General features: G+C 35.6%; 101 protein-coding genes (2 of these 101 running past the window's edge). 38 read left to right on the top strand and 63 right to left on the bottom strand.

All coding sequences use genetic code 11. The features are described 5' to 3' along the window. The 3 genes from F0365_RS11485 to F0365_RS11475 form a co-directional block, all read left to right on the top strand. Positions 1–61, top strand: the final stretch of a protein-coding gene (locus tag F0365_RS11485) for a PQQ-dependent sugar dehydrogenase (protein WP_169933813.1). It extends 1,133 nt beyond the left edge of the window; the window shows 61 of its 1,194 coding nt (coding positions 1,134–1,194); its start codon lies beyond the left edge, outside the window; it ends in the stop codon at positions 59–61. A gap of 294 nt (positions 62–355) precedes the next feature. Continuing rightward, complete coding sequence (locus tag F0365_RS11480; protein WP_169933812.1) at positions 356–790, top strand: c-type cytochrome; 435 nt, start codon at positions 356–358, stop codon at positions 788–790. 232 nt (positions 791–1,022) lie between these two features. After that, a complete protein-coding gene (locus tag F0365_RS11475; protein WP_169933811.1) occupies positions 1,023–1,262 on the top strand; it encodes a hypothetical protein in 240 nt (79 codons plus the stop codon). 59 nt (positions 1,263–1,321) lie between these two features. Here F0365_RS11475 and F0365_RS11470 read toward each other — a convergent pair whose 3' ends face one another. Both F0365_RS11470 and menD read right to left on the bottom strand, forming a co-directional pair. After that, on the bottom strand, positions 1,322–1,657 hold the full coding sequence (locus F0365_RS11470) for a DUF2853 family protein (protein ID WP_169933810.1): 336 nt from the start codon (positions 1,655–1,657) through the stop codon (positions 1,322–1,324). 63 nt (positions 1,658–1,720) lie between these two features. Then, the gene (gene menD / locus F0365_RS11465) at positions 1,721–3,391 is read right to left on the bottom strand and encodes a 2-succinyl-5-enolpyruvyl-6-hydroxy-3-cyclohexene-1-carboxylic-acid synthase (protein WP_169933809.1); all 1,671 of its coding nucleotides are present in this window, start codon (positions 3,389–3,391) and stop codon (positions 1,721–1,723) included. A gap of 545 nt (positions 3,392–3,936) precedes the next feature. Here menD and F0365_RS11460 point away from each other — a divergent pair. Beyond that, positions 3,937–4,149: a hypothetical protein gene (locus F0365_RS11460; RefSeq protein WP_169933808.1), complete on the top strand. Its 213-nt coding sequence runs from the start codon at positions 3,937–3,939 to the stop codon at positions 4,147–4,149. Positions 4,150–4,155: 6 nt separating this feature from the next. On the opposite strand, the gene F0365_RS11455 is transcribed toward F0365_RS11460, so the two are convergent. After that, positions 4,156–5,163, bottom strand: coding sequence for an isochorismate synthase (locus F0365_RS11455; protein ID WP_169933807.1), 1,008 nt, complete (start codon positions 5,161–5,163; stop codon positions 4,156–4,158). 66 nt (positions 5,164–5,229) lie between these two features. Further along, a complete protein-coding gene (locus F0365_RS11450) occupies positions 5,230–5,643 on the bottom strand; it encodes a PaaI family thioesterase (RefSeq protein ID WP_169933806.1) in 414 nt (137 codons plus the stop codon). 199 nt (positions 5,644–5,842) lie between these two features. Here F0365_RS11450 and F0365_RS11445 point away from each other — a divergent pair, with 199 nt between their 5' ends. The 5 genes from F0365_RS11445 to F0365_RS11425 all read left to right on the top strand — a co-directional run bounded on the left by F0365_RS11445 (position 5,843) and on the right by F0365_RS11425 (position 9,826). Further along, positions 5,843–6,487: an alpha/beta hydrolase gene (locus tag F0365_RS11445; RefSeq protein WP_169933805.1), complete on the top strand. Its 645-nt coding sequence runs from the start codon at positions 5,843–5,845 to the stop codon at positions 6,485–6,487. A 2-nt stretch (positions 6,488–6,489) separates the two neighbouring features. Next, a complete protein-coding gene (rdgB, locus tag F0365_RS11440; RefSeq protein ID WP_169933804.1) occupies positions 6,490–7,068 on the top strand; it encodes an RdgB/HAM1 family non-canonical purine NTP pyrophosphatase in 579 nt (192 codons plus the stop codon). Positions 7,069–7,118: 50 nt separating this feature from the next. After that, positions 7,119–7,931: a carboxypeptidase-like regulatory domain-containing protein gene (locus tag F0365_RS11435; RefSeq protein WP_169933803.1), complete on the top strand. Its 813-nt coding sequence runs from the start codon at positions 7,119–7,121 to the stop codon at positions 7,929–7,931. A gap of 80 nt (positions 7,932–8,011) precedes the next feature. After that, on the top strand, positions 8,012–9,007 hold the full coding sequence (locus tag F0365_RS11430) for a M28 family metallopeptidase (protein ID WP_169934850.1): 996 nt from the start codon (positions 8,012–8,014) through the stop codon (positions 9,005–9,007). Positions 9,008–9,172: 165 nt separating this feature from the next. After that, positions 9,173–9,826 (top strand): outer membrane beta-barrel protein, encoded by a 654-nt coding sequence (locus F0365_RS11425; RefSeq protein ID WP_169933802.1) that lies wholly within the window; start codon positions 9,173–9,175, stop codon positions 9,824–9,826. Between the two features lie 192 nt (positions 9,827–10,018). Here the strand turns inward: F0365_RS11425 and F0365_RS11420 are convergent, their stop codons facing one another. After that, on the bottom strand, positions 10,019–11,533 hold the full coding sequence (locus tag F0365_RS11420; protein ID WP_169933801.1) for a DEAD/DEAH box helicase: 1,515 nt from the start codon (positions 11,531–11,533) through the stop codon (positions 10,019–10,021). 164 nt (positions 11,534–11,697) lie between these two features. Between F0365_RS11420 and F0365_RS11415 the strand changes: the two genes are divergently transcribed. Continuing rightward, a complete protein-coding gene (locus F0365_RS11415; RefSeq protein WP_169933800.1) occupies positions 11,698–12,321 on the top strand; it encodes a YqaA family protein in 624 nt (207 codons plus the stop codon). 162 nt (positions 12,322–12,483) lie between these two features. On the opposite strand, the gene F0365_RS11410 is transcribed toward F0365_RS11415, so the two are convergent. The 4 genes from F0365_RS11410 to F0365_RS11395 all read right to left on the bottom strand — a co-directional run bounded on the left by F0365_RS11410 (position 12,484) and on the right by F0365_RS11395 (position 15,597). Beyond that, complete coding sequence (locus tag F0365_RS11410) at positions 12,484–12,996, bottom strand: hypothetical protein (protein WP_169933799.1); 513 nt, start codon at positions 12,994–12,996, stop codon at positions 12,484–12,486. Positions 12,997–13,168: 172 nt separating this feature from the next. After that, entirely contained in the window at positions 13,169–14,056 is an 888-nt protein-coding gene (locus F0365_RS11405) for a flagellar motor protein MotB (protein ID WP_169933798.1), read from the bottom strand. A gap of 96 nt (positions 14,057–14,152) precedes the next feature. After that, entirely contained in the window at positions 14,153–15,154 is a 1,002-nt protein-coding gene (locus F0365_RS11400) for a glycosyltransferase family 2 protein (RefSeq protein WP_169933797.1), read from the bottom strand. After that, the gene (locus F0365_RS11395; RefSeq protein ID WP_169933796.1) at positions 15,151–15,597 is read right to left on the bottom strand and encodes a type I restriction enzyme HsdR N-terminal domain-containing protein; all 447 of its coding nucleotides are present in this window, start codon (positions 15,595–15,597) and stop codon (positions 15,151–15,153) included. Before F0365_RS11395 ends, F0365_RS11400 begins: the two co-directional genes overlap by 4 nt. A gap of 33 nt (positions 15,598–15,630) precedes the next feature. Here F0365_RS11395 and holA point away from each other — a divergent pair, with 33 nt between their 5' ends. The 3 genes from holA (at position 15,631) to F0365_RS11380 (ending at position 18,219) form a co-directional block, all read left to right on the top strand. Next, on the top strand, positions 15,631–16,638 hold the full coding sequence (gene holA, locus F0365_RS11390) for a DNA polymerase III subunit delta (protein ID WP_169933795.1): 1,008 nt from the start codon (positions 15,631–15,633) through the stop codon (positions 16,636–16,638). A gap of 1 nt (position 16,639) precedes the next feature. Next, a complete protein-coding gene (gene menA, locus F0365_RS11385) occupies positions 16,640–17,758 on the top strand; it encodes a 1,4-dihydroxy-2-naphthoate octaprenyltransferase (protein WP_240961630.1) in 1,119 nt (372 codons plus the stop codon). A 263-nt stretch (positions 17,759–18,021) separates the two neighbouring features. Then, on the top strand, positions 18,022–18,219 hold the full coding sequence (locus F0365_RS11380; RefSeq protein WP_169933794.1) for a hypothetical protein: 198 nt from the start codon (positions 18,022–18,024) through the stop codon (positions 18,217–18,219). Between the two features lie 195 nt (positions 18,220–18,414). Here F0365_RS11380 and F0365_RS11375 read toward each other — a convergent pair whose 3' ends face one another. Next, positions 18,415–19,353 carry a hydrogen peroxide-inducible genes activator gene (locus F0365_RS11375; protein ID WP_169933793.1) on the bottom strand — a complete coding sequence of 313 codons (939 nt, stop codon included), beginning with the start codon at positions 19,351–19,353 and terminating at the stop codon, positions 18,415–18,417. A 163-nt stretch (positions 19,354–19,516) separates the two neighbouring features. Here F0365_RS11375 and F0365_RS11370 point away from each other — a divergent pair, with 163 nt between their 5' ends. The 14 genes from F0365_RS11370 (at position 19,517) to F0365_RS11305 (ending at position 34,222) form a co-directional block, all read left to right on the top strand. Continuing rightward, positions 19,517–19,963, top strand: a complete 447-nt coding sequence (locus F0365_RS11370) for a c-type cytochrome (protein WP_240961627.1) — start codon at positions 19,517–19,519, stop codon at positions 19,961–19,963. Positions 19,964–20,032: 69 nt separating this feature from the next. Further along, the gene (tpx, locus tag F0365_RS11365; RefSeq protein WP_169933792.1) at positions 20,033–20,533 is read left to right on the top strand and encodes a thiol peroxidase; all 501 of its coding nucleotides are present in this window, start codon (positions 20,033–20,035) and stop codon (positions 20,531–20,533) included. Beyond that, the gene (locus F0365_RS11360) at positions 20,534–20,908 is read left to right on the top strand and encodes a diacylglycerol kinase (RefSeq protein WP_240961623.1); all 375 of its coding nucleotides are present in this window, start codon (positions 20,534–20,536) and stop codon (positions 20,906–20,908) included. It begins immediately after the preceding gene. Between the two features lie 387 nt (positions 20,909–21,295). Beyond that, positions 21,296–23,731 carry an FtsK/SpoIIIE family DNA translocase gene (locus F0365_RS11355; protein ID WP_169933791.1) on the top strand — a complete coding sequence of 812 codons (2,436 nt, stop codon included), beginning with the start codon at positions 21,296–21,298 and terminating at the stop codon, positions 23,729–23,731. 9 nt (positions 23,732–23,740) lie between these two features. Next, entirely contained in the window at positions 23,741–24,385 is a 645-nt protein-coding gene (locus F0365_RS11350) for a LolA family protein (protein ID WP_169933790.1), read from the top strand. A gap of 43 nt (positions 24,386–24,428) precedes the next feature. Beyond that, positions 24,429–25,871 carry an LptF/LptG family permease gene (locus tag F0365_RS11345; protein WP_262889006.1) on the top strand — a complete coding sequence of 481 codons (1,443 nt, stop codon included), beginning with the start codon at positions 24,429–24,431 and terminating at the stop codon, positions 25,869–25,871. A gap of 31 nt (positions 25,872–25,902) precedes the next feature. Further along, on the top strand, positions 25,903–27,051 hold the full coding sequence (gene ribB / locus F0365_RS11340; RefSeq protein WP_169933789.1) for a 3,4-dihydroxy-2-butanone-4-phosphate synthase: 1,149 nt from the start codon (positions 25,903–25,905) through the stop codon (positions 27,049–27,051). 82 nt (positions 27,052–27,133) lie between these two features. Next, positions 27,134–27,949 carry an N-acetylmuramic acid 6-phosphate etherase gene (gene murQ / locus F0365_RS11335; protein ID WP_169933788.1) on the top strand — a complete coding sequence of 272 codons (816 nt, stop codon included), beginning with the start codon at positions 27,134–27,136 and terminating at the stop codon, positions 27,947–27,949. A 2-nt stretch (positions 27,950–27,951) separates the two neighbouring features. After that, positions 27,952–28,185, top strand: coding sequence for a DUF6095 family protein (locus F0365_RS11330; protein WP_169933787.1), 234 nt, complete (start codon positions 27,952–27,954; stop codon positions 28,183–28,185). Continuing rightward, positions 28,185–28,955, top strand: coding sequence for a hypothetical protein (locus tag F0365_RS11325; RefSeq protein ID WP_169933786.1), 771 nt, complete (start codon positions 28,185–28,187; stop codon positions 28,953–28,955). The genes F0365_RS11330 and F0365_RS11325 overlap by 1 nt, the downstream gene beginning before the upstream one ends. Positions 28,956–29,112: 157 nt before the next feature. Next, the gene (locus F0365_RS11320) at positions 29,113–30,816 is read left to right on the top strand and encodes an OstA-like protein (RefSeq protein WP_240961612.1); all 1,704 of its coding nucleotides are present in this window, start codon (positions 29,113–29,115) and stop codon (positions 30,814–30,816) included. Next, complete coding sequence (locus tag F0365_RS11315) at positions 30,806–31,996, top strand: aspartate aminotransferase family protein (protein ID WP_169933785.1); 1,191 nt, start codon at positions 30,806–30,808, stop codon at positions 31,994–31,996. Before F0365_RS11320 ends, F0365_RS11315 begins: the two co-directional genes overlap by 11 nt. Positions 31,997–32,098: 102 nt before the next feature. Then, positions 32,099–33,481, top strand: a complete 1,383-nt coding sequence (locus F0365_RS11310) for a tetratricopeptide repeat protein (protein WP_169933784.1) — start codon at positions 32,099–32,101, stop codon at positions 33,479–33,481. 3 nt (positions 33,482–33,484) lie between these two features. Beyond that, positions 33,485–34,222 (top strand): tyrosine-protein phosphatase, encoded by a 738-nt coding sequence (locus tag F0365_RS11305; protein WP_169933783.1) that lies wholly within the window; start codon positions 33,485–33,487, stop codon positions 34,220–34,222. A gap of 12 nt (positions 34,223–34,234) precedes the next feature. Here F0365_RS11305 and F0365_RS11300 read toward each other — a convergent pair whose 3' ends face one another. The 32 genes from F0365_RS11300 to rfbB all read right to left on the bottom strand — a co-directional run bounded on the left by F0365_RS11300 (position 34,235) and on the right by rfbB (position 71,023). Next, positions 34,235–36,643 carry a GumC family protein gene (locus F0365_RS11300; protein ID WP_169933782.1) on the bottom strand — a complete coding sequence of 803 codons (2,409 nt, stop codon included), beginning with the start codon at positions 36,641–36,643 and terminating at the stop codon, positions 34,235–34,237. 9 nt (positions 36,644–36,652) lie between these two features. Beyond that, positions 36,653–37,432 carry a polysaccharide biosynthesis/export family protein gene (locus F0365_RS11295; protein ID WP_240961611.1) on the bottom strand — a complete coding sequence of 260 codons (780 nt, stop codon included), beginning with the start codon at positions 37,430–37,432 and terminating at the stop codon, positions 36,653–36,655. A gap of 20 nt (positions 37,433–37,452) precedes the next feature. After that, positions 37,453–39,402 (bottom strand): polysaccharide biosynthesis protein, encoded by a 1,950-nt coding sequence (locus F0365_RS11290; protein WP_169933781.1) that lies wholly within the window; start codon positions 39,400–39,402, stop codon positions 37,453–37,455. Between the two features lie 74 nt (positions 39,403–39,476). Then, on the bottom strand, positions 39,477–39,653 hold the full coding sequence (locus tag F0365_RS11285; protein WP_169933780.1) for a hypothetical protein: 177 nt from the start codon (positions 39,651–39,653) through the stop codon (positions 39,477–39,479). A 476-nt stretch (positions 39,654–40,129) separates the two neighbouring features. Beyond that, complete coding sequence (locus F0365_RS11280; RefSeq protein WP_169933779.1) at positions 40,130–41,263, bottom strand: DegT/DnrJ/EryC1/StrS family aminotransferase; 1,134 nt, start codon at positions 41,261–41,263, stop codon at positions 40,130–40,132. After that, positions 41,256–42,227, bottom strand: a complete 972-nt coding sequence (locus F0365_RS11275; RefSeq protein ID WP_169933778.1) for an MraY family glycosyltransferase — start codon at positions 42,225–42,227, stop codon at positions 41,256–41,258. The genes F0365_RS11280 and F0365_RS11275 overlap by 8 nt, the downstream gene beginning before the upstream one ends. Continuing rightward, positions 42,227–43,159 (bottom strand): NAD-dependent epimerase/dehydratase family protein, encoded by a 933-nt coding sequence (locus tag F0365_RS11270; RefSeq protein WP_169933777.1) that lies wholly within the window; start codon positions 43,157–43,159, stop codon positions 42,227–42,229. Before F0365_RS11270 ends, F0365_RS11275 begins: the two co-directional genes overlap by 1 nt. Next, positions 43,146–44,378, bottom strand: a complete 1,233-nt coding sequence (locus F0365_RS11265; protein WP_240961610.1) for a glycosyltransferase family 4 protein — start codon at positions 44,376–44,378, stop codon at positions 43,146–43,148. The genes F0365_RS11270 and F0365_RS11265 overlap by 14 nt, the downstream gene beginning before the upstream one ends. Further along, on the bottom strand, positions 44,371–45,504 hold the full coding sequence (gene wecB, locus F0365_RS11260) for a non-hydrolyzing UDP-N-acetylglucosamine 2-epimerase (RefSeq protein ID WP_169933776.1): 1,134 nt from the start codon (positions 45,502–45,504) through the stop codon (positions 44,371–44,373). The genes F0365_RS11265 and wecB overlap by 8 nt, the downstream gene beginning before the upstream one ends. A 3-nt stretch (positions 45,505–45,507) precedes the next feature. Continuing rightward, the gene (locus F0365_RS11255) at positions 45,508–46,629 is read right to left on the bottom strand and encodes an NAD-dependent epimerase/dehydratase family protein (protein WP_169933775.1); all 1,122 of its coding nucleotides are present in this window, start codon (positions 46,627–46,629) and stop codon (positions 45,508–45,510) included. A gap of 5 nt (positions 46,630–46,634) precedes the next feature. Continuing rightward, on the bottom strand, positions 46,635–47,057 hold the full coding sequence (locus F0365_RS11250) for a WxcM-like domain-containing protein (RefSeq protein ID WP_169933774.1): 423 nt from the start codon (positions 47,055–47,057) through the stop codon (positions 46,635–46,637). Between the two features lie 4 nt (positions 47,058–47,061). Continuing rightward, positions 47,062–48,075, bottom strand: coding sequence for a polysaccharide biosynthesis protein (locus tag F0365_RS11245; RefSeq protein ID WP_169933773.1), 1,014 nt, complete (start codon positions 48,073–48,075; stop codon positions 47,062–47,064). A 474-nt stretch (positions 48,076–48,549) separates the two neighbouring features. After that, on the bottom strand, positions 48,550–49,179 hold the full coding sequence (locus F0365_RS11240; protein WP_169933772.1) for an HAD family hydrolase: 630 nt from the start codon (positions 49,177–49,179) through the stop codon (positions 48,550–48,552). Further along, positions 49,176–49,913 (bottom strand): 3-deoxy-manno-octulosonate cytidylyltransferase, encoded by a 738-nt coding sequence (locus tag F0365_RS11235; protein ID WP_169933771.1) that lies wholly within the window; start codon positions 49,911–49,913, stop codon positions 49,176–49,178. Before F0365_RS11235 ends, F0365_RS11240 begins: the two co-directional genes overlap by 4 nt. Before the next feature lie 2 nt (positions 49,914–49,915). Further along, complete coding sequence (locus F0365_RS11230; protein ID WP_169933770.1) at positions 49,916–51,475, bottom strand: aldolase catalytic domain-containing protein; 1,560 nt, start codon at positions 51,473–51,475, stop codon at positions 49,916–49,918. Beyond that, positions 51,472–52,851 carry a hypothetical protein gene (locus tag F0365_RS11225; protein WP_169933769.1) on the bottom strand — a complete coding sequence of 460 codons (1,380 nt, stop codon included), beginning with the start codon at positions 52,849–52,851 and terminating at the stop codon, positions 51,472–51,474. The genes F0365_RS11230 and F0365_RS11225 overlap by 4 nt, the downstream gene beginning before the upstream one ends. Next, complete coding sequence (locus F0365_RS11220; RefSeq protein ID WP_169933768.1) at positions 52,848–54,074, bottom strand: hypothetical protein; 1,227 nt, start codon at positions 54,072–54,074, stop codon at positions 52,848–52,850. Before F0365_RS11220 ends, F0365_RS11225 begins: the two co-directional genes overlap by 4 nt. Before the next feature lies 1 nt (position 54,075). Further along, positions 54,076–55,608: a capsule biosynthesis protein gene (locus tag F0365_RS11215; RefSeq protein ID WP_169933767.1), complete on the bottom strand. Its 1,533-nt coding sequence runs from the start codon at positions 55,606–55,608 to the stop codon at positions 54,076–54,078. A gap of 5 nt (positions 55,609–55,613) precedes the next feature. Beyond that, a complete protein-coding gene (locus F0365_RS11210) occupies positions 55,614–56,846 on the bottom strand; it encodes an O-antigen polymerase (protein WP_169933766.1) in 1,233 nt (410 codons plus the stop codon). Positions 56,847–57,290: 444 nt separating this feature from the next. Continuing rightward, entirely contained in the window at positions 57,291–57,983 is a 693-nt protein-coding gene (locus tag F0365_RS11205) for a cytidylyltransferase domain-containing protein (protein WP_169933765.1), read from the bottom strand. Further along, positions 57,980–59,023, bottom strand: a complete 1,044-nt coding sequence (locus tag F0365_RS11200) for a nucleotidyltransferase family protein (protein WP_169933764.1) — start codon at positions 59,021–59,023, stop codon at positions 57,980–57,982. Before F0365_RS11200 ends, F0365_RS11205 begins: the two co-directional genes overlap by 4 nt. A gap of 5 nt (positions 59,024–59,028) precedes the next feature. Next, a complete protein-coding gene (gene neuC, locus F0365_RS11195) occupies positions 59,029–60,183 on the bottom strand; it encodes a UDP-N-acetylglucosamine 2-epimerase (protein WP_169933763.1) in 1,155 nt (384 codons plus the stop codon). After that, entirely contained in the window at positions 60,184–61,194 is a 1,011-nt protein-coding gene (gene neuB, locus F0365_RS11190; RefSeq protein ID WP_169933762.1) for an N-acetylneuraminate synthase, read from the bottom strand. A 7-nt stretch (positions 61,195–61,201) separates the two neighbouring features. Beyond that, complete coding sequence (locus F0365_RS11185; RefSeq protein WP_169933761.1) at positions 61,202–62,092, bottom strand: methionyl-tRNA formyltransferase; 891 nt, start codon at positions 62,090–62,092, stop codon at positions 61,202–61,204. A 102-nt stretch (positions 62,093–62,194) separates the two neighbouring features. Further along, positions 62,195–63,343 carry a LegC family aminotransferase gene (locus F0365_RS11180; protein WP_169934842.1) on the bottom strand — a complete coding sequence of 383 codons (1,149 nt, stop codon included), beginning with the start codon at positions 63,341–63,343 and terminating at the stop codon, positions 62,195–62,197. Positions 63,344–63,347: 4 nt separating this feature from the next. Continuing rightward, positions 63,348–64,535, bottom strand: coding sequence for a UDP-N-acetylglucosamine 4,6-dehydratase (locus F0365_RS11175; protein WP_206071278.1), 1,188 nt, complete (start codon positions 64,533–64,535; stop codon positions 63,348–63,350). Between the two features lie 224 nt (positions 64,536–64,759). Next, a complete protein-coding gene (locus tag F0365_RS11170; protein ID WP_169933760.1) occupies positions 64,760–66,154 on the bottom strand; it encodes a nucleotide sugar dehydrogenase in 1,395 nt (464 codons plus the stop codon). 1 nt (position 66,155) lies between these two features. Beyond that, entirely contained in the window at positions 66,156–67,430 is a 1,275-nt protein-coding gene (locus F0365_RS11165; protein WP_240961609.1) for a nucleotide sugar dehydrogenase, read from the bottom strand. Between the two features lie 18 nt (positions 67,431–67,448). Beyond that, on the bottom strand, positions 67,449–68,420 hold the full coding sequence (locus tag F0365_RS11160; RefSeq protein WP_169933758.1) for an SDR family oxidoreductase: 972 nt from the start codon (positions 68,418–68,420) through the stop codon (positions 67,449–67,451). 106 nt (positions 68,421–68,526) lie between these two features. Next, positions 68,527–69,414, bottom strand: coding sequence for a glucose-1-phosphate thymidylyltransferase RfbA (gene rfbA, locus F0365_RS11155; RefSeq protein ID WP_169933757.1), 888 nt, complete (start codon positions 69,412–69,414; stop codon positions 68,527–68,529). An 88-nt stretch (positions 69,415–69,502) separates the two neighbouring features. Next, positions 69,503–69,862, bottom strand: coding sequence for a four helix bundle protein (locus F0365_RS11150; RefSeq protein ID WP_169933756.1), 360 nt, complete (start codon positions 69,860–69,862; stop codon positions 69,503–69,505). 114 nt (positions 69,863–69,976) lie between these two features. Beyond that, positions 69,977–71,023: a dTDP-glucose 4,6-dehydratase gene (gene rfbB / locus F0365_RS11145; RefSeq protein WP_169933755.1), complete on the bottom strand. Its 1,047-nt coding sequence runs from the start codon at positions 71,021–71,023 to the stop codon at positions 69,977–69,979. A 299-nt stretch (positions 71,024–71,322) separates the two neighbouring features. Between rfbB and F0365_RS11140 the strand changes: the two genes are divergently transcribed. Next, on the top strand, positions 71,323–72,618 hold the full coding sequence (locus F0365_RS11140; RefSeq protein WP_169933754.1) for an OmpA family protein: 1,296 nt from the start codon (positions 71,323–71,325) through the stop codon (positions 72,616–72,618). 692 nt (positions 72,619–73,310) lie between these two features. Here F0365_RS11140 and F0365_RS11135 read toward each other — a convergent pair. From F0365_RS11135 to F0365_RS11105, 7 genes are all read right to left on the bottom strand, one after another. Further along, complete coding sequence (locus tag F0365_RS11135) at positions 73,311–75,137, bottom strand: DUF885 domain-containing protein (RefSeq protein ID WP_169933753.1); 1,827 nt, start codon at positions 75,135–75,137, stop codon at positions 73,311–73,313. 89 nt (positions 75,138–75,226) lie between these two features. Beyond that, entirely contained in the window at positions 75,227–77,278 is a 2,052-nt protein-coding gene (locus F0365_RS11130) for a protein-disulfide reductase DsbD family protein (protein WP_169933752.1), read from the bottom strand. Next, the gene (gene tilS / locus F0365_RS11125; protein WP_169933751.1) at positions 77,275–78,603 is read right to left on the bottom strand and encodes a tRNA lysidine(34) synthetase TilS; all 1,329 of its coding nucleotides are present in this window, start codon (positions 78,601–78,603) and stop codon (positions 77,275–77,277) included. Before tilS ends, F0365_RS11130 begins: the two co-directional genes overlap by 4 nt. 9 nt (positions 78,604–78,612) lie before the next feature. Next, a complete protein-coding gene (locus F0365_RS11120) occupies positions 78,613–79,929 on the bottom strand; it encodes an anthranilate synthase component I family protein (protein ID WP_169933750.1) in 1,317 nt (438 codons plus the stop codon). Positions 79,930–80,064: 135 nt separating this feature from the next. After that, positions 80,065–82,314, bottom strand: coding sequence for a TonB-dependent receptor (locus F0365_RS11115; protein ID WP_169933749.1), 2,250 nt, complete (start codon positions 82,312–82,314; stop codon positions 80,065–80,067). Positions 82,315–82,493: 179 nt separating this feature from the next. Further along, a complete protein-coding gene (lpdA, locus tag F0365_RS11110) occupies positions 82,494–83,894 on the bottom strand; it encodes a dihydrolipoyl dehydrogenase (protein ID WP_169933748.1) in 1,401 nt (466 codons plus the stop codon). A 167-nt stretch (positions 83,895–84,061) separates the two neighbouring features. Beyond that, positions 84,062–85,351 (bottom strand): NAD(P)/FAD-dependent oxidoreductase, encoded by a 1,290-nt coding sequence (locus tag F0365_RS11105; protein WP_169933747.1) that lies wholly within the window; start codon positions 85,349–85,351, stop codon positions 84,062–84,064. A gap of 281 nt (positions 85,352–85,632) precedes the next feature. Between F0365_RS11105 and F0365_RS11100 the strand changes: the two genes are divergently transcribed. Together F0365_RS11100 and F0365_RS11095 are read left to right on the top strand one after the other, a co-directional pair. Then, entirely contained in the window at positions 85,633–86,127 is a 495-nt protein-coding gene (locus tag F0365_RS11100; protein WP_169933746.1) for an RNA polymerase sigma factor, read from the top strand. A 5-nt stretch (positions 86,128–86,132) separates the two neighbouring features. Further along, entirely contained in the window at positions 86,133–86,780 is a 648-nt protein-coding gene (locus tag F0365_RS11095) for a hypothetical protein (RefSeq protein WP_169933745.1), read from the top strand. A 75-nt stretch (positions 86,781–86,855) separates the two neighbouring features. Here the strand turns inward: F0365_RS11095 and F0365_RS11090 are convergent, their stop codons facing one another. Beyond that, positions 86,856–87,446, bottom strand: a complete 591-nt coding sequence (locus tag F0365_RS11090; RefSeq protein WP_169933744.1) for a porin family protein — start codon at positions 87,444–87,446, stop codon at positions 86,856–86,858. Positions 87,447–87,910: 464 nt separating this feature from the next. Here F0365_RS11090 and F0365_RS11085 point away from each other — a divergent pair, with 464 nt between their 5' ends. Together F0365_RS11085 and F0365_RS11080 are read left to right on the top strand one after the other, a co-directional pair. Beyond that, complete coding sequence (locus F0365_RS11085; RefSeq protein WP_169933743.1) at positions 87,911–88,429, top strand: hypothetical protein; 519 nt, start codon at positions 87,911–87,913, stop codon at positions 88,427–88,429. 55 nt (positions 88,430–88,484) lie between these two features. Next, positions 88,485–88,694 carry a hypothetical protein gene (locus F0365_RS11080; protein ID WP_169933742.1) on the top strand — a complete coding sequence of 70 codons (210 nt, stop codon included), beginning with the start codon at positions 88,485–88,487 and terminating at the stop codon, positions 88,692–88,694. A 39-nt stretch (positions 88,695–88,733) separates the two neighbouring features. Here the strand turns inward: F0365_RS11080 and F0365_RS11075 are convergent, their stop codons facing one another. Next, positions 88,734–89,885, bottom strand: coding sequence for a vWA domain-containing protein (locus F0365_RS11075; RefSeq protein ID WP_206071341.1), 1,152 nt, complete (start codon positions 89,883–89,885; stop codon positions 88,734–88,736). Between the two features lie 206 nt (positions 89,886–90,091). Between F0365_RS11075 and F0365_RS11070 the strand changes: the two genes are divergently transcribed. Both F0365_RS11070 and F0365_RS11065 read left to right on the top strand, forming a co-directional pair. Then, positions 90,092–90,631 (top strand): inorganic diphosphatase, encoded by a 540-nt coding sequence (locus F0365_RS11070; RefSeq protein WP_169933740.1) that lies wholly within the window; start codon positions 90,092–90,094, stop codon positions 90,629–90,631. Between the two features lie 258 nt (positions 90,632–90,889). Continuing rightward, complete coding sequence (locus F0365_RS11065) at positions 90,890–91,597, top strand: hypothetical protein (protein WP_169933739.1); 708 nt, start codon at positions 90,890–90,892, stop codon at positions 91,595–91,597. Between the two features lie 5 nt (positions 91,598–91,602). On the opposite strand, the gene F0365_RS11060 is transcribed toward F0365_RS11065, so the two are convergent. Together F0365_RS11060 and F0365_RS11055 are read right to left on the bottom strand one after the other, a co-directional pair. Next, positions 91,603–91,803, bottom strand: coding sequence for a helix-turn-helix transcriptional regulator (locus tag F0365_RS11060; RefSeq protein ID WP_206071277.1), 201 nt, complete (start codon positions 91,801–91,803; stop codon positions 91,603–91,605). Beyond that, complete coding sequence (locus F0365_RS11055) at positions 91,803–92,255, bottom strand: hypothetical protein (protein WP_169933738.1); 453 nt, start codon at positions 92,253–92,255, stop codon at positions 91,803–91,805. The genes F0365_RS11060 and F0365_RS11055 overlap by 1 nt, the downstream gene beginning before the upstream one ends. A gap of 302 nt (positions 92,256–92,557) precedes the next feature. Between F0365_RS11055 and uvrA the strand changes: the two genes are divergently transcribed. Then, a complete protein-coding gene (gene uvrA / locus F0365_RS11050; protein WP_169933737.1) occupies positions 92,558–95,389 on the top strand; it encodes an excinuclease ABC subunit UvrA in 2,832 nt (943 codons plus the stop codon). A 2,885-nt stretch (positions 95,390–98,274) separates the two neighbouring features. On the opposite strand, the gene yidC is transcribed toward uvrA, so the two are convergent. Both yidC and F0365_RS11040 read right to left on the bottom strand, forming a co-directional pair. After that, entirely contained in the window at positions 98,275–100,086 is a 1,812-nt protein-coding gene (gene yidC / locus F0365_RS11045) for a membrane protein insertase YidC (RefSeq protein ID WP_169933736.1), read from the bottom strand. A gap of 116 nt (positions 100,087–100,202) precedes the next feature. Further along, the gene (locus F0365_RS11040) at positions 100,203–101,825 is read right to left on the bottom strand and encodes a CTP synthase (protein ID WP_169933735.1); all 1,623 of its coding nucleotides are present in this window, start codon (positions 101,823–101,825) and stop codon (positions 100,203–100,205) included. Between F0365_RS11040 and F0365_RS11035 the strand changes: the two genes are divergently transcribed. Further along, positions 101,817–101,966 (top strand): hypothetical protein, encoded by a 150-nt coding sequence (locus F0365_RS11035; RefSeq protein ID WP_169933734.1) that lies wholly within the window; start codon positions 101,817–101,819, stop codon positions 101,964–101,966. The two genes, F0365_RS11040 and F0365_RS11035, sit on opposite strands and share 9 nt — an antisense overlap. An 8-nt stretch (positions 101,967–101,974) precedes the next feature. Here F0365_RS11035 and F0365_RS11030 read toward each other — a convergent pair whose 3' ends face one another. Then, positions 101,975–104,701, bottom strand: a complete 2,727-nt coding sequence (locus F0365_RS11030) for a zinc-dependent metalloprotease family protein (RefSeq protein WP_169933733.1) — start codon at positions 104,699–104,701, stop codon at positions 101,975–101,977. A gap of 209 nt (positions 104,702–104,910) precedes the next feature. On the opposite strand from F0365_RS11030, the gene F0365_RS11025 reads away from it, so the two are divergent. Beyond that, positions 104,911–105,426, top strand: coding sequence for a hypothetical protein (locus F0365_RS11025; RefSeq protein WP_169933732.1), 516 nt, complete (start codon positions 104,911–104,913; stop codon positions 105,424–105,426). Between the two features lie 4 nt (positions 105,427–105,430). On the opposite strand, the gene F0365_RS11020 is transcribed toward F0365_RS11025, so the two are convergent. The 7 genes from F0365_RS11020 to fahA all read right to left on the bottom strand — a co-directional run bounded on the left by F0365_RS11020 (position 105,431) and on the right by fahA (position 114,161). Further along, entirely contained in the window at positions 105,431–105,964 is a 534-nt protein-coding gene (locus F0365_RS11020) for a DUF922 domain-containing protein (RefSeq protein ID WP_169933731.1), read from the bottom strand. Next, a complete protein-coding gene (locus F0365_RS11015) occupies positions 105,965–106,366 on the bottom strand; it encodes an OsmC family protein (RefSeq protein ID WP_169933730.1) in 402 nt (133 codons plus the stop codon). It abuts the gene before it with no gap. A 3-nt stretch (positions 106,367–106,369) separates the two neighbouring features. Further along, positions 106,370–108,328: a LysM peptidoglycan-binding domain-containing protein gene (locus F0365_RS11010; protein ID WP_240961608.1), complete on the bottom strand. Its 1,959-nt coding sequence runs from the start codon at positions 108,326–108,328 to the stop codon at positions 106,370–106,372. A 7-nt stretch (positions 108,329–108,335) separates the two neighbouring features. Continuing rightward, the gene (gene guaA, locus F0365_RS11005) at positions 108,336–109,868 is read right to left on the bottom strand and encodes a glutamine-hydrolyzing GMP synthase (RefSeq protein ID WP_169933729.1); all 1,533 of its coding nucleotides are present in this window, start codon (positions 109,866–109,868) and stop codon (positions 108,336–108,338) included. A gap of 109 nt (positions 109,869–109,977) precedes the next feature. Further along, positions 109,978–111,576, bottom strand: coding sequence for a bacillithiol biosynthesis cysteine-adding enzyme BshC (gene bshC / locus F0365_RS11000; protein ID WP_169933728.1), 1,599 nt, complete (start codon positions 111,574–111,576; stop codon positions 109,978–109,980). 110 nt (positions 111,577–111,686) lie between these two features. Then, the gene (locus F0365_RS10995; RefSeq protein ID WP_169933727.1) at positions 111,687–112,871 is read right to left on the bottom strand and encodes a hypothetical protein; all 1,185 of its coding nucleotides are present in this window, start codon (positions 112,869–112,871) and stop codon (positions 111,687–111,689) included. Then, positions 112,872–114,161 (bottom strand): fumarylacetoacetase, encoded by a 1,290-nt coding sequence (gene fahA, locus F0365_RS10990; RefSeq protein WP_169933726.1) that lies wholly within the window; start codon positions 114,159–114,161, stop codon positions 112,872–112,874. A 98-nt stretch (positions 114,162–114,259) separates the two neighbouring features. Between fahA and glyA the strand changes: the two genes are divergently transcribed. Then, positions 114,260–115,343: the 5' portion of a serine hydroxymethyltransferase gene (gene glyA / locus F0365_RS10985; protein ID WP_169933725.1), read on the top strand. It continues 188 nt past the right edge of the window; 1,084 of the gene's 1,272 nt are visible here — the first part of the coding sequence; its start codon is at positions 114,260–114,262; its stop codon lies off the right edge, out of view.

Below are 115,343 nucleotides of genomic sequence, written 5' to 3'. Positions count from 1 at the left end.
ACCTGAAGGTTTGATTTATATCGCTGTAGAAGGCAAAGGGATATTTCGTTTAACTCGTTAACTGTGAGTTGTGAACTTTGAACTTTGAGCTGTGACCTGTGAGTTGTGAGCTTTGGAATGTGGATTAATGAAGATATTTTGTGATAGAAAAAGCCGCTTTCAATCGGCTCAATAAAAGAACGCCGCAGGCGACAAAACAATTCTCAGGGGTGGAATTCAATCTGCCTTTTAAAGGCGATTTCAATCTATTGGTAGGTGTTGAAATTCTAGTATACCACCTAACCCATAAATTATTCTCTATTAAATCATTTCCTTTACAGATTGATTTGTATTTTTAAACCACATCAAAGAACTTATGAAATATCTATTTATACTAGCCGTAGCAATTGTTTTTAGCAGTTGTGGAGATGACAAGAAGAAAGAGACCACAGGGAACTATGCAGCAAATGCGGTACAGAAAACGCCGCTAGAGCAAAGTGTCTCTCGTGGTAAAGAAATATATGGCGAGCTTTGTGTGACTTGTCATTTACCCAATGGAAAAGGAGTTGCAGGAGCTTTTCCTCCCTTAAATCCGTCAGACTGGTTAACAAACAAGCGTATAGAAAGCATTCATGCTGTGAAATATGGTTTAAAAGGTAAAATCATAGTCAATGGAGCCGAATACAACAATGTCATGCTACCACTTGGCTTGGACGATAAAGAAGTGGCCGATGTCATGAATTACACTATACAGACGTGGAACAGCGGTGAGATAGTTACCGAAGAGGAAGTCAAAGCCGTAAAACAGTAATTGTTTTACGGAATCACACCTATATATTATAAACTCATTGAATCTTTAAAAGAATAGAGAAATGCAAATTGTCTAGCAAAGCTCTAAGCAAGGAACAAAATTCTTTTGATGGAAGTGTGCACCTGAAAATTTAAGATTAACAAAAGAAGGTACAGTACAAATTGCGCTTACTCTGGAAGAAGAAAAAAACAGCAATTCCAACCTCATTAAATCGTTCAGCCTCAGCCAAAATATGCTGATAGGTAATGACGGTATCACACTTATAATAAAGAACTTACCTCCTTCCATACAAGAAATAGGATTAGTAGATTGCGATATAATTGATTTTGGCGGGTTAGAAATCTTAAAATACATGTGGACAGCACCTCATTTTCAAATTATTTGTATGGAACAAAACAAGCTTTCTGACTTCTTAAAAAAGGAATTCCGTAGTTTAAAAAAGGAAAACCCATCTATTCTGCTGATTCTCTAAACTAAAAAACCCCATCTCTATAAAACAGAAATGGGGTTTTTAATATGACATAAAAAATTCTAGCTATATACCGACTCTTTACCGTGGTGTACGCAAAGCATATAATAAATAATCGCACGATATTTTGCGCGCTCACTCTTACCATACTTTTCCATAACAGCTTCTACAGACGCCATCAATTGATCACCAGAAAGACCTAATTTCTTTACTAAATAATTATCCACTACGCGTTGCATCTCATTAGATTCGGCACTTACCGTCTCAGCATCTTTATTATAGATCGATGGACCTAAGCCTTTAGCTACTTTTCTAAGCAATTCTTCATCTAGTTGACCACCTATTTTTTCCTTATAAGCTGCGATGTATTTTTCTACTCTTTCGTCAAATTTACTCATAATCTTTACCTTAAATTTTAAGTTATTATTTAAATGTATGCATTAAAGATATGGGAATAAATTCTATTTTAAAAATCTAAAGTAATCTAGAAGAACAGTATCATTTATCTGTCGAGGTGTAAATATTTCCAATACTTGTGGTTGATCATTGTGAGAGAATAGTTTTTTACACGCTTCCGCGAAAGCGGACTCCTCACTAATACTTTCATAATTCACACCGTGCATCTTGCAAAGATGTTGGGCTGTAAGCTGGTGTTGCGTTTCAAAATAAGTATCAAACTCCTTAGTATCTTTATGTCCCGGCAAAATTCTAAAAATTCCACCACCCGAATTGTTTATAAGGATTATTTTAAAATTTTTAGGAATATAATTGTTCCATAATGCATTAGAATCGTAGAAAAAACTAAGGTCACCTGTAATAAAAACAACTGGTTGATCGATGGCCATAGCTGCTCCTATAGCCGTACTCGTACTTCCATCAATTCCACTGGTACCGCGATTAGAAAAAACAGTATGCGTAGCATTCATCTGGAAGAGCTGTGCATACCTGATCGTACTGCTATTTCCTAACTGCAAGACAATAGCATCTGGTAAACTTGGGAATACCAACTCAAATACTTTAAAGTCAGACCAAGGCATTTGCGCAAAATAATCTTCTCTTTTAACTAAATACGTATGGAAATGCTGCAGCCATCTTTTTTGATAATCACTTTCTATATGATCCTTAGGCAGCTGGTGCACCCATTTTTGTGGTTTTACCTTCATATGACCAGCAAGTTTAAAAAACGTGTCATATGCGCGCCGTTTCCCTACATGGTAATGTACTTTAGTCTCAAAACGTCTCAGGTATTGTTTGATTTTTTTTGAAACAATCATACCCCCTATGGTGATCACAAGATCTGGTTGAAGATCTCGTATCTGATCGTCTTCTTTCTCTATAGGAGCAATAAGGGTGTCAATTCCCCAAATTACTTTTTCATGTACCACATTACTACTGACCTCACTCATCACAAGAACGCTGGGATCACTGGTCAATACATCTAGATCTTCCTTATTAAACACCGGCGGATTAAGTGTTGCTAGAATGACGAGCTTTCTTTTGGCTGTTTTCCATTGCGCTATAAAGCTATCTGGAATAGCACTGGACTCCTCTTTTAACAAGTCTATTACTTTGACTTGAAGTGAAGCCGCTTCCACTCTGTTGTATAAAGGTTCTTCAAAAGGTATATTGATATGAACCGGTCCATGTTGTGAAATAGAAGTATTGATCGCTTTGTTAATCAATCGCTCATTTGTTGCAATACCTTCTTGATCATCTAGCGACTTTATAATTTCTAACTGCGTATCGTATAAGATATGGTTGGCATACACATGTTGTTGCCTTATAGTCTGACCATCGCCAATATCTATTTTATGTGTTGGACGGTCTGCACTGAGGACTATAAGAGGTATTTCTGAATAAAAAGCTTCGGCAACTGCTGGATAATAATTCAACAAAGCACTACCACTAGTACAAAGAACCGCTACCGGCTCTTGTAATTGCTGAGCTATTCCTAGAGCTACATGAGCTGCACAACGCTCATCCACAATACTATAACAATTAAAAAAATCGTTTTCTGAGAAACCTATAATTAATGGGGCGTTTCTAGAACCCGGAGAAATAACAATATTCTTAATACCTCTTTCTTGGAATAAAAGAATGACCTGTTGCGCATGTAGAATTTCTGGATACATATAGGACAAAGGTAAACGCGAAAAGCGGTGTAACCAACTTCCTTAACAGCTTCTTACGATACAGAATAAATATCAAGAAACCGGTGGAAACACGATTCTTTAGACTTCATTACTTCTATAAAAAAAATGCAAGCTAACCAATGAGATATTCTAATTTGCCATTTTATATCTCCAATGGAATATACCGCTCATTAACTTAGAGTTAGCACTATAAAACGGAAGAACGAACCTTTAAAAGCTGTCAAAATAAGTATTATAAATCATAAAAGCACTTCATAATTTATTATCGAGTTCTTAATAAAACATGATAAATTTTAAAAACATTCTATTTTAAATAGTCGTGCAATAAGAATAACCGATTTCTAAAGTTTCTAACGTCCACTGTCGAACGAAAAAACCAAGTGATGTTAGAGACAAAGAAGGCCTTAACGAACTACTTGACTATTCAAATGCGCATTTCATCCTGTTTATCCCACTTTTAAAAAACTTAACCCTAAATTTAGAAAATCAGAATAGTTTATTTGAAATATTATAACGATATTTAAATGAAAATAAAAGCAGCTCCATCTATGATCCTATTTAAATATCTTATTTTTTATTCGTTTGTAGGATTGTACCAATCTGCTTTATTTATAAAATCTGGGATAAGAAGATGTTCTAATTATATGAAATCATGGAATGAGAACAACAATGAGCGAGGACAATCCGTAGGATTTAAAACTACCTTATTACGTACTGCTTTTAGAAGCATTCTTTAATCGATTTTACAATACCTTTTTCATAGTAAGCAGTTTATTCATGGTCTCCTCATATTCTGCTTTGGGATCGCTTAAAGCGGTAATTCCCCCGCCTACATAAATGTCTACCTCCTGATCATAAAGTTGCATGCATCTTAAATTCACAAAGTAGTTTGCCGTGTTTTGGTCTACCATACCTAAATATCCCGTATAGAAGGAACGGTCATAGTTTTCATTCTGCAGAATAAATTCCAATGCTTGATTCCTAGGAATCCCACAAACTGCAGGTGTAGGATGTAAAGCATGAATAAAATTACTTTTATCATCCATAGCTATAGAAGCAGTAATATCAGTACTTAAATGAATTAGACTTCCTGCTTGAACCGTTTTTACTTCTGATTTTTGAATGTCAAGCGCTCCATTTTTATGGAGGTTATGGATGATAAATTCAGTAACCAATTCTTGTTCTTCAATTTCTTTTTTACCCCATTCATGTACTTCATATTCTTTATAAAGAGCTGTTCCAGCAAGTGACATCGTTTGTAGTTTTCCCTCTTTTACACGAACCAATATTTCTGGTGTAGCACCCATCCATTTTCCTACTTTAGGATGATAAAAAAAGTAGCAATTAGCTTCTGTATATTGATCTAATAAATTGGAAAGAATTTCTAAATCAGAGGCTTTTTTAGGAAAGCTTTGTTTGCGCGAAAGAACCACCTTTTTCATACTAGTTTCTTTCAGCATACTTACGGCTTTTTCAATGAGTTTCACATAACGATTTTGCTCCACTTCATCAACTAGATAAGTGGTGTTCATTTGCTCTACGACCTTAAGTTGACGTTTTTCAATAGTGAAGCTTTCATCTTCCTCAGCATATATGAACACCTGATCTTCTGAATTTTGAAATTTGCAAAAAACACCATAAGTCATGTTGTCAGGTACTGTTTTATGCCATTTTTGATCTCGCTGTGAGAGAACGCGCACATGGCTATCGTTTGCAGTTCTCAGTAATAAGAATGGTAGTTTTTTTTTCAATAAATCAGCCAGGTATGGGAGTAAGTTTTTGCGCAAACGGTATAGAAATAAAGGTTAAATAATGAGTTATTTTTTCAAAGCGATAGTCGTCAATTTACAGATAGAAATGAGCTTGTTTTCTTCATCTGTAATTCTGATTTCCCAAAGTTGAGTCGTCCTCCCTTTGTGCAAGAAACGAGCCGTTGCAAAAACGTGTCCGTCCTTTTTAGACCGGGTGTGATTGGCGCTAATTTCTAAACCGCGAATGGCAAAATTATCTGTGTCTAAAAACAAATAACTCGCTGCACTACCTACCGACTCGGCAAGAGCGACACTAGCTCCTCCATGAAGCACTCCATCTGGTTGATGCACTTTTGATGTAACCGGCATTCGAGCAGTTAAGAAATCTTCTCCTACGTTTACAAACTCAATATCTAGGGTGTCCATTAGCGTATTGCGGCAAATAGCATTACAACGCTGTAGTATCTTTTCTTTGTCCATATCTTTACCAAAAATAAGTCATAGCTAAAGAATACTAGTTTATTGTTTGAATTTCCTGAAAAAGAAGAGGTCTACAGCGGTAGATTATTTATATAAATAAGAACATAAAACATAAGTTTTAGTAAGAGTTGCTTATGATCAAGACATAGAAAGGAAAAACATTTTATTTCCATAAATTCAAAAGATAAAAAGTACCATAATGGTGAAAACAGTTTCCTATACACATACTAATTCCTACGAGACACTTTTTAAACTCACAGAAAAGACGAAGAATATATGGATTTGCTTTCATGGATTAGGGTATTTATCTGCTTATTTCAAGCGCTATTTTGAAGGTCTTAATGCTCAGGACAACTATGTAATCGTTCTTCAAGCACCATCAAAATCATATATAGGATCTGACTTTAAACATGTAGGTGCTTGTTGGCTCACAAAGGTGGATACCGCTCAAGAAATGAACAATAATTTGAACTATATACAAAAAGCCCTAGTTGCTGAAGATATAATAGGAGATTCACGTATGGTTTTGTTCGGTTACTCACAAGGAGTATCCATTGCTACGCGATTTTTAAAAAACTACTACCACCCTATCAAAGCACTCCTGATGCACAGTGGCAGTATTCCTAAGGAGCTGACATCAAAGGACGGTTTACATTTTAAAAAGTACTGTTCTAGGTTTATACACATCGCTGGAACAAAAGATGAATATTCAAATGATGCTATTATAAAAAGTGAAAAAGAAAAAATAGAACTTCTTTTTGGTACAGATTGTGAGTTGTATAGACCTGAAATAAAACATGTGGTTCACGTACCGTTTATTAAAGAAATCTCTAAAACCTTATAACTATGGAAATTATTTTTGCCACACATAACCAGAATAAGCTAATAGAGGTGCAAGCTTTGATGCCTTCTCATATCAATTTGATAAGTCTAAAAGATTTGGATTTTGATGAAGACATACCAGAAACTTCTGGCAGCATTTCTGGAAATGCTATTCAAAAAGTAGAGTTTTTAAAAAATCAGTTTGATTTGCCCATCTTTGCTGACGACACGGGCCTTCTGGTAGATGCTTTAAACGGTGAACCAGGAGTTTATAGTGCGAGATATGCGGGTGAACAAAAGAATAGTGAGGACAATATGAATTTGCTATTAGAAAAGTTAACAAACAATAACCATAGGGTTGCACGTTTTGTTACGGCTATTGCGTTAGATTTGAACCATAGTCAGACCTTATTTGAAGGAGTTTGTGAAGGAAGTATTTTAAAAGAAAAAAAAGGTGGTAAGGGATTTGGGTATGATCCCATATTCCAGCCATACGGTTTTGATAAATCCTTTGCCGAAATGTCTCTGACAGAAAAAGGCGCTATAAGCCATAGAGCAAAGGCATTGCTCAAGCTAATTGACTATTTGAAAGAAGTTAATTAAATAATAAAACCCTAATAAATAAGTGCTTTAGCTTATTTTTATATGCTCATATGAAATTACATTACTACACCACCCTACTGTTTTTTTTCTTTTGTATTACATTAGGTAATGCTCAGGACGAAAAGGAAACAACAAAAAAAGCCGAGACTGTTGCCAGCATTGTAAAAGGTAAAGTCCTCAACGCCAAAGACAATTCTATTTTAGAAAATGTCAATATTTTGAATCTTAACCAGATAAAAGGAACTGCATCAACTAGAGAAGGTCTCTTTAAAATTGCTGCCAAAGTAAACGATACACTTTATTTATCTTACTTAGGTTTTGAAACTATCAATGTAAGAGTTACTGAGGACTGGCTTAAATTTGGCGATGTCACGATCTCCATGACAGAAAAAGGAATTGCATTAGATGAAGTTACCGTAACAGAAACTTCCTTAACAGGTTTTCTAGAGATTGACGCAAAACGTGCACCTATTTATGCTACAAGAAGGTATAAAATAAGTGGTTTACCTAAAGGCTATGAAGCTGGTGACAGTGAACCAGGTGCGATCACGCAAGTACTGGAAAGTGTTTTTAATCCAGCAGATTTTCTTTACAATACCTTTGGTAAAAAGGGGAAATCCATGCGTAAATTACGTCAAGTAAAAGAGCAAGATGAAATTAGAAACATATTACAAAGCAAATACGATCGAGAAACACTCATGAATTTGCTGCAACTAGACAAAGTGGATATTGATGCGATTTTAAGAAACTGTCAATATTCTAAACAATTTATTGACACCGCAAACGATTTGCAAATTCTAGATGCCATAAGTGAGTGCTACGAGGAATACAAAGTTTTGAAAGCCTCTAAAGAAAAAAAATAACTTAAAATAATTAATCAGTGAACTTTAAATACATAATAATTACAACTGTGTCCCTATCCCTACTTATAGGATGTAAAGGCATGAAAGGTAAAGATGGTAAACCAAGTAAAGATGCTACTGAAGCTACCTCTAGTAAGTCAGTACTAGATTATTCTGAAGTAAAGGTAATGGACTATGCAAATACCATTACTGTAGAAGAATTAAAGGAACAACTCTATTATTATGCCAGTGATGAGATGGAAGGCCGTTATACAGGAAGTCCAGGACAAAAAAGAGCCGTTAATTATTTAAGAGATCAATACAAAAAAATGGGGGTTCCTGGTGGCGCTCCTTACGGAAAGTATTTTCAAGTAGTTCCTGGAAAAGCTTTTGGAAAACCAGAACTTTCCTCTGAGAATGTGTTGGCTTATATAGAAGGTAGAGAATTTCCTGATGAAGTTTTAGTCATTTCTGCCCACTTAGATCACGTTGGTATGGAAGATGGAGAAGTTTTCAATGGAGCTGATGACGACGGCAGTGGTACTATTGCACTTCTAGAAATAGCAGAAGCTTTTAAACAAGCGGTAAATGACGGTTATGGACCAAGAAGATCCATACTCTTTCTACATGTTACTGGAGAGGAGATAGGCCTTAAGGGAAGTAATTATTATGCTAATAACCCCGTCTACCCTATGGAAAATACCATAGCGGACCTTAATATAGACATGATAGGTCGTATAGACCCTGCTCAAAAAGATAACCCAGACTATGTTTATCTGATAGGTAGCGATATGCTTTCTCAGGATTTACATGACATCTCTGAAGCAGCAAATAAAAAATCTGTCAATATGAGGTTGGACTATACTTATAATGGTAAAGATGATCCCAACCGTTTTTACTACCGCAGTGATCATTACAATTTTGCCAAAAACAATGTTCCTGTAATTTTCTATTTCAACGGAGTTCATGAAGACTACCACAAGGCTACTGACACGCCAGACAAAATTGAATACGAATTGTACCAGAGAAGAATAAAATTGATATTTGCTACCGCATGGGATTTAGCAAATGCAGACAAGCGTCCAGCTCTTAAATAAGTAGCCATTCTTTTATAAAACTCAAAGCGCTAACCACTCGGTTAGCGCTTTTTTTATGATTGTATTTAAGGCAAATCAACAATAAAATACCCCATATAGGGTATTTCTTGGCTTTAAAATTTGCTTTAGGTTTGATATGTTTTTTAACCAAATAAATTAAACATCATGAAAACAACAATTTTATCGATTGCATTGCTAGCGTTTACAGCTCTTAGTTTTGCTCAAAATGATTCTGGATTAAGTCCCGCAAAGCTAAACGTAGGACTGACATTAGGTACCTATTCTTTTAATTCTGACACACAAGATGTGGAAATCGAATACTCTTTCAGTGCTGGATTTAGAATAGGAGTTGACTTTTCTGTATATGAAGATGAACAGTTTGATGTAGAAACAGGAATTACTTTAACCAATCACAGAAGCCTCGTAGATCAGCCAGAAATAGGGGCGAAAATAAACTATGATATCTATTGGGCGGGAAGTCATGCCATTTTAAACTATCACATCCTGCCCCAGTCTTTGAGCGTAGGTGCTGGAATATTTGCTGATTTTGGAATTGCAGGGACTCAACAGTTTGAAGGTAGCGATAAAGTCAATGTTTTTGACGAGATAGACGGCGGTGACGCTCCTTTGAGTAGGTTGAACTATGGTGCAGCATTTAAACTTAATCACATCATGAGTTGGACCGATTTTGCAGATGATCTTTATATTTCCTACCGTTTGGGTCTGGCAGATATAGAAGGTGCTGATAATGACACGCAATCTTTTAAAACAGGGATGATTTCTATAGGTGTTAGAAGCACTTTTGAAAACCTCTTTTAAGAATTTTTTGTTTAGTTTGAAGGAAGCGCTAACCTCTAGATTAGCGCTTTTTTAATTTAGCTTCGATTTTAGAAACAAAAAAACTGCGATGGTTATCGCAGTTTTCTGAACTCTATCTCGCTTTCGCCCTGAGCAAAATCAAGATTATGTTTTAATTTTTAAATAAAATTAGAAAGTAAAAGTATCCTATTATTATAAATCTGACTCAATACCTGCAAACTCTTGCTGTAAAGCCATTCTTAAACGACGGTAATAATCTTCTTCTAACCAGTCTTTATAGTTATTTGTATTATTAATAATACAGTAGGCGTATCTTCTAATACGGTCTTTGATATCTTCTTTAAGCAGTTTAGCAAGGATACGAGCGTCAAAAACATCTTCACTATTCTCTACACACCACTGTACATGTTGTGCAATAGATTCATCAAGCACATCTTTGGACTTGCGGTTTTCTTTAGTGATTCTTTTATAAGCTCCTTTGATATCAAAAGTAAAATCTTTGGTATTGGGAAACTCTGCTTTGGTAGCATCAGGCATCTTATACACAAAATTGCGTTCTATCTCTTCATCAGAAACGATATTTTCCACGTAGAAATCTGGAGATCTAAATACTTGTTGCCAGTCTATAGGTTCATTCCACAAACCAAAACGAGCCACGTTATTACCTAAATCGATAATTTGGAATTCCTTTTTATCTTGAAGAATACGAGAACCACGACCTATCATTTGATAATAAAGAGTTAATGATTTAGTCGCTCTATTTAAAATAATACATTCTACACTAGGCTCATCAAAGCCGGTGGTCAGAATACTCACAGAAGTAAGAACTGCATCAGGCTTATCTCTAAACCACCTCAAAATATCTTTACGCTCTTCTTTAGAATTGGTATTATCTAAGTGTCTCACTTCTATTCCTGCACGTCTAAAGGTGTCTTCTACCTCTATACTGGTTCTGATACCGTTATTAAAAATCAAGGTTTTTTTACCTTTTGCTACGTCTGTATAAGACTGCACCAGTTTATCCTGCATAGTTACCGCTGTATAAAGCTTCTCACTACTCTTTACAGTATAATCTCCATTCATACCTATAGTGAGACCGCTTAAGCCTACATCGTAAGTATGAGTGACTGCTTGAGCAAGAAATCCTTGTTCTACTAGAGAAGTGATGCTGTTTCCTACTATAAGCTCTTTATAGTTGTCCTTCATAGGCAACTTAAAGTTGGAGCTCAATGGTGTAGCAGTCACACCTAACATAAAACAGTGATCAAAGTATTTGAACAACTTTCTAAAACTGTTGTAGTGTGCTTCATCGATAATGACAAGACCTATATCGTCTAGTTCGAGCTTGTCATCTTGAATACGGTTATTCAAAGTTTCTACCATCGCAACAAAACAATCGTAGTCTTTTTGATCATCCAGTTCTTTCACTTTAGAATTGATGACCTTATTTTTCACATTAAAACCATTAAGCATTTTGGAGGTTTGCTTACAGAGTTCAATACGGTGGGTTAATATCACCACTTTTTTTCCAGTTTCTCTGATGTACCTGCGTACCATTTCAGAAAAAATAACTGTTTTCCCACCACCAGTAGGTAGTTGGTACAACAAATTGTAATCGTCTGGTTGATTGTTTATACGTTCAAAAACCGCTTCCAGATCGCGTTCTTGGTAATCGTACAAGGATTTAATTTCAGTTTCATTTTTCATCGGCATTGCTCTGGATTTTCATTTTTGAGATTTGCAAAAATACCGCTTTTTAAAAGGTATTAACCTTTGTTTAGTGTTAAGAATCTGATATAATTTTTATTGATAAGAATTTAACGCACTAAAGTGCGTTTAAGTGGTAATTTTGCAACTCAACTTCAATTAATTTGGAACACTCAACAACAAATAAAAAACCTTGGTTTCGACCTGATCGTGCTCACAAATACTATAAGCTTACAGGCTTTTACAGTTTTGTGGCAGATAGTATCAAGAAATCCATGCCTCCAGTTTTAGTTGTTGTTGCCATTCTAGCTGTTATTCACTTTGCTCTAGACGATGGTTTAATGGGGCTTCTTGAGCTTGCCGTTGAGGAATTGCCTGATTATGGTGTTTTGACATTTTTCTACGTGTCTGAAACTGCGTTAGGATTGATCCCTCCAGAGTTGTTTATCGCTTGGGCAGGAGAAACCAGTACTCCCATTTTTAACTTATTTCTTATCGCTTTACTTTCTTACTTAGGTGGTTTTACCTCTTATTGGATAGGTAGAAGAGCTTTAAGAATACCTAGTTTACACAATTACCTTGAAGTAAAAATGGCCAAACAACTCGTCATGGCAAGGAAATGGGGAGGCGTTCTTATAGCGGTAGGCGCTTTACTTCCGTTGCCTTTTTCTATGGCCAGCCTAGTCGCTGGAATGTTGCGCTACCCAGTTAAGGATTGGGCCCTAATTGGTCTACTGCGTTTTGTGCGTTTTGCTATTTACGGAGCGGCCATTTTCTCGTTGGTTTAATCTTTAATTCTTGATTCGCTTTCGCGCCATGCCTGCCGGCAAGGTAGGAAAGCGAGAACCCTGTTCCCTTTAAGAGTTAAATTAAAAATCATTCATAAATAAAAGACTTTCAACCACAGAAAATGTGATGTATCTTCAATGTTTGATGGTTCAACTCAGCTCTTAATTTTTCACTCGATACACTGGATATCTTCTTAGATAATTCATAATTCTTAAAACTTCTTTGCGCTTAATATCATCCTTTACTGTTATAGAAAAGTCGGATCGATTTGTGATTATTTCAGTCCAGTTTTCACCTGGTACTTGAACCTGATTAGAATATCCGTTAGAGTTCATTTCCAGAATAATACGTTCTCCATTTTCATACACCCTATTTACATCTGCAAAAACCACGTGCCCTTTTCTTTTCACATTATAATAAGTGCGCCCATCACTATTACGTACTCTATCTGCAGTAAAATTGAATAGGAGAACCATTTTATTTCCTAATCTTTTGCTAAAGCCTATTTTATTCTGATGAATAGTAACGTTTTCATTTCCTATATATTCTGCTAAATTATTATAATCTTCTACATAAGCAGTTTGAGTAATTCTAACTTCAAAATCAGATTGTGCATGTAGTGTAGGTAAATTTGCAAAAACTAGAATTAAGAATGATAATTTTAAATTTTTCATGAGTTAATTTTTGTGAATTACAATCCATTTAAAAGTAAGAAGAATGGGATCCACCTACAATACCCTATATAAGGTAGATTATACAAACATGAATTTCTCACGCAAATAAATCAGCTAACAAAAAAAGCACCTGCTCTCGCAGGTGCTTTCCTATATTTCAATTAAGAACTGTTTAGTTCTTTTTCATTTCAGTTTCTTTCTTAGCATTTGCTTTTGCCTCTTCCATTCCTTTTTCTACCATATCAAAGAATTGGTCTAATTTAGGAAGTACGATGATTCTAGTACGTCTGTTTTTAGCACGACCTTCAGGTGTGTCGTTTGTTGCTACAGGAATATAAAAAGATCTACCAGCAGCCGTCATACGTTTTGGAGCTACATTAAAATCTTCCTGTAAAACTCTAGTGACCGCTGTAGCACGAGCGGTGCTCAATGCCCAGTTATCTGTGAACTTAGTCGAAGAGATAGGCTGGTTATCTGTGTGGCCTTCTACCATGAGCTCTATTTCAGGTTTGTCGTTTACTACTTTGGCGACTTTACCTAATACCATTTTTGCATTCTCATTAATCTTATCGCTACCGCTAGAGAATAATAATTTATCTGAAATAGAAATGTACACTACTCCTTTTTCAACATTAACACTGATATCTTCATCTTGTAAATTACCTAAAGAGCTTTTTAAACTAGTCACTAATGCTAGTGTTACACTGTCTTTTTTAGTAATCGCATCGTTTAAAGATCTGATTTGCAAGTCTTTTTCTCTCATACTTTCTAGAGAACGTTCCAGGTTACGGCTTCCTTGTGTGGAAAGCGTTACGAGGTCTCCTTGATTGCTTAGAAGTGCATTATTCGAATTTTTAAGAGTAGTGATTTGTTCTTTAAACCCCTCTATTCGGGCATTTGATGCTCTTTCATCTGCTAGACAAGCGTTTAATTTTACTGTTGCTGTATCTAATAGTTCTTTAGTTTCTTTTTGTTTTGCAAGCGCTGCTTCAAGATCTTTTTTAGATGCACATGAAACTAAAAGTCCACCTGCGAGCAACATTAAAAATATTTTCTTCATCTTATTATTGTTGTTTAATTTGTTAAATTCCTTACCAAAATTAATAATATTAAGCAGTAAGACGTGATCATTAACAAGGATTTAAGTTATTATACGTTACTTTTGATAAATCTTTATACCATTTATAAAGTATTGATATACAATACTTAAATCGGTGTTTTTTACTTGCAGAACTTTCTCAAATGCTTTTATTTCTTTTCTTTTCTTTAAAAGTGATTCCAAATGCCTGTAAAAATGAAAGTGCGCATGCAATACGGCCAAAAAATGAGCAAACTTCAGTTCGCTAAGAAACTTTAATGCCGCTATTCCATCCAGCAACATTCTAATAAATAATACTCCTAACCATAAACTGGAATGATCATTTTTAACGATATTATAAAGACAGTTTCTAAAATTATAAAACGTCTTACGTGGGTTTAAATTGTTTAAAGTACCTCCTCCTAAATGATACACGACCGATTGCGGTTCGTAACTAATTACAAAACCTGCATGACGCAACCTCCAACACAAATCGACTTCTTCTTGATGAGCAAAATAATCTTCATCCAGCTTACCTACCTTAATATAGGCACTCTTCCTTAGAAATAGACAGGCACCACTAGCCCAGTCTAAATCGACCACATCATCATACTGACCTAGATCTTTTTCTATACTGTCAAATAAACGTCCTCTACAATAAGGATAGGCATAACGGTCAATAAATCCACCAGCAGCGCCGGCATATTCAAAGAACTCTTTCTTTTTATCATCAAGGATTTTAGGCTGACAAGCAGCGAGTTTTGGATCTATTTCAAATCGCCGAACTATAAAATCGCACCAGCCTGCTGTAACAGCAACATCGCTATTTAATAAACACACCACTTCTTCAGGTACGCTATCAAGGGCTGCATTATAGCCACCAGCATAACCGCGGTTTTCCCCCATCGCAATGATCTTTACTTCTGGATAATGAGTCGCCGTCCATGCTATGGAACCGTCTGTGGAAGCATTGTCTGCCAAATAAATAACATGCTCTTTACGGTGTTCTACCACGCTAGGTAAATAGGTTTTAAGCAAGTCTATTCCATTCCAATTTAATATGACAATTCCTATTTTCATAAAACGTATTCTGGTAGGTCTGGGATAAAATGATAGGTTTGGTTATCATAATCCATGGTACAAAAATAATGCTCCAAACCGTTAGTAAGCATTAAATAATCAGCTTTTAAAGCTAAATTATATCTCGCTATTTGATCAAAAACCGACTGATCGATCTTGATATTTGGCGCTTTACACTCTACCACTAAGTGTATAGAGCCATCTGCGTTAAAACTGATGATGTCATATCGTTTAGTAGTTCCTGCGATGATCAATTGCTTTTCTATGTTGATAAGATGTTGCGGGATTCGCTTTCGCGAAAGCAAGAACGAAACAACATGCTGCCGCACCCATTCTTCTGGTGTCAAAATGACAAACTTTTTCCTGATTTGGTCAAAGATAGCACGTCCTTTTTCAGTACTTTTGACTCTGAAATTTCCAGCTGGTAGTCGCAATGGCTTCATAGCACAATATTACAAAAACAACAACAGCTCTCGATGAGTGATGTCACAAACATTTTAGCTTCCTTAAAGCAAAAAAAATACGCGCCTGTGTACTTTTTATGTGGTAGTGAGCCTTATTTTATAGATCAAGTTAGTGATTATATAGAAGATAACGTACTGGATGAAGGCGAGAAAGGCTTCAATCAAATGGTGATTTATGGAAAAGAAGCCACCATGGAAGAAGTGCTGGAAAATGCAAAACGCTTCCCTATGATGTCAGATTATCAAGTCATTATCGTGAAAGAAGCGCAGCACCTAGTGAAGCAATTGGCAAAACTAGAAAGCTATATCGAGCAACCTCAACCCACCACGATTCTTGTTTTTGCTTACAAATACAAAACTCCTGACGGCCGTAGCAAGATTACCAAACTGTTGAAGAAACATGCTGTTTACATGGAAAGCAAGCCTCTTTATGAAAATAAGGTTCCTGCTTTTGTAACTGGCCGACTCAAAGAAATGGGCTATCAGATCGATCCTAATGCTACGAGAATGTTAGTGGAATTTTTAGGAAACGATCTTGGGAAGATCAATAACGAGCTTTCTAAACTCGCTTTAGTTCATTCTAAAGAGCAGCCTATTACTCCCCAAGTGATCGAGGATAACATAGGTATTTCTAAGGACTATAATAATTTTGAATTGCGCAAAGCCCTCGGAGTGAGAGATGTGGTTAAAGTCCACAGAATCATCAACTACTTTGCAGAGAACCCTAAAGAGAACCCTTTTGTGCTTACTACTGCTCAATTGTACAGCTTTTTTGTACAACTATTAAAAGTACATACCTTAAAGGACATGAATCCTCAAGCGGTGGCAAAAGCTGCGGGTGTAAATCCGTTTTTTGTTCAAGAAATCATTACCGCTGCAAAAAACTACCCCATGAAATATTGCAGTCGCGCTATAAAAGTGATTAGAGATATGGATGTAAAATCAAAAGGTGTAGGAACACATCAAGCCGACCCTACTGATTTATTAAAGGAAGCAATGGTAAATATCATGTCTAAATAAAATGGCTGAAACAAGCAAATTAAAAGCCTGGATCAGTGCTGCGAGATTGAGAACACTGCCATTGAGTATTAGTGGAATTCTTGTGGGAAGTGCTTATGCCTATTTGGGTTTATATCAAGGAAAATTAGGCAAGTCGTTCTTAGAAAACTTACAAAAAGAAAATGTTTACAATCAGCTGTCGAATAATTTACAAAACGAAGTTTCAGAAGCTCTTAGTCGTTATCTAAATGATTTCAATTTATTAATACCCATTTTAGCTCTAATCACAACATTAGGTTTCCAAATCCTATCCAACTTTGCCAACGATTATGGTGATGGTGTAAAAGGAACCGATAATGAAGATAGAATCGGCCCAATGAGAGCCATTCAAAGCGGTATTATTTCGCCACAAGAAATGAAACGTGGAATGGTCATTACCGCTATTCTAACCTTGATAAGTGCCATTCTCCTTATATATGTAAGTCTAGGAATAGATCGTTTATTCATTTCTTTATTCTTTTTGGTGTTAGGCATTGCAGCCATTTGGGCAGCGATTAAATATACGGTTGGTGACAATGCCTATGGTTATCGTGGATTGGGAGACGTATTTGTTTTTATCTTTTTTGGTCCTGTAAGTGTTATAGGTATTTATTATTTGATTACCAAAACGATCAATTGGGAAATGATCTTTCCTTCTATGACGATAGGTTTATTAAGTGTTGCTGTCTTGAACCTTAATAACATGAGAGATGTAGAGAGTGATAAAAAAGCTGGAAAGAATACAATTGTGGTAAAGATGGGGCTTGCTAAAGCAAAGTTGCTTCATTATGGGTTTGTTGTAATTGCTTTTTTGTGTGCGGTTTATAGCGCTTTAAATGCATTTGTAATCTCAGGAAATAATTTAGTTATGGATGTACTGATCAATAGATTTGACGTTGCGGCTGGTAATAGTCCTAACTCTCCATTCTTATATATAAATTTCCTACCTCTCCTAGCCTTCATCCCATTATTTATACACCTGTTCAAAGTTAAAAAGACCACATCTCCAGCACTCCTAGATCCTGAATTAAAAAAGGTGGCTTTATCTACATTCTTCTTTGCGATTCTTTGTGTGGTTAGCGTCTGTATTTTGACCCAATAGCATTCTAAGAGTAAACTAGGAATACGTAATATTCTGTTTAATCTTTTATCGATAATTTGTAATAATTTTAGACATTATGTGCAGCATAGTAAACAGCTAGAGATCAGTATTTATGGAATAGATAATCATTTTTTATAGTTAAAACTGAAGCATTTTGAATTTCAAACGTTGTAGTTATCATGATTAAGCCATATATTTAGTACTTAAATAGAAATAACCTACGTACTTGATAAAAAACTACTTAACTAAAAATCTTGAAAATTATGGCTAGAGCTATGTTTGAGTATACTAAAATGATACTCGAAAAAGTGAGTTTCGACCATACTCTATTTTGCAAGGAATTACAAAAAGCAGTAGGTCGTTTATTACCCTTTGAAATAAAAGAATTAGAAATCTGGGTCAAACAACTGGTTTTACAAAACCCAGAGTTAGGAAGTTGCGTGCCCTTGTTAAAGGCTTAGCAACTTAAAAATTAATTAAAAAAGGATATGAAGTGGAATATAAACCCTTTTCATATCCTTTTTTTAATGGTTATAGAATAACGCAGCTTATGAACTGTATATCATATCAGCGTACTTACCCCTCTTCTAACAGCTCCAGGTATCAGGTGTTTGCTTTATAGCCCAGTAACAGTCTTTTCAGACATCACTTGTAGATTACTTTCCCGCAAGCGGACTTATTATTTGTACATTTTGAAAAGCGATCGCTCCTTTTACAACTCCAGCAATAACATTTCTTAATGCCTCTATAATTTGCATTTTAAGTTCGCTTTTATGATAGATTAAACTCACTTCACGTGCTGGCGATGGGTCTTCAAAATACCTTAGGTTATCTTTCTTATGCTCTGGCAAGTCCATAGTGTTTAAATAAGGCAACAAAGTCATTCCAAGTCCTTCATCAGCTAGTTTTATAAGGGTTTCAAAACTACCGCTTTCTAACATAAAACGTTCTCTACCTGTATCTCTCGAACTTCGACACAAATTTAATATACTGTCTTTAAAGCAATGTCCGTCTTCCAAAAGAAGCAAATCATCCACATTGATATCTTCTACCTTAATTTTTGATTTAGGCTTACCTGATAACCTTGGATCATATGCTACAAAAGGCTCGTAGTACAACACCCGCTCTTTGATCATATCGTTTTTCAAAGGTGTAGCGGCAATCGCAGCATCTATACTTCCATCTTGAAGACTTTCCATAATATTTTCTGTTGTCAGTTCTTCAATACGTAATTTTACTTTAGGGTATTTATTTACAAAATTGGCCAAAAACATCGGCAATAAGGTAGGCATGACGGTAGGAATAACTCCTATCTTAAATTCTCCACCTATAAAACCTTTTTCCTGATCCACAATATCTTGAATGCGATCGCTTTCATTCACAATATTACGAGCCTGATTTACAATTTTTCTTCCTGTTTCTGTTAGCTCAATAGGCTTTTTACTTCTATCAAAAATTTGCACATCAAGCTCATCTTCCAGTTTTTGAATCTGCATACTAAGAGTAGGCTGCGTCACAAAAACCTTATCTGCTGCTTTGGTGAAATTTTGATATTGAGCAACTGCAAGAACGTATTTTAACTGTGTAATTGTCATGATAGATATTTTCTACAAAAATAAGACATGTCATTGGATTTATCTATTGCGATAAGCGAGTATTTCTTTTCTAAAATGAGGTTTGAGTATTATCTTGATTAGAGTTGGTTTGCTTTCGCGAAAGCGCTCTTACCACAGATAAACCTTATAAAATCAAATACTTATGTTTAACGAACTTTCTCGTTCCCTAGGTGTTATTTCTGGACTTATTCTCGCCATGATTGCAGTGATTTTTTGTGCTGCATTTTTAGTCGCACACGAGCAGCAACAATATGCTTTACAAGCTCCTGTTAAAACAATGGTCATCACTACAAAAGCAGTACTGACGGAACAGCAAGAATTAGGGAAATCCATTTTTAACACTAATTGCGCTTCTTGTCATAAAAGATATAAAAAAGCAGTAGGACCAGCATTACACAAAGTAACCGAGCGAAGAGAAATGCAATGGATCTACACCTGGATTTATGACAGTACAGCGATGATCCAATCTGGAGATGCACAAGCAGTAGCCATTTATAAGGAGTACAAGCAATCTAATATGAATGCGTTCCCTCAACTTTCAACCGAAGATGTAGATGCTATCTTATCATGGGTGGAGCTGCCTAAATAATTAACAAGACATTAAAAAAGCATCCTAAGGTTAATTGTAACTTTGGATGATACATTTAAAACCAACATCATGGCAACTATAACTATAGGAGGAAATGAAATCTCCACCAGCGGCACTCTTCCAGAAGTAGGAACTCCAGCACCTGACTTCAAATTAAAAAAGACAGATCTTTCTGAAGCTTCTTTAAAGGACTACAAAGGAAAACGTGTCATCCTGAATATCTTTCCTAGTATTGACACTGACGTTTGTGCGACATCAGTAAAGAACTTTAATACAAGAGCTACTCAACTTGATAATACAGCTGTTTTGTGTATTTCAAGAGATACTCCTTTTGCACAAAAACGTTTTGCGAGCGATGAAGAACTGGAAAATGTAGAAAACCTAAGTGATGTTATTGATGGTTCTTTTGGAGAAGATTACGGATTGACCATGACTTCTGGTCCACTTGCAGGCTTTCACTCTAGAGCAGTAGTTGTTCTTGATGAAGAAGGAAAAGTGATCTACAAAGAGCAAGTTGCAGAAATTGCAGATGAACCTAACTATCTAGAGGCTCTTAAAACACTTTTGTAATTGAGTTTTACTAAATTTTTAGCTGGCAGATGGAAAGCTATGGGATATGCTTTCAAAGGAGCCTTGATCCTTTTACGCACCGAAGCCAGCATTCAAGTACAAACCGCAATAGCTATTATTATGACTATTGCGGGTTTTTACTTTGAGATTACCGCGACAGAATGGATAGCACAAACCCTCTGTATAGGTCTTATTATGGGACTTGAAGGCATGAATACTACCGCAGAGGCTATTGCCGATTTTATACATCCTGATTTTCACAAAAAAATAGGTCACATTAAAGACATTGCTGCAGGCGCTGTTGTGATGACCGCTATCGCTTCTACCATTGTGGGGTTGATTATTTATGTTCCTTATATAAAGGCATTGTTTTAATAAAACAATAAAATCTTTTCTGCTGACCAAAAGCTTGAGGCATCTTATAAACCCGCGGTTAAAAGAGAAATCTCTTCATTTATTTAAATCGACTAAGAAATGATTTCATATACCTGCTGTTTTCTGAAATAGGTAATGTCTGCCTAGACTCACCATGAAATCTAAATGGCTCTCCAATAAACTTGAAACCAACTATTACCTATATTTATATACGGTACAGCCTAATTTTATAGCAGGACCCTACTGACAAAAAAAGTCTTTATTCTTAATTCTTTTAGCGCAATGATCTTGTATCTTCTTCCAATCACAACTCTGTTAACTAATAACTAACAACTACTAACTTCATTAACGTGCAATATTCTTATTTTTGCTCGTTCACTATAACACATGGCGCGTAAAAAAACTACATCTAAGAAAACTACTGCAAAAACCAAAGAACCATTCCAGGTACCTAGTTTAAAGCTTAATAGATTACAAGAAGTAATTATAGGAAGCGCGCTAATAGTAATCGGTTTGCTATTACTATTTTCTTTTATCTCTTATTTATTTACCGGAACGCAAGATCAAAGTGTGTTGCAGGCCCTAGGAGAGCGAACCACAGAAACTAAGAACTGGATCAGTCAGCTGGGCGCGTGGTTGGGACATGTTTTTATTTATAAAGGTTTTGGAATCCCAGCCTTTTCTATTGCTGTACTTACTATTATTTCAGGAATATTTTTATTTGCTAGTGGTGATAGTGCGTTCTCGCTTTCGCGAAAGCGAATTTCAAATCTATGGTTTTGGGGACTTTTATTGCTCGTGTGGACGTCTGTTTTCCTAGGCTTTTTCCATAATACCAACACCTTATTGGGTGGAAAAGTAGGATATGAACTGAATGACTTTCTACAAGATTATTTAGGATTACTAGGTGCCGTGCTTGTTATGACGTTCATTGCGATCGTTTACTTGGTATTGCGATTAAAATTAACTCCAGAACGCATCAGTGCTTATTTTTCTAAAAAAGCATCTGAAGTAAAAGAAGGCTTTGAACATATAGAAACTACAGACGAAGAAAGTGACTGGAAAAAAGCAACTGTAGAAGGGATCTCTGAAGAAAATGCTGTCACAGAGCAAGACCCTAAATCTTCCATAACTTTTTCAGGAAGCGGTATGGAAATCTCTATTCCAGAAGAAGAGGTTGCTTTAGAACCAGTTCTTAAAAAAACCGTTGCTCCAAAGGATGAGAACGATATTGGAATGGAAATCGAGCAAATAATCGATGAAGAAGAAATGATTGATAGTAAGGCCTCAAAACTAGTAGAGGACTTTGGCGAGTTTGACCCTACCTTAGAGTTGAGCAACTTTCAATTTCCGCCTGTTGATCTTTTAAAAGATTATACCAAAGGAAAGACCATTACGATTAATGAAGAAGAACTACAAGCAAATAAAGACCGTATTGTAGAAACACTTAAGAATTATAAAATTGGAATTGCAAAAATTAGTGCGACCGTTGGACCTACAGTAACCCTTTATGAAATCGTTCCAGAAGCAGGAATACGGATTTCAAAAATTAAAAATTTAGAAGATGACATTGCTTTATCTCTCGCCGCACTAGGGATACGTATCATCGCTCCTATTCCAGGAAAAGGAACTATTGGTATTGAGGTACCTAATAGCGATCCATCTATAGTATCCATGCGATCTGTTATTGCATCACCAAAGTTCCAAAATGCAGAAATGGAATTACCTATAGCTTTTGGAAAGACTATATCAAATGAAACTTTTGTTGTTGATCTCGCTAAAATGCCTCACCTGCTTATGGCTGGAGCAACAGGACAAGGAAAGTCTGTAGGTCTGAATGCGATTCTTACTTCCCTACTCTATTCTAAACATCCTGCCGAAGTTAAGTTTGTACTCGTGGATCCTAAAAAAGTAGAATTGACTTTATTCAACAAAATAGAAAGACATTATCTGGCCAAATTACCGGATAGTGAAGAGGCCATTATCACTGACAATTCTAAGGTTATCAATACCTTGAATAGTCTATGTATTGAAATGGATCAGCGTTATGATATTCTTAAAGATGCGATGTGCCGTAATATCAAAGAGTACAACACTAAATTTAAAGCGCGCAAATTGAATCCTGCAAACGGGCATAAGTTCTTGCCGTATATCGTGCTGGTCGTAGATGAGTTTGCAGACCTGATCATGACCGCTGGTAAAGAAGTAGAAACACCTATTGCCAGACTTGCGCAACTCGCACGTGCAATAGGTATTCACTTGATCATCGCCACGCAGCGACCATCTGTTAATGTAATTACAGGTATGATAAAGGCCAACTTCCCTGCTAGAATTTCTTTTAGAGTAATGCAAAAAGTAGATTCTCGCACGATTTTAGACAGCGGTGGTGCAGACCAATTGATAGGTCGTGGAGACATGTTGTATACCGCTGGAAATGAACTTATCAGGATTCAATGTGCTTTTGTGGACACTCCAGAAGTAGAAAAAATAACAGACTTTATAGGTGGGCAAAAAGCTTATCCTGATGCGTATTTACTTCCTGAGTATGTAGGCGAAGAAGGTGGCACAAGTATTGATAATAATATAGAGGAGAGAGACGCAAAATTCAAAGAAGCTGCAGAGATTATAGTCGTTGCACAACAAGGTAGCGCCTCGTTATTGCAGCGTAAATTGAAACTAGGCTACAATCGTGCTGGTCGAATAATCGATCAACTCGAAGCTGCTGGTATTGTGGGTGGTTTTGAAGGAAGTAAAGCGAGACAAGTTTTAATTCCAGATCTCGCGTCCCTCGAAGTATTTTTAAATGAAGAAAGCAACAATTAAAGTCACACAATGAAAAATTATATCCTATCTGTTTTTATGGTTTTCGCTTTCGCGAAAGCGGCAACAGCACAAGACACTCCAGCAGATAAATTACTTAACGAAGTAGCACAGAAATTCAAGTCCTACGACAACGTATCCTTTACCTATAAAGGTAATTTCAGGAACCCTAAAACGGGTACCGACATGGATGTGCAAGGTGATGCAACAATGGCTGGTCAAAAATACAATGTCAACTTTTTAGGAACCACTTACATCTTTGACGGTAAAAAGCAATATGCTGTTAACTCTGAAGATCAGCAGGTTACGATTTCTAAAGTGCGTACAGATGGGAATCAAATGATCACTCCTTCTAACATTCTTACTTTTTATGAGAAAGGATATACCAAAAAATGGGATATCATTCAAAACGAAGGCGGAAGAAAAATACAATTTGTAAAATTAACTCCTATTAAATCTAACTCTGAATACAAGAGTGTTTTATTAGGTATAGATGTAAATACAAAACATATCAATAAGGCGATTATCACAGAAAATTCTGGAACTGTAGCTACATTTACTTTGAAATCCTTAAAAACTAACGAGCCTTTACCTAAGAGCTCCTTTACATTTGATGCCAGTCAATATAAGAATTGGGTTATTCAAGAAATGAACTGATATCCATTGATCATGAATTACTTTAACACGCACTCGGTATAATTTGAAGATCTTAGATCGTTACATATTAACTCAATACATAAAGACGTTTTTAAGCGTCTTTATTGTATTAATGTTTATTCTTATTCTACAAGCGATATGGTTATACATTAAAGAGCTAGCAGGAAAAGACCTAGACGTGGTAACAATTGTAAAATTTCTTTACTACTCTACTCCAGTTGCCGTGCCTATCGCATTACCTTTAAGTGTTCTATTAACGGCAATTTTAGTTTTTGGAAGTATGGCAGAGAACTATGAGTTTGCTGCTATGAAATCAAATGGTATTTCTCTGCAAAGAGCCATGAGATCGCTTACTATTGTTATTTTGGGTATAGGAATTACTTCCTTTCTATTTGCCAATACCGTTATTCCTTGGGGGTATTTAAAACAAAGAAACTTGCGTGGTAATATTGCTAAGATGAAGCCTGCTATGGCGATAAGTGAGGGAACCTTTAATCAACTAGGCGATATCAACATTAAGGTAGCCGAAAAGTCTGGTGAAAACGGTGAATTCCTTAACGATGTCATCATACATAAAAAGAATTCTAGTAAAAACGGTAATTATACGGTTATAAAAAGCAAACGAGGTGAGTTAAAAAGTTCGCTAAAGTCTAACGTGATCCAGCTGGTTCTAGAAGAAGGCAATTACTATGAAGACTTATACCTGACGCAGCCAAGAAAAGCAAATAGTTCCCCATTTGTGAAGAGTTATTTTGACAGTTACACTCTAAATATTGATGTATCACAATTGAATAAAGTAGATCTCAGTGAAGAATCAGTCACTGATAATCATCGAATGCTTAAGATTAATGAACTCTACAATCGCATCGATACTTTTTCATTAGCACTCACGAACAATTACAAAATCTATAGAAACAACCAACATAATACATGGTCACCCAGTGCCTTAGATAAGAGAGTGGAGCTAGACAGCATAAAAGAGCCCCCTAAAGACCTATTGACTTCCCTGAAAATATTTGACCAGCGTAGAACTTTAGATGTGGCTATGTCAAAAATGCGCAGTCAGCGAGCCGCTGTTCAAAATCGAGTAGCCCAAATAAAAGGAGAGGAATCTAGGCTGGCAAAACACGAAATAGAGATTCATAAAAAATATGTTTTAGGAGTTGCTTGTGTCATCCTGTTTTTTATTGGTGCACCATTAGGAGCCATCATAAGAAAAGGTGGAATGGGATTACCTCTTGTGGTAGCTACTTTGTTTTTTCTAACCTATCACTTTATAGGTATTTTTGCTGAAAAAGCAGCTGCTGAAGGTGCTTTTCCCGCCTGGCTTGGAGCATGGATGAGCACGTTTATTATTTTCCCTATTGGGATTTACCTCACCTACAGAGCCACTACAGATCAAGGAATCTTTAATAATGAGTTCAGCTTTGCCCAGCTGTTTGCAAAGTTTAAAAAACACCCAAAATCTCCTAGCGCAACGGCTTAATCCTTATCTTTGTAACAAAGAATTAAGGTTTATGATTACCGAAGAAAAAACTTCAAAAGCCATACAATTGGATCGTATTGAAGATGCTATAGAAGACATTAGAAATGGAAAAATCATCATCGTGGTAGATGATGAAAATAGGGAGAACGAAGGTGATTTTCTAGCCAGTGCGAGATCTGTCACCCCAGAAATGATCAACTTTATGGCTACTTATGGTCGTGGTTTGATTTGTGCTCCTCTTACACAATCGAGATGTAAAGAATTAGAACTTGCCATGATGGTCACTAATAATTCTGACCCTATGGAAACAGCCTTTACTGTTTCTGTAGATTTAAGAGGTCATGGAGTAACTACTGGAATAAGTGCTAGTGATAGAGCAAAAACCATACAAGCCATCATTAATAAAGACACACAACCTCATGACTTAAGTAAACCTGGTCATATATTTCCATTAAGAGCAAAAGATGGTGGTGTGTTGAGAAGAACTGGTCACACAGAAGCTGCTATTGACTTTGCAAGACTTGCTGGTCATGAACCTGCAGGAGTCATTGTGGAGATCATGAATGAAAATGGGACTATGGCCCGACTTCCTCAACTTGTAGAAGTAGCAAGACAACACAATCTAAAACTGGTATCTATTGAAGATCTAGTAGCTTACCGTATGAAGCACGATAGTCTTATCGTTAAGAAAGAAGATTTTATGTTAAAGACGCGTTTTGGAAAATACCGACTGCGCGCCTATCAACAAACCACTAATAATCAGATTCATATTGCTTTGACTTTGGGCGATTGGAAAGAAGAAGAATCCGTACTTACCCGAATGAATTCTACGCAAGTAAATAACGATCTCTTTTCTACCCTAACCAGCGATGCAGACCGTAAAATAGATGCGATGTTTGATCTTTTAAACAAAGAGGGAAAAGGGGCTATAGTTTTTATCAATCAGCAATTTGAACCAGAGAATATGTTAGGCAGGTTAGAAGAGCTTAAAGGCCTTCAAGAAAATGGAGTTGTCAAAGCACCAAGGCGTAATTTAGACAACAAAGACTACGGCATAGGAGCTCAAATCCTTCATGATCTGGAGATCAGCAAACTCAAGTTGATGACTAATTCTGAGCAGAGCAAGCGCATAGGGATTATAGGTTATGGACTCGAGATTGTAGATACTGTTTCTTATTAGACTATTATTCATTCCGCTTTTTGGTTTTGTAAAAAAAAAGTTGAGACTACACAAGTTGTTGTAGCTAAGTGAAACTATTCTTATGACATTTAAAAAAATTACAGAACAAGATTCTCATTACAATGATCTGGAAAAGATGAGTACCAGAGAACTGTTACAAAGCATGAACAGGGAAGATCAAACTGTGGCGACCGCAGTGGAAAAAGTGATTCCTAAAATAGAAGCTTTAATACCTATTATTGTCCAGAAAATGGCTACTGGCGGCAGACTTTTTTATATAGGCGCAGGGACCAGTGGTCGTCTAGGAATATTAGATGCTAGTGAATGTCCTCCTACTTTTGGCGTAAGTGATGATAAAATTATAGGTCTTATAGCTGGCGGTGATCTAGCGATAAGAAAGGCTGTGGAAAATGCTGAAGACGATTCTGAACAAGCTTTTAAAGATCTACAAAACTTTCACATCGATCGAAATGATGTGGTCATAGGTATCGCGGCTAGCGGCACCACCCCTTACGTTATAGGTGGATTAGAGCATTGCAATACGATTGGTATCACTACGGCATGTATTACGTGCAATGAAGGAAGCCCGTTAGATAAGGCAGCCTCCTTTCCTATTGCTGTTACTGTAGGTCCAGAATTTGTAACTGGCAGTAGTAGAATGAAAGCTGGAACAGCTCAAAAAATGGTTCTCAACATGATCAGTACCAGCGTCATGATACAATTAGGTCATGTGAAAGGTAATAAAATGGTCGATATGCAGTTAAGTAATAACAAGCTCGTAGATCGCGGAACACGTATGATAATGGAAGCGACTGGAGTTGAATATGAGTTAGCACGTCAATTATTACTCGATCACGGTAGTGTAAGAAATGCTATTGCTCAACAAGGACTTTGTTAACTATGGAACAAACATCAACTGACAGAGAAGTTCTCGTAAGAGGAGTTAAACGACTTGGGATAAGTGTTTTATTTATTTTTGCTGGCCCTATTCTTATTTATATAGGAGCTGGATCAGAGCATCCCATTATATTTTTAATACCTGGAATAGCATTTGCCATCCTAGCGGTAGTTTTTATTTTTCAAGGAATCAATTTGATTTTAGATTCCATGTTCAAATCTAATAAAACCAGATAATGTACAAGCCTCTATTACTACTTCTCTTCCTAGCAATCGCAGGATGTAGAACGTCAACTGACAAAAAAGAGGTGCCTGAACCAACCAGTTCAAGTACTGCTTTTACCATAGAAGATACCGTTAAAAACCCTAGTGACATCACTGGCGCTATTAATATCATGGGATATTTTGTCGAGCCCTTATTTGCAGGGGTACTAAAAGAAGATGGACGTTTTAAAATCGAACTGCCTACGGATTTTGATCAAATAACAAAAAAAGCTTTTGAAGCTTATAACACTTCTCCTATTGCAGCTTATGAACTCAACTACACCAATGCATTAGAAAGTTTTCCTAACGCTGACATTTTATCATTTACGGGAAAAGAAGCAAAACTGGCTTTTGCTGGTAAATATTACAGATTTGAAGTTATTGGCACTAATGAAAATGACTATATCTATCCTGCTTCTAGTCAAAATTTTGTGAATTATGTAATAGGAACAAAAGATGCGGTAGCAGAAACTGGTCATCATTATTATTACATCTATGCAAAAGATCCTTTTTCTATTAAAGGTGAATCAGAAACTAAACATCTTTTTGAAGATGGTACTGATGAAATCTATTTAAAGACAGATTCCTACAACCTTAAAATTAAAGAAGGCTGGAATTTGATCCGTTACGAGATCAACAAATTAAGTGAAAGTTCTTTAGGAACGCGAAGCATTTCAAAATCTTCCGTTTTCAATGAAAACATAAACACCATGCCAGACACTTGGTTTATGGGTAATTACTAAAAGTTATCGAACTTTTGCAAGTCTTGAACTAAAAGAATTATATTTTTATAGCGACTTGGATTTACTTAGGTAAAAAACCGAACTCTATAATGCTCCTATAAAAGCCGCCTCATTTCTGATCAGGTGTTGTAATTTTGAACTCAGAAAAAAAACCTATTTGAAAAATTTAATTTGGCTTCTTATTTTATGTAATGTCCACCTTTGTATAGGTCAGACACAAGCAAACGATTCCTTGATAAAGGTAACTGGAGGAGGCTTTAGTCAAATAAATGAAGCGCTTTTCCCTGGAGCAGTTGTTTATGCTGGAAATGGCAACAATCAAGTATATGTACAACATAAAGGCATTGAAATGTGGTGCGATAGAGCTGTTTTTTATCGGAAAGATAATTTTATAAGGATCTTTGATAATGTGCGTATGAATCAAGGCGATTCTATAAGAATGAGTTCTAAATATGCAGAGTATAACGGTAAGACGCAGTTTGCTTTTGCCAGTGGCAATGTAGATATGAAAAACCCTGGCACTACTTTAAAAACAGACAGCTTATTTTTTGATCGTGCCAAACAACAGGCGTATTACCGAAGCGGTGGAACAGTAAAAGACACTGCAAGTACTTTAAAAAGCAGGATAGGCCGTTATTTTATTGCAGAGAAAAGATATCAATTTCTCGAAAATGTAAAGGTGACCAATCCAGAATATACTATTGATAGTGATCACCTTAATTTTTATACAGAAACTGGTCACACGTATATGTATGGACCATCTACCATAAAAGGAGAAACCAGTACCGTTTATTGCGAACGAGGTTTTTACGATACCAGAGCAGATGAAGGTTATTTTATTAAAAACTCTAGAATAGATTACAACAATCGTACGCTAACTGGAGACAGTTTGTACTTTAATAGGGGAAGATCATTTGCCAGTGCTACTAACCATATAGTGGTGACCGACACCATAAATAAGTCCGTTATAAAAGGACATTATGCCGAGGTTTATCGGGCAAAGGATTCTGTTTTTATCACCAAGAGAGCTGTTGCTATTTCTATTCAAGATCAAGACAGTCTTTATATACATGCCGATAAATTGATGGTCACTGGCCCTGAAGACGATAGAATTGTAAGAGGGTTTTATGATGTGCGACTGTTTAAAAGTGATTTGAGCGGTAGGTGTGACTCGATTATCACCAGACAAAGTACCGGACTTACTAAGATGATTACTCAACCTGTTTTATGGAGCGGTAAAAGTCAGATGACAGGAGACAGCATACATATTCAAAGCAATACTCAAACGGAGAAACTCGATAGCTTGCACGTATTCTTCAACGCTTTTATTATCGATCAAGATAGTAGCGGTGGTTTTAACCAAATTAAAGGAAAAGAACTCATTGGAAAGTTTAATGACTCTAGTGAACTTGAGGTCGTTCACATCAATAAAAATGTAGAGAATCTTATTTATTCTCGTAATGAAAAACAGCAACTCATAGGAATTAATAAAGGAACTAGTGGTAGAATGGTGATCCTCTTTGAAGATAAGGAGATGAGCGTTATTACTAATTTTGACAATCCTGACGATATCACCTATCCTCCAGATGAGCTGCCCGAAAATGCGCGTAGCTTAAGAGGCTTTATTTGGCGCGGAGAAGAAATGATCGCAACAAAGGAAGACCTTTTTAAAGGACAACCAGCCCCAGTACTCGTTCCTATTCAAGGGATCCCTTTACCCAAACTAGAAGAAGACTTTTTCAAACAAGACAAAAAGTTAGAAATCAACGAGAATTCCAGGTTAAAAGAAAAGGATCTAAAAACAAGAGCTACAGACACACCTGATCGCATTAGAAAAAAGAAAGCAGAAAATGAAGGATGATTTTTACCATTATCAGGCACAGACAACTCCTTTTGCTCCTGGAATAGAAATAGATCATGCAAAAGGAAATTATATTTATGACAAACAAGGTCACAAATACTTAGATATGGTAGCAGGTGTTAGTGCCCTGCCACTAGGTCACTGCCATCCAGTCATCACAGAAGCGATAAAAAAACAGGTCGACACTTATATGCACGTCATGGTATATGGAGAATTTTCTCAAGAACCGGCGGTGCAATTGTGCAAGAAAATCGCATCTCTACTTCCCGCCCCATTAGAAACCACTTATCTTGTCAACAGCGGCACTGAAGCTGTTGAAGCTTCCATAAAACTGGCTCGCAGTGTGACGGGACGTTCTCAGATTATCGCGATGAAAAAAGCCTATCACGGGAACACGATGGGTTCCCTAAGTCTTATGGATTATGAAGAACGTAAAGCTCCTTATAGACCCCTACTACCAGACATTACTCATATCAACTTCAACTGTCTACAAGACCTGAAGTTGATTACTACAAATACCGCGGCAGTCATCATAGAAAGTATTCAAGGTGGCGCTGGATTTAAGATTCCAAGCAACATTTGGATGCAGGAGTTGAGTAAACGTTGTAAAGAAACGGGCGCTTTACTCCTTATAGATGAGATCCAACCTGGTATAGGTCGCACGGGAAGTATGTTTTACTTCATGCAACACCATATCGTTCCAGACATGGTCATCACAGGTAAAGGGCTCGCTGGCGGTCTTCCTATAGGGGCTTTGACTACCAGCAGGGCACACATGTCTTATTTCAAGCAATCGCCTATGTTGGGCCATATAACCACTTTTGGAGGGCATCCAGTCATTGCAGCAGCAGCACTTGCCACGCTTACAGAAATAGAAGGTGGCACTTATATGGAAGAGATGCGTGATAAGGAATCTCGCTTTCGCGAAAGCTTGCAACACAAAAACATCTTAGAGGTAAGAGGTAAAGGTCTTATGCTTATTGCCTTACTCCCAGACGATAAATTCACTACTCAAATAGTGGATGAATGCCGAAACAGAGGTGTCATCTTCTTTTTATTACTCTATGAAAAGCGAGCTATCAGAATGACTCCACCTTATACCATTACCAATTCTGAAATTGATTTTGCCTGTAGAATACTACTAGAGGTAACCGAAGAGTTTTATGCCCATCATTCTTAAAACAATCTGTTTATAAGTTGTTGACAAGAGATATCTTGTTTTTGCGGAGACTTTGGCAAAAAAATTGAACTTAGTAGAACTAGAATTCTTAATATTCTGCGTATGCAATTTGACTTAAACAGTGATGGAGATTTAAGCATCCAAAAATTTGAACTCATGTTAAAATCTAACGAAGTTGGATTCTTTGACAGTGACGAGTTTGATCAAATCATTGAACATTACCTAGAAGAAGGTAAAATGGTATTGGCTCGTAAAGCCATAAGTCTAGGGATTTCTCAGCACCCAACTGCGGTTAACTTAAGGCTCTTTAAAGCAGAGGTGTATATATTTGACAATCAGTTTTCTCAAGCAGAGCAGGTTCTCAATGAGCTTTTTGAAATCGAACCACAAAATTCTGAAATCTATATTCAAAAGGCTAATATCTTTTCAAAGACAGAACGCCATGATAAGGCTATAGAGCTGCTTAAAACGGCTTTGGACCTTACCCTAGATCAAGCAGATGTCTATAATTTAATAGGAATGGAATTTCTTTTTATTGAAGATTATTCCAATGCAAAGGTGAATTTCATGAAGTGCTTAGAGCTGGACGACACTGACTACTCGGCACTTTACAATATTATTTATTGTTTTGATTTCCTACAAGAACACCAGCAAGCTATAGACTTCTTAAATCTATTTCTCGATAAGAACCCTTATAGTGAAGTGGCATGGCATCAAGTAGGTAAACAATATTTTGACCTAAAAATGTATGAAAAGTCTCTTTCAGCATTTGAATTTGCTATTATTTCTGACGATCATTTTGTAGGAGCATATTTAGAAAAAGGTAAAGTTCTAGAGAAATTAGGCAGGTATAATGAAGCTATTGAAAATTATCAAATTACACTTACACTAGACGACCCTACCTCATTTGCCTATTTGCGATTGGGGAAATGTTTTGAAAAATTAGGTGTTGACGAAAACGCTATTAAATACTTCAAACAATGCGTTAAAGAAGATCCTTTACTTGATAAAGGATGGTTATCTATAGTAAGCTTTTATACCAAAAGGCTGGATTATCAAAAAGCCCTCAATTATATAGAGAAAGCCACGGAGATAGATGCAGATAATGCGCTGTACTGGACCAAGTATGCCTCTATCAATAGAAGGCTTAATTTTGTAGAAGAAGCAGAATACGGTTATCGCAGAGCTATAGAGCTAGGTAATTATGAACTTTCTACCTGGATTAACAGGTGTGACCTCCTCCTCCATCTAGGTGAAATAGATACTGCTATTTCTAATATAGAAAGCGGATTAGAATTCTATCCAGAAGAAGTGGAACTGGAATACAGACTCGCTGGACTTTATCTAAAAAAAGCAGATCTGCTAAAAGGAAAGTTTCATTTACAAAATGCTTTAAAAAGAAATTCGGAATACATCATGATCATGGAAGAATTATTCCCTGTTGAATATGAAATGCAAGAAGTACAACAGCTTCTAAAACTTTAATTCATGATCTTTTTTAATAAATCTATTCATCTGATAGACCTTTTAGATGGTATTACCGACATTCACAATCATCTGTTACCAGGGATGGACGATGGCTCACCTGATCTAGATACTACTTTAGAGATGATTAAAGGCATGAAGGCCATAGGTGTAAAGAATGCTATCGCTACACCACATACCATGGAAGATTATTACCTTAATGATGTTGCTAAAATTACGGCTAATTTCCAAGAAACAAAGTTAGCTTTAGAGCCTACAGATGCAAGGGACTTTATCTTAAATACCGCATCAGAATATATGATGGACGGGCAGTTTGGTGAAATTATAGAAAAAAGCAACTACCTGTGTCTTCATAAGAACTACCTACTTACAGAGTTGTCCTATTTTCAACGTCCTGAACATTTGGAAGAATTGGTGTTTAAAATGTGTCAAAAGCCTTTGATTCCTATATTAGCGCATCCAGAACGCTATAGATACATCAAATCAATAGATGAGATTAAAGATCTAAAGGAGCGAGGGTTTGAACTACAACTCAACTTGCTCTCCCTATCAGATCATTATGGTGAGGAATCTTTTACAAAAGCAACATCACTTTTGGATAAAGGAATGTATGAGTACGTGGGAACTGATGCTCATAAATTATCTCACTTGGAAAAGATTAAGGAAATTAAGATTAAGAAAAAACAAATTTCCTCCATAAAAAAGCTTGTGGAAAACCACAAGCTTGTATTTGATCTTTAAAATTACAGCCTTTTACTCAAAGCTGCGCTTCTTTTTAAATCTACTCATAAAAGTATTCCAAAAAGTCTTTTTTTCTATACCGTAAGCGTAGCCATATTTATTACCGTACCCAAAGTTAACTAACTTCACATTATTCACTACTACTGCCACATTACTCAGCTTACCATCTTCAATAGTATCAGCAACGAATTCTAATAACGAAGTATCTGTATAATTAGCTCGCGTGACATAAGCAGTTACATCTGCATATTTATTAATCAGTAGCGTATCTGTTACTAATATAGTAGGTGCACTATCAACAATCACGAGATCATAGTTTTCTTTAGCCTCATCAAATAAGGTTTTGGTCCTGTCTTGCATCCATAACTCTGCTGGATTAGGTGGAATAGCGCCTGATAAAAGAATATCTAAATTTGGGTTTGTTGATGAAGTAATGGTCAGGTCTTTTAGATTTAAATGGTCATCGGTAAGAAATTCTGTCACTCCAGGAGTTCTTTTTGACACTTTATCAGAGTACCTGTGAAGTTGTGGATTTCTAATATCTGCCCCTATCAACAGTACCTTTTTTCCACTGTAAGAAAAGGTGTTCGCGAGATTATAAGCCACTAAGGTTTTTCCTTCCCCTTTAATGGTTGACGTAACTAACACCACTTTAGTATGGTCATGATTGATCGCATTGAGCTTGTACTGAAGGTTGGTCCTAATGATCCTAAACGACTCTGCTAAAATAGATCTATCGTTTAATTGAATGTAATCAATACTGTCTTTATCTAATTTTGGTATTTCTCCGAGAATGGTACTGTTAGGTAAACCGCGTTCTACATCAGATCTGGATTCTATTTTATTGTAAAAAATAGATCTTGCGTAGACTATTGCTCCTGGAAACAATAAACCCCACATCAACATGGCTAAATAAACTATTTTCTGTTTTGGAGAAACCGGCTCTAGAGGTGCTAAGGCGTAGTCTACTATTTTTGCTTTAGGGGCGGTAACAGCGAGCGAAATGGCTGTAGTTTCCCTTTTTTGATTCAGTAATAAGTAAACGGCTTCCACCACTACTCGGTCTCTTTCAATATCTCTATTAACCCTTTCATTTTCTGGAACATTAGCTATTTTACCAGAAACTCTATTGAGCTCTTTATTCAGGCTTTGCTTTTGTATTCTGATAGAATTAATAACGTTGTTCAAGGATAATAAAATGGCCTCTTTTGAACTTACTATTTCATTACTTAATCTTCTCAATACTGGATTGTCTGAAGTGGCATTTTCTTTAAACCTCAAATATTCTTGTATCAAGACGTTGTATTTAGCAGAGGCCTGCTGAAGGTCTAAACTTTCTAAACCCACATTTTCTGGTATAAAGTCAAATTGATCTGCTTCTAATTTAACTTGAAGCAACTCTGCTATTTTTAATTGGGTCTCCACCTCTATAACCTCTCTACCTATACCAGCAGAAGATTGTAAATTCAGCGCCGATTCCGCTACTAGATCGGTTAAGTTTTCTGATGTCTTAAAGCGTTGAATACCTCTTTCTAAACTATCTAAAGACTTTTGAATGTCCGCTAAACGTTCGTCTATAAATTGAGCGGTATTCTGAGCTACTTCATTTTTATCTTTAATAGCATCTTGATTAAACACCACAACCAAATTATTGAGCAGGTCTTCTGCTTTTTCTTTTATAGGGTCTATAAGACCTAATTCCAATACACTCCCCCGTTTATCAGCTTTTGTTACTGTAAGCTTTGATTTGATGGACTTAGTTGTTTTAAATATCGGGTTGATCGTAATATAAAGTTCCTCCCAATCCTTAACTTCTTCTGGTTGTTCTATTTCTAAACCTAAAAGGAACGGATTATTGGGAACTAATACAAGGTTTAAACCCTCTATGCTAAACTCCGCTCCGTACGAATGACTCTCGTACTTATTTGCATCTTGAAGCTTTATTTTAAAGGATTGCTCATCTACTGGTTGTATGATCAAAGAAATAGATTCTTTCATCATATAACCAGCTGCATCATCCAACAAAGTTAGTTTGACCGGGCTTTGCTTGTAAATATTAGTAGTCTTAATATTTCCTGTTCGCGTATAAACAATATTTAAATCCAAGTTTTCTACCACTTGATTGATCAATCTATTCGACTGTAAAATCTCTATCTCATTTTCAACCGTATTAAACGAGTTGCCCAATACATCCAGGTCACCTAAAGCAGAAAGTTCAGAAAGACCGCCACCACCTTGAGTATCTTTTATCAGTATTTTAGCTGTGGCTTTGTATTCGTTTGTTGCGTATCTTAAATACACTTTACCCACGGAAAGAAAAACAATCACGCTTAGTAGAAACCAAGGCCAGTACCTCAAGTATTGATAGATCTGATCTTTTAAAGAAACGTTTTGATTGTATTCCAAATTGGTAGTGTTCATATCAGACATTTAATTTCTTGAAATAATGACGATTAGGGATAATAAGACGGAAGCTATAGATACAAACAAAGAAGCGTTTCTATTAAAGCCAGCTGCCTGTACTTGAGCGTAGTTAGGCTCTACAACAACAACATCATTTTGTTGAAGATAATAAAAGTCAGAATCTATAAAGTCGGATTTGGTAAGGTCTATTTTATGAACTTTTTGAATACCATTTACATCACGTAGCACCGTAATATTTTTTCTATTACCGTAAATAGTTAAATCTCCCGCGGTGCCTATGGCTTGTAGTAAGGTGATGCGGTTGTACTCCAAATCAAATGTTCCTGGTATATTTACTTCTCCTAAGACAGTCACTTTAAAATTAACAATCCGTACATCAACCACAGCATCTTTTACAAACCGTTCTCGAATTTGAGACTGTAAAAAATCAGTAAGCTCTTTTCTTGTTTTACCGGCTACTTTTATGGAACCTAGCAAAGGATAACTGATGTCCCCATCATTGTCTACTAAATGTCCTAATAATTTATTTTGTCCATTTACAACTAACTCATTACCTGCAGTTGCATTCAACAGCTGGTTAAAGGGCCTAGCCAGTTCCATATCCTCACTACTGACGATAATTCTTAAAACATCATCTTTCTTGATTATAGATTCATAATTAAGTTCTTTTGTCGGAAGCTGCGAATCAATATCTTGCAAATAGATGATTTTACTTTTGGGAACACAAGAGCTAAGAATAGTTACAAAAAGGGCTATTAGTCCTATTTTAAATAAGGAATTTTTCATGTGGGCAAAGGTAGGGAATTCTATAGATTAACGTTTTTATCCAGCAGTTCAAATACACTGTTTTTACTAATAAATTCTGGTACCAGTTGTTTAATTTTACTGACGACATAAACTTCATTCTCCTGCTGCGCTGCTGAGGCAATTTCGATAATGTGATTTAAAACGTCTTCATAGCAAAGCGGGTCGTCTTTTGCAATCATTATTTTTTGATGATGGGTAGGCATAGCAGTAGAGGTGTTGCTTAATAACTCTTCAAACAACTTCTCTCCTGGCCTTAAACCAATGATTTTAATATCAATATCTTCATAAGGTTTAAAGCCTGAAAGTTTGATCATGCGCTCTGCCAGGTCCATTATCTTTACAGGTTTCCCCATATCAAACACAAAAATCTCTCCACCTTTACCCATAGTACCTGCTTGAAGAACCAATTGACAGGCTTCTGGAATCGTCATAAAATAACGGATGATATCTTGATGTGTTACCGTTACTGGGCCTCCACTCTCAATTTGTTTTTTAAAATAAGGAATGACTGATCCATTAGATCCCAATACATTTCCGAAGCGAGTGGTTATAAACTTGGTCTCGCCATCGGCTTTTTGTTGTAAAGATTGTACATAAATTTCTGCGGCTCTTTTACTGGCTCCCATAACGTTGGTCGGATTCACTGCTTTGTCTGTACTTATCATAACAAAGCGGTCTATACCATATGCTACCGAAAGATCAGCTAAGTTAACCGTACCTAAAATGTTGACACAAACGGCTTCTCTAGGATTCTTTTCTATCATAGGAACATGCTTATAGGCCGCGGCATGAAAAACAACCGAAATATCATTGGCCCTAAATAGATGCTCCAATCGATCTTTTCGCCTAACATCAGCTAAGACTACTTGATAGGAAATGTTTGGAAACTTTTCCTTTAACTCTAATTCTAGATCATACAAAGGGGATTCTGCCTGATCCAGAATAAGAATACATTTTGGTTGATAGCAGGAAACTTGTCGTACGATTTCGCTTCCTATGGAACCTGCTCCCCCTGTAATCAAAACATTGCGGTTTTTTAGATAGTTAGAGATTTGCGAATCCTCTAAATGTATAGCGTCCCTTTCGAGTAGATCCTCGATTTGAATTTCCTTAATTTTAGAAGTAACATCTTCTTTATCGGTCCATTGAGTGATATCAGGAACATTGAAAATCTTTAAATCATTTGCCAGCGCCTTATCGACCAACTCGTTTTTTTGCTTGATGGATAATTGAGAACCTGCTATGATCAATCCAGTCACCTTCATAGGAGCAATCCTATCGTAGAAGGTACTTCCGTATTTGATAATAGGCTTTCCGAGAATTTTGATGCGCTGATGGTCTTTTTTAAAAGAAATAAAACCAACAAGATTAAAGTTTTGGTTTTTTGAGGTGGAAAGTGCTTCAGCTAGTGCGATGCTATCGTCATTGACTCCTACGATAAGAACATTGTAGCTTTTTCGTTTGTTTTGAGAAACAAAAGAATAAACTCTTTTTACAAACAATCGAAAGGACAAAAGGGCTATAAAGGAGATGGTCATGTTAACAATCAGAAATGGCATTAAAAATACCTTTTCTCCATAAACAAAATAATAACTGTAGTTGACGGCTATCAGGACTAACATCGCTGATGAGCAAGCCACCACAATTTTAAAAATATCTACAAAAGTACTATGACGGATCAGGCCAGAATAGGTGCTGAACGTAAAAAAGGAAGCGACGTAAACAAGAATTATAAATGTTGCTTGTTGATAAATCGAAAGCACGTTATAAAAAGTAGACGCTATATTATCCACTATTAGAAAGGAAAAATAGAAAGAGATGACCACTAATAGGAGATCTATGGCCACTACCACCCAACGTGGTAGATACCTTAAATTCTTGAATTGGAGAGAATTGTCCCCATTCCAAAATATTTGAGCCACTCTATTTCTGAAGTATTCTGCTTTCATTTCCCCGATCGTAAAAATAGCGTAAAAAAAAGGGCCATGTATCTACATTGCCCTTAAAATTAAATAAAATAAATTTATTTCTTATGGTATATTTTTCGTACACCTATCACAAGACCAGCTAGAGCAGCTAATAGTAATCCGGGAATAGGTGCTTGATCGTCAACATTAGTACCAAAACTTACTTGTGCATTTGCAAAGCTGACAACTGCCAAAAAGGCAAAAACGGTAAACATTATTTTTCTATTTCGCATAACTCATTTATAATTTTTATTCTATTTATAGCATTTGTGAACACGAACTTAGCTACTTCTTTGCCTTTTTCAACTTTAAAAATTTTATTTTCGTTTTTCAGCATTTTTTACCGATTAACGAATACAATTGTAAACATTGATCGAAGTTAATTGCGATTTATCAAGATAAATCCCTAGGACTTATTCCGCCAAATAGGGGAAGTTACTCCTAAATAGCTTTTGCAGAATGCCTGCTGACAGACTGGAGAACAGTAAGTCTACTAGACCGTTTACCTTTCTCCAATATTGCTCCTCCAACCTTACTTGAACTTTTTAGAACAGGAGCATTAAAAATCACCTAGACTTCATAAAGCTATGACCTATAGACTTCTCTACCTGTTGATCTTTAAATTAAGGTTTGCTGATAGGTGTATGGCTACAAAACAAACAGCCTATGTAGTTAGACACGTACTGTTGATAAGATAAGGATCAAAGTATTAGATTTTAAATAGTCGCTGGATGGCATTTTCTATTCGTTCCCGATCCTCATCGGTCATGTTAGAACCAGAAGGCAGGCACAATCCTTTTTCAAATAAGGTCTCACAAACTTTAGCACCATAATAAGGATAATCTTTATACAAAGGCTGCAGGTGCATAGGTTTCCAAAGCGGTCTGGATTCTATCTGATCCTTTTCCAAAACTAGTCGTATATCTTCTCTAGTGATTCCAGCTGTTTGTGAAGGCTCCACTAGTATAGCACTAAGCCAGTGGTTGGAATGGTAACTCATACTTTTTTCAAACTGAACCTCTACTCCTTCTATATTTTCAAACAAATTTCGATACCAATCGTTCAGTTGTCTTCTCGACTTGATATTCTGTTCCAACACACTCATTTGGGCAACACCTATTTTTGCATTTAAATGTCCTATTCTATAATTATACCCTATCTCTTGATGCTGATAGTGAATGGACTTTTCTTTTGCTTGAGTAGCTAGCTTTAATCCTCTTGAATATTCTTCTTCATTTTTACAAACCAAAATACCTCCACCACCACTAGTGATAATTTTATTATAATTAAAAGACAAGATACCGTAGTCACCTAGAGTGCCACATTTTCTATTCTTGTAAGAACTACCCAAAGCTTCGGCACTGTCTTCAATAACTTTTATATTATTCGCTTTCGCGAAAGCGTCAATAGCATCAACTTCAAATGGCATTCCATATAGACTCGTAGCGATAAGTGCCTTTGGATAAATATTTTTTGAATTTAAATCTTTTACAGCACTTTCAAGATACTGCTGGTCTATATTCCATGTGGTCTCTTCACTATCTATAAATACGGGAATTGCACCTTGATACCTAATAGTGTTAGCAGAAGCAACAAAAGTATGAGACTGGCACAAGACGTAATCCCCCGAAGTAACACCAGCCAAGTTTAAAGCAATATGAAGAGCTGACGTTCCAGAGTTTAAGGCTAAGCAGGGCTTATCTGTTTCTAAATATGTTTTTATGCTCATTTCAAAAGCATTCACATCCTTATAAATATCTGAATAAGATAGCTCACCGCTTGGTAATTTAAAGCTGTCTTTAAAATAATACGCTGTAGGTGATAAATAAATTCTCTTAAGCATTTGTGATTGGTGTTCTGCTCAAGTTAAGAAAATAACGAACCAGCATGAGATAGATAACGGCAAGAATAAATAAAGAACATATGGAAATTACAATTTGCAGTTCCATACTTGATCTAAATGAAAAATAAACAACCGCACACATCACTAGTTGCATCATAAAATAATAAAAGGACGTGGCTATATGGCTGTGTTTTTGAGAGTCTACAAATAATTGATACAAGTGATGCCTATGCGCTTCTGTAATTTTTTCTTTCATCAAAATACGTCGTATGATAGTCATGACACTATCTGCACCGTAAACAGAGACTAGAAGAACTGCGACAGGTGCTGTAAAATGATCGTAAAAGCTAAGCACGACAAATAAAAAAATAACCGCTAGCGAAATACTACCCACATCTCCAGCAAAAAACAGTGCTTTTTTCCTAAAGTTATAGAACCCAAAAACCAGAACCGACATCAATATAAACAACAGCAAATCTGGGTGGATAAATTCTTCTATAAAAGTATTGAAGTAACTTAAGAAACCAAAGACTGCTAGGGTATAAAACCCTGTAATCCCGTTAATACCGTCCATAAAGTTAAAGGCGTTGATAAAACCTACCGCTACTATTAACAGCAGCGCCATACCTAACAAAGGAAATACTTGACCTATCTCTACAAGCACTAAAATAGCAGCCGTAAATTGAAATGGCAGTCTCAAACTAGGTGGCAAAGGTTTTAAATCATCCACAAAACTCAATCCAGCAATTAAAGTGACCCCTATAAATAGATAAGGATACTGGAAACCGCTACTTATAAAGAATATAAGAAGTCCTATATAAAATAAAACGCCTCCACCTCTAATAGTAATCTGAGTGTGGGAACTTCTATGATTAGGTTTATCTATGATATTAAACTTGGCTGCTATTTTTAGATAAACAACAGAGCAAATGATTAATAAAATAAAGACGGTGATATATAGCATTAAGTATTCTTAAATGATTTAATAGTTGTCTCTAGCCCTATTTTAGTGTCTAATGGCGTGGTCATATGCAAGGCTGCTTTTATTTTTTTGTTACTTACTTGATAAGACTCTGTCAGTTTTTGTAACCTTTCTTTATTTAAGGGCAGTTTTAAAATGCTTCCTAAGCCTGCGACGGCATTAATAAGACTAGGGTTTACAGCCATAAGCTTAGGTTTTTTACCTATTGCGCTAGCAATAGTTTCTATTAATTCATTAGTGGATATAGCGTCGTCGTCTGCCATATTAAATGTGTCTGTATGAGGCAACTGGGTTAACAGCTGGTGTATTACCGTATTAATGGTGTTGATGGAGACAAATGATCGTTTATTTTTAAATGCGGCCAGAGGATAAGGCATTCCTTTTAAAACTACTTTGTATAATAAATTTAGATTGCCTTTATTTCCTGGACCATGAATCATACAAGGTCTTAAAATATACAAACGTTTATCTTTTGGTAATTCTTTACTTAATAAATATTGCTCTGCCAGTGCTTTAGACTTGCCATATACTGTTTCTGGCTGGTATGGATGCTCCTCTGTCAATATACCTTCCACTTGATCTGCAACCGCTTTAACAGAACTAAAATATATAAAGGTCTTGCAATTAGACTCTAGAAATAAATCAAAAAGTGTCTTTGTTAGTTCCGTATTTACTTCATAATACTCCTCATCAAGTGATGTGTTCTTTAAATCATGTGCTTTACCAGCTAAGTGGATGAATGCATTTGATTGATCAAAATCTGTTTTATCTAGCCGATCATAGGTAATTGTATTTTCAGTGTTTTGCTTTCGCGAAAGAGGAATGATATCAAAACTTTGGTTACTTAAAAACAAAGTTAAATTCTGACCTACAAAACCTGTGGCTCCTGAAATTAATAAATTACTTTGTTTCATAAAGAACATTTTCTAACTGATTCATTGATGACTCAATTTTAAAATGAGATTTGAAATAATCATATCCACGATGCCCCATTAAATCAAGAGTAGCTTTATCAGTATTAGCTAATTGTTTTAGCACTCTAACAAAATCGACTTCATTTCCTGCCTGAGCAGTGTAACCGCAGGATATTTCATTTATTAAGTCGCTTCCTTCACCATTTAATAGACCTATAATCGGTTTTTTAATACTTAGATAGGATTGCATTTTTGCTGGAACTGTCTTAGTAAAAGCTTCCTCGTTTTTTAATGACACTAACAAAGAGTCAGCTTGAGTATAGAAAGTAGCCATGTATTCTATAGGAAATCTACCAAATGCAAATAAAACATTTTGAAGACCAAAATTAGAAATACTTTCTTCTATAAAAGTTGATTTTCTACCATCGCCTATTAAAACTATTCTAATATTATCTTCCTTAGTTAAAAGTTTGCAAGCCTTTACGATAGTGTCCATATCTTGAGCCTCTCCTATATTTCCTGCAAAAAGTACCGTAAAACCTTCTGGTAGTTTGGGTATAGACATACTGCTATCCTGCAAAGAAAGGTCTTTAGACCAATTTGGAAAATAAGATACTTTTGATTTGTGCTGTCCTTTATCTAGGATAGAGTTTTCAAAACTCTTTGAACTAATCAAAATTTTATCGCAATTATTATATATAAAAATAGTTAATTTTTCAAAGAAGTTTAATACTCTTTTATTAGTAATATTCCCCGCTGATATTAAACTGTCAGGCCACAAATCTAAAACCCAAAAAATGATAGGTTTTTTAATTAATCTTTTAATCACTATGGCCGGTAATCCTTGAGTTATAGGAGAAGGTTCATGAACAATTATTTTATCATATTTATTTGAAAAAGCGAGAAAAACCCCTCTTAAAGAGGCAAAGAAAGCCCAACTGAAGTAATTAAGTGCTAATTCAAACCCAGATGATTTACCTCTAGGCCATAAAAGACATCTAATAATTCTTACATTGTTAATAGTCTCCTTGCGCTTTTTAAAAATCCCGTATCCTTGAAAGAATTTTCCTGCTGGATAATTAGGGATTCCAGTTAATACTGTTACTATATGACCTTTTTTTGATAGTTCAAATGCTATATCTGTACTCTTAAAATTTTCGGGATGAAAATATTGAGTAACCAGTAAAATGCGCATTTTTTCTCTTTTTAACTTACTCACGCCAAACTACCTTTCTTATATAATCTGTATAACTCAAAATGATCCTTACTACTTTCTCACTTACGTTAGGAATAGAATAATCTGCTACTAATCGCATGCTTCTGTGCTCATCTATTTGCTGCAACTGCACGTGCTCTAGGGCTTGTAAAATACGTTCTTTTTCTAAACCGACCATCATTACGGATGCTTCTTCCATAGCTTCAGGACGCTCATGAGCTTCTCTGATATTAAGCGCTCTAAAATTAAGAATACTGGACTCTTCAGAAATAGTTCCACTGTCAGAAAGTACTACAAATGCATTTGCTTGTAGATTATTATAATCATTAAAACCTAGCGGTTTTAAGAACCTTATGTTTCTATTCAGCTCTAATTTAGCCGTATCAATACGATTTCTGGTTCTAGGATGGGTTGAGAAGATTATGGGGTAATCATACTTTTTTGCAATTTCATTTAATGTTTCAAAAAGATTAAAAAAGTTTCTATCGCTATTTATATTTTCTTGTCTGTGTGCAGAAACAACGAAATATTTTCCTTTTTCTAAACCCAGTTCTTTAACTACATTGGAGGCTTTTATATCACTCAAATAGTGATTAAGAACTTCAAACATGGGGGAGCCCGTCTTTATAATGCGATCTGCTGGTAAACCTTCTCTTAATAAATATTCTCGAGCGATATCGGAATAGGTTAAATTAACATCTGACGTATGGTCGACGATTTTACGATTGGTTTCTTCTGGTACTCGTTGATCAAAACACCTATTTCCTGCCTCCATGTGGAATATTGGAATTTGACGTTTTTTTGCTGGGATAGCACACAAACAGCTATTTGTATCTCCTAATACTAGAAAGGCTTCAGGCTTTAACTCCTCTAAAAGCACATCTATTTTGATCATGATATTACCTACGGTCTCAGCTGCACTCTTACCAGCTGCCTCAAGGAAATAATCTGGTTTACGTAGACCTAAATCATCAAAGAAAATTTGATTTAATTCATAGTCGTAATTTTGACCAGTGTGAATTAAAGTGTGTTCTATTGCAGGAGATGCATCTAATGCTGCTAGAACCCTCGAGAGTCTAATAATTTCTGGTCGTGTCCCTACAACTGTAGCTACTTTTAATTTTTTCATTATTTAAACGGTTTCAAAATGGGTGTCTGCATCTTTGGGATCATAAAATTCATTGATCCAAAACATAGTATATAATTCTTCTCCTCCTATATTTTTAATATTATGTGTATACCATATAGGCATATCTACATACGAAGGTTGTTTTCCATCAAGATGGAAACTCAGCACCTCGTCTGTACCAATTTTACGTAATTCAATAAGCGCTTTACCTTTAATTACAGAGAATCTTTCTATTTTTCTCGTATGGTAATGATTTCCCCTTGTCACTTCAGGAACTGTAGTAGAAAAAGAAACCTGTCCTTGCTGTTCCAATCTTATTATTTCAACAAAAGCACCTCTATCATCTGTATGTTGAGCATATAAAACTGGGAAATGATTTTTATGATCGATATAACTTCTAAAAGTATTAAACATATTTAGTTCAAATCCATCCTTAAGGGAAGACATTATGCCTTGATCAAAATAATCTTTCTTGAATCTGTTGAGCAGAACTAAAACTTCACTTACTTTATAAGTTCCATCTTCTGGAACAGCTATTCTATTTATACCTATTTCTATATTTTTTATGGGCTCAAGCATTGCTACTACTAAATTTTGAACATAAATTAAGGATACTTCACTGTCATTTAATACTTTGGGACTATCATTATGAGTCAATAAATGGCAAAAAGTTGCTACAAAAGAATTATAAAATGGTTTACCAAATGGTCCATATACGTTAGGAATAACAAAACCTGTAAAACTAGCTTTGTTTTCTTTTGCCCATTTTTCCAGAAGTTCTCTGCCTATGAGCTTAGACTTACCGTATAGATTATCCTGTAGCTCTTGAGAAGAAGAAGAAAAGAGGACGTGTGGTGCTGAATTAGTTCTTTCTAGTGAAGCAATGAGACTTTCTACTAGCGCTATGTTAGTATCAAAAATGACTTGTTGATCATCATGTCTGTTCATGGCTGCTAGATGATAAATAACATCGCAGCTGGATACAAATTGATCTAATAGATCTTTGTTTTTAAAGAAGGAAATATCATAATAAACTAATTGATACTCCTCTGGCAATAACTTTAAATTATTAGCTATATGTGATCCTAAAAAACCTTCTTGACCGGTAATTCCTATTTTCTTCATTGTTTTCAACTTAAATAAATACTGAAGTGTCCTAATTCAAACCTGTACTCATCATCAATCTCATTTAATAAAAAATCTGAAAAAACTAGCAATTTATTAGTGTTTGTTGTGGCTTGAATAGTAGTCATATATCCCGCTGGAATATGCAAGGTGCTGCTTACTTCACTTGATAATTCAAACTTATAATGAGTAGTAATTCCCATTTCAAATTTATTATAATCGATAAGATTAATTTCAAAACATCCATCAATAGCAGTAAACCATCTTTGTTGTATTTTATGTCCTTGCCATCCTCTTACAAATGATTTAGTCTTATTTTGAACAGTATACATTCTTTTAACATCAACTAAGTTTAAATCATTGTTAAAAAGGATACTGCCTCGATTATCATTTGCTGTTCCACCGGTAATAATCTGTGGTTGCTTCATTATTTTAATTTTGCTTTCGCGGAAGCGAGTTTTTAATGATAGGCAGTTCTCGGATAAGCGCTTTCATTCCTTGAACATCTAACTGCTCTGTATTATGAGAATGATAATCATCAATTTTCGAAATATCCTCTTTACCCTCTGAAAAGTATTGTGAATAATTAAGATCTCTATTATCTGCAGGGATACGGTAAAAATCACCCATATCTTCTGCTTTGATCATTTCTTCTCGAGTGCAAAGAGTTTCATAGAGCTTTTCTCCATGACGAGTACCAATAATTTTAACTTCATTATCAGCATTATACAACTCTTTCATGGCTGTAACCATATCTCCAATGGTTCCTGCGGGAGCTTTATTAACAAATAAATCTCCAGAATTACCATGCTCAAATGCAAATAGCACCAACTCTACTGCTTCTTCCAATGACATTAAAAAACGTGTCATATTAGGGTCTGTTACTGTAATGGGTTCACCATTCAAGATTTGATCTTTAAAAAGTGGAATAACAGATCCTCTACTTGCCATTACATTTCCATATCTCGTTAAGCACACTACTGTTTTTTCAAGATTACGTGATGCGGCTACAGCGATCTTTTCCATTAGTGCTTTTGAAATTCCCATGGCGTTAATAGGATAAGCAGCTTTATCTGTACTCAAACAAATAACCTTTTTAACTTCACAATCTTCTGCAGCATCAATGACATTTTGAGTTCCAAAAACATTAGTTCTCGTAGCTTCCATCGGGAAAAACTCACAGGAAGGAACTTGCTTTAAAGCTGCAGCGTGAAATACATAATCTACTCCCTGCATAGCTTTCATGATACTGCTCTTATCCCTCACATCTCCTATGTAAAACTTAAGCTTAGGACTATTAAGCTCTTTACGCATATCATGTTGCTTCTTCTCATCTCTGGAAAAGATGCGTATCTCTTTAAAATGGTCTGTGTTTAAAAAACGGTTGAGTACTGCGTTTCCAAAAGAACCTGTACCTCCAGTAATTAATAATACTTTATTCTTCATTTCTACTTTTTTTGAATAACCCTATTTTTTTTTTAAATAACACGCCATTTATTTGATCTTTATTATTTAAAAAAGGATAATAAAATGGACCAATACAAATAGCTACCCGTTACCAATGTTCACATTAATACATACAATTCTTAACTTAATATTAATTGAATCATTAAAAGCAACAAAGATAAGTAACTACAATATTTGATCTACACAATAACTGCTTTTATAAAAAAGAACTTATAAGTAATTAAAATATATTTGTAATTAACTGATTTAGAGAAGGATTTTTATGAGACCCACTAGACTACAATTAGCCAAAATATTGAGAATTTCAGCAAAATAAAATTGTCTGCTTGCTAATTAAACTTTGAATAAGGCTTGATACAAAATCAAGATGATCAGATTTTTAATGAAATATATCCATGAGTATACATTTGCAACAAATAAAACAAAAAAAAACATTTTCATCCATTGAAAAATCTAAAGTCTTTTTTCTAATGTTTCAAAACCTTCAATATAAAAATCACTTATACTTTTCAATTCCAAATTATTATATCCATAAAAACTAAGATCGTTTTTTCTAGCCGCCTCATAGTCATTTACCGAATCACCAATTAATATTGTATCAGTAAAAATATAATTATAATTAGAAATTAAATTCTTTACTAACTCATTTTTAGGTGTAGGTGACCCGTGTATTGAAAGAAAATAATTTGATAAATTAAGTCGTGAACAAATGAATCTCAATTCTTCTTGATCAGAACCAGAAACAATATGGAAATTATAATTTTCAGAATTCAATCTTATAAAATTAACAGTTTCCTGAATTAAATTACTTTTATCTATTAGCCGAGTTCTCATTAAATCAGAAAAGGAATTTGCGTAGGCTAACACTTCACTATCATTAATAGGTATTTGTAAAATATCTTCATGAAAATATCGTATTTTAACGTAACGAGATAAACCACCATTTTGACGATGATATCTGATTAATTGATCTACATCTTCTTTTTTGTTGTTTTTAAAAATTTCGCGAAAGCCCCAATCTCTTACACTCATTGAGTCTAAAATAACACCGTCAAAATCCCAAAGTATATTTTTTATTTTCATTTTCTTAATTTTATGGCATTCTCAACTTTTATAATATCACCTGGGTTATCCACTGCTATTGTTTCCGTTTCCATCATCACCATTTTAACTTTTATATCAGAATCCATAAACCTTAGAATTTCAATATCCTCAAAAGCCTCAAATGAACTTTTTTTATTATTGATTCCAAAAGTCTTTAATTGTTCAAAATTAAACGCATAAATACAAACCTGTTTTAAGAAAAGTGGTTTAGTTTTATTGGCCAAATCTTTTACACCAGGCAATGGTAATCTTGACATGTAAATTAAATCATTGTTCTTATTAACAAGTACTTTAGGTATATTTATATCATTAGGATCTTCACTTTTAGAAATAGGTAACATCCCATTAATAACGCAATTCATATTTTTTTTCTTTACCTCAATTACGGAGAGAATATCAATAGGGGAAACCATGGGCTCATCTCCTTGAATATTTAAATAAATATCTGCGTCTATTTGTTTTGCAAATTCCCAAATTCTATCGGTTCCTGTTGCGCAAGATTCAGGAGTAATAACGCTGTTATAACCTTTTGATTTAACAAGGTCATGTATTCTTTTATCATCTGTAGCAACGAAAGTATTTTCTTTACCAATAGCCTTTTCAACCTGCTCAAGTACATGAATTATCATTGGCTTAGAATTAATTAAAGCCAAAGGCTTTCCTTCAAATCGAGATGATTTATATCTTGCTGGTATAACTCCTACAATTTTCATAGTTATTTTATTTTACTGTAAATGGAGCTTTCCTTGATCTGATATTTTGTACTTGTTAGGGACGAGTATTTTATATTTTTAGATTTTAGCTTATCAAACAAATATTGATTTTCTTTTGCAATATCAAATTCCGACTTATTCTTAGTAACATCATAACCATCAAACCCGATAAAATCAATATTTGATATCTCAAAATAAACACTGATCTCCATAGCGATCGCTAGCGGTGAATCATGATGCTTATCAAGAAAATCAGTGGTAGGTAACTCAAAAGTATGGCTTAATATTTCTTTTGGCACGAAGGACCCCATACTCCTTTTAGCTGGTAAGATGCATTTATGTTCTATAAGAGACAAGTTTTTAAATACTTTTTGCAATCTGTGACCTTCATTTCCTGCTAAACAGTAAAACTGTGGTAAAATAAATTTATTATATGCTTGAGCATGCCTCGTACTTGCGTGTATGATACAAACATCTTTATCTTTTGAAATCAGCTCAATATACGATTTGATAGCTTTGAAATTAGATATAGCACTGTCGCCACCTCCTACAATAACTGCTTTTTTAAATGCAATCTCTTTTGGTAGAATATCGAATTTAACAACATCTCCCTCTGAGACTTGCTCTTGTAACGCATTAACTATACCTCCTATGGAGTACCTCCTTTTAGAAATCCAACTCATAACATCTTTCTGAGGTAAAGAATAGGCCCCAGAAATCATATAAGGCAAATTTGTACCCCACTTATGTTCTTCTTGTAGTTTTTCAAAATCTGAAACAACATCACTCAAAACATCAAATGAGATATTCCAATCCATTTTTGATGCTAAGTAAGTCATTAAAAGCTCTGTTTTGAGATTACCTGCCCCTCTACCCATTCCCGTAATAGTAGAATCAATGATAGCACAGCCACAATTAATAGCAGTTATACTATTTATAAGACCCATTTCAAGATTGTCGTGCCCATGAAATCCGATTTTAGAATTTGTCTTTGATTTTACCAATTCTGCAACTTCTTTAACATCATTAGGCAAAATTCCACCATAAGAATCTACCATATAGAAGTAGTCAACTAATCCATCAATCATATGTATTTTATTGATAAACTCTTTATTCTCCATCCAAGTTGACATGTACATTATGTTAAAACCAACCTCAAAACCTTTCTCTTTAATTCGTATGGCTATTGGAATTGCTTTGTCAAAATTATTAGGAGAAATAGCAATTCTTATCATAGAGATATAATCAAGACAAGGGTCTAACAAGTCATCCAAATTCTCTAATTCAACATTTTTTTCATCCAGAATTATAACAAGTTTCTTATTGGGCATCAATAGTTTTAACTCTTTCATTTTATAGACCGGACAATAAAAATATTCTCCTAAATAACCCTCTAACTCCGCACTTCTGTAACCTATTTCTACATAGTCTATAGGAAGAGATTCCATTGCAGAACAGTAGTCCTTAACTAACTGCTCATCAAAGTCCCAATTAGTGTAATAACCGCCATCTCTTAAAGTGCAATCAAGTATTTTAAGTCCGTTTTTAAAATCTTTTTTCATGTTTTTTTTATTTTATGGGATTCTATAATCCAATTCGCTAATTCCTTAAAATTATAAGCCTGATTAATGTCTTTAATTTGAAGGGATGGGAAATTTGAAAAAATTGTTTTATCCTTTTGATTAATTAGTATGGCAGAAGAAATCGAGTCATTATATAAAGCTTCTAATAATATGGTAGACTTTCTTGAAAAACAAATATTTCCGATAATTGCTTCATTAAAATCCTCTATGATTTCCAAATTATATTTTTGATACTCTTCCTGTTTTTCTTTAGGATGTAACTTCAATTTTAGTGATACATTAAAATCTTTTAGAAAAGGGAGTAAGCCACTGATAATTTGATGATTTACATTACCTTCTCTAGGTTCAGAAAAATATACAATTTTAGTCTCTGATTTGATAATAATCTTTTTTCTGAAAATTGATGTAATAAAATCCTCATCAAATATAAATTTAGTAGTCTTATATAAATTATTAAAGTAATTAACAGCTAATTTACTTGTTACATAAAATACATCTCCCGTAAAACATTTTGGAAACTTAAATCCATATTCCAATCCGTGAGGAATGCCAACTAGGCTAACATTATGTTTTTTTGCTAATTCCTCCTCTACCACTGCAAATCGATCTAAGTTGTTACTCGTATACAATTTATCAAAATCGTTAGATTTCATATAAGAATCAAGAATATTCTTGTATAAATTTAAATGAACTAAACGTTTACCATAAAATGAGTTTAATAAAAATTTCGAATTACAGCCTAAATAAATTTTCATTGTATTCTTAAGTACAGCATATTGAGAGAAAGACTCAAAAAATGATTTACTTAACAAAACAAGTCTTGTGGAAAGTTTGAAATATTTATACAACGAATCATTGCTGTAAGGATCCTCGATCTCAGAAAACAAATTTAAATGCTCAATTTTATTTTTCAATGATGGGGTCCTTATAATCGCTATATCTCCTTTCTTTCTCTCAATTTTTTTTTGGGGTATTTTAATCATTAATAAAACCAAGAGAATGTACGAGCTGACTAAATGGAAATAAAATTTAGTGATGTTAAAATATTTTGAATAAGAACGACTTCGACTTATTTTTAGATTATGCGTTTTTGCAATGTCTACAACATAATACAATAATATGTTTGAAGATTTTGTCGTGTCTATATAACTAATTTTATTATCCATAATAAATTTCTCTAAAGCGAGAAAATTTTGTATGAAATTGACAAATAATTCATTTACAAAATATGTCTTATTATAATAATCAACTGCTCTACTATCAGAATATTTAAAGAACTCAGGTGTATACAAATCTTCTAACAAAAAGAAATTATTTTTAAAAATCAGCCTATCTCCATCAATTATTAAATTCATAATATTGATTTTAAAAATTTTCTTTCCATTCTAAAGGATACAATGAACATTAAAGTCGCCATGAATATATTCGTTGTTAATATTGATAAAGGAGCTACTATAATTCCATATAAGGGTAAAAATAGACCTAAAATTATTATATTAAACACTGCGCCGAGCAAATAAATTAAAAGTGTTACATGAGTTTTTAAAGCGTATGAAAGATAAATACCCCATAAACCGGCAATTACAAAGAAGAACTCCGAAATAACTAAAAAGCTATACATATAGCTATATTCCATATAATCTGAAGCACCCATTAACCAATATATTTGATTTCTAAAAATTATAGATAAGATTACTATAAGAAGCATTAAAGATAAAGACATTATTCGGGTCCTATTAATGAAATTAATGTTTTTTATTTTTATCTCTCTAAAATACAAAATGGGGAAAAACATCATTAAAAGACTGGAAAATAATTTAATGCTTAATAAAACACGAGTTGCAATAGCATATTTAGACAACTCTATTAAATCGAATTCACTTTTTATTAGATACTGTGATGAGACGTCCAATGATAATCTAACAATGACTGCTCCCAAACCTGGTAAGGAATAAAATAAAATCTTTCTCCAAGTAATTATTTCAAAGTCTTTTTTTATTTTTTTCTTATTAAAATAAAATAAAAGGGCTAGAATAAAACCTAAACCATATGCGAACAAAACAAAGTTGGGCTCAATAAAATTAAAGTGAAGAAAGATCAATAATAAAGACAGGCTTAATAGTGAACTGCTAATTTTTAAGAAATTAACTTTTTTAACTATCATTAGAGATCTGAAAAAATATAACCTTTCTTCATAAAAGATAAAAAATGGAAATAATAATGCCCAATAACTTCTAGTCAAATAATAGGCTAGGATTTCCAAAAAAACAAAAGCAATAAAATTTACGAATTTTACTTTATTAAAAAGCGAAATATTGTTTCCTGTTATATTGAATCTTAGATAACCTCTATACAAGAGTAATGAAGAGGCATAAGCTGCAAATTCTAAAAGACTCTTATTATAATTATATAAGCCAAGCTCTTCCTTAGTCATGTTTTTATTGACAATTATAGAAATACACAAAGCTATGCCAGTAGACATGAAGAAACCAATACCGAATACAATGAAATCTATAAAATATCTTGCCTTGTCCTTAGATAATTTGGTTAATACAAAACGAAAAAGTTTAAATTTCATTTTACTCTTCTTTTGTTGGTAATATATACTTGTTCTTAAATAAGAATAGACTTATAAGTTTTAATACCGCGATATAAAAAGCTTGAATCTTAACTGATTTGTATTTTTTTTGATAATTGTATCCAAACACTACTTTATTTAAAAATTGGTATTTGACCGAATTGTAGTTTACATGACTATACACTGGTTTATTTTCGATGTAAGTAGAATTCCTATGATAGAAAAACAACCCAAGTTTCAAAATACTTAAGTTGTGTAAAGGTTTAAGATTTTCTGAAATCAATTCAACAAACTCATCTTTAGTTTTGGGTATATAACAAATATCTTCATAATAGTACCAAGAGCAACCCAGCAATATGACCGGTTTCCCCCAATAAACTGCTTCTAACCCGATTGTAGACCCAAAAACAACAACCTTTTCACTTGCATCTAACAAGTCGTAAGAGTTTATTTCTTCTGAAGGCCCGATTATTGTCACATTTGAATATTTCTCATTAAAATCATATAAGTCGGTATGATACTTATATGATATTGATTTTAAATTTGGATGAACTCTTAAATAAAAATGAACATCAGTGTTATTTTTAAATTTTTCAAAAATGAATTTTAGACCATCTTTTTGCTCTTCAAAAAGAGTTAGGTCTTCCCACTCCTCCCCAATTGAGACATATTCATCCTCGCTAGAGTTGAAAATCACAATGTTCCTTTTAGTGTTATCCCAATTTTCTGGCAGGACACCTGAAGCATTACCCTTGACGTAAACCTTGTCACCTGCAGCAATTCCGTTTCTTTTGTTATGAAAAAACTCTTCGGCAAGTTTAGCATTTTCGCCAGGCATCAAATTGATATCATTCCAACAAAAATCAAATTTCCATCTGTTGCCTATAACGCTGTGGGGAAGAATATTTTTAAATACAACTTTTGCACTAGTACCATCAACTAAAGGTTCAAATTCATAAAGAAAAGCTTCTATTTGATTTAATTTTGCTATTTCATAAACAGGCCTTATTTCATTAAATCTTCCATTAAAGCTACAAATACGATTAGGCCTGATATCATCGATAATATTTTCAAAAGCATCAACTAATTTAATGGATTGAAAAAGTTGATTCTTAAAATAACCCAGAGATTCGTGATCTATTTTTGGTTTTTGATTTCTTGTCAAATGCACATAACTGGATAATGTGGCATAGCCGATACCTACATCTTTATACCTGAATCGTTTTAACGATTCAGCCGACTCTATAATTATTTCATCTTTTGATAAATTTGTATTACAGTAATCAGAAAGCTTCAAAATTATTACATCATCTCCTAGAGTATCTAAAATAATTTTTCTTGTTTGACTTTTACAAAGTTTACAAATACCAACATTACCCGTAGGGTTTGAAAGGCAGTGATCAAAAAAGCCTTCGCACATAACAAAATAAACTTTCGACTGTTTTGTTTCAATTAATTTCTTAGCTTCATCTAGAAGCACTCCAAGCATAGAGCCATTTAGAGAGGAATAAAAATAAAATATAGTTTTATTCATTAAATTTATTTTTTAGAACGTTTTAGAAAGAAGGTGATTATTAAAAAATAAATAACCCCTAAATTCATTGACAGATTAGAATACACATTATTAGAAAAAAACATTAATGGTAAAGGTATTAGATAAGCGAATGAAATAAACTTATCCAACGAAATCACTCCATTTACTGGAGCGTTTTTCTTTACTATTTTGTAAAAAAGTAATGCAAATAAAAATGTAAACACATAGCCAAAGTCGTATAGTAAAGTGGCAACTACTCCATTGAAGGTATGGTCATAATCATCACCTAAGTATTGAAATCTGAGTTCTGGAAGTTTAACAACTTCAAGACCTATTCTTTCACCGACGAACTCAATAATTGGAGTCGTAGATTTTCCGTACATTAATTTATCGTATGAAAACCTATCCATTACGACGATTCCGTTTTGGTTCCATTGAGATGCATAATCAAAAACTGAATACAACTCATTATTTTGAATACTACTTTCTATTGGTATGTTATAATAACTTTCAAATCGAGATGTTGTTATTATGTTTAATAAGAATACGGCCCCTATTAAGAATATCCCACCAAAAACAATAAATCTTCTTTTTACTTTTTTACTTAAAGAAGGTAGCGAATATAATAAGTAAAAAAAGTAAACTAATAGAAACTGTACCGCAGCTGATCTGGACAAGCCATGAAAACCGAGTAAAGGTATATTTAAGGAAATCAAAAAAAAGATAAAAGTTTTCATCTTTTCCCTTTTTGCTAAAAAGAAAAAATGCAATCCTAGAGAAAAATAACCAATAGGGGATAATAATCTAGATAAAAATAAAATCGATGGGTTAACCCAAGTTTCTAAATAAGATGCCGCACCTCCTTCATTTTTATACTCTTCTACGACTACTGTTTCTGCTATTAGCGCATTAAATGCCTTATAAGTAATAAACGCATTAATTAAAAATGTAACTAGGCCTATAAAAATTAAAATTTTAATTAACTTTTGGAAGCTGCTGTTATCATAGTATGAATCTATTTGTGTAAGATTTTTATAGTTATTAAATCCGTGGATAAAAATCAAAAGAATTGTCGCAGTAAAGATAATATGGAGAACATCTATTAAATCCTCAACGACATAAAGCTTACCTATTACAATAGCTGCAATATAGGATATTATGATTAAGGCTAAAAGAAAAACGACTATGTTGCTTACCTTCTTTGAAATCAAAAAATAAGTAATATATATATATAACATCTATCTATGGTTAAAAACCGCTATTATTATAATATTTAATTTTCATAGGTGCTATTTAGCATAAATGTAGTAAGCTTATTCTCAATTAAGCTTACAAGGGAACTACATATATATCATAACTTAGTTATAATACCAATATAATCCTGAAAGAGGGTTGCTTGACTAAAACATTTTCCTTGTATTTTGGGCGAAGATACATTCTGCTTTTTAGAAATCGCCCTAAATAGAAACCTCAATTAAAAAAAACTTTTATTTCAACGTCATATTTTTTCTTAAACTTATTCCCTTATTAATTGATATAAATTCATTGCCTTTATTTTGAAAGAAGTGAATTAAAAATGATGGATTTTGATTTTGAATCTTAATAAGGCCTTGGCGAGAGCGAAAACCTTTAAAATAATTAATGGATTTATTGGACTACACAAATAAAGTGACCAGTAAAACTTATTTATTTGTATTACTTAAAAGGTATTCACACCAGTTCCAATCGAGAGGAACGTCTATGTCCACAGAACTTATTGCATCCATTTCATATTTAACAATTTTATCAAAATCTTTAATCGATTTTTGCTTTAAAGCTTCAGTTTTGTAGATATAAATTGCTCCATTATACTCGTAAACTATGGGAACATCTTGTCTTCTGGTAGCATTTGAAATTTTCGATTTAATTAAATATCCGCTTTTATCTTCTTCTGCTAAAACATAATATGGATTAGAATCTGTAATCTTCACAGATACAAGCATTTCAATTTCCTTGTCAGATTTTAGATACTGATAAAGAGCACTTTTGATATGAATTTCATTACGTAATGGAGATGTAGGTTGTAATAGTATCACGTGCTCAACATGTATTCCTTTTGCTTCATAGAACTCAATGGCATGATGAATGATAGATTCACTTGTAGCTTGATCATTAGCTAGATGACTGGGTCTAATAAAGGGTACCTTTAGCCCCGTTTTTTCAACAACTTTTATTATTTCTTGACTATCTGTACTTATACAAATTTGTGTGTCTTCAAAACATTTTCTAGCAGCCTCAATAGTATAGTTGATTAATGGCTTGCCATTTAACAACTTGATATTTTTTTTGAGTATACCTTTTGACCCACCTCTAGCTGGTATTATCACTAAAATCATTTAAAATGCTTTATAAATTCTTGGGCCTGTTTATAATCAGTGGGTTTACCTATATCTATCCAAAAACCTAATATAGGATCATAGACTAATTTACCACCATCCTGAACTAAGGTTTCCATGACCTCTGTAATATCGCAATATTCATTTTTAGTCATTTGATCAATTAGGGATCTTTTTAACATATATACCCCTGCGTTAGATTGGTACACGTAGGAAGGTTTTTCCTTAAATGCTTTTACTTTATTACCTTTAGTTTCAAAAACTGCATAGGGCACGTCTACTTTATACTCTGTGGAGGCAACAACCATATCTGCCTTTTCTTTTAGAATTAGTAAATACATCTCCTCAAAATTAACATTAGTGAATAAATCACTATTCATTAATAGAACATAATCAGAATTGAATTTATCTACTAATCTTAATGCTCCAGCTGTTCCTAGAGGCTCATCTTCCCAAATGTACTCTATACTAATACCCTTTGAAGAGCCATCACCAAAGTGGGACTCTATCTGTTCCCCAAGATACTTAACAGATATGTAAATTTTCTTAATTCCATAACTGATCAATCGGTCTATATTGTGCTCTATAATAGGCTTGCCTCCTAAAGGCAACATGGGTTTAGGAATAGTATCTGTAAGAGGGCTAAGCCTTTTCCCTCTTCCACCAGCCATAATCATACATTCAAGAGGAAGTGTTGATTGAGTAATTTCTAAATCTATAACTCTGGAAAGTGTTCCATTATTATTTAAAACTGGTAATATTTTAATATTCTGCGCTCTATAAACTGACAAGTCTATAAAATCATTGTTCTCAAAGTGATGTACAAAGCCTTTAAAGCATACTTCTTCAACGGACTTTTGAAGATCTTGATTTAATGACAGTGATCTTCTTATGTCACCATCTGTTATGGAACCTATAATTTTTCCCTTCTGATTTTTAACGAATAAGATCAACCTACTCACCTTTCTTATTTGGTTGAGCTTGTTGAGCGCCTCAAGAACAGTGGCTTTTGATTCTATAGTAATTTGGTTCAAATCCATAAATTTTATTTAGGCAGGTCGTAAAATGGTTTTTTCAACGATGTAATCTTTATATTTTTCAGAACCTTAATGATTTGTTGAGTCGCAGTACCTTCTCCATATATATGAGGTTGGTTTTTTATTGCTTTCGCGAAAGCGGGATCTAAACTTAATTTCAACGATTTTTTAATATTTTCAAGATCGTTAGAACTTTGTATGACACTTTTGGACATCAGACGACCTGTCTGTCGATCGCCTACATTAATAGTAGGTATGTTAAAATAGGGAACTTCTAAAATTCCACTGGAACTATTTCCTAGAACTACATCAACATTTTTAAGCATACTAAAATATCTTAATTGCCCTAAAGATTTTACACCTATAGATTTACTTTTATTCAATTCAGTGTATTCATCAATCATACTATTAATAACCCTTCCGTCCTTATCTGAATTTGCATGAGTAAATATTAGAAAGGTATTTTTAAGCTCATCTAATGCTTTGAGAATGAACTGAAACTGTTTCAAAGCACTTGAAGACTCTAAAGTAACTGGATGATAAGTAATTAAAATATTTCTATGATCAAATTTAAAATTTAAATCTTCTTCCAGTTGCTTTGTACTAAGTAAAGGTAAATTCTTAATAGAATCTATTCCTATAGCGCCTACATTAAAAACACGATTAGGGTACTCTCCAAGTTGTATGACTCTATTTTTATATTCCTGAGAAGCTGTAAAGTGAATGTAACTCATCTTAGTGATACTATGCCTTATACTTTCATCATATGCCCCTATGGTTGTTTCTCCTCCATGTATGTGTACGATAGGTAAGTTTCCCACGGTAGCAGCAATTGCAGCTCCTAGCATTTCTGTTCTGTCTCCTAATATTACTAGAAAATCAGGTGTGTCTTTTTGAATAACTTGAGCAAATCCATCTATGGCTCTAGAAATTGTTTTGCTAATTGCAACACTATCATCATCCTCTTCAAGACAAGGAATTCTGTGATCAATTTCAAAACCAGAATCAATTATCTCATTAATGGTATTACCAAATCTATCAGATAGATGCATGGCCGTTACCCAAAGAGACAACTTGAAGAAATGATCATTCTTCAATTCTTGTATTAATGGCCTTAATAAACCAAAATCAGCACGAGTACCAGTAGCAACAGCAACTTTCATTTACAATTCTATTAAATCATCAATATTAAAACTTTTTAAAGCACTTGAACCTAAAACTTCGTCCCACTTCATAGGACTTATTCCAGTGCCTGGTCGTTTTACTCCTATGTTATGAAGAGTGAACGTTTCACCTTGTTCGATAGGTAGTATGGCTACAATACTTTTTCTTGCAATTGGTTTATTTTTTAATTCAGATGGTGATGGTTCTTTGACACCAGAGCCACTTAAAGCCGTCTCAATATTTCTTATGGACTGCACCATTTGTTTGAGTTCATCTGGTTCTAAAGAAGCTTTATGATCAGGTCCTGGTAAGTTTCTATCCAGAGTGAAATGTTTTTCAATTACAACGGCACCCAAAGCCGTAGCGGCGATCGGGACTTCTATCCCTAAAGTATGATCAGAATATCCAACAGAGCAGTTCAACTTTTCTTTAATATCTAACATACCTAAGAGGTTTACATCTACCATCGGTGTAGGATATTCTGTATTGCAATGTAAAATGGTTATTCGATTGCGACTAACTCCATTATCTAGAAGTATATTATAAGCTTCCTTCACCTCGCTTAAAGTTGCCATTCCAGTACTTAAAATAACATCCTGAAATAAATTAGCAACAGTCCTTAAATAAGGAAGATTAGTTAACTCACCTGATGGGATTTTTGCCAAAGTGATACCCTTATCTTTTAAATAAGCTAGACTATCTTGATCAAATCCTGTAGATAAAAACTTTACATCTTTAGTTTTACAGTAAGCGATCAGTTCATCATGCATTTCATCAGTCAGCTCTAATGCTTTAAGCATGTTATATTGTGAAGGATCTCCATCGGCAGTATTAATAATTTGATAATCTGCCTTTTTACTTTTTTTAGTAACTAACTTATCAGCCTTAAAGGTTTGAAACTTTACGTAATCCACTTTAGCGGCTGCTGCCGCGTTTACCAATTGTTTAGCCATCTGAATGTCACCATTATGATTAACTCCTGCCTCTGCAATTATGAGTGTTCTATTCATCCTTTAATTATTTATTTAACAAACAATTTCCTACTATCAATTTCCTGTCGGAACGAACTTCGAAAATTTCGATGTATGAATCTTTAGTTTTCACCAAATATCCATTTGCTGTTTTTGATAAAATTTGTCCTACTTTACCGATATAATTAGGAGCATTATTATAGTACTTTGATTTATTAATTTTAACTTCAGTATCTCTACTATAAGTAGTTGCGAGTGGACCAGGACTACAAACAGACCTAATAAAATTATGGATCTCTCTTGATGTTTGATTCCAATCAATAATCTCATCCCCCATTCCACGTCTACCACAGTACATCCCTAAAGGATGTATAGTTGCTTGATTAATACGAGGAACATCTCCATCTATAAATAAAATTAAAGCATCATATAGGATATTAGCACATTCAATGTAAGACCTACTTAATAAAGTTGAATAGTCGTCACTTTCATTAATGCTATATGATTTCTGCAGTATTATATCGCCAGTATCTATACCTTCGTCAACATAATGAACTGTAATCCCGAATTCATCTTCGTCATTGATCAATACCCAATTAAGAATATTCCTTCCTCTATAAAATGGTAATTTACCAGCATGGCAATTTATTATACCATTCGGAGTAAGATTAATAATATCTTTACGAAAGATCTGATTAAAACTCATGGAAACAAGAATATCACAAGAAAAAGATTCTATTTTTTCAAGTGAAATTTTATCATTAACATTCTGTAATTTAAAATATGGTATATTGTGATTTGATGCAAAAGTTTCCAAAGTGTTATCTTTTGTGTCATATCTAGGAACAATAAACTCTATTTGAAACCTGGTATCTGCTTGTATTTTTTTAAAAGCTTCATGGGACCAAGGCCCGTCAGCAAAATAACCTATTTTCATTCTTTTTTCCTTAAATATTTATGAGACGATATGAAATATTGCACGACAATATCGACCTTTTTATAAAATGTTATTTACCAAAACTTCTATACAAGTTCCACATTAAATTACAACACTACTAGGTATATTAACAACACGATCTGAAAGCCACCTCGCATTATCTAGGTTCGTTTTTTGACAATCTTTAAACATCACCATCTCCGTCATTAATTCCCAAATAGGTCGACACATAACGCCAGCATCGTTTAGCTTTGTTAAGAAAATTTGTTGTTGCTCTTTATTTTCTAAAATTACTGCATTCAACCAGTAATTAGATAATTCATTCTCACGTTCTACAAAGAAGTCTATCTCTAAAGAAGTAAAAAACTGTTTATAAGATTTTGCTAATTTTCTTTTTTGCTTAAGGATATAATCTAAATTTTCAATTTGAGCTAATCCTAAGGCAGCGTTAATATTGGGCATTCTATAATTATACCCAATTTGATCGTGTTCATATTTCCATTTATGGGGAACTTTAGCTTGGGTACTAAGATGCTTTAACTTATCAGCTAATTCTTCATCATCTGTAATTATAGCACCTCCACCACCAGTAGTAATTGTTTTGTTTCCGTTAAAACTGAATGTACCCAATAATCCATAAGTTCCTAAGTGTTTTCCTTTATAAACACTACCGATAGCTTCAGCAGCATCTTCTATTAAAATTATATGGAATTCTTCACATATTGTTTTTATTTCATCAATACGAACTGCATGTCCAAAGGTGTGCATAGGTAAGCAAGCACTGATCTTACTTCCTGTTGTCTTGCTGTAACAGTTGCCCTCTTTAATAATTGTTTCCTCTTCTAGAAACTTTCTTAAAGAAGTAGGTGACATTCCCATGGTATCTTTATCAACATCGACAAACACAGGTGTTGCTTGTGCATATGATATAGCATTAACTGTAGCTATAAAAGTTAATGGTTGAGTTAAAACTTCGTCACCTGCATCAACGCCACTGGCTATTAAAGCAAGGTGGATTGCATTAGTTCCATTTACACAAACCACGCATCTTTTGGCACCTGTATACTTGGCTATTGCAAGTTCGAATTGATCGACAAACTTACCAACACTGGAAACAAATGTAGAGTCTATACACTCATTAACATATTTCTTCTCATTTCCTGAAAAATGCGGAACATGCAAAGGTATAAACTCTTTAGGCTCATTAAACAAATCCCGTATGTTATCGATAATCATATCGTAATTAAGCATCATATTACATTTTACTATCTAAAAATTTTCCCTTTTCTTCATGATTGAAGTTAGGTAAAATTTGATTAAACAATTCTACTATGTGAGATTTTTTCCACTGTTTAGAATCTTTCATATTCTTTATAGAATTCTCAAAATATGAGATTTTTTTATCGCTTTCCACATACTCATTTTTAATAATACCTAAATTTTCAAATTGATTTAAATCAATCGTTTCATTATCTGTATAGAATTCTTCAAATGATTTTTCACCAGTTGTATCTGAAACTGTGAAATAACAAGGCCATTTACCTTCTTTAGGTAGTGTCTCCATTAAGTCTCTTGCTTCTTGCTCAGAATCACATAGAAACGGCTTATATCCTATTTGCTTAAGGTAATTAACTGCTATATCAGAAAATGATATTAAATCTAGCCCTTCACTTAATTTAGGGAAAAAGATGTCCCTATTTTGACCTAATAAACAAGACATTAAACATAGTTCACCTGCCTCTTGTGGAACTACGAAATATCTTTTTACATCAGTTGGTGCTACAATAGGTTGAAGCTTTTCAATTCTTTTATTAAAACCATGTAATAAGGACCCATCAGAAAAAGCAACATTTGCAAAGCGGGCTGTTGAGATATTTATTTCTTGACTAGTTTTCATAATAAACATTTCCATAATTCTCTTGGAAGCTCCCATCATATTAACTGGATTTGCAGCCTTATCAGTGGAAACACAAAAGTATTTGGAAACTCCTTTGTCAATAGATTGCTGTATTGACTTATAGGTATTGAAAATATTTACATCAATCATTCTCATTAACGTAAAGGGATCCTTTTCACTTCGCACATGTTTTAGTGCACTTAGGTTTAAAACGTAATCATATTCACCATCTGAATTTACAAATGCATCATATTCTATACTACCTATGTCTAAGGCAAAGGTTTGAAAATCCCCATCTATATACCCAAAAGAACTTCTTACGTCTCTAACTAGTTCCACTAAATTATTTTCACTGATATCTACAACATGTAATTTCTTAGGATTTCTTTTAAAAATTTCTTTTACAACTGCTTGACCTATTGAACCAGCCCCACCTAAAACAAGAAAAGAACTTGACCTTACTTTTTCTAATAATTCATTTTCATTACGTTTAATATCACTCTCAAAAAGAAGATGCTCACGACCTATTAGATTTAAAATATTCATTATTTATTAAAGCTTCAATTATTATAGTTATATTAATGAGTTAGCATCCATCGAATTGCAATAAATCGTGCTCCTATTAATTAATTTTTTTTCAAATGTAGTCACTTCTCAGGACTATTATTGGGATTCATTTTATTATATTGTTTCCACTTTCGTGCCGCAACGAGTGCGGCATCAACTTCATCATGTTCGATTTCGCGAAAGCGAACATCACAAAAGCAAAATCAACCTCTACCTATGGTATACACCTCAAAGCCTATGCGTTGCAACTCCTCATGATCTAATAACATGCGACCATCAAAAAGGAATGCTGGTTTGAGCATGCTGTCATAGGTCTCTTTCCAGTTGAAATTTTTAAATTCATCCCACTCTGTCAATATGGCTGTCGCATGAGCCTTTGCTACCGCTGCTTTAGGATCGGTGACTACCTTAAGAAGTCTTCGATTCTCTTCATCTGTTCGGGTGCCCAAATAATTGAGATCACTATAAATTTGTTCTGCGGTAACTTTCGGATCGTAGACCGTAATTTCTGCTTGTTCGTTTAATAGGTAGTCGGCCACATAAATAGCGGCAGACTCTCTTGTATCGTTGGTATCCTTTTTAAAAGCCCAACCCATTAAAGCGATTTTTTTGCCAGATACGGTGTTGAACAAGGTCTTTACTATTTTTTTAGCAAACCTCCTTTTCTGGTGATCGTTCATAATAATCACCTGCTCCCAATAATCGGCTACTTCTTGTAAACCATAGGTCTGGGATATATAAACAAGATTTAAAATATCTTTCTGAAAACAAGAACCTCCAAAACCTACAGATGCTTTTAAGAATTTAGATCCTATTCTAGAATCGGCTCCTATTGCTCTAGCTACTTCATTTACATCTGCTTCCGTGACTTCACATAGCTCTGATATAGCGTTTATACTGCTTACCCGTTGCGCTAAAAAGGCATTTGCAGTAAGCTTAGAAAGCTCGGCTGACCAAACATTAGTGGTTAATATTTGATCTTTAGGAACCCAATTAGAATACACATCCACCAATGCTTTTTGAGCTTTTTTCCCATTTTCTGTTTGCTCGCCACCTATTAATACTCGATCTGGATTGAGAAGATCAGAAACTGCTGTTCCTTCTGCCAAGAATTCTGGATTGGAAAGAATGTCAAATTGCACTCCGTTTCCAGTATTGTCCAGTATACTTCTTAAAGCCTCTGCCGTTCTCACCGGTAAGGTGGACTTTTCAACTATTATTTTATCTGTAGTCGCTACTGCGGCTATTTGTCTGGCACAAAGCTCGATATATTTTAGGTCTGCGGCCATACCTTTTCCTACACCATAGGTTTTTGTAGGCGTATTCACCGATATAAAAATCATGTCAGCAGCTTTGATTGCCGCATCCACATCGGTAGAAAAGAACAGGTTGTTACCTCTTGTTTGACTCACCAGTTCCGATAGTCCTGGTTCGTAAATAGGAATGTTTTCCACATCGAGATCATTCCATGCCGCTATGCGTTTTTCATTGATATCCACTACATTTACGGTAATATTAGGGCATTTAGCAGCAATCATGGTCATCGTAGGACCTCCTACATAACCAGCTCCGATACAACAAATATTTTTTATTTTCATATTATAATTTCTTATCTGCTTTAGATCCTAAAACTCCTTTCACATCATATACAACCCCGTTAGGTTCTAGTAATTCTGAAAGGTCCAAATCTAAAAACTGTTGATGTGCCACTGCTAATACAATCGCACTGTATTTTTTCTGAGGCAATCCTAGCATGGACTCTAAACCGTATTCCTTTTGCACTTCTATAGGATCTGCATTGGGATCATGGATATCTACTTGTAGGCCAAATTCTCTTAAACTTGATACCACGTCCACCACTTTTGTATTCCTCACATCAGGACAATTTTCTTTAAATGTAATCCCCAAAATTAAAATTGCTGCATTTTTTAGGATGATCGCTCTAGACAGCATAAGCTTTACGGTCTGACTGGCTACATATTCACCCATACTGTCATTGACCCTTCTACCAGCTAATATGATCTCTGGGTTATAGCCTACTTGTTGTGCTTTTTGAGCCAAGTAATACGGATCAACACCTATACAATGACCACCTACCAATCCTGGTTGAAATTTTATAAAATTCCATTTGGTACCTGCTGCTTCTAGCACTGCTTGGGTATCAATGTCTAATAAGTTGAAAATTTTAGCCAATTCATTTACAAAAGCAATGTTGATATCTCTTTGCGCATTTTCTATCACTTTTGCTGCTTCAGCAACCTTGATAGTAGGCGCAAGATGGGTACCTGCAGCTATCACCGATGCGTATAAATCATCGATCATTAATGCTATTTCAGGGGTGCTTCCTGAAGTTACTTTTAAAATATGTTCTATTCTGTGTAATTTATCTCCTGGATTGATGCGCTCTGGAGAATAGCCAGCAAAAAAGTCTTTATTGAATTTTAAACCGCTTTGCTTTTCAAGAATGGGAACACATACTTCTTCTGTGGCTCCTGGGTAAACTGTGGATTCATAAATTACAATATCATCTTTACTCAAATACTTACCAACAGTCTCACTCGCTTTAACCAAAGCTGTTAAATCTGGTTGGTTTTTAGTATCTACTGGAGTAGGAACCGTTACTATATAAATAGTTGCTGTTTCCAACTCCTCCAAATCAAATGAGCAGTACAAGCCGTTAGCATTTGAATTTTCAGACTTTAGAACAGACTTTAACAACTCTTCTTCTACCTCAAGAGTATCGTCTATTCCCTTTTGTAAATTGTCTATTCTGCTTCTATTTATATCTAAGCCCAGTACACTATATTTTGTAGCAAAAAGTCTTGCCAATGGCAATCCCACATAACCCAAACCTATAACTGCTATTTTTTTCATCTTAGTTGGCATTGCGGCTTACAAGTTATCTTGGTACCATTTGATAGACTCCTTTAAACCATCTTGTAAACTGTATTGAGGATCATAACCTATGACATCTTTAGCTTTTTGAATAGATGCTAAGGAGTGAGGCACATCACCTTCTCGATTTGGTCCATAATTGATTTTTAAATTCTGTATACTTTTTGTGGAACGACTCAATAGATCTTTTAATGTCTGAACTAAATCTGAAATCGTAGTTCGCTCACCAAAAGCAATATTTAATACGCAATTATTAGATTCTTCCTGAGTAGACAACATAGCCAGTTCGTTTGCTTGTATCACATTATCTATATAGGTAAAGTCTCTTGAAAATGTTCCGTCTCCATTGATAATTGGGGACTTCCTATTCATAAGATGAGCAATAAATTTGGGAATTACTGCCGCATAGGCCCCATTGGGATCTTGTCTTCTACCAAACACATTAAAATACCGTAAACCAATGCTTTTTAGTCCGTACGTTTTATAAAAAACGTCTGCATATAATTCATTTACATATTTTGTTATCGCATATGGGGATAGTGGTTTCCCTATTTGATCTTCCACTTTAGGTAAGGCTTTGGAATCACCATAAGTAGAAGAACTTGCTGCATATACCAACTTGTCAACCTCTTCATTCTTGCAAGCAGTCAATATGTTCAAAAAACCGCTGATATTTACATCATTGGTAGTAATGGGGTCTTTGATAGATCTAGGAACACTTCCTAATGCTGCTTGATGCAATACGTATCGACAACCTTTTACCGCTTTGACGCACACCTCCATATCTCTTATATCTCCTTCGATAAATTGAAAATTGGACTTCTCTTTTAGTTGTTGAATATTCTTGAAATGACCTGTGGAAAAATTATCTAATCCAACAACCACATATCCTTTTCCCACAAAATAATCAGCTAAGTTGCTCCCTATAAATCCTGCGGCGCCGGTAATAAGTATCTTGTCTTGTGTCAATTTTCTAGTGGTATTTTAATCTGTTATTTTTACGAAAAGTCAGCACCAAAGGTAGTAAGTTTCTTCTTAGCACAGGCCTGAAAACAACTTGCAGAACTATAAATAATTAATTCGCTTTTCTGTTTCTGAGAACTACTTCTTTGATATAGTCGTAGTAATCTCCTTTTAAGTGTTCAACTCTACTAAAAAGATCTTCTGCGGTAATCCTTTTTTGGATCAACGCCATCTCTTCTAAACAAGCTATTTTAAGGCCGGTACGTTTTTCTACCGCTTTTACAAATTCCGTTGCCTCAGTAAGTGCTTCATGCGTCCCGGTATCCAACCAGGCAAAGCCGCGACTCAGTATTTGCATTTCTAAACTCTTATTCTCTAAATAATACTGATTGACCGCAGTGATCTCCAATTCGCCTCTCTTAGATGGCTTTAATCCTTTTGCCACTTCTATAACTGAATTGGGGTAAAAATAAAGACCTACTACGGCATAGTTGGATGCAGGATTGGTAGGCTTTTCTTCAATACTGCTCAGTTGACCACTAGCATCAAAACTTGCCACACCATAACGCTCTGGATCTTTTACATAATTACCAAATACAACAGCCACATTTTTTTGAGTCACTTTCTGTACTGCTTCTTCCAATAAATCAGAAAATCCAGCTCCATAAAAAATATTATCTCCTAAAACCAAAGCTACAGCATCATCCCCTATAAATTCTTCACCGAGAATAAATGCTTGTGCGAGACCGTCTGGGCTAGGCTGTACCTTGTACGAGATCGAGATGCCAAACTTACTTCCATCACCAAGTAAACGTTCAAAATTAGGAAGGTCATTTGGTGTGGATATCAATAGCACCTCTGTAATACCAGCTTCCATTAAAACAGAAAGCGGGTAATACACCATAGGCTTATCATAAATAGGTAAAAGTTGTTTACTGACTGCTAGGGTTAATGGATGTAATCTTGTTCCCGAACCACCCGCTAAAATTATTCCTTTCATTTGTTTTAAGTTATGTGGTTATGTAGTTATGTAGTTATGGTGTGATGAAGTTATGATGTGATGAAGTTATGATGTTGTTCATTATTTATTAAGCTAGGCTTTTAATTAATTTGGAGAGCATTCTTCTGATGTAAATGATTTTATCAAAGATTATTACTGTTTGTATTTCTTCTGGAACGTACTTTAATCGAATTGATATTTCAAATTGTGTTTCTAATTCTGAGAGTGAGCCCATTGCTATGTATAAGAAACGTGCAAATTCTTTTGAACCTTTTCTTCCAGCTCCTTCAGCTATGTTAGAAGGAATTGAAACTGCGCATCTTCTCATTTGACTTGTCAAACTATATATTTCTTCTTTTGGAAAATTTTTAGAGATAAAGTAGATGGTTTCTACGAGATCCATACTTTCTTTCCAAACGTTAGGGTCTTTGTGGCTTCTGACGTTCATAGGTGGTATTTAGTTATGCAGTTATGGTGTGATGAAGTTATGTTGTTAAGAGGGCTGGTCCATTATTAATGAGCTAAACACCATAACTTGTTAACTTCATAACACGTTAACAATTTATTTATACTGCCCATCATAATACTCTTGATACTTCCCTGAAGTCAGATGATTTAACCAAGTCTCATTTTCTAAATACCAGGCTATCGTCTTTTCTAATCCGCTGTCAAAAGTAAGAGAAGGTTTCCATCCCAATTCTCTTTCTATTTTGGAGGCATCAATGGCATATCTTAAATCATGACCAGGTCTATCTTTAACAAAGGTGATCAATTTTTCACTTTCCCCTGCAGCCCTATTCAAATGCTTATTCATTTTGGAGCAAAGTAATTTTACCAAATCGATGTTCTTCCATTCATTGTGTCCACCTATATTATAGGTCTCTCCTATTTTAGCTTTATGAAAAACAGTATCTATAGCTTTGGCATGATCTACTACAAATAACCAATCTCTTGTATAATTCCCGTCTCCATAGACCGGTAATGGTTTTAAATTGATGATGTTATTAATAAAGAGCGGAATTAATTTCTCAGGGAACTGAAAGGATCCATAGTTATTAGAACAATTAGAGATCACAAAAGGCAACCCATAAGTTTCTCCGTAAGCTCTTACGAAATGGTCAGAGCTTGCTTTAGAAGCAGCATAGGGAGAATTAGGATCGTAAGAAGTATTTTCCTTAAAAAGCCCCGTTTCTCCGAGGGTTCCATAGACCTCGTCCGTACTAATATGGTAAAAAAGACCTTTTTTAAAGTCACTATACATCTTAAAAGACTCTAATAAATTTATGGTACCTAAAACATTAGTCTTTGCAAAAGACAACGGATCCTCAATAGATCGATCTACATGGGACTCTGCCGCTAGATGAATAACACTATCAAAATTATAAAGTTTAAACAACTTGTTTAAATCACTAGCATCTGTAATGTCTGCCTTTACAAAATTGTAATTAGAAGCCTGTTCCACATCTTTCAGATTCTCCAAATTTCCCGCATAGGTAAGCGCATCTAAATTGTATATATCGTAATTGGGGTATGATGTGACAAATAGTCGAACCACATGTGATCCTATAAAACCAGCACCGCCAGTTATTAATATCTTCTTTCTATTCATTAAGGTTGGATTTTAGACCCGCTTTCGCGAAAGCGAGAGAAAAAAAGTTCTCTACAAAGTTAAAAATAATAATACGAGAGAGGCATTCTTTAGAATATTTACTTGAATCAACTATAAATAAAAACAACAATAAGACGTTAAATCACTGATAGACTGTTTGTTAAATCACCAAATAGAATGTAAGCCAAAAATCAACCACACATAAAACAGGCATTATTAATTAAAATTAAGATACTTAATGGGTGTTAAACTTAAGAATATATGTATATATTTGCGTCTGAAAGCAAGTTAAAAATATTATGAAAAAATTATTTACCCTTACAATACTGATCTGCGGTTTCTTATCAGTAGCGCAAACAGAAGATACTACCTCTTCAGAAACAAGTGAAAACGCAACATTCAAAAGATGGGCAATAGACGTAGGTGCTGGTGTTCATAAACCTACAAGACCTTTCGTTGACGGTTATGTTAGCACGCCAGATTTATGGCAAGCAGACTTAGGTCTTCGATATATGTTTACTAGAAGTTTTGGAGTTGGTTTGGAATTCGGTTACAACAACATTCAAAGTGATGCAGATTCTCCAGTAGATTTCGAATCTGATTATTACAGAATTGGTTTAGAAGGTATCGTAAATTTAGGTGACTTTGTCAACTTAAAAAGCGCCTCTTCTAGATTTGGTATTCTTGGACATGGAGGTATAGGAGTAGGATTTCTTACTTCAAACAACCGTTCTTTATCAGATGAAACAGACCACCATTTGAACTTTACAGCAGGTATTACTCCTCAGTACAGAGTGACTAATAGCATTGCTATCTTTACAGACTTAACGATTATAGGTACCACTCGTAATGATTACGGATGGGATGGAGCTCAACTAGGTCCTGATGTAAGAGGTTTTGAAGGATTGATGATCAACGCATCAGTTGGTCTTACTTTCTACTTAGGTGAAGGAACTGATCCAGCAGATTTTGCAAAAGACCCAATGGAGGCTAAGGTAGATGATATCGCTGCTCAAATGGAAAAAATGGCTACTGAAAATGCTGATGATGATCAAGACGGTGTACCTAATTACTTAGACAGAGACAATACTACGGAAAGTGGTGTACGTGTTGACAGTAAAGGGCGTGCTATAGATATGAATAAAAACGGTATTCCAGATGATATGGAAAGCTCTTTAAATTCTCGTTATGCAAGCCAGTCTGATCTTCAAACTGCTATCAACGGTGCTGACGGTGCTAACCAAAACTTAATCAAGCAATTGATTAACGAAGGTTATGTAAATGTGTACTTTAGATTTAACAGCACAAAACCTACTACTTATTCTTTAGGAGCTATAAATACTATCGTTCAATACATGAAGGATAACCCAAGTGCTTCTGCAACTCTTACAGGTTTTGCAGACGAAATAGGAAGCCCTGAATACAACAAGACATTATCTGAGCGTCGTGCTAAGATGGTTAGTGATGTACTTACCGCTGCTGGAATTGACGCAAGTCGTCTATCCCAAAATGGTGACGGTGAAGATGCTTCTGTAGACAAGAACAGTTCTGAAGCTAGACAATTAGTAAGAAGAGTTACTTTTAGAGTAAACTAATCTTTCACTAACATAATATTAAAAAGGGTCGCTAGCGCGACCCTTTTTTTTTGCCCTATTTATAGCTTCTATCCCCTCTTTTTATTCAGTGATTGATCCTGTTTCCTAAATCATCCAGAACCCGTCCACAGTATCTTTTTTACAACCAAAGTCTAAACGTTTATAGAACAAGGCGTATACCCTCTTAAATAACGACAACACACCAACTAATTTGTATAAAGAAAGAACTCCTCTCTCCTAAAGCTAGTAACCATAACAATAGCCTAAGATTGATCTTCCAACCTTTTACCGCTTACCGCATTAGAAGTATCATTTTACACAGGTAATCAACAGTTCTAATTTGCTTATGATTAAATTAGTATTAGGGATATTAATTAGAAAGTGGCTACCGGATACAGTAAGCAAAAGCTATTCGACTATTTATACACCAACTTAAATACAAAGTCAAGGACATACGATTTCAATGCCATGACACAACCGTCATCTAAAACCTAAGTCTTACACATAGGCTGCTCTACTTCTACTAATACTTATAAAGTACAAGAAATAGATAGGGTACAAAAAACCCCTATAAAGCTGCGCTTTACAGGGGGTTTTTACGATGAGCTATGCGGTACTTTCTATCGCATCAATCCACCACTTGTTTGAATCTCAACAACAGATTACCCTATTCTTTCTTTAAAAAGAGGTTGTTACTCCGTAGTCTTGTTTTTATTTGAGATGTAATCCACAACTTGGTCTTCTAACACCTTAAGTGGTAAAGCACCCTTAGTCAATATCACATCATGAAATTCCTTGATATCAAATTGATCTCCCAATGCTGCTTTAGCCTTCTCTCTTAATTCGAGTATTTTATTCATCCCCACTTTATAGGCGGTCGCCTGAGAAGGCATTACTATATGTCGTTCTACCATTTTTACCGCGTCGCTTTCTGCATTTGGGGTATGATCCACGTAATACATAATACCTTCTTCTCGAGTCCATTTTTTAGCGTGTATTCCAGTATCCACAACCAGACGACATGCTCTCCACAACTCCATGGCTAACCTCCCAAAATCACTATAGGGATCTTGATATTTACCGATTTCCTTAGGTATCTTTTCAGAATACAGTCCCCAGCCTTCTACATATGCTGTATAAAAGCTATGCTTTCTAAAATCTGGAATCCCTTCTAGTTCTTGAGCAATAGCAATTTGCATGTGATGTCCAGGAATTCCCTCATGAAAAGCCAGCGCCTCCATTTGGTAAGATGGCATCGCCTCCATATGATAAAGATTTGCATAATAAATTCCAGGCCTACTTCCATCCATAGCTGGCTGTTCATAAAATGCCTTTCCAGCGCTAGCCTCTCTAAAGGCTTCTACCGCTTGCACCTTGATATCTGCCTTGGGCTTTGTTAAAAAGAGCTCATCAAGATCTCCATTCATATCATCAATAATAGAAGTCGCCTTTTTAAGGTAAGCAGCTTTTCCTTTTTCATCGTCTGTATAATAGAATTGCGGATCTTCTCTCATAAATTTGAAAAAGTCTTGTAACGAACCTTCAAACTTGACTTTGTTCATGATCACTTCCATTTCTCTATGAATACGCGCTACTTCAGTAAGACCTAGTTGGTGAATCTCATCAGAGGTCATATCTGTAGTTGTAGTTCTTTTTAATGCAAATTCATAGAACTCTTCTCCTTTGGGAAGTTTCCAAACTCCATCTTCTGCTGTCGCTCGTTGTTGTTGATCTTCAAGCTTAGCAATAAGTGTTTGGTAACCGGTCTTTACTTCGTTTAAAAGAGCCTGTTTTACATCTGCTATAAGTTGTTTCTCTACTTCTTTAGACAATTTTAATGTGGCTATTTTTGCAGTAAAATCCTCGAATAAAGTACTGTTGTACTTGCTTTCTGTAAAGGGGTAACCATCAATTACATTTCTACTATCTTTTAAAACATGGGTAAAAACAAATCTCGGTATCACAATACCATTGGACTCCCGTAGTTTTAAATTTATAGATAATTGTTCAAAGAGCGGTTGTATGCCTTTTAACCTTGATATATACGCTCGAGCATCAGCAACATTATCAATCCTGTGCTGATTGATTAAAAACGCAGGAATTTCAGACTGCATGCCGTGCATTTGATTTACTGGATAGGTATATAACCGATAGTCAAAATTAGCGATCTCTTGTTTTTGCTTTTGATAATACAGATCATAACTTAATTTATCCTGACCTTCTAGAGGTTCCTTATCTATAGAGTCTCTTAAATATTCCAACCTTGATTCTGCTAACTTTTTAGACTCTAAATCGTATTCAGAAGAGATATCTGTCCAAGCACCATAATTCTCTTTACTTCCCATAGAAGTCTGCATTTGAGGATCACGGGCCAGATCCTTTTTAAACTGAACAGCAAGCCAGTCATTGAATTGTTTTGATATTTGTAAGGTATTCGCTTTCGCGGAAGCGGGACTTTTTTCTTCTTCTTTACAAGAAATAAGCAGCATCAAAGCTACTATAGCGAGGGTTTGTTTCATAGTGTTGTATTGAACTCTAAATATAAGCAACAAAAAAACCTATTCATATCAGAATCGGTTTTTAAGATATTCTTTAATGGAATGGACTATTATTGCAAGCCCTTTCTCAACCAGGCTTCGTAAAGGTCTACTTCTGGAGTGTAGGAAATAGGTTGACCTATGTCATTTCCATCTTTATCTTTGATGACGTATAAAGGCTGTGCTGCAACTTGATAATTATTTTTCTGAAACTCCATCCATTTATCTCCTATGGTTCGCACTTTTTTTCCTGTCACCTCAGAAACGTATTGTTGCTCTTTAGGAAGTTTGTTTTTATCATCCACATAAAGCGAAATCAATACAAAATCGTTTTTCAACATATTTAAGATCGCAGGCTCGCTCCACACTCGTTCTTCCATCTTACGACAATTCACACATGCCCAACCCGTAAAGTCTAACAGAATAGGCTTATTCACTTCCTTAGCATAGGCGAGGCCTTCTTCATAATCATGAAAAGCTATAATGTCATGAACCGCTAGATGTGCACCTTCTGGTATCTCTAGATTGGCATCTAGTTTTGTGTATCCTACTCCATAAGGAGCTTCAGCATAATTTAATGGCGGTGGAAAACCGGATATGATCTTTAACGGCGCACCCCAAAGACCCGGAATCATATAAATGGTAAAAGTCAATACCACTAATCCTAATAACAATCTTCCTACTGATATGCTGGTGTCAGGACCATCATGTGGCATTTTAATTTTACCGAAAAGATATAAGGTGAGGCCACCAAAAATAGCAATCCATATCGTCAAAAACACCTCACGTTCTAAATAATGAGTTTGATAAACCAAGTCTGCAGCAGATAAAAATTTGAAAGCCAGCGCCAATTCTAAAAATCCTAAAACAACCTTTACCGTATTTAACCAACCACCAGATTTTGGTAGCGAATTCAACCATCCTGGGAAAATTGCAAACAATGCAAATGGTAACGCTATAGCTAGTGAGAAACCGAACATTCCAATCACAGGTGCTAGTCCACCTTTAGATGCAGCTTCTACAATGAGTGATCCTACTATAGGTCCCGTACAGGAAAAGGAAACAATCGCAAGAGCTAGCGCCATAAAAAAGATTCCAGCGATACCGCCTTTATTAGCTTTTTCATCTGCTTTGTTAGCCCAAGATTGAGGCAATGTGATTTCAAATGCTCCTAAAAAGGAAGCTGCAAAAACCACTAATATCAGGAAGAACGCCACATTAAAATACACATTGGTACTGAGCTGGTTCAAAGATTCTGAACCAAAAATGGCGGTAACAACCGTACCTAAAAGTACGTAAATAACGATGATAAAAACGCCGTAGAGTATCGCATTAGAAATACCTTTTGCTCTGTTTTTACTTTGCTTCGTAAAAAAGCTTACCGTAAGCGGTATCATAGGAAAAACACAAGGAGTGAGCAATGCGGCAAATCCTGAGATAAATGCAACAATAAAAATAGTCCAAAGACTGCGGTCTTTTTTCTCTTCTTTTTCTTCTAATTCTTGATCAGTTTTTTTTTTTACATCCTGCTCTTTTGGAGCTCCTTCTTTTTCATGAGCTTCTTTAAATGGAATAGACGCTACTTCTGGAGCCATGGACAGCATAGGATCCTTTTCTTCATCCAGATACTTTTCAATGAGGTCAGCAGCGGTAGGTGGAACGGCAGCGGTAGGATCTAACTTAAACGTAAGTGCAACACCTTTAGGTCGTAAACATCGTTCTTCATCACAAGTCATAAAAAACACTTCGGCGATTAGGTATTTTAAATCTGTATGGAGAACTTTAATTTTTTGTTTAAAAACCGCTGCGTCAGAGAATTGGTACACATTAAACTCCCATACTGGGGAATATTCTGCATAAGAACCGGTTTCTTCATTAACACCTAGCAATTCTATTTGATCTTCTACCCCATAAAAACTCAAGGTGGTGGCCACTGGCCCACTAATATCTGGAGATGTAGTTTGTGAATACAAATGCCATCCCGGCTCTATAACAGCAGTAGTAGTCAACTCATACTCTTGATCTGATATTTTTTTTACATCGGTAGACCAGGAAGTAGGGTCTTGCTGAGCGGTTAATTGTAAAGCAATCAAGGCTGTTAATGCAAATAGAAGCTTTCTCATAAGTCTGAGGTTATTTCAATTATAGATTTGGTTATACTCGTAATTTTGTGGTGCTTGCTAGCTCTTATGCCTAACAGCCATAATATAGTGCTACCGCTAGTCAATACTACTGCTTTTTCTCGTTCTAAAGAAGGAATTTTGTGGTCAGTTAGTAAATCGCTTATCAATTTACTACCCTTCATTCCATAAGGCTGCATGCGATCTCCATGTTGCCAGTTTCTCACTACAAAAGGATATGTTAATCCCTCTGCATCAAGGAAAATTTTATTGTTGGAATTAGTTGACTTTACATATGTCAACGGGTCATCTACTGCTATGGTTTTGAACTCTAATTGGTGTCCATCAAACTTAACCGTTTCCATGGATTGGTGAATTTTGGTATCAATAGGATTCCGATCTGCTACCCTACTTAAAACCAACACTTCTCTCTCTTTCGTGAGTCTCGTGCTGCCTGACGGAATACTTTTACCATTATCAGCATCCAGTAGTTCTAACGCGTCGGGGAGGTTAAAGTGGTGCTCTTTTAGAAGTTCAAAGAGGTAGGCTTCTGGCTTTACAGTAGCTTTTAATTTCTCGATAGAAATCTCTAGGTTGCCTAGAATTGTTTTTGTTCCGCTTTCGCGAAAGCGTGCCACCTCAACATCTAATAATAATTCTGAATCTTCCAAGTAATTCAACGTATTGCAAAAGTTACCTTTCAAATGTGGTAAAGCCTCATGAAGCAAAGGAATCACCTCCTGCCGCAGTTGATTGCGTACGTATTTAGTAGTGCTATTGCTGCTGTCTTCACGCCAATTGATCTTATTTTCTAAAGCAAAATCACTGATCTGACCGCTGTTAAAAACCAACAAAGGTCTCGCAATAATCCCATTGCGCTCTCTAATTCCAGTCAGCCCATGAAGGCCGGCACCACGGCCTAAATTGATCAAAAAAGTTTCCAATTGATCGTCTAGGTGATGGGCTACTAACACTTGTTTGATCTGATGGCTAGCCGCTATGCTCTCAAAAGCTTTGTACCGCAAATCTCGAGCGGCCATTTGAATAGAAATACCTCTAGACAACGCCATTTTCTCTGTTTCAAATGACTCTATATAAAGCTTGCAATCCCATTGGTTTGCTAGACCTTCTACAAAAATTTGATCGGCATCACTTTCTGCTCCTCTTAAATTAAAGTTACAGTGTATCAAATCAAATTTAATATCCAATTGATCAAGTAAATGGGCTAATACTGTGCTGTCTTTGCCTCCACTTATCGCAATAGCAATAGGAACCGAAAACAGTTCTGGAAAATGAGTGCTGATATGATTTTTAAAAGCTGCTAGCATAGGACAAATTTAATCAAAGCAAATGCCTTGGAGTGCAAGTACTTCAATTAATGCTCGCGCTTTAAGAAAACACTCCTCATATTCTTTTTCTGGAATGGCAGCTGCGGTGATAGCACTACCAACCGAAAAAGAAAGAGCGTTCCTTTTTTCATTATACAATATTGTACGTATGACTACATTAAAATCAAAGTCATTTTCTGGAGTGAAATAACCTATCGCCCCACTGTATAAACCTCTTTTAAAAGATTCGTTTTCTTCAATGATTTCCATAGCACTTATCTTAGGTGCTCCTGTCATGCTTCCCATAGGAAAAGTGGTCTTGATCGCATCTATAGCTGAATATTTTTGATCCAGCTCTGCCATTACTGTGCTGATCATTTGGTGTACTTGCTTAAAGGTATAGATTCCGAAAAGTTCCGCCACTGCAACACTTCCTTTTACCGCTGTTTTAGAAAGGTCATTTCTCACTAAGTCAACGATCATCACATTTTCAGATCGTTCTTTAGGGTCGTTAAAAAGCAGCTCTTTAAGGGATTCATCTTCTGCTAAGTCAGTAGATCTTTTTGCAGTGCCTTTGATAGGCTGGGATATCAACTGGTTTCCAGTCTTTTTTAAATAACGCTCTGGACTGGCACTAATGGCATAATAAGAACCAAATCTGGCATAAACAGCAAATGGCGGCTCACTAATGCTGTTCAAATCATAAAAAGCCTTTTGTGTATCTAACGCGACATCTTGAGCATAAAATTGTGTGCAAAAATTAGCTTCATAAATATCGCCTCTATGAATATGATTGAGGAATTTTTGGGCTTTTTCTAGGTAGGCTTCTTTAGAGTCTTTGGCTTTTAGGATCCCCTTTTGAGAACGTATTTTTGGATCAGAAAAAGAATGATCTTGTATTTTTTGAATTAGCTTTTCAGCTGCTTTCTGTGAAGTGATAAAGGAATAAAGCTTTACTTCTTTATCTGAAATTTCAAAAACCAACTCTGGAACAAAAAAGCATAAATCAGGGAAATCTAAGAGATCCTGATGTGTGCTCTCTAAGTTTTCCAATTCATTCTTAAGATCGTAACCTAAAAAGCCAAACATCCAGTCTTGGTTTGCTGTTCTAAAGGCGTCCAACTCTTCTAGTGCAGTACCACTTTTACATGTTATACGATCTATAGCCCCTACTCCTATTAACGTAGCATAAGAATCATATTTTAAACTACCATGATTGCTCTCTAAGTATACCAGATGGTTTTCAGCATCATAAAACGACAGTAATTTCTTCTTAAAACCTGCAGAATTAGCTGACTTAAAAGTATGAGTCTCTCTTTGCTTCATTGTAAAACAAAGGTAAGATTTGAATGTAAAGCAATGAGTTAATCTTTAATAAATATTTGTTTGATTTGACATGCCCAATATTAGTGTTATTATATTCTAGATCAATTCTGTTTATGAGTCTTATCCTACTATTTCCTAAAACGTATACTGAATACTACCGCGTATAAACAATGGTGTTCCAGGAGTAAAATGAATTTCTTCTACAGATTGTGTTTCATTAGCCAGTCTGGATTCTGTAGCAAATTGGGTTTCATTCCATGCCAGGTTAAACAGGTTTTGTACCGCCATTCCCAATCTTAAGCTTTCAGTCATATCATAGTTCACATTGAGATCTGCAACAAAGTAGCCTTCTGCTACAATACTGTTATCCTCATTTGCTGCTCGATCTCCTATGTAACGGTAACGCAATCCCGCATTGAACCTCTTATAATCTTTTAAGCTTATTCCTCCGGTAGAGGTCAACTCTGGTGCTAAGGGTATGTAATTAGCAGCATCTGGCTCGTTAATAGCTCTGGCATGTGCATAATTCAAATTGCTATCTAAAAACACATAATCAGACAATTGGTATTTAAAACCAAGATCAAAACCATTCCGTTGTGTTTCTCCACTAGGTTCTACAATTCCTGCATCTCCTACATAAACAAATTCTTGTTCTAAGAACAAATACCAAAGTGCTCCATTGATAATAAGATTGTCGCTTGCTTTCCAGATAGTTCCAAGATCAGACCCATAAGACTTAGGTAAGATATCCTCAGCTCCATTCTCTAGAACAACTCTTGTATCATTGCTGTGCAAACCTATACCATTACGCAGGTATACCTTTACATTATCGTTCACCTCATAGTTGAAATTCAATTTAGGAAGGAGCGCATTTGCTGTTTGAGACTGCGTGCTATAGATTGCTTCCAGCGCGTCTTTATAGTTGAACTTGAATCGCTCCAATCTCAGGCCCGCATCGATCAAAAGATGGTCTATATATAATTCTGCTCCGACAAATAAAGAGGAGTTGGTCTCATTGATATCTCCCAGCTGAATGTTCTCTAGAGTTTCTCTTCTATTTAAGGTTCGTGATAAACCAGAAGCATCTGTTCTATCGTTTCTCCATCCCAGTCCAGCTTTTAGATCTAGCCTATTATTTCTCAGTTGAGTTTTATAATCGTAAGCAACCTTAAAGCCTGCAAGGTTTCTGGATTCTTGTTGTTTGATTTGGTCTCCATTAATAGGATCTTCTAAAAAGAAGGTGAAATTAGAATAAAGTAAAAAGTCATAATGGGAATAAAATACGGTCGTTTGCAATTGCTCGTTATCGCTCAAGTCCATATCGTAATTAAGAATGATATTAGTTCTAGAAGTAGCCCCCCCTTCTGTGTCATCTATCGCTCCAAAACGATTGATCAAACCACTATCTACAGCACGCTGCGGAATCTGACCACTAGCGTCCCATTCACTGTCAAAATGAGAAAGACTCAGGCTTAATAAATTACCGTTATTTGAAGTATGGTGTAATTTTCCAAAAAGATTGACGCGATCAAAATTTTGCGGACTGTCAAAGGCGCCATCAAAGGTTAAATATTCTGTCGCTATATATGCCGTAGTATGAGAGTTATCTACTAATTGTACCATTCCTAAATAACGTTGGTGATTAAAATCGCCTATCTCTACTCCTATTTTGTTTTCGTCAAGGTAGCTTTTAGTTCGAAAATCTACATGTCCAGCAGTGGCAAAGTTCCCTACACTTTCATCATAACTTCCTATCCCGTAAGATATGTTGTTTACGGTTTCAGGAATCAGAAAATGAAGATCTGCATAGCCCTGGCCATGTGCATGAGAGACCATATTTACTGGCATTCCATCCACGTTGATCGCGACATCTGTACCGTGATCAATATCAAAACCTCTAAGGAAAATTTGTTCTGCTTTTCCTCCTCCGGCATGCTGACCTATAAAAAGTCCTGGAACTGTTCTCAGGAGTTCTTGAGAAGAGCTTACCGGGTTTATTTGCAAATCGACGTTTGCGAGTACGTTAAGAGTTTCTACATCATTGGTTATGGTAATAGCGTCCAAGTCTAAGGATGCTGGAATCATCGTAATTTGTAAGACCTCTTTAACATTAGTAATAATAAAGGAACCTGCTTCATAACCTATATGAGAAAACCTCAACTCTTCACCTTTTTCTGCGTTATCGATGGCAAAAAAACCTTTGGAGTTGGTATGGGTATGATCACCAGAAGCCATGTGCAACACATAGACGTCTTTTAATGGTTGCCCGTTTGGATCTGTTATAAAGCCAGAAATACTATGAGCCAAAAGAATTGGTGAAAAGAAGAAAAAAGCAATGGTTAATACCGCTTTCGCGAAAGCGGAATAAGAAAAATTAGTAGGCATTATTTTGATAATTTAGTTGCACTACTTACGTAACTGCCACTAAAATCGGTTTTAAATTAAATGTTAAAAGCAGACACTTCAACTATAAAGTATTGTAAATCAGGTGTTAAATCCGTTTATAATGTAAAAAAAGCCGACTCATAAATGAATCGGCTTTAGAAATTATGATGTAATGAATATTACACGTGCAATGCTCTGTCTCCAGTTGCAGCAAGCGCTGCTTCTTTCACAGCCTCTGCATAAGTAGGGTGCGCGTGAGACATTCTTGCAATATCTTCTGCACTAGCTCTAAATTCCATAGCAGTAACAGCTTCAGCAATAAGATCGGCAGCTCTGGCTCCTATCATGTGTACTCCTAAAACCTCGTCTGTAGTTTTATCTGCAAGAATTTTAACTAATCCGTCGATATCTCCAGAGGCACGTGACCTTCCTAAGGCACGCATAGGAAAGGATCCTGCTTTAAATTCTATTCCTGCTTCTTTTAATTCTTCTTCTGTTTTACCTACACTGGCTACTTCTGGCCAGGTATAGATTACGTTAGGGATCAAGTTGTAATTGATATGTGGTTTTTGACCAGCAATCACTTCTGCAACAAAAACTCCTTCTTCCTCTGCTTTGTGCGCTAGCATGATACCGCGTACTACATCTCCTATCGCGTAGATATTAGGTACATTAGTTTGCATATGATCGTTGACTTCTACCTGACCTCGCTCATTGATCTTAACACCAGCTGCCGTTGCATTTAGTTTATCTGTATAAGGACGTCTTCCAACAGAAACTAGGCAGTAATCACCTTCAAAGCTAACTTCTTCTCCTTTTTTGTTTTTGGCCGTTACAGTAACCTTATCTCCATTGCGTTCTACTTTATTTACCGCGTGAGAAAGGTGGAATTTCACTTTTTGTTTTTTAAGAACCTTCATCAATTCTTTAGAAAGGGTCTTATCCATCACTGGAGTAATGCGGTCCATATATTCAATAACCGTTACCTCAGCTCCTAGTCTTTTATATACTTGGCCTAGCTCAAGACCTATCACTCCGCCACCGACGACGATCATGTGTTTAGGAATCTCTTTAAGGGATAATGCTTCTGTAGAAGTGATGACTCTTTCTTTGTCAAGAGTTATAAAAGGAAGGCTTCCAGGTTTTGAACCAGTTGCAATAATGGTATTGATTGCTTCAATAGTTTCTGATTTCTCCCCGTCTATTTTAATATGGGTAGCATCGACAAAAGACCCCATACCTGTAAAGACATCGATCTCGTTCTTTTTCATCAAATATTGCACACCATCGCATGTAGTATCTACCACTTGCTGTTTGCGAGCAATCATTTTTTCAAAATTAATTTTTATCTCTCCCGGAATCTCAATACCGTGTTCTTCAAAATGCTTTATAGCATCATCATAATGATGGGAAGAATCAAGAAGTGCCTTGGAAGGAATACATCCTACATTGAGACAAGTCCCACCTAAGGTGTTGTATTTTTCTATAATGGCAGTTTTCATGCCTAGTTGTGCACAGCGTATTGCGGCTACATAGCCACCAGGTCCTGAACCTATTACTGCAACATCATACTTACTCATAAGAGTTGGTTTTTATTATATAATTAAGTCTTAAAATCAATTAAACATAAAGCCCAATTGATAATACAAAGGTACTAAAGGAAGGCTTATTTATGTATTATTTAGGGCATAATTGTACCTTGCAAGGCTTATTGTTTAGCCTGCTCCTTTTATTAATAAAATTATTTCTATTTATCAGAAACCTCTTTTTTTTGATAAGGTCGTATAATCAATCGCGCTGCTCTATCAAAATTGAAGTAGTTATAGACCCAATTTAGAAATACGACTAACCTGTTCCTTACTCCTACTAAGAAATACAGATGTACGCCCAGCCAAGTTATCCAAGCTAGAAAACCACCTAAAGTAAACGACTTGATATCTGCAACTGCTTTGTTTCTTCCTATGGTAGCCATGCTGCCTTTGTCAAAATAAGAAAATTCCTTTAGCGGTTGCTCCAGAAGTAAACGTTTAAAATTCTTGAGCAGTAGCTTGCCTTGTTGAATAGCAGGTTGCGCCACTTGAGGGTGACCCTCGGGATATGCAGGTGTTTTCATTAAGGCGATATCTCCTATAGCAAAAATATTTTCATAACCTTCTACTCTATTCATGCGATCTACCAGAAAACGTTGGGATTTTTGGTCCACACTTTGCTCCCGTATTCCATTTATAGGATTTCCAATAACTCCCGCACTCCATATAAATGTGAGTGCTTCAATTTTTAAATCTGTGTTGGTTAAAACGGTTTCTTCTTTATAGTTCTTAACCATGACGTTAAGATGAATGTTTACCCCTAGTTCTTTTAAGTATTTTTCGGCCTTTTGAGATGCTTTCTCACTCATACTTACGAGCACTCGACTTGCGCCGTCTAACAAATGGATCTCCATATGATCTGGATTCAAGTCTGGATAATCGTTAGGGAGCACTCCTTTTTTGAATTCGGCAAAGGCTCCTGCTAATTCCACTCCAGTAGGCCCAGCTCCAGAAAGCACAATACGCATCAGCTTCTTTTGTTCTTCTGCATCGCTAGTCAAGGTTGCCTTCTCTAGATTTTGAAGCATGTAACTTCTTATATTGAGCGCCTGAGGAACACTTTTCATTGGTAAAGAAGTTTCTTCTAGTTCTTTGTTTCCAAAAAAATTGGTTTTAGTTCCTGTCGCCATGACTAGGTAATCAAAAGTTACCTCTCCTATAGAGGTTTTAAGGGTCTTCATGACCGGCTCTACGGACTCTACTTCAGCCAGTCGAAATATAAAATTAGTACCATCATTTACCAATCCTCTTAATGGGAAAGCTATAGAATCAGGTTCCAGACCACTAGTCGCCACCTGATACATCAACGGCTGGAAGTTGTGGTAATTATGACGGTCGATAAGGACAACTTGAAAGTTTTGTTTGGTTAGCTTTCGCGAAAGCGTCACACCTCCGAAACCGCCGCCCACAACAATGACTCGTGGTAAATCTGAATGTGGTATATTCATGTTATTGTCTTTTAACAAATATAATTTTTAGGAGGTGATTTATAGAGCCATTAACATTCTTTTCTTACTGTGAAGAAAACTTGGAGTTTTGATTTTTTATGATTTCTTTTCGTGGTTTTCTTTGGAAGTATTTTCATGTTTCCCTTGGGCTGCTTTTGATAGCTTTTTTGCGATGAACAAACATTTCACCTCCTAAAAGTAATCGTCATATTAAATCCTTCGAGTGAAGTGTAACGTTTCTGAAAAACAGATGACTTATATAGCAACCATACCATCAAAAAGTGAGTAAGAAACTCGAAGAAGAATTTGTAAAACTACTGGATGAGAATCAGAATATAGTGCATAAAATATGCCGACTGTATACTAATGATCAGCATGCACATAACGACCTTTTTCAAGAAGTAACCGTGCAATTATGGCGCGCGTATCCCAAATTTAGAGGCGATTCTAAATTTAGTACTTGGATGTATAGAGTGGCTCTGAATACGGCTATTACCCTCTATCGCAAATCTACCAGAAGAGTAAAAACTCAAGATTATGAGTCGGTACAATTTAAGATTGAAGACCGTCAGGAAGATGACGAGCAAATGGAGCAGCTCACATTGCTTTACGGAGCCGTAAAACAATTAAACGATATAGAAAAAGCATTGGTTTTTTTATATCTTGAAGATAAAAATTACAAAGAAATAGCCGAAACCATGGGGATCTCTGAAGTAAATGCTAGAGTGAAGATGAACAGGATAAAAACAAAATTAACTAACATTATTAATCCATAAAAATCATGGATCAACTCGATATATTAAAACAAAACTGGCAGTCACAAACTAATAACTCGCCTCAATTTACTAAAGATCAACTCACGGGATTGCTAGCAAGAAAATCTTCAGGAATAGTGAAATGGCTGTTTATCATCGCCATGATAGAATTTGCCGTGTTTATAGTTTTGGGAATAGTCTCCCATTTTTATAACCAGGATAGCAATATCGATGTTATAGGACTGATGGGAGAAGCCTTTTATTACGGTTCTACCCTATTGCATTATGTAGTTATTTTTACATTCATATACCTTTTCTACCAGAATTATAAAAATATTTCAACCTCGCAACCTACAAGAAGTCTTATGAAAAATATTCTCAAGACGCGTCGCACCATGAAATGGTACATCTGGTACAACTTGATTTATATATTGGCAGTAGGAATGATAGCTACCGTAATGGTGATCCCTAAAGATCCCAATATAACTAAACTCTTAGCAACTCCTAAAATGGCTGGGCATGAGACGGCGTTCTACCTGATCGCCTTAGGAGCTTCCTTTGTGGTATTCTTGGTTATTTGTGTGGTTATGTATTTGATCTATCAATTGATCTATGGTATTTTACTGCGCAAATTGAAACGCAATTACAATGAATTGAAGAGAATGGAAGTTTAAATATTTTATGAAAGAGCAAAAAAAATGCGGCCTTTGGCCGCATTTTTTTTTAAACCTAATCGTTTAAAAATCTTCTTAGAACTTATAACCTACTGATAAGTGAACAGTTCCAGGAAGCTGGCTTCTGTTTACACCGTCTGTTTCATTGTCTATTATGTCAGAAAAACCGTAGGTAAAGGTTCCTTTAAAATATAAGTTATACGCTTTTAAATCATAACCAAACCCAGCAGTACCTGCAAAGTTAGTATTGACCGTATTTTCAATCTCCACAGCATCCCCGTCACCTATAGATTGTTCTCCTTTAAGTAAAAAACCTATTTGTGGACCGAAGTGAATACTAAAATTTTTGTAAGCATAATATTTGAATTGTAAAGGCACATTGATATATTGTAATTTTACATCTGTAGTAGACCCTAATAAATTATCAAATTCTTCTCCCTCTACAGAATACAACAAACTACCTTCATAAGACCATTTCTCAGCAAATGCTAATTCGGCAACGCCACCTATATGGAATCCTAGTCTATTATTTTCAAAACCGTCGCCTCCTAAGTTGTCGATTTTTGAAAAGTTAACTCCTCCTATGACTCCATAGGAAAGATCTTGAGCTGTTGCAGAAAAAGTTGCTAGAAATAAAGCAACTAAAAGAAGATTAAAAGTTTTCATTTTTTTGTTTTTGGTAAGCAGGTCAAATATATAAAAATGCTTTTGTTTATTAGTTTTTTATTTTAATAGATGTTACAGCTTTCCTTGAGAAGTAACATCTTGGTTAATAAGTTAGTTTTATGTTAAAAAAGTTAGTTTATAGTTTGTAGTTTTTATTTTCATAATGAACTTAAAATTAAATACTTATGGTAAATCTACTTTTTTTCTTATCCATTTTCTTCCAAAGTGATTATTAATATTGTTCTTGTGGCAATTTTGAAGATGGAATTGTAACCTATCAAGTTATTGGTACAGAAAGCGGCTGCTGTAGTGGTGAAGCTGGTGAGATGGGACAAATAAGTTATTATGAACCTTCTGGAAGAGCTTGGAAACTTGTTGGCTTTACTGATGTCGGTGGAGCAGGTGGCCAAGATATATGCTGTGAAAATCAAAATTCTTAAAATTAAAATTAAAATTAATCAAACATGAAAAAAATAATATTATTACTTATCGCGACCACATTAATAGGATGCTCTTCAGACAATGAAAAATCAACAAATGACACTCTATTAACCAAAGAAGCTTTCAAAACACCACTAGATTCTAAAGTTTGGAATGCTTTATCTAATAATGAAGATAATAATGCAAATGAGATTTATTTGTCTTTCGATAACGAAAAGCAGATGTATCAAGATCAATTACATTACGACAATACAATGTCAATGTGGCATAAAGCACTATTTGGTTATTCCAAAGATTTAACAATCGAACAAGTTAACGTTATACTTGATGACATGGATGCGATGGATTTTAATTCTGTATCCTTCAGAACTTATTACAGATTATTATATCATCATAAAAATGGTTTAACAGACTATAAAACTAAAGCAAATGATTTTTATGAAAAAAACATTAATGATTTAACTAATGCAACGTGGAAAAATCAAGAACTTAAAAATAAAATTATTAATACTTTAAACAAGGAACATTTTGTTTTCAAATAAAAACTGAATATGAACAATGTAATAGTACTTATTTTTTTTAATTTGTGGATTCTCAATGAATGCTGTTGAAAACCAAAGTTGTGGGTGCGGAAGTTTTGAAGATAGTATTGTTCACTATCAAGTACAAGAAGGACAAGGTTGTTGTGGGGAGCTATCTAGCGGCTCAGCTTTAGAAGGCTTTTATGAGCAAAATGAAGGACAATGGGAATTAATTGAGGTAACCTCTATATCATCTGACATTGCACAAAAGCGTTGTTGTAACTAACGATTAGAATATTCAAAGGACTGAAATAAATATTTCAAACTATTTCAGTCTCTTTTTTCTATTAGCCTCATAATCGCTAAAGATCATTTCTCCTAGCCCTTGAAGACCTGTAAAAAAGGCTTTCCCTTGATTTGCTTCTGTAAATTGATCGATAAAACGTTGTAAGTAAGGATCATTAGCTATCATAAAAGTGGTAATAGGGATATGCAACCTTCTCGCTTGTGCGGCCATGGTATAGCATTTCTCTACGATGTACTCATCCAGACCATTGGAGTTTTTATAATAGGTCCCATCTTTTAATCGCAAGCAACTAGGCTTACCGTCCGTTATCATAAAGATCTGTTTATTGGTATTCCTTTTTCTCCGTAAGATATCCATAGCTAGTTGTAAACCTGCCACAGTATTGGTATGATAAGGACCTACTTTAAGGTAAGGAAGATCGGCTATTTTTATAGGCCAAGAATCATTACCAAAAACAATAATATCCAAGGTATCTTTTGGATAACGAGTGGTAATTAACTCTGCCAGTGCCATGGCTACTTTTTTAGCAGGTGTGATACGGTCTTCTCCGTAAAGGATCATGGAGTGAGAAATATCAATCATCAACACGGTACTCATCTGTGCTTTAAATTGAGAATCTTCCACAACTAAATCATCTTCGGTAAGGTTAAAATTACCCATACCGTGATTGATATGTGCGTTGCGCAAACTCTCCGTCATGGAAATACTATCCAGTCCATCGCCAAATCTGTAAGGGCGGTAATCACCACTTTGCTCGTCGCCTTGTCCTAATTTACCTGTTTTATGGTTACCGCTATTTCCCTTGCGCATGTTCCCAAAAATTTGATCTAGCGCATGTTTGCGCAGCAGTTGCTCTGTTTTTGCAGTGATAGAGAATCTGCCTGGCCTGTCGCCATCGCCTTCTTCTCCTCCTTCTTTATTCTCATCATTTGGATCAAACTCTTCTCTGATATAACCTCGGGCTTTAAGGTCTTCTATAAAATCGTCTATCGTATATTCTGATGTGGTAAGCTTGTATTCTTTATCCAATTCTCGCAGCCATTCTATCGCCTCATCAAAGTCTCCAGAAGTATGTGTGATCAATTCTTTGAAGATATCAAAAAGCTTCTCAAAAGGATCTTTTTCCTTCGGGTTAAAAAATTCAAACTTAAAACCTAATCTTTCTTGCATCATAGTCTAAAAGTAACTGACAAAAAGTGAAAACGACGTGTTCTGTTATGGATTTAACATTGGTTTATGCTTAAAAGAAGTTTCGCAAACCTTATCGTAACTTTAAACAAGAGAAAATAAGACGACTTTACTATAAGTTAATGCTGTTTCGCTTTCGCGAAAGCGGAATACATCCTATTTTTGCTGCCGCTTAAAAAAACAATACAATGACTAAACACGCTTGGCACGACGTAAGTTATGGAGCAGATGCACCAGGACATGTAACAGGAATTATAGAGATCCCAAAAAATACAAGAGCAAAATACGAACTGGACAAAGAATCTGGAATGTTGATTCTAGATCGTGTGATCTACTCTTCGATGTATTACCCAACGAACTATGGTTTTATTCCACAAACCTATTGTGATGATGACGACCCTCTAGACATTTTAGTGCTTTCTCAAATCGAAATTGTACCGATGTGTCTTGTTAAAGCTAAGGTAATAGGTGTTATGCAAATGCTAGACGGTGGTGAAATGGATGACAAGATCATTGCGGTTGCCGCAAACGATATGTCTGTTGCTCATTTTAATGATGTAAGCGAGCTTCCAGAATTTTGGAAAAAAGAAATGCGTAATTTCTTCCAAGACTATAAGAAACTAGAAAACAAAACCGTAGAAGTAGAAGAATTTCAAGGTCGTGAAAAAGCATTACAAATTGTAAATCAATCTATTGAAGATTATAAAGTGAAGTTTGGTGCCAAATAATTAGGTCACCTACTCCTCCATAAATAAGCCCCTTAAAATCTCTGATTTTAAGGGGCTTATTTTTTACCTCAACTACTTATTTAACTTCAAATCCTATTCATTTGTAATCATCTCAGTTATTATTTAAACAGGATGTCATACTTGGAGATTTAACACGAAGTATATAATTTTTTTAAATATGTAATCCAGTGCTATCTGTAGTATTCCATAATGATCCTAAAGTTTATCTTTACCCAGAATCTATAAATTCCCAACATTTTGAAAAAGATATTTCGCTTTTTATTAAAAGGTTTTTTAGCTCTTGTGGCATTCCTTCTCATCGCCTTTATAGTTTTAAAACTGGTGTATAACGAAGATATTCCTAAAGGAATTCCTGGTCAACCAGCAGATGAAATGGCTTTTAAAATATTGGATGCCATTGATCACAAAGAATTTACTGAGGCTAAAGAAATTCACTGGACCTTTAGAGGTGTAAATCGCTATGAATGGAAACTTCAACAAAATATGGTAGATGTCTATTGGGATGATTACCGTGTTTCTTACCAGACGCAGTACCCTAAAATAAGTTTTGCTTTTAAAAATGGAAAACGAATAGAAGGAGAAGAAAAACAGGAAGCCATCGATTATGCTGCTGTAAATTTTAATAACGATAGCTTTTGGTTAGTAGCGCCGCATAAAATTATGGATATAGGCACCAGCCGACAATTAATTAAGGAAGATGGAAAAGAAAAACTTCTAGTCACTTACAATTCTGGCGGGACGACTCCCGGCGACTCTTATCTGTGGGAAGTAGATGAGAATTACCTACCCATTGCCTTTAAAATGTGGGTAAGCATTATTCCGTTAGATGGAATTGAAGCGACATGGTCCGATTGGGAAATGACAGATGGAGGTTTTCCGCTTTCGCGAAAGCGTACCTTTTTTGGTTTTCAAATACCGATTACAGATGTAAAGGTTCTTCCTTAACCCTTTTAGTCGTTCTCATCCAACTCAAAAACATCTTCTACGGCCACTTTAAATAACTGGGCAATTTTCAATGCCAAAACTGTTGAAGGCACATACCTGTTTTTTTCTATAGAATTTATAGTTTGCCGCGATACACCTATTGCTACAGACAAGTCTGCTTGAGTCATTTTATGAATGGCACGCTGCACGTGGACCGTATTTTTCATTACAACTGCCTTTTAAAAATTTGAAAATACATCAAATAATAAAACAAGAAAGAAGACATGATGAAAAAGATACTTTGATCTTGCTCCCATTCTAATGGTAATCTACCCGCTAGAGCATCTAAACACATCGCTGCAAGCGGCATGAGCAATATCATTGCCGTTCCTAATACAAAAGCAAAGGCAAAGGCTCGATAGCGCAACTTATTGATGCGCTCATCTTCATTTTTATCTTTAGCAATTACTACTATAAATAAACCTATCAATATGACATGCAAAAATAGCTGCTTATAAAATTCTGCTTGTAGAATTTCCAATATTTTAACTGATAAAAGTGCTGCTACCGCAGTGATGGCGATTATAAAACCGATCCATTTAAACTTATAAGAAATAAATGGAAAAGCGCCACCTTTCTTTTCATATTCACAGAAACTCTTTAAAAAACTAGTCTTCATAACCTAAAGTATTTTTATTATTAAGACAAATATACTTTACTTTTTGGAAAGTACTAGTTACTTTATGAGGTATTTTTAGAAATCAACATACCAAGTATGCCTCTTGGCATGTTGGGTTGAGATCGATAAGATCAAATACTATTCTTGAAACTAATATCGAGAAAAGATTTAGACTATGCCAACACCAATAGTTGGCATGTCAAATCTCCATAGAAAACCCTAAAACACTCCACCATATTTTAAGGTAGCTTTAATTCTATTTCTAAGGCTTTAGAAGTAACTTCGCGATCTTGTAAAAAACTATGGCATATTCTAACGAACTTATTGAGGTAAAAGGCGCTCGCGTTCATAATCTAAAGAACATTGATGTAAATATTCCACGAGAAAAACTGGTCGTTATTACCGGGCTTTCTGGTTCTGGAAAATCTTCCCTTGCCTTTGATACTATTTATGCCGAAGGGCAACGTCGCTACATAGAAACCTTTAGCGCTTATGCCCGACAGTTTTTAGGTGGAATGGAACGTCCAGATGTAGATAAAATAGACGGTCTTTCTCCTGTAATTGCCATAGAACAAAAGACAACCAGTAAAAGTCCGCGCAGTACGGTAGGAACTATTACAGAGATTTATGATTTTCTAAGATTACTGTATGCCCGCGCTAGCGATGCCTATTCTTACAACACTGGTAAGAAAATGGTCAGCTATAGTGATGAGCAAATACGCGATCTTATTATTGAGGAATACAACGGACAGCGCATCAATATCCTTGCTCCAGTCATAAGAGGTAGAAAAGGTCATTATAGAGAGCTCTTTGAGCAAATTGCAAAACAAGGTTTTGTCAAAGTACGTTGTGATAACGTGATTGTTGATATCATGAAAGGTATGAAGCTAGACCGTTACAAGGTCCACGATATTGAAATGGTCATCGATAGAATACAGATAGGCAATACCGAAGAAGATATCAAAAGGCTGGATGAGTCCATAAAAACGGCGATGTACCATGGAAACGACATCACGATGATTGTACCGCACGGTGAGAAAGAAGGTCGTTTTTTCTCTCGTACGTTAATGTGTCCAGAAACCGGGATCTCCTACCCAGAACCAGAACCTAATAACTTCTCCTTTAACAGCCCTAAAGGTGCTTGTCCCAAGTGTAACGGTATAGGAACGCTTTACCAAGTAAACGAAAACAAAATCATTCCAGATCGCAGCCTTTCTATTGCTAAAGGTGGTCTGGCTCCTTATCCTGACAATAAGAAAAATTGGATTTATAAACAACTGGAATTGATCGCTCAAAAGTTTGATTTTAAATTGACAGATCCGATAGAGAAAGTTCCTGCGGCAGCTATCGAAATGATTCTATACGGCGGTAAAGAAACGCTGGAAATAGACAGTAAGAATCTAGGTGTAAAACGCAATTACAAAATAGACTTTGAAGGGCTGGCAAACTTTATAGAACAAACCTATAAGAATAACGACAGCACCAGCTTACAACGTTGGGCTAAAGAGTTTATGGATAACGTAACCTGCCCAGATTGTGAAGGATCAAGATTGCGCAAAGAGTCGCTTTATTTCCGTGTCAACGAAAAGAATATTGCTGAATTAGCAAATATGGATATTGTGCAACTGGTAGAATGGTTTGATCATTTAAATGTCACGCTTTCGCGAAAGCAACAACAAATAGCCACTGAATTATTAAAGGAAATAAGAGAACGATTACAGTTCTTGCTGGATGTAGGCTTGGACTATTTATCTATCAACAGAAGTGCCAAATCACTTTCTGGTGGAGAAGCACAACGCATACGACTGGCCACACAAATAGGATCTCAATTGGTCGGCGTATTGTATATACTCGATGAACCAAGCATAGGTTTGCACCAAAGAGACAATGAAAAACTGATCAATTCGCTTATTTCTTTGCGCGATACAGGGAATTCTGTTATTGTTGTGGAGCACGATAAAGACATGATAGTGCGAGCAGATCACGTTATAGACATAGGACCTCGAGCTGGAAAATACGGTGGCGAAATCATTAGTGAAGGTACGCCTCAAGAACTATTGAAACACGATACGCTTACCGCACAATACCTCAACGGTAAAAGAGAAATTACAATTCCTAAGACACGTCGTAAAGGAAATGGAATGAAAATATCATTAAAAGGTTGTACGGGAAATAACTTGAAAGACGTTTCTGTAGATCTTCCTTTAGGAAAAATGATAGGCGTTACAGGAGTTTCTGGAAGTGGTAAATCTACTTTGATCAACGAGACGCTCTACCCTATTATGAACGCGCACTTCTTTAATGGAGTAAAGGTGCCCATGCCTTACAAAAGCATCAAAGGACTGGACAATTGTGACAAAGTCATAGATATCAATCAAAGTCCTATAGGTAGAACACCGAGATCTAATCCTGCGACCTACACCAAAACCTTTGACGAAGTAAGATCCTTATTTGCCAAAACTCCTGAAGCATTGATACGCGGTTATAAACCTGGTCGTTTTAGCTTTAATGTTACCGGTGGACGTTGTGAAACTTGCAAAGGTGGCGGTTTAAGAGTCATAGAAATGAATTTTCTTCCTGATGTTTATGTGACTTGTGAAACTTGTCAAGGAAAACGATTCAACAGAGAAACGCTCGAAATACGTTACAAAGGAAAGTCCATTAGTGATGTTCTTAACATGACCATCAACGAGGCAACAGATTTCTTTGAAGCGATTCCAAAAATTAGCCGAAAGGTGAAAATGATTAAAGAAGTTGGGCTAGGTTACATCACTTTGGGACAGCAATCTACCACGCTTTCTGGTGGAGAAGCGCAACGCATCAAACTAGCTACGGAGCTTTCTAAAAAAGATACGGGTAATACCTTCTATATACTAGATGAGCCTACTACAGGACTTCATTTTGAAGATGTACGAGTACTTATGGATGTATTGAATAAACTAGTCGACAAAGGAAATACGGTTCTGGTCATTGAACACAATATGGATGTTATCAAAATTGCTGACTATATTATAGACGTAGGTCCAGAAGGTGGACGCGGCGGCGGTAACATAGTTGCTAAAGGAACCCCAGAGCAAGTTGCTAAGCATAAGACAAGTCATACAGCGAGATTTTTGAAAAAGGAGCTAAAATAGTTTACAGTTGCAGTCGCAGTTTTCGGTTGACGGTTGCCAATTACTAAATCTCTGATAATTTATGAGGAATTTGTTTGTGTTATTAATGTTTAAATTAGAGTAGATTCCAATACCACGAAACCTTTCCCTAGCACTAAAGAGTAGGCTTCTTAAACACCTCGAAGGTATTACGAATAATATTGTGTTTCCGCATCCTTTAGAATTGGAAAACGCAAACTTCCCGCAAACCCTTCCGTAACTTAAAGTTTTAGAAAACCTATTCCAATAGTTTTTGAGTTAGTGATAAGCGATTCCTTTATACAGCTTAATGCAACTAGTTAAGCTCCTTTCCTAAGCATAGGAAAGGTGGGCAAAGCGAGTGCAACGAGTTTTGGTCGGAAAGGTTGATGCGATATTTAATTTTATCGCTAGCTTAGATGATTGAGAACGTTCCGGCACTTCAACCTCATTGTCCTAAAGCACATTTCCCAAAAGAAAAAAAACCTATGCTAATAATTTTGGAGTTAATACTAAAAGATTCCTTTATACAGCCTAATGCAACTAGTTAAGCTCCTTTCCTAAGCATAGGAAAGGTGGGCAAAGCGAGTGCAACGAGTTTTGGTCGGAAAGGTTGATGCGATATTTAATTTTATCGCTAGCTTAGATGATTGAGAACGTTCCGGCACTTCAACCTCATTGTCCTAAAGCACATTTTCCAAAAGAAGAAAAACCTATTCCAATAGCTTTTGAATTAGTGATAAGCGATTCCGTTATACAGCCTAATGCAACTAGTTAAGCTCCTTTCCTAAGCATAGGAAAGGTGGGCAAAGCGAATGCAACGAGTTTTGGTCGGAAAGGTTGATGCGATATTTAATTTTATCGCTAGCTTAGATGATTGAGAACGTTCCGGCAATTCAACCCCATTGTCCTAAAGCACATTTCCCAAAAGAAAAAAAACCTATTCCAATAGCTTTTGAGTTAGTGATAAGCGATTCCGTTATACAGCCTAATGCAACTAGTTAAGCTCCTTTCCTAAGCATAGGAAAGGTGGGCAAAGCGAGTGCAACGAGTTTTGGTCGGAAAGGTTGATGCGATATTTAATTTTATCGCAAGCTTAGATGATTGAGAACGTTCCGGCACTTCAACCTCATTGTCCTAAAGCACATTTCCCAAAAGAAAAAAAACCTATTCCAATAGCTTTTGAGTTAGTGATAAGCGATTCCGTTATACAGCCTAATGCAACTAGTTAAGCTCCTTTCCTAAGCATAGGAAAGGTAGGCAAAGCGAATGTAACGAGTTTTGGTCGGAAAGGTTGATGCGATATTTAATTTTATCGCTAGCTTAGATGATTGAGAACGTTCCGGCACTTCAACCCCATTGTCCTAAAGCACATTTTCCAAAAGAAGAAAAACCTATGCTAATAATTTTGGAGTTAATACTAAGCGATTCCGTTATACAGCCTAATGCAACTAGTTAAGCTCCTTTCCTAAGCATAGAAAAGGTAGGCAAAGCGAGTGCAACGAGTTTTGGTCGGAAAGGTTGATGCGATATTTAATTTTATCGCAAGCTTAGATGAATGAGAACGTTCCGGCACTTCAACCTCATTGTCTTAAAGCACATTTTCCAAAAGAAGAAAAACCTATTCCAATAGCTTTTGAGTTAGTGATAAGCGATTCCGTTATACAGCCTAATGCAACTAGTTAAGCTCCTTTCCTAAGCATAGGAAAGGTGGGCAAAGCGAGTGCAACGAGTTTTGGTCGGAAAGGTTGATGCGATATTTAATTTTATCGCAAGCTTAGATGATTGAGAACGTTCCGGCACTTCAACCTCATTGTCCTAAAGCACATTTCCCATAAGAAGAAAAACCTATTCCAATAGCTTTTGAGTTAGTTATAAGCGATTCCGTTATACAGCCTAATGCAACTAGTTAAGCTCCTTTCCTAAGCATAGGAAAGGTGGGCAAAGCGAGTGCAACGAGTTTTGGTCGGAAAGGTTGATGCGATATTTAATTTTATCGCAAGCTTAGATGATTGAGAACGTTCCGGCACTTCAACCTCATTGTCCTAAAGCACATTTTCCAAAAGAAGAAAAACCTATGCTAATAATTTTGGAGTTAATACTAAGAGATTCCGTTATACAGCCTAATGCAACTAGTTAAGCTCCTTTCCTAAGCATAGAAAAGGTGGGCAAAGCGAGTGCAACGAGTTTTGGTCGGAAAGGTTGATGCGATATTTAATTTTATCGCTAGCTTAGATGATTGAGAACGTTCCGGCACTTCAACCTCATTGTCCTAAAGCACATTTCCCAAAAGAAAAAAAACCTATTCCAATAGCTTTTGAGTTAGTGATAAGCGATTCCGTTATACAGCCTAATGCAACTAGTTAAGCTCCTTTCCTAAGCATAGGAAAGATGGGCAAAGCGAGTGCAACGAGTTTTGGTCGGAAAGGTTGATGCGATATTTAATTTTATCGCTAGCTTAGATGATTGAGAACGTTCCGGCACTTCAACCTCATTGTCCTAAAGCACATTTCCCATAAGAAGAAAAACCTATTCCAATAGCTTTTGAGTTAGTGATAAGCGATTCCTTTATACAGCCTAATGCAACTAGTTAAGCTCCTTTCCTAAGCATAGGAAAGGTGGGCAAAGCGAGTGCAACGAGTTTTGGTCGGAAAGGTTGATGCGATATTTAATTTTATCGCAAGCTTAGATGATTGAGAACGTTCCGGCACTTCAACCTCATTGTCCTAAAGCACATTTCCCAAAAGAAAAAAAACCTATTCCAATAGCTTTTGAGTTAGTGATAAGCGATTCCGTTATGCTGAAGAATGACTTTTGAAAAGCGAGTACAATAAAAACCCTCAAACGTCTGACGTTTGAGGGTTTTAAAATTAAAAAGTAAACTTAATTTACTTGAGTTTCTTTTTCTCTTCTTGTTGCACTTGTGCTTGCTCCATGATAGAAGACATCTTACTTGCAAAACGACCTTTCTTCTTCTTAGGTTTTGCTTTTGCTTTCTCGATTTTTGCAAGAACCTTATCCTTATCAATAATCACGTGCTTGATCACTAACATGATACCTATGGTAATTAAGTTAGACACAAAGTAATACAGTGATAATCCACTCGCGTAATTATTAAAGAATACCAACATAAACACTGGTGATAGGTACATGATAAACTTCATGTTAGGCATACCAGGTTGTTGCGCTGCCTGCATGTTCTGACCCGTAGTCATTTGCATATAGAAAAATATCGAAATCGATGCTAGTATGGGAAATAAACTTACATGATCTCCGTAGAAAGGCACCTTGAAGGGTAATGCAAAAATTTCATCATAACTGGATAAATCATCTGCCCAAAGGAAGCTTTTTTGTCGCAATTCAAATGCCGTTGGGAAAAACTTGAATAGCGCAAAGAAAACGGGCATTTGAAGTAATGCAGGTAAACAACCACTAAGAGGGCTGGCACCTGCTTCATTTTGAACCTTCATGGATTCCTGCTGCTTTTTCATGGCATTATCCTTATGCTTTTCTGCAATCTTATTCAGTTCAGGACGTAGGATCTTCATTTTGGCCTGAGTCAGATAACTCTTATACAATATTGGAGATAATACCAATCTTACACAAATGGTCAAAAGAATAATAGCGATTCCATAAGGGATACCCAATCCATTCAAAGGATCACTTAAAAAAGAAAATAAAGGTCTAATCGCCCATTCATTAACAAATCCGAATATCCCCCAACCTAAATCTACCACCTCATCCAGGTTGCGATCGTATGTAACCAGAATATCATAATCTGTAGGACCAAAATACCAGTCCATATTATAAGCCAGCTCACCGCCATTGTATTCTAACTGTACTTTAGAAGTAAACTTCTTAGTCAGTACATTTTGCTCATCATTTGCTGAATAATTATTAAAAGACTCTATCAACCCACTTTTAAATGGAGTATCTGTCAAAAGGATAGAAGAGAAAAAGTGTTGCTTGTAGGCGATATAGGTGATATTCTCCGCTTCTTCTTCGGCAGTTTCTCCTTGACCTGTATAGTCGTCGCTACCATCATCATACTCAAACTTAACTTCTGTATAACGACTTTCATTATCCATACCTTTAGAACGGCGGTATCCTTGTAATACCCAATTCAAGGCTACTTCTTCAGAGGTGTTTGCTACTTGAGCAAGCCCTTCAGAACGAATGTTGAAATCCATCATGTAATCATCAGGCTTCAGCTCGTAACGAAACTCAATAGAGCCTCCGTTCCCTACATCAGTTTTAAGACTTAAGACTTTATTTTTACCATTTTGAGAAGTAGTAGGAGTAAAAATCAAATCTTCTGTATGCAGCTTACGCCCATCTTTAGTCATGAATTCCAGATCAAACTGGTGATCTCCACCTTTTACTAGATAAACTGGCAGTGAATCGTAGGTTTTAAAACTTTTTAACAAGGCTTCGTTGATCAATGCGCCTTTTGTATTGATCTTAAAGTCTATTAGATTATTATTAAATTCAATAACCTCGCCTTTTGATGCCACTGGAGTTGCCGCAACATCATTCTGTACTGCTGCTGGAGATGAAGTTTCAGCGGCTATCTCTGTAGCTGATATACTTTCTTCAACTTGCTTCTTCTCTTCTTGGTTTCTAAAAAGCATAAATGCTACTATAGCAAATATGATTGCTAATCCTAGCATACTTTTCCAGTCCGTCTTTTTCTCTTCCATACTTTTGCCCAATGGGGCTATTAATTTACTTGGTATATTTTTTATTGATCTCGTTTTCGCCCTGAGCTAACTCAGGATAAACTTCCATTTTCTAAAAAGAAAATGGAAAGCCTAACTTATGTGGTATTCCTTTTTAATTTATAAGCTGCTGCCGCTTCCACAAAAGATGTAAATAAAGGATGTGGTGCTGCAACGGTGCTTTTATATTCTGGATGGTATTGCACCCCTATAAACCAAGGGTGATCTTCTACCTCAATAGTTTCAACAAGGTTGGATTTGGGATTGACACCTGTGGTTTTTAACCCTGCTTTTTCTAGTTGCTCTCGGTACTCATTATTATACTCATAACGGTGTCTGTGACGCTCACTAATTAGGTCACTACCGTATATTTCTCTAATCTTTCCACCTAAAAGCTCACAATCCCAAGCTCCAAGACGCATGGTTCCACCCATGTTCAAAATATTTTTCTGATCTTCCATCAAAGAAATTACAGGATTTGCTGTTTTCTCATCCATCTCTATAGAATTAGAGTCCTGAATTCCTAAAACGTTACGAGCGTATTCAATTACTGCCATCTGCATTCCCAAACAAATACCAAAAAACGGCAGTTTATGCTCTCTAGCATAACGCACAGCTTCAATCTTTCCTTCAATACCTCGCTCCCCAAAACCTGGTGCAACTAGAACAGCATCCAAATGAGAAAGTTTTTTCTGCACATTTTCAACTTCTAAATATTCACTGTGTATGGATTCGATCTTTACTTTAACTTCATTAGCAGCTCCTGCATGAATAAATGCTTCCAAAATAGATTTATAAGAGTCTTGTAACTCTACATATTTCCCTATTAGCCCTATAGTTACTGTACTCTTGGGGTTTTTATGTCTCTGTACAAATTCATTCCAGCTTCTTAAGTCCGGTTGATCCTTCGTGTCTATTTTAAGATTTTTAATCACTACTCTATCAAGTCCTTCCAGTAACATTTTGTTAGGAACATCGTAGATAGTCTCCACGTCAATAGACTGAATAACTGCTTCTTGCTTTACATTACAAAAACGAGCCAGCTTTGTGCGTATCTCATCTGAAAGCTCGTGTTCTGTACGGCATACCAAAATATCTGCCTGTACCCCACTTTCCATAAGTGTTTTCACACTATGCTGTGTAGGCTTGGTTTTCAACTCTGCTGCTGCTCTCAAATAAGGTATCAATGTCAAGTGAATCACTAAAGAATTGTGCTCACCAAGTTCCCATTGCAGCTGTCTAACACTTTCTATATACGGTAAGGACTCAATATCTCCTACTGTTCCTCCTATCTCTGTTATAACGACATCATAATCTCCAGATTTACCTAATATCTGAATTCGCTCTTTGATTTCGTCGGTAATATGAGGGATTACCTGTACTGTTTTACCTAAAAACTCACCACGTCTTTCCTTATTTATGACACTTTGATAGATTCTACCAGTAGTAACATTATTGGCTTGAGAGGTGTTTACGTTAAGAAAACGCTCGTAATGACCTAGATCAAGATCTGTTTCTGCTCCATCTTCTGTTACATAACACTCTCCATGCTCATAAGGATTGAGCGTTCCTGGATCTACATTTATATAGGGATCAAGCTTCTGAATAGTTACTCTTAAACCTCTAGCCTGCAGTAGTTTTGCCAGGGAGGCAGCGACAATTCCCTTTCCTAAAGAAGAGGTTACCCCACCGGTTACAAATATGTACTTTGCATGTGCCATAGATCTGTTTTAAGAGTTTTAAAAACAGATGCAAAAATAGGTGTTTTGGATAAGAGAAACGAGAACTTTGAGTCTAAAAAAGAAATGCTTGAAAGCACAAAAGCCAGTAAGGAATTACTGGCTTTTTATAATTTAAATTAAAGGGGTATTTATTCGATAATGATCTTTTTAGTAATGGTCTTGTTTCCATCTTTAATTTGAACAAGATACATACCTGAAGAAACCCCATTTAAATTAATGTTTTGATGAAAGCTAGAATAAGTTTCATAAGACCTTTTGAACACTGATCTACCGCTTAAGTCAAAAATATCGAGTTCCACTAGATTACTAGAAGCATTATCAAATAGAATATTAAAGCTACCGCTGCTAGGATTCGGATAAATGGATAAATTATCTAATTCAAATGTCTCATTACTCAATGGAGTAACCACTGAGGTACATACTTCTAAAGACCAACTATTGAGTGTGCCTAAATCTTGAGCTGTATTATCGATAATACTTAAAGTCCAATCACCATTTGCAGGCAGGTTGTCAAAAACTGAAAAGGTGCTTGATGGGTCAAAGTTACCTACGGTAGGCTGTCTACAAAATACGGCAGCAGCTCCATCTTCAAATGTAGCATTCAAATCATCTTGATTTGCACATTCTCTATTCCACACCAAAGCGAGGTTATTACTGGAAGGGTCAGAAATACCTATAGTCATATCAGAAATATAGGTATGTGAAATATCTACACCTACTTTGATACTCGCCACATTTTCTGTAGCTGGTACATTTATCGTAGAAGTAATTCCATTGCTATTATTATCTGGTATAGCGGTATTTAATGCTCCGGATTGATAAGTGGTGCAAACCGTTTGAACACTTGCATTTATATTAAACTCCACATTATTAATGGCAAAGAAAATATTTCCAGCTCCTTCTACCAGGAGTCTACAGCTAGGAGCAACGATACCGGCTGGAACTAAGAGATCATAAGAGCCCGTGTTAGGCACATTACTAGCGAGAACGGTATCAAATGTTCTTCCACCATCAGTAGACAGTATGATATTTACATTGGAAGTATTAATTCCGTTAGCATTAGTTCCCGCTACATTCCAAGTAATTGTTTCTATAGTGTTAGGACGCCATACCGTTCCACTATTACCAGGAGAGGTGACACGAAATGGACCTGCATTGGCATCAACTTGAATGATCATTTGGTCTGCATCGGTTTGCCCACCTCTAGAATCGTTATCTCGTACAGTTAGTACAAAATTCATAGGTCTTGTAGCAAAAGGAAGTTTTTCCCATTGTGTAGAATTACCGCCAAAAGCAACAATAGCTTCTAATTTAGGAATAATTCTAACACTTTGATTTGTCCCTTCAAATGACCTTACTAATGGACCATTAATATTATTTTCAAGAGGGGTCCCTGCGGGTCCTAAATCAAATTGCTCCCAAGTGTAAGTATGTGTCGATGTCCCATCAGGATCTGTAGAATTACCTACTAATCTATATGGAGTTCCTCTAGGAATAGTATAGTCCGCATCTGCAATTGCAATAGGTGCAGTATTTCCTGTTAGGTTTGGTTGCGCACAAGTACTAAGACCACTAAAAACATTATTAAAAATACTTAGCAAGCTCGTTTGATGAAAGTATGCATCACTATTATTTTGAATGTTTTGAGGAGGACATATTCCTGCATAAGCCATAATAGTAGTTCCACTACCTGGTTCATAAGCACTGTTTGCCGATCTATTACCTCCAGCACAATTTGCAGCATCTCCATTAAACGTATGCGGTGCTCCCATTTGATGTCCTATTTCATGAGCTACAAAATCAATATCAAAGGGATCACCAACAGGCGCTCCCCTTCCAGTAACTCCTTGGGCCTTTCTATTGGTGCAAGGTGACGCTAAAGAAGCTAGACCGCCACCACCGGTGGAAAATATATGACCTATATCATAATTAGCAAAACCTATGGTATTATCAATAGCAGTTTGATTCTCTCCGAGAATGGCACCTGGATTCGTATTTGAAAAATTATCAAATCCTATAGAGATCAGAAGGTCATTATTTGCTACAAAAGTCATCGTAATACTCAAATCACGCTCATAAATAAAGTTATTTCTAGTCATGGTAACAACCATAGCGGCCATGACTGCCATTCTCTTATCAGTATCTGTTGCACTTGCAGCTATTCCTGCTCTCATCCAGTGAAAATCTGAATATTCTACGGTGGTAGAAATAGCTAATCTGAAATTTCTCAAAATACCATCATTAGCGTTCTTTAAATCAATAGGTAATTCTGAATCTGCAAACCGTTGGTTCAACCCTAAATCATCATCTACATGACATTCCCATCGTTCACCTAAATCAATGAGATCCTTTTTCCTATAAACGACAACAGAAGAGTTATCCATGGTATAAGAATCAACAAATTGTGTCCCCAATTTAGGGGAAAACATCATCCCATGAAATCCTTGAGATGTAATTGAGAATCTAATTTGGTTTGTTGGCTCACTAATACTCTGACCTACATAAGATCTAAAATCGGAATATGTAGCCTGTAACTCGGGAGCCATAACGCTGGCTTCTTTTACTTTAAAAAACTCGATTCCATCAGAAGTAGGATATCCAATGATACTATTTGATGGGTTAGAGCTAGCACCTCTTTGCGGAGCATTTGCCAACTTATTTTTCAAGGCTCCCATATCAATCCTATAGTATGAAGCTATAGTAGGTTCCGATTTTCTGGACCATTGGGACTCATTTTGTAATTGAGAAACACTAACCGAAGACCAAGAAGACTTCATATTTTGTGCTGTACCTGGTAAGACAATACTAATGCTAAATAAAAGTATTGTCACCCATAACCGATAATTTTGAAACATATTATAATTTTTAAACAACAATGATAAGAGAAAATGATCGCATTTTAATGCCATTTGCAATGCTAAGCTTACTTTAACACTTTAAATCGCCTATAAAAGTCCTGTTACTTTATCCCGCTTTCGTAACAAATCAAATACGGCAAGGACTTCATTTAAAAAAATCAGAAAGCGGCAATAAAGGAAACATTCAAAACCTAAATTTGAAATTCATGAGTAATATCTGGCAAATCTTATTTGTATTGGTCTTACTGACTTCGTGCAAAACCAAGACAGTAACAAATGACAAATCAATAGAACTGCAAAAATGTCCCATGGACGGCAGTTGCTCTTTTGAAGTATTTAAAGACACCGAGCTTCTGATTCTGGAAGATGAGTTTAAAAATAGCTATCACCGACTACAGGCTGCTAAAGGAAGAGTGGTGTTAAAATTTGAATACAAGAGAAATCAAGATCCTGATCTGGCAGATGATTCTTATTCTGAAATGATATTTATAGAAATCGATGAAGAGGTGACTGATTTGGAACTGAACAATGAGTTATTAAGTAAGGCAAAAGTGAGTTTTAGAAGGATGTGCTTTTGTCGTGGTGCAACTGGACTCTATAAAATCAGAAAGGGCCGTTTACATATTTCTGATCACCGCAAAGGTTTTCAAGTAACACTATATTTTGAAATAGATGAAGTGCCACAAGTAATCTCTTCTTTTACGGAATATTTTGAGATTTAATGCGCTAAGCTTCTAAGCTGGTTTTAAAAAGTTCTTCTCTGATTTTATCAGACCATTTTTCTTGGGCGTCTTTTAACAGCCCATGCTTGGTTTCGAGATCATAGGCTTTTTGAGTTTGCTGGCGCTCTTTTTCAAATTTTCTAAAGATATAATCCACTTCTTTCTTAGGATTCTTTTGTGGGATATACTTTTTGTAGGCAGCCCTTAGTTTACGAGCGTATAATTCCGAAATATCCCAATGCAACTGTTCGTGTGTTAGAAGACCTTGATTATTTTCATTACTATTCTTTTTCCAACTCAGTTGAGGATAAAAATAGGTTTTCACATCAACATCTATAGTTAACTTTCCATCTATATTTTTACTGGTAAAACGATACCCCATTCCACTATTGACACTTGCAAAATGCGTCGCGTTTTTAGGTGGCACCCCTTTAAAATCATTCCAAGTTAACTGCGGGCGTTCCTTATAAGTGAATTTTTCTACTGGATCTGTATAGAAGAGTAATAAGGATGAAAAGAGAAAAAGAACAACTTTCATTTATTCCCAATTAAATATAATATTTTTCACCAGTTCGGGATGTAAACTACGCAGAACTGGACAAGTATTTGCCACACGTTCTAATATCAATTGTGTTCTTTGATCACTTTTTCCTTTCATATCGAGTTCCACATCTATTTGAGAAATACGACGTGGATTTGCCGACATGGTTTTAGTCACTTTTGCTATACTACCTAAAAGGTCCACTTCCATTTCTTCAGCTTTGATACCCATCATAGTAAGCATACAACTTGCTAGGGCAGTAGCTACAGTATCTGTAGGGGAAAAAGCTTCTCCTTTGCCATTATTATCTACTGGAGCATCTGTGGTGAACGAATTGCTGCTTTTTAAATGTGTTGATTCACATCTTAGATTGCCTTTGTATTCTACAATTGAAGTCATTGCTTATAATTCTTTTGTAATCGCATTAATATCCAACTCTTTAATACTCAAATCTTCTTGGTATTGTAAAATATAAATAGCGTCGTTATAGAATCCAGAAAAGAACTTTTTTGAATAATCAAATTTGTTCTCGGTCATAACCGTTTTACCATTTCTCAGGGCACTTTCATATAAATCAGAAGCACTCGCTTGTCTGAAGATAATGTCTAGAGCCACATCAAAACCTCTTGTAGCATAAGCATTAGGCGTAATATTATAAATGGAATAATACTTCTCAATAAAGGAGTTACGATCGTCGCTTTCTTTAAACATGCGTGGAAATATGTAATGAAGCCTCGCTAGCTTTGTATTTGATAATTCCATCCCTTCATAATTCTCTAAACCAAACATGGTAATTTGGTGGGTAGTTGTTTTTGCGGAGTAATTTGTAACTGCGTCTGTAATAAACCCTACATTATCTACCGCTAGAACCACTACATTTTCTACATCAGCTTTTAATTTTTTGATATAGTCCATACTGTAAATATAATTCTTCTCAGCGTTGGGAACTAAAACGGTGGCACCAGGTAAGATGGAGCTAAACTCATTTTTAAGTTCGGGATTAGCATTATCTGTTACAATAATCACATTTTTACCAGCGGCATATTTTACCAAGTAATCTTTAAGCTTTCTCTTGAGCACATCATCACCAGGTCGCGCTTGAAACAAATTGCGATACAACCGCACATCTGTATTGGTTAAAGGAGAAACGACTGGTATATTCATTCCTTTAAGCTCTTTGGCCGTTTCGACAACATTCGTAGACATCAAAGGACCTATCACCGTGCTGTATTGGGTAAAGTCAGTTCCTTTCAAAATATTCTTAGTAGCCTGAAGATTTTTCTGCGTATCAAAAATATCATAAGCTACTGGAATTCCCAATGTATTGGCACTGTCTATTGCGATCTTCATACCGCTATAGAAATCTAATGCAATACGCATCGTGCGATCACTCTTTAAGTTATCACGGTCGGTAGTGGTCTCGTTTATTTTTTGAAGAGAGAAGGGAAGCATAATAGCAAGACGTTGTTTTTTAAAGTTTCTCAAACTATCTACTAAACTAGCAATACCAGAAGTTTCTAATTTCAAATCTATTAGTTTTCCATAATTAGGATTTGGGATAGTAACGCTCATTCCTTCTTTGAGTCCTTCTTTTAATTGTGGGTTCAAAGAAATCAAAGAATCTTCACTTATACCGGCTAACTTTTTAAGCGAATACATACCCATTTTCTTAGGTATTAGGTATTCCATCATTTGATTTTCATCTAAAGCTGCTGCTATAGGCGCTTCATCATCCTTATCGTTTAAGGTGATCAGAGATACATTCTTCGGTACATTTAATATCATCCCTGGTCTTAACGCATCTACCTCTGGATTGAGTTTTTGAAGGGAATCTGTTTTGATACCATATTTAGTAGCGATGCGGTACATTCCCTCGCTAGGCATTACAAGATACTTACCGTCTGGCAAATTAGTAGGATCTAATACAATTTCTTTAATTTTAGGAACTGTCATCTCTACATCTTCAAAAACAGGTATTTGAATACGGTCTCCTTTCCTTAACGGATTAGAATACAGTTCTTTATTTGCTTCTTTAATATCTAACTCTGTAATATCATATTCTTTAGAAAGACTGTAAAGGGTCTCTTTACGACGTACCCGGTGTTTTTTATACTTTTTAATTCTTCGTTGTGTAAGAACTTTATTCTCAGCTGGAATCAAAAGTACTTGACCGTATTTTAGCCCAGACTTTAAATCTGGATTGAGCTCTAACAGCTCTTGAGAGGTCACCTTATACTTTTTTGTAAGTGTATAAATCGTTTCCCCTTGCTCTACGGTGTGTTGCTTGTAATTTTGCAGAATTGCGGCATCCGCTTTCGCGAAAGCGAAACACATACAAACTATAACTATTATATTTTTCATATTATTGTTATTCCCATTCTATGGTTGCTGGTGGTTTTGAACTGATGTCATACACCACTCTATTAACGCCTTTAACCTTATTTATTATTTCATTACTGGTAGCCTGTAAAAATTCATAAGGTAAATTCACCCAATCTGCAGTCATCCCATCTGTACTTTCTACTGCTCTAAGAGCTACACATTTTTCATAGGTGCGCTCATCTCCCATCACTCCAACGCTATTTACAGGCAAGAGAATTGCTCCTGCTTGCCATACCTTATCGTATAGATCCCATTTTTTTAGGTTGTTGATAAACACCGCATCTACTTCTTGAAGGATGCTTACTTTTTCTGGTGTAATATCTCCCAAAATTCTAATGGCAAGGCCTGGACCAGGAAAAGGATGTCTTCCTAACAGCTCTGCTGCCATCCCCAATGACTTCCCTACTCGCCTAACTTCATCTTTAAACAATTCTTTTAGTGGTTCTACGATTTTAAGCTTCATAAAATCAGGTAATCCACCTACGTTATGGTGTGATTTGATCGTAGCACTAGGCCCACCAGTGGCACTGACACTTTCTATGACATCTGGATAAATAGTACCTTGAGCAAGCCAGGTTACATTTTTAACTTCATGTGCCTCATCATCAAAAACTTCAATAAAGACACGTCCTATTGCTTTGCGTTTTAATTCGGGATCACTTTCTCCAGCCAGAGCTTCCATAAATCGTGCCGAAGCATCAACTCCCTTTACATTCAAGCCCATACCTTCATACTGTTGAAGTACTTGAGTAAATTCATCCTTACGCAACAAACCATTGTTCACAAATATGCAGTATAGGTTTTTACCTATTGCTTTGTGCAGCAACATAGCTGCCACTGAAGAATCTACACCTCCTGAGAGTCCTAAAACAACCCGGTCTTCGCCGATCTGCTTTTGTAATTTAGCTACCGTTTCTTCTACAAAACTATCAGGTGTCCAGTCTGCAGTTACTTGAGCAATATTAATAAGGAAATTTTCCAATAACCTCTTCCCATCAGTAGAGTGATACACTTCTGGATGGAACTGTATCGCATAAGTCATTTCACCTTCTATTTTGTAAGCTGCATTTTGAACATCATGCGTACTGGCAAGCAGGATACTATTGCCTGGTAACTTTTTAATGGTATCACTATGACTCATCCATACCTGACTTCCTACGTGTATTCCTTCTAAAAAAGGATCTTCTTTGATAAAGGAAAGGTTTGCACGTCCATATTCTCTAGTGCTAGAAGCACCTACTTCTCCACCGTGAAAATGAGCTAGATATTGAGCTCCATAACAAACCCCTAATAGTGGTTTTTTACCTCTTATCTCCTTTAAATCTATATGAAAAGCAGCTTCAGACCTAACTGACATAGGGCTTCCAGAGAGAATTATTGCTTTATAGCCATCTAGGTTAGATGGAACTTTATTGAAAGGATGGATTTCAGAATAGATGTTTAATTCTCTTACTCTGCGCGCGATGAGCTGCGTGTATTGTGATCCAAAATCAAGTATTAATATCTTGTCGTGTTGCATGGGCAAATTTACTTTTTTAAAAACTAAACTTTAGAGATATAAAAGACTTTTGTTAACGCGTTTTCAAAAGAATTCTAACACGTAAAACAAGGATAAATAAGTTCTAAAATTAGAGTTCAATAATGGTAAATCTCAAATCCAATGGATCTAGATTTTCTTTAATGTTATCAATAAGCCCTTTCCCATATTCTTGATAGAAGACAGAAAAATTAGTTTGCCTTTCTTGCAAACTATCGTTAGGGAAAAGTTCTTTTTTAAGTTTTAAAACTCTTTCTAGATGATCTTCTAACTGTCGCTTTTGGGCTTTTAATAGCCTTTTTTCCAGGTATTCTAATCCTTTTATTTGCTTGTGTTCCTGAGCTTTTACTGCATTTTCAAATGAAGGATCTGTTTGAGTTGCTAGTTGATGAAGTGCTACAAATTGTTGCTTCAAATGCTCTTTCTGATCCGAAAAATCTATTTCTATACCACTAATTTGATGTGTAAGTTGAGTAGTAAGCTTATGATCTTTTTCAAATAGATCCCAGACATCTAACTGCATTTTTTCCAGCTTATACAGTTGCTTTTTAGTCACTAACAGTGCCGAGTTGCGCAATAATAGCATGGGGAAAGTTACTTGTTGTGAATCAAAATAATCTTTCAATTCTAACCAATATGCCATCTCCCCTCCACCACCTATATAGCATAAATTAGGTAATATCACCTCTTGATAAAGCGGTCTCATAATCACATTAGGCGAGAAACGCTCTGGATGGCTTTCTAGTTCTTTAAGTATTTCTTCTTGGGTAAAGGATGTTTCTGTCTCGTCTATATGATAGATTCCTTCCTTTTCTATAATGCGTTTGCGATAGTCATCCGTCAGATAAAATAAATTGATCTCTCGGGGATTTACCTGAATTTTATATGACGCTGGCCAAGTTTCTAGCGTTTTACTAACTGCCTTAAAGCTAGCTTTTGAAACCAATTCTTCTTTAAAATAAGGTATCGCCAAGGACTTCAATCGCTCATTATCAGCATCTATAATAACCAAACCTTGCGCCTTAAACAATTCATGAGCAATGACTCTAGTGGCATCTGCAAGGTTTTTATTTTCTAAATATCCTTTTTCAAAAAGGCTCAACACTTCTAAGGCATGATCATGTTTCCCTAAAAGATCTTTAAAGACAGAAAACACATCATCTAATCCATCTGTTGATAGCCTTCCGACTCCACCACTAGCCTCTCGATTGTAAACTACTTTTTTATCACTGTAATTGAAATATTGAATCTCTTCAAAATCATGATCTTCTGTGGCCATCCAGTAGACAGGTACAAAATTGCTGTTAGGATGCTTCTGTTGAAGTTGTTGACACAAATTAATGGTCGAAATAATCTTGTATAAAAAATACAATGGCCCGGTAAACAAGTTAAGCTGATGGCCCGTAGTGACCGTAAACGTACCTTGCTCCTCAAGTAACTTAATGTTTTGAACACTCTGCTCCTTGTCTTCAATAGACTCGTATTGATGTAGTAATACTTCAGATAATACTGCTCTCTTTGCTTGAGCATCGGCCCATTCAGATTGTTTTTCTAAAATCTGCTCCTCAAAGTTTTCCATTTTTGGAAACCTGTGATACAGCGATTTCATTAGATCCTTTTCATCAAGGTAATCTGACATTAATGCAGAGAAATGTCTAATAGACTGATAAGATTTATGGTTCAAACTCATTGATTTTGGATCTGTTCAAAGATAGGAGTTGCATTGTGAAGTATTTCTTAAGACTTAACTAGATGTGGTCCTTCTTTTTGTCTCGCTTTCGCGAAAGCAGAACAACTATTCTAATTGTAAGTTAACCTATTTAAAATCTGTTTTATCTTCAACTTAAGGTCTTCTCCGGTATCGTAAACCATTTGTTCATCTGGTGGAAAGTTAACCGACTGCGGATTCAACGTCTCTAGGTAATTAGCCTCCAAAGCCCTTCTATCCCCGTATATAGAGCCATAGATATAGGTAAACACAAAACTACTGTTCACTGGAAAACGGTCGACAACTTGAAGCGTTCTTTTATCTTTTAATTGAACTATTGCATTGACATTAGATTCCTTTAATTGGGTGTTTTGAATCACATTTGCTTTGATCGTAATGAATTTATCTTTTTTAATGTCATTGCCAAGACTATCTTTTTTTACATTACCGTTAGTATCATACTCATAAATAAAACCGTCTTTGATTTGTTTTTCCTTTATCAACTCCTTTTGTAGTACTTGCTCTGGAGAAATGACTATTCTATCGATGATAATGTCCAGATCATAATCATAATCTAGCGCATTGATCTTGTTATTGTGGTATTGAGTCCATTGATCATTAATACCATAAGTAGAAAAATTGAGTAACTCTTCTTCTAGCCTTTCTGGTAATACCGTCTGTGATTGATTTTGCAAACCGACAAGTATATAATGTGTTCCTTGTTCTAAAGCTTGTTGCATCAAAGCACGTGTATCTCTAAAGTTAGGATTTATCTTATCCAAATACCTAAGGTCATTATAGACCTCTCTAGACTCCATGATAGTAGCAACCGCTATAGCTTCTTTAGAATTATCCAATAAATAATCGCTAAGAATAGTTCTAGAAGCTAGGATTTCAGAATGATAATCTTGAAATTCAAATTGAGCTAATCGATTATTTTTCAATGATTTAAGCGGCAATAAGGGACGTATCCTATTCTGACGTCTATCCATTCTTAGATAGGTTTCATAAATAGGTTCTAGCACCGCAGGATTAGGATCTAATTGCCACCTTTGCAGCTGCATTTGATCTTGTTCTGTTGCTTTTTTAAAAGCTCTCTCAAGAAGTGGAATATACTCCTGGTTTCTTTTAGAGTTCTTACCATCTACTAAATTCTCTACAGCAATGTTAATAGCTTGATCGAAATCACCCTCATTGATAGCTGTTTCTGTTTTTTTAACACTACTACAAGAAGCTAGCAAGACTAGGGCTGTTACCACAATTAATAATCTTTTCATTTATTTAGATTTAGGCTGATAAATAGGTAGAATCTTGTTAGAAACCTCTCCAAATCCTATCCTTAAATCTCCTTTATGGCAGTAGCCTCTCATCGTTACTGTATCGTAATCTTCAATAAACTTGCGTTCTGTACCATCGTTAAGTTTTACAGGTTTTTCTCCTCTCCAACTCAACTCTAACATCGAGCCATAAGAATCTGGTGTCGGACCTGAAATGGTACCACTACCCATCAAATCACCGCTATTTACTGGACAACCGTTCACTGTATGATGTGCTAACTGCTGGGAGATATTCCAGTAAAGATGCTTGAAATTGGATTTACATACCGTAGTTGGTCTGCCTTGTTGTGGTGTGATGTCCACCTCTAAGTTGATATCAAAACTACTATTCTTTTTAGAATCTAGATAATCCAGTACTGGCTTTTCTCTTTTAGGGCTTTCTGTTCTGAAAGGCTCTAAAGCTTCCAAGGTTACTATCCATGGAGATATAGAACTCGCAAAACTTTTTGCAAGGAAAGGCCCGAGCGGTACGTATTCCCATTTTTGAATATCTCTTGCACTCCAGTCATTAAGCATCACCATACCAAAAATATAATCTTCGGCTTCGTTTACAGGAATAGGATGTCCTAAGTTATTAGCGTCTGTTGTAATAAAAGCCATTTCTAACTCAAAATCTACCAGCTTAGAAGGTCCAAAAACAGGCTGATCTGAACCAGGAGGAATGGTTTGTCCCTGAGGTCTATGAATAGGAATATTTGATGGAATGATGGAGCTAGATCTGCCGTGATAAGCTACAGGCATGTGCAACCAGTTAGGTAATAGCGCATTATCTGGATCTCTAAACATAGTACCTACATTTGTTGCATGCTCTTTACTGCTGTAGAAGTCTGTATAATCACCTATGAGTACAGGTAATTGCATCTCCACTTCATCCATAGCAAAAATAATTCTATCTCTATGCTCTTTATGATCTCTTAATTCTGGATTGTTTTTATCAAAGATATCGCCTATTCTATTCCTAACAAGCCTCCAAGTTTTTTTACCATCTGATATGAAATCATTTAGGGTATCCTGCATGAACATATCATCTGTTAGTGGTACCATATCAAAATAGCCCATTTCTTGCAGTGCTCCTAAATCAATAGCATAATCTCCGATTCGTGTACCGATGGTAATGACGTTATCTCTAGTAAGGAAAACACCGAATGGTATGTTTTGAATAGGGAAATGGGTATCTCTATTATATCCTATCCAGGAGCTTCTTTTAGGATCGTTAGTTTTATTAGCCATGTTATCTTGATTTCTTGTTAAAATATATTCAAATATATTGTATATGAATTGGATGATAGCATATGTACCTTATTTTTGTCATCTAAAATTTTTTTAAAATGGCTCATAAAGATCAAGAAATTTTCAATCTCATTGAGAAAGAAAGAATTCGTCAAACACAAGGTATCGAATTAATTGCTAGTGAAAATTACGTAAGTGATGATGTACTTGCAGCAGCTGGTTCTATTTTAACTAACAAATACGCTGAAGGCTATCCTGGTAAAAGGTATTATGGTGGGTGTGAAGTAGTAGATGAAATTGAAAACATTGCCATTGAAAGAGCAAAAAAGCTATTTAATGCTGAATATGCTAATGTACAGCCTCATTCCGGCAGTCAAGCCAATACAGCAGTTTATCATGCCTGCCTGAATCCAGGAGACAAAATATTAGGTTTTGACCTTTCTCATGGAGGGCATCTAACACATGGATCTCCTGTAAATTTTTCTGGAAAAATTTATAAAAATTCTTTTTATGGTGTTGAAAAAGAAACTGGCTTATTAAATTACGATAAAATTGAGGAAATTGCCATAAGAGAGCAACCAAAATTGATTATCGCAGGAGCGTCAGCCTACAGCCGTGCAATTGATTACAAGAGATTTAGAGAAATTGCAGATAAAGTAAATGCTATCTTATTGGCAGATATTGCTCATCCTGCTGGTCTTATAGCAAAAGGAGTTATCATAGATGCTGTACCACATGCTCATGTTTGTACGACTACCACTCATAAAACCCTTAGAGGTCCTAGAGGAGGACTGATCATAATGGGGAAAGACTTTGACAATCCATTTGGACAAAAATTAAAAAATGGAAACCTTAAAAAAATGTCTAGTTTACTAAATAGTGGCGTATTCCCTGGTAATCAAGGTGGACCGTTAGAGCATATTATTGCAGCAAAAGCAATAGCATTTAAAGAAGCTTTAACCGAGGACTTTCTACAATACATTCTTCAAGTTAACAAGAATGCTCAAGTAATGGCTCAAGAATTTATCAAAAAAGATTTTCATATCATTTCAGGAGGAACTGATAATCACATGATGTTGATCGACTTGAGAAATAAAAACATTACTGGAAAAGAAGCAGAAGAACTATTGGGTAAAATTCATGTTACTGTAAACAAAAACATGGTTCCCTTTGACACAGAGT

Origin of the sequence: Nonlabens sp. Ci31 (assembly GCF_012974865.1) — a bacterium.
GTDB lineage: Bacteria > Bacteroidota > Bacteroidia > Flavobacteriales > Flavobacteriaceae > Nonlabens.
This window is presented reverse-complemented; position numbering and strand designations above follow the sequence as displayed.

Bases quoted from the DNA above. Each gene is read 5' to 3' on its own strand.
- uvrA (WP_169933737.1), top strand. From the start codon at position 92,558: ATGGCATATTCTAACGAACTTATTGAGGTAAAAGGCGCTCGCGTTCAT.
- F0365_RS11420 (WP_169933801.1), bottom strand. From the start codon at position 11,533: ATGAAAAATGAAACTGAAATTAAATCCTTGTACGATTACCAAGAACGC.
- F0365_RS11425 (WP_169933802.1), top strand. From the start codon at position 9,173: ATGAAAACAACAATTTTATCGATTGCATTGCTAGCGTTTACAGCTCTT.
- F0365_RS11430 (WP_169934850.1), top strand. From the start codon at position 8,012: ATGAAAGGTAAAGATGGTAAACCAAGTAAAGATGCTACTGAAGCTACC.
- rfbB (WP_169933755.1), bottom strand. From the start codon at position 71,023: ATGAATAGAAAGAAGATATTAATAACTGGCGGTGCTGGTTTTATAGGA.
- F0365_RS11115 (WP_169933749.1), bottom strand. From the start codon at position 82,314: ATGCCTACTAATTTTTCTTATTCCGCTTTCGCGAAAGCGGTATTAACC.
- rfbA (WP_169933757.1), bottom strand. From the start codon at position 69,414: ATGAAAGGAATAATTTTAGCGGGTGGTTCGGGAACAAGATTACATCCA.
- menA (WP_240961630.1), top strand. From the start codon at position 16,640: ATGGCTGAAACAAGCAAATTAAAAGCCTGGATCAGTGCTGCGAGATTG.
- F0365_RS11070 (WP_169933740.1), top strand. From the start codon at position 90,092: ATGACTAAACACGCTTGGCACGACGTAAGTTATGGAGCAGATGCACCA.
- F0365_RS11240 (WP_169933772.1), bottom strand. From the start codon at position 49,179: ATGAAAATAAAAAATATACTTTGGGATTTTGACGGTGTTATTTTAGAC.
- F0365_RS11215 (WP_169933767.1), bottom strand. From the start codon at position 55,608: ATGAATAAAACTATATTTTATTTTTATTCCTCTCTAAATGGCTCTATG.
- F0365_RS11170 (WP_169933760.1), bottom strand. From the start codon at position 66,154: ATGAAAATAAAAAATATTTGTTGTATCGGAGCTGGTTATGTAGGAGGT.
- F0365_RS11095 (WP_169933745.1), top strand. From the start codon at position 86,133: ATGGATCAACTCGATATATTAAAACAAAACTGGCAGTCACAAACTAAT.
- F0365_RS11205 (WP_169933765.1), bottom strand. From the start codon at position 57,983: ATGATTTTAGTGATAATACCAGCTAGAGGTGGGTCAAAAGGTATACTC.
- F0365_RS11395 (WP_169933796.1), bottom strand. From the start codon at position 15,597: ATGAAGCCATTGCGACTACCAGCTGGAAATTTCAGAGTCAAAAGTACT.
- F0365_RS11280 (WP_169933779.1), bottom strand. From the start codon at position 41,263: ATGCTTAAGAGAATTTATTTATCACCTACAGCGTATTATTTTAAAGAC.
- F0365_RS11325 (WP_169933786.1), top strand. From the start codon at position 28,185: ATGTACAAGCCTCTATTACTACTTCTCTTCCTAGCAATCGCAGGATGT.
- F0365_RS11435 (WP_169933803.1), top strand. From the start codon at position 7,119: ATGAAATTACATTACTACACCACCCTACTGTTTTTTTTCTTTTGTATT.
- F0365_RS11350 (WP_169933790.1), top strand. From the start codon at position 23,741: ATGAAAAATTATATCCTATCTGTTTTTATGGTTTTCGCTTTCGCGAAA.
- F0365_RS11480 (WP_169933812.1), top strand. From the start codon at position 356: ATGAAATATCTATTTATACTAGCCGTAGCAATTGTTTTTAGCAGTTGT.
- F0365_RS11250 (WP_169933774.1), bottom strand. From the start codon at position 47,057: ATGAAGCAACCACAGATTATTACCGGTGGAACAGCAAATGATAATCGA.
- F0365_RS11290 (WP_169933781.1), bottom strand. From the start codon at position 39,402: ATGAAAGCAGAATACTTCAGAAATAGAGTGGCTCAAATATTTTGGAAT.
- murQ (WP_169933788.1), top strand. From the start codon at position 27,134: ATGACATTTAAAAAAATTACAGAACAAGATTCTCATTACAATGATCTG.
- F0365_RS11210 (WP_169933766.1), bottom strand. From the start codon at position 56,846: ATGTTATATATATATATTACTTATTTTTTGATTTCAAAGAAGGTAAGC.
- F0365_RS11285 (WP_169933780.1), bottom strand. From the start codon at position 39,653: ATGCGAAATAGAAAAATAATGTTTACCGTTTTTGCCTTTTTGGCAGTT.
- F0365_RS11445 (WP_169933805.1), top strand. From the start codon at position 5,843: ATGGTGAAAACAGTTTCCTATACACATACTAATTCCTACGAGACACTT.
- F0365_RS11295 (WP_240961611.1), bottom strand. From the start codon at position 37,432: ATGAAAAATTCCTTATTTAAAATAGGACTAATAGCCCTTTTTGTAACT.
- F0365_RS11040 (WP_169933735.1), bottom strand. From the start codon at position 101,825: ATGGCACATGCAAAGTACATATTTGTAACCGGTGGGGTAACCTCTTCT.
- F0365_RS11375 (WP_169933793.1), bottom strand. From the start codon at position 19,353: ATGACAATTACACAGTTAAAATACGTTCTTGCAGTTGCTCAATATCAA.
- F0365_RS11450 (WP_169933806.1), bottom strand. From the start codon at position 5,643: ATGGACAAAGAAAAGATACTACAGCGTTGTAATGCTATTTGCCGCAAT.
- F0365_RS11090 (WP_169933744.1), bottom strand. From the start codon at position 87,446: ATGAAAACTTTTAATCTTCTTTTAGTTGCTTTATTTCTAGCAACTTTT.
- F0365_RS11175 (WP_206071278.1), bottom strand. From the start codon at position 64,535: ATGAATATTTTAAATCTAATAGGTCGTGAGCATCTTCTTTTTGAGAGT.
- F0365_RS11270 (WP_169933777.1), bottom strand. From the start codon at position 43,159: ATGAAACAAAGTAATTTATTAATTTCAGGAGCCACAGGTTTTGTAGGT.
- F0365_RS11370 (WP_240961627.1), top strand. From the start codon at position 19,517: ATGTTTAACGAACTTTCTCGTTCCCTAGGTGTTATTTCTGGACTTATT.
- F0365_RS11135 (WP_169933753.1), bottom strand. From the start codon at position 75,137: ATGAAACAAACCCTCGCTATAGTAGCTTTGATGCTGCTTATTTCTTGT.
- yidC (WP_169933736.1), bottom strand. From the start codon at position 100,086: ATGGAAGAGAAAAAGACGGACTGGAAAAGTATGCTAGGATTAGCAATC.
- neuC (WP_169933763.1), bottom strand. From the start codon at position 60,183: ATGAAAGTTGCTGTTGCTACTGGTACTCGTGCTGATTTTGGTTTATTA.
- lpdA (WP_169933748.1), bottom strand. From the start codon at position 83,894: ATGAGTAAGTATGATGTTGCAGTAATAGGTTCAGGACCTGGTGGCTAT.
- F0365_RS11165 (WP_240961609.1), bottom strand. From the start codon at position 67,430: ATGAAAAAAATAGCAGTTATAGGTTTGGGTTATGTGGGATTGCCATTG.
- F0365_RS11355 (WP_169933791.1), top strand. From the start codon at position 21,296: ATGGCGCGTAAAAAAACTACATCTAAGAAAACTACTGCAAAAACCAAA.
- ribB (WP_169933789.1), top strand. From the start codon at position 25,903: ATGATTACCGAAGAAAAAACTTCAAAAGCCATACAATTGGATCGTATT.
- neuB (WP_169933762.1), bottom strand. From the start codon at position 61,194: ATGAATAGAACACTCATAATTGCAGAGGCAGGAGTTAATCATAATGGT.
- F0365_RS11130 (WP_169933752.1), bottom strand. From the start codon at position 77,278: ATGAGAAAGCTTCTATTTGCATTAACAGCCTTGATTGCTTTACAATTA.
- F0365_RS11010 (WP_240961608.1), bottom strand. From the start codon at position 108,328: ATGAAAAATATAATAGTTATAGTTTGTATGTGTTTCGCTTTCGCGAAA.
- F0365_RS11245 (WP_169933773.1), bottom strand. From the start codon at position 48,075: ATGAAGAATAAAGTATTATTAATTACTGGAGGTACAGGTTCTTTTGGA.
- F0365_RS11055 (WP_169933738.1), bottom strand. From the start codon at position 92,255: ATGAAGACTAGTTTTTTAAAGAGTTTCTGTGAATATGAAAAGAAAGGT.
- F0365_RS11410 (WP_169933799.1), bottom strand. From the start codon at position 12,996: ATGAAAAATTTAAAATTATCATTCTTAATTCTAGTTTTTGCAAATTTA.
- F0365_RS11405 (WP_169933798.1), bottom strand. From the start codon at position 14,056: ATGAAGAAAATATTTTTAATGTTGCTCGCAGGTGGACTTTTAGTTTCA.
- guaA (WP_169933729.1), bottom strand. From the start codon at position 109,868: ATGCAACACGACAAGATATTAATACTTGATTTTGGATCACAATACACG.
- F0365_RS11475 (WP_169933811.1), top strand. From the start codon at position 1,023: ATGCTGATAGGTAATGACGGTATCACACTTATAATAAAGAACTTACCT.
- F0365_RS11105 (WP_169933747.1), bottom strand. From the start codon at position 85,351: ATGAATATACCACATTCAGATTTACCACGAGTCATTGTTGTGGGCGGC.
- F0365_RS11200 (WP_169933764.1), bottom strand. From the start codon at position 59,023: ATGGATTTGAACCAAATTACTATAGAATCAAAAGCCACTGTTCTTGAG.
- menD (WP_169933809.1), bottom strand. From the start codon at position 3,391: ATGTATCCAGAAATTCTACATGCGCAACAGGTCATTCTTTTATTCCAA.
- F0365_RS11120 (WP_169933750.1), bottom strand. From the start codon at position 79,929: ATGAAGCAAAGAGAGACTCATACTTTTAAGTCAGCTAATTCTGCAGGT.
- F0365_RS11315 (WP_169933785.1), top strand. From the start codon at position 30,806: ATGAAGGATGATTTTTACCATTATCAGGCACAGACAACTCCTTTTGCT.
- tpx (WP_169933792.1), top strand. From the start codon at position 20,033: ATGGCAACTATAACTATAGGAGGAAATGAAATCTCCACCAGCGGCACT.
- rdgB (WP_169933804.1), top strand. From the start codon at position 6,490: ATGGAAATTATTTTTGCCACACATAACCAGAATAAGCTAATAGAGGTG.
- F0365_RS11470 (WP_169933810.1), bottom strand. From the start codon at position 1,657: ATGAGTAAATTTGACGAAAGAGTAGAAAAATACATCGCAGCTTATAAG.
- F0365_RS11310 (WP_169933784.1), top strand. From the start codon at position 32,099: ATGCAATTTGACTTAAACAGTGATGGAGATTTAAGCATCCAAAAATTT.
- holA (WP_169933795.1), top strand. From the start codon at position 15,631: ATGAGTGATGTCACAAACATTTTAGCTTCCTTAAAGCAAAAAAAATAC.
- F0365_RS11275 (WP_169933778.1), bottom strand. From the start codon at position 42,227: ATGCTATATATCACCGTCTTTATTTTATTAATCATTTGCTCTGTTGTT.
- F0365_RS11400 (WP_169933797.1), bottom strand. From the start codon at position 15,154: ATGAAAATAGGAATTGTCATATTAAATTGGAATGGAATAGACTTGCTT.
- wecB (WP_169933776.1), bottom strand. From the start codon at position 45,504: ATGAAAAAATTAAAAGTAGCTACAGTTGTAGGGACACGACCAGAAATT.
- F0365_RS11330 (WP_169933787.1), top strand. From the start codon at position 27,952: ATGGAACAAACATCAACTGACAGAGAAGTTCTCGTAAGAGGAGTTAAA.
- F0365_RS11230 (WP_169933770.1), bottom strand. From the start codon at position 51,475: ATGAAAAAAGATTTTAAAAACGGACTTAAAATACTTGATTGCACTTTA.
- F0365_RS11305 (WP_169933783.1), top strand. From the start codon at position 33,485: ATGATCTTTTTTAATAAATCTATTCATCTGATAGACCTTTTAGATGGT.
- F0365_RS11300 (WP_169933782.1), bottom strand. From the start codon at position 36,643: ATGAACACTACCAATTTGGAATACAATCAAAACGTTTCTTTAAAAGAT.
- F0365_RS11235 (WP_169933771.1), bottom strand. From the start codon at position 49,913: ATGAAAATTGTAGGAGTTATACCAGCAAGATATAAATCATCTCGATTT.
- F0365_RS11150 (WP_169933756.1), bottom strand. From the start codon at position 69,862: ATGAACGTCAGAAGCCACAAAGACCCTAACGTTTGGAAAGAAAGTATG.
- F0365_RS11080 (WP_169933742.1), top strand. From the start codon at position 88,485: ATGAATGCTGTTGAAAACCAAAGTTGTGGGTGCGGAAGTTTTGAAGAT.
- F0365_RS11020 (WP_169933731.1), bottom strand. From the start codon at position 105,964: ATGAAAGTTGTTCTTTTTCTCTTTTCATCCTTATTACTCTTCTATACA.
- F0365_RS11085 (WP_169933743.1), top strand. From the start codon at position 87,911: ATGAAAAAAATAATATTATTACTTATCGCGACCACATTAATAGGATGC.
- F0365_RS11075 (WP_206071341.1), bottom strand. From the start codon at position 89,885: ATGCAAGAAAGATTAGGTTTTAAGTTTGAATTTTTTAACCCGAAGGAA.
- F0365_RS11185 (WP_169933761.1), bottom strand. From the start codon at position 62,092: ATGAAAATAGGTTATTTTGCTGACGGGCCTTGGTCCCATGAAGCTTTT.
- F0365_RS11030 (WP_169933733.1), bottom strand. From the start codon at position 104,701: ATGTTTCAAAATTATCGGTTATGGGTGACAATACTTTTATTTAGCATT.
- bshC (WP_169933728.1), bottom strand. From the start codon at position 111,576: ATGAGTTTGAACCATAAATCTTATCAGTCTATTAGACATTTCTCTGCA.
- F0365_RS11035 (WP_169933734.1), top strand. From the start codon at position 101,817: ATGTGCCATAGATCTGTTTTAAGAGTTTTAAAAACAGATGCAAAAATA.
- F0365_RS11025 (WP_169933732.1), top strand. From the start codon at position 104,911: ATGAGTAATATCTGGCAAATCTTATTTGTATTGGTCTTACTGACTTCG.
- F0365_RS10995 (WP_169933727.1), bottom strand. From the start codon at position 112,871: ATGAAAAGATTATTAATTGTGGTAACAGCCCTAGTCTTGCTAGCTTCT.
- fahA (WP_169933726.1), bottom strand. From the start codon at position 114,161: ATGGCTAATAAAACTAACGATCCTAAAAGAAGCTCCTGGATAGGATAT.
- F0365_RS11460 (WP_169933808.1), top strand. From the start codon at position 3,937: ATGAAAATAAAAGCAGCTCCATCTATGATCCTATTTAAATATCTTATT.
- F0365_RS11225 (WP_169933769.1), bottom strand. From the start codon at position 52,851: ATGAATTTAATAATTGATGGAGATAGGCTGATTTTTAAAAATAATTTC.
- F0365_RS11140 (WP_169933754.1), top strand. From the start codon at position 71,323: ATGAAAAAATTATTTACCCTTACAATACTGATCTGCGGTTTCTTATCA.
- F0365_RS11380 (WP_169933794.1), top strand. From the start codon at position 18,022: ATGGCTAGAGCTATGTTTGAGTATACTAAAATGATACTCGAAAAAGTG.
- F0365_RS11180 (WP_169934842.1), bottom strand. From the start codon at position 63,343: ATGCTTAATTACGATATGATTATCGATAACATACGGGATTTGTTTAAT.
- F0365_RS11220 (WP_169933768.1), bottom strand. From the start codon at position 54,074: ATGAAATTTAAACTTTTTCGTTTTGTATTAACCAAATTATCTAAGGAC.
- F0365_RS11015 (WP_169933730.1), bottom strand. From the start codon at position 106,366: ATGACTTCAATTGTAGAATACAAAGGCAATCTAAGATGTGAATCAACA.
- tilS (WP_169933751.1), bottom strand. From the start codon at position 78,603: ATGCTAGCAGCTTTTAAAAATCATATCAGCACTCATTTTCCAGAACTG.
- F0365_RS11255 (WP_169933775.1), bottom strand. From the start codon at position 46,629: ATGAAGAAAATAGGAATTACCGGTCAAGAAGGTTTTTTAGGATCACAT.
- F0365_RS11060 (WP_206071277.1), bottom strand. From the start codon at position 91,803: ATGAAAAATACGGTCCACGTGCAGCGTGCCATTCATAAAATGACTCAA.